Source organism: Pseudomonas sp. RP-B7, from assembly GCF_059803535.1.
On sequence record NZ_JAPFHC010000002.1, the window covers coordinates 230,441 to 320,082 of the forward strand.

At 61.5% G+C, this 89,642-nt stretch carries 75 protein-coding genes and 1 other RNA gene (1 of these 76 cut by a window edge); 41 read left to right on the forward strand and 35 right to left on the reverse strand.

From position 1 onward, the window contains the following. Positions 1-2,847 carry the 5' portion of an ATP-dependent RNA helicase HrpA gene (hrpA, locus tag OPU96_RS03850; RefSeq protein ID WP_305391330.1) on the reverse strand. The gene continues 1,065 nt to the left of window position 1, outside the view, so the window shows 2,847 of its 3,912 coding nt (coding positions 1-2,847); its start codon is at positions 2,845-2,847; the stop codon falls past the left edge of the window. A gap of 592 nt (positions 2,848-3,439) precedes the next feature. Here hrpA and OPU96_RS03855 point away from each other — a divergent pair. Next, positions 3,440-4,042, forward strand: coding sequence for a hypothetical protein (locus tag OPU96_RS03855; RefSeq protein ID WP_498558668.1), 603 nt, complete (start codon positions 3,440-3,442; stop codon positions 4,040-4,042). A 61-nt stretch (positions 4,043-4,103) separates the two neighbouring features. On the opposite strand, the gene aceK is transcribed toward OPU96_RS03855, so the two are convergent. Then, positions 4,104-5,825, reverse strand: coding sequence for a bifunctional isocitrate dehydrogenase kinase/phosphatase (gene aceK, locus OPU96_RS03860; RefSeq protein WP_305391331.1), 1,722 nt, complete (start codon positions 5,823-5,825; stop codon positions 4,104-4,106). A 389-nt stretch (positions 5,826-6,214) separates the two neighbouring features. Here aceK and OPU96_RS03865 point away from each other — a divergent pair, with 389 nt between their 5' ends. From OPU96_RS03865 to OPU96_RS03880, 4 genes are all read left to right on the forward strand, one after another. Further along, a complete protein-coding gene (locus tag OPU96_RS03865; protein ID WP_305391332.1) occupies positions 6,215-7,840 on the forward strand; it encodes a methyl-accepting chemotaxis protein in 1,626 nt (541 codons plus the stop codon). A 52-nt stretch (positions 7,841-7,892) separates the two neighbouring features. Next, a complete protein-coding gene (locus OPU96_RS03870; protein ID WP_226454935.1) occupies positions 7,893-8,777 on the forward strand; it encodes a DMT family transporter in 885 nt (294 codons plus the stop codon). Positions 8,778-9,001: 224 nt separating this feature from the next. Further along, positions 9,002-9,793, forward strand: a complete 792-nt coding sequence (locus tag OPU96_RS03875) for a CPBP family intramembrane glutamic endopeptidase (protein ID WP_305391333.1) — start codon at positions 9,002-9,004, stop codon at positions 9,791-9,793. A 73-nt stretch (positions 9,794-9,866) separates the two neighbouring features. Further along, a complete protein-coding gene (locus OPU96_RS03880) occupies positions 9,867-11,432 on the forward strand; it encodes a methyl-accepting chemotaxis protein (RefSeq protein ID WP_192297111.1) in 1,566 nt (521 codons plus the stop codon). A 94-nt stretch (positions 11,433-11,526) separates the two neighbouring features. On the opposite strand, the gene OPU96_RS03885 is transcribed toward OPU96_RS03880, so the two are convergent. After that, positions 11,527-12,219, reverse strand: coding sequence for an alpha/beta family hydrolase (locus tag OPU96_RS03885; protein WP_192297112.1), 693 nt, complete (start codon positions 12,217-12,219; stop codon positions 11,527-11,529). Positions 12,220-12,298: 79 nt separating this feature from the next. Here OPU96_RS03885 and ccoN (OPU96_RS03890) point away from each other — a divergent pair, with 79 nt between their 5' ends. From ccoN (OPU96_RS03890) to hemN, 16 genes are all read left to right on the forward strand, one after another. After that, positions 12,299-13,723: a cytochrome-c oxidase, cbb3-type subunit I gene (ccoN, locus tag OPU96_RS03890; RefSeq protein ID WP_192297113.1), complete on the forward strand. Its 1,425-nt coding sequence runs from the start codon at positions 12,299-12,301 to the stop codon at positions 13,721-13,723. A gap of 10 nt (positions 13,724-13,733) precedes the next feature. Next, complete coding sequence (gene ccoO / locus OPU96_RS03895) at positions 13,734-14,342, forward strand: cytochrome-c oxidase, cbb3-type subunit II (RefSeq protein ID WP_192297114.1); 609 nt, start codon at positions 13,734-13,736, stop codon at positions 14,340-14,342. Between the two features lie 3 nt (positions 14,343-14,345). After that, positions 14,346-14,546, forward strand: a complete 201-nt coding sequence (locus OPU96_RS03900) for a cbb3-type cytochrome oxidase subunit 3 (RefSeq protein ID WP_010208563.1) — start codon at positions 14,346-14,348, stop codon at positions 14,544-14,546. Further along, positions 14,543-15,475 carry a cytochrome-c oxidase, cbb3-type subunit III gene (gene ccoP / locus OPU96_RS03905; protein WP_498558669.1) on the forward strand — a complete coding sequence of 311 codons (933 nt, stop codon included), beginning with the start codon at positions 14,543-14,545 and terminating at the stop codon, positions 15,473-15,475. Before OPU96_RS03900 ends, ccoP (OPU96_RS03905) begins: the two co-directional genes overlap by 4 nt. Before the next feature lie 130 nt (positions 15,476-15,605). After that, positions 15,606-15,860 carry a type II toxin-antitoxin system Phd/YefM family antitoxin gene (locus OPU96_RS03910; protein ID WP_124526607.1) on the forward strand — a complete coding sequence of 85 codons (255 nt, stop codon included), beginning with the start codon at positions 15,606-15,608 and terminating at the stop codon, positions 15,858-15,860. Continuing rightward, a complete protein-coding gene (locus tag OPU96_RS03915) occupies positions 15,860-16,270 on the forward strand; it encodes a type II toxin-antitoxin system VapC family toxin (protein WP_498558670.1) in 411 nt (136 codons plus the stop codon). The genes OPU96_RS03910 and OPU96_RS03915 overlap by 1 nt, the downstream gene beginning before the upstream one ends. A gap of 328 nt (positions 16,271-16,598) precedes the next feature. Beyond that, entirely contained in the window at positions 16,599-18,041 is a 1,443-nt protein-coding gene (ccoN, locus tag OPU96_RS03920) for a cytochrome-c oxidase, cbb3-type subunit I (protein WP_305391336.1), read from the forward strand. Next, a complete protein-coding gene (ccoO, locus tag OPU96_RS03925; RefSeq protein ID WP_003193167.1) occupies positions 18,041-18,649 on the forward strand; it encodes a cytochrome-c oxidase, cbb3-type subunit II in 609 nt (202 codons plus the stop codon). Before ccoN (OPU96_RS03920) ends, ccoO (OPU96_RS03925) begins: the two co-directional genes overlap by 1 nt. Positions 18,650-18,654: 5 nt before the next feature. Then, entirely contained in the window at positions 18,655-18,840 is a 186-nt protein-coding gene (locus tag OPU96_RS03930; protein WP_003193169.1) for a CcoQ/FixQ family Cbb3-type cytochrome c oxidase assembly chaperone, read from the forward strand. Then, positions 18,837-19,814, forward strand: coding sequence for a cytochrome-c oxidase, cbb3-type subunit III (ccoP, locus tag OPU96_RS03935; protein WP_226454931.1), 978 nt, complete (start codon positions 18,837-18,839; stop codon positions 19,812-19,814). The genes OPU96_RS03930 and ccoP (OPU96_RS03935) overlap by 4 nt, the downstream gene beginning before the upstream one ends. Positions 19,815-20,179: 365 nt before the next feature. Further along, the gene (ccoG, locus tag OPU96_RS03940) at positions 20,180-21,583 is read left to right on the forward strand and encodes a cytochrome c oxidase accessory protein CcoG (RefSeq protein WP_192297118.1); all 1,404 of its coding nucleotides are present in this window, start codon (positions 20,180-20,182) and stop codon (positions 21,581-21,583) included. A gap of 20 nt (positions 21,584-21,603) precedes the next feature. Further along, complete coding sequence (locus OPU96_RS03945; RefSeq protein ID WP_498558671.1) at positions 21,604-22,143, forward strand: FixH family protein; 540 nt, start codon at positions 21,604-21,606, stop codon at positions 22,141-22,143. A gap of 114 nt (positions 22,144-22,257) precedes the next feature. Further along, positions 22,258-24,702 carry a heavy metal translocating P-type ATPase gene (locus OPU96_RS03950; RefSeq protein WP_192297120.1) on the forward strand — a complete coding sequence of 815 codons (2,445 nt, stop codon included), beginning with the start codon at positions 22,258-22,260 and terminating at the stop codon, positions 24,700-24,702. A gap of 22 nt (positions 24,703-24,724) precedes the next feature. Further along, positions 24,725-24,937, forward strand: coding sequence for a cbb3-type cytochrome oxidase assembly protein CcoS (ccoS, locus tag OPU96_RS03955; RefSeq protein WP_192297121.1), 213 nt, complete (start codon positions 24,725-24,727; stop codon positions 24,935-24,937). Continuing rightward, positions 24,930-25,613: a sulfite exporter TauE/SafE family protein gene (locus OPU96_RS03960; RefSeq protein ID WP_226454929.1), complete on the forward strand. Its 684-nt coding sequence runs from the start codon at positions 24,930-24,932 to the stop codon at positions 25,611-25,613. Before ccoS ends, OPU96_RS03960 begins: the two co-directional genes overlap by 8 nt. A 103-nt stretch (positions 25,614-25,716) precedes the next feature. Beyond that, on the forward strand, positions 25,717-27,099 hold the full coding sequence (hemN, locus tag OPU96_RS03965) for an oxygen-independent coproporphyrinogen III oxidase (RefSeq protein WP_498558672.1): 1,383 nt from the start codon (positions 25,717-25,719) through the stop codon (positions 27,097-27,099). On the opposite strand, the gene OPU96_RS03970 is transcribed toward hemN, so the two are convergent. Beyond that, positions 27,100-27,549, reverse strand: a complete 450-nt coding sequence (locus tag OPU96_RS03970; protein ID WP_226454927.1) for a hypothetical protein — start codon at positions 27,547-27,549, stop codon at positions 27,100-27,102. 153 nt (positions 27,550-27,702) lie between these two features. Between OPU96_RS03970 and fnr the strand changes: the two genes are divergently transcribed. Further along, positions 27,703-28,437: a fumarate/nitrate reduction transcriptional regulator Fnr gene (gene fnr / locus OPU96_RS03975; protein ID WP_192297125.1), complete on the forward strand. Its 735-nt coding sequence runs from the start codon at positions 27,703-27,705 to the stop codon at positions 28,435-28,437. 92 nt (positions 28,438-28,529) lie between these two features. Continuing rightward, positions 28,530-29,078: an adenine phosphoribosyltransferase gene (locus OPU96_RS03980; protein WP_498558673.1), complete on the forward strand. Its 549-nt coding sequence runs from the start codon at positions 28,530-28,532 to the stop codon at positions 29,076-29,078. A gap of 132 nt (positions 29,079-29,210) precedes the next feature. Here the strand turns inward: OPU96_RS03980 and OPU96_RS03985 are convergent, their stop codons facing one another. The 5 genes from OPU96_RS03985 to dnaX all read right to left on the reverse strand — a co-directional run bounded on the left by OPU96_RS03985 (position 29,211) and on the right by dnaX (position 34,872). Next, on the reverse strand, positions 29,211-30,359 hold the full coding sequence (locus OPU96_RS03985; protein ID WP_192297127.1) for an acyl-CoA dehydrogenase family protein: 1,149 nt from the start codon (positions 30,357-30,359) through the stop codon (positions 29,211-29,213). 216 nt (positions 30,360-30,575) lie between these two features. After that, the gene (gene recR, locus OPU96_RS03990) at positions 30,576-31,178 is read right to left on the reverse strand and encodes a recombination mediator RecR (RefSeq protein WP_192297128.1); all 603 of its coding nucleotides are present in this window, start codon (positions 31,176-31,178) and stop codon (positions 30,576-30,578) included. A gap of 66 nt (positions 31,179-31,244) precedes the next feature. Beyond that, the gene (gene curA / locus OPU96_RS03995; protein ID WP_498558674.1) at positions 31,245-32,279 is read right to left on the reverse strand and encodes an NADPH-dependent curcumin/dihydrocurcumin reductase; all 1,035 of its coding nucleotides are present in this window, start codon (positions 32,277-32,279) and stop codon (positions 31,245-31,247) included. Positions 32,280-32,411: 132 nt separating this feature from the next. Next, positions 32,412-32,750, reverse strand: a complete 339-nt coding sequence (locus OPU96_RS04000; RefSeq protein WP_003175481.1) for a YbaB/EbfC family nucleoid-associated protein — start codon at positions 32,748-32,750, stop codon at positions 32,412-32,414. A 43-nt stretch (positions 32,751-32,793) separates the two neighbouring features. Then, complete coding sequence (gene dnaX, locus OPU96_RS04005) at positions 32,794-34,872, reverse strand: DNA polymerase III subunit gamma/tau (protein WP_498558675.1); 2,079 nt, start codon at positions 34,870-34,872, stop codon at positions 32,794-32,796. A 133-nt stretch (positions 34,873-35,005) separates the two neighbouring features. Between dnaX and OPU96_RS04010 the strand changes: the two genes are divergently transcribed. After that, positions 35,006-35,764, forward strand: coding sequence for a substrate-binding periplasmic protein (locus OPU96_RS04010; protein ID WP_226454924.1), 759 nt, complete (start codon positions 35,006-35,008; stop codon positions 35,762-35,764). Here OPU96_RS04010 and OPU96_RS04015 read toward each other — a convergent pair. Next, a complete protein-coding gene (locus tag OPU96_RS04015) occupies positions 35,715-36,614 on the reverse strand; it encodes a DMT family transporter (protein WP_498558676.1) in 900 nt (299 codons plus the stop codon). The two genes, OPU96_RS04010 and OPU96_RS04015, sit on opposite strands and share 50 nt — an antisense overlap. A 102-nt stretch (positions 36,615-36,716) precedes the next feature. On the opposite strand from OPU96_RS04015, the gene OPU96_RS04020 reads away from it, so the two are divergent. Then, on the forward strand, positions 36,717-37,580 hold the full coding sequence (locus OPU96_RS04020; RefSeq protein WP_498558677.1) for a LysR family transcriptional regulator: 864 nt from the start codon (positions 36,717-36,719) through the stop codon (positions 37,578-37,580). 72 nt (positions 37,581-37,652) lie between these two features. Here OPU96_RS04020 and OPU96_RS04025 read toward each other — a convergent pair whose 3' ends face one another. From OPU96_RS04025 to OPU96_RS04060, 8 genes are all read right to left on the reverse strand, one after another. Beyond that, positions 37,653-38,243 carry a hypothetical protein gene (locus tag OPU96_RS04025; protein WP_226454922.1) on the reverse strand — a complete coding sequence of 197 codons (591 nt, stop codon included), beginning with the start codon at positions 38,241-38,243 and terminating at the stop codon, positions 37,653-37,655. Position 38,244: 1 nt separating this feature from the next. Further along, positions 38,245-39,291, reverse strand: coding sequence for an N-acetylmuramidase family protein (locus OPU96_RS04030; RefSeq protein ID WP_192297135.1), 1,047 nt, complete (start codon positions 39,289-39,291; stop codon positions 38,245-38,247). Positions 39,292-39,532: 241 nt separating this feature from the next. Further along, positions 39,533-39,629: signal recognition particle sRNA small type (ffs, locus tag OPU96_RS04035), an RNA gene on the reverse strand. 238 nt (positions 39,630-39,867) lie between these two features. After that, positions 39,868-41,034 (reverse strand): zinc-binding metallopeptidase family protein, encoded by a 1,167-nt coding sequence (locus OPU96_RS04040; RefSeq protein ID WP_498558678.1) that lies wholly within the window; start codon positions 41,032-41,034, stop codon positions 39,868-39,870. Positions 41,035-41,240: 206 nt separating this feature from the next. Continuing rightward, on the reverse strand, positions 41,241-43,598 hold the full coding sequence (ligA, locus tag OPU96_RS04045) for an NAD-dependent DNA ligase LigA (protein ID WP_498558679.1): 2,358 nt from the start codon (positions 43,596-43,598) through the stop codon (positions 41,241-41,243). 64 nt (positions 43,599-43,662) lie between these two features. Further along, a complete protein-coding gene (gene zipA / locus OPU96_RS04050) occupies positions 43,663-44,526 on the reverse strand; it encodes a cell division protein ZipA (RefSeq protein ID WP_305391345.1) in 864 nt (287 codons plus the stop codon). A gap of 259 nt (positions 44,527-44,785) precedes the next feature. Next, entirely contained in the window at positions 44,786-48,274 is a 3,489-nt protein-coding gene (gene smc, locus OPU96_RS04055; protein WP_498558680.1) for a chromosome segregation protein SMC, read from the reverse strand. Positions 48,275-48,276: 2 nt separating this feature from the next. After that, on the reverse strand, positions 48,277-48,936 hold the full coding sequence (locus OPU96_RS04060) for a GntR family transcriptional regulator (protein WP_192297140.1): 660 nt from the start codon (positions 48,934-48,936) through the stop codon (positions 48,277-48,279). 280 nt (positions 48,937-49,216) lie between these two features. Between OPU96_RS04060 and xdhA the strand changes: the two genes are divergently transcribed. From xdhA to guaD, 4 genes are all read left to right on the forward strand, one after another. Beyond that, the gene (gene xdhA / locus OPU96_RS04065; protein ID WP_226454907.1) at positions 49,217-50,665 is read left to right on the forward strand and encodes a xanthine dehydrogenase small subunit; all 1,449 of its coding nucleotides are present in this window, start codon (positions 49,217-49,219) and stop codon (positions 50,663-50,665) included. Continuing rightward, the gene (gene xdhB / locus OPU96_RS04070) at positions 50,658-53,057 is read left to right on the forward strand and encodes a xanthine dehydrogenase molybdopterin binding subunit (RefSeq protein ID WP_498558681.1); all 2,400 of its coding nucleotides are present in this window, start codon (positions 50,658-50,660) and stop codon (positions 53,055-53,057) included. Before xdhA ends, xdhB begins: the two co-directional genes overlap by 8 nt. A gap of 122 nt (positions 53,058-53,179) precedes the next feature. Beyond that, on the forward strand, positions 53,180-54,019 hold the full coding sequence (gene xdhC, locus OPU96_RS04075) for a xanthine dehydrogenase accessory protein XdhC (RefSeq protein WP_498558682.1): 840 nt from the start codon (positions 53,180-53,182) through the stop codon (positions 54,017-54,019). A gap of 12 nt (positions 54,020-54,031) precedes the next feature. Beyond that, the gene (gene guaD / locus OPU96_RS04080; protein WP_498558683.1) at positions 54,032-55,336 is read left to right on the forward strand and encodes a guanine deaminase; all 1,305 of its coding nucleotides are present in this window, start codon (positions 54,032-54,034) and stop codon (positions 55,334-55,336) included. Positions 55,337-55,476: 140 nt separating this feature from the next. Here the strand turns inward: guaD and OPU96_RS04085 are convergent, their stop codons facing one another. After that, complete coding sequence (locus OPU96_RS04085; RefSeq protein WP_192297145.1) at positions 55,477-56,241, reverse strand: GntR family transcriptional regulator; 765 nt, start codon at positions 56,239-56,241, stop codon at positions 55,477-55,479. 214 nt (positions 56,242-56,455) lie between these two features. Between OPU96_RS04085 and OPU96_RS04090 the strand changes: the two genes are divergently transcribed. Next, positions 56,456-57,646, forward strand: a complete 1,191-nt coding sequence (locus OPU96_RS04090; RefSeq protein WP_498558684.1) for a benzoate/H(+) symporter BenE family transporter — start codon at positions 56,456-56,458, stop codon at positions 57,644-57,646. A 37-nt stretch (positions 57,647-57,683) separates the two neighbouring features. On the opposite strand, the gene OPU96_RS04095 is transcribed toward OPU96_RS04090, so the two are convergent. Next, positions 57,684-58,028: a YggL family protein gene (locus OPU96_RS04095; RefSeq protein WP_016979277.1), complete on the reverse strand. Its 345-nt coding sequence runs from the start codon at positions 58,026-58,028 to the stop codon at positions 57,684-57,686. A 237-nt stretch (positions 58,029-58,265) separates the two neighbouring features. Here OPU96_RS04095 and dacB point away from each other — a divergent pair, with 237 nt between their 5' ends. Continuing rightward, on the forward strand, positions 58,266-59,726 hold the full coding sequence (gene dacB / locus OPU96_RS04100) for a D-alanyl-D-alanine carboxypeptidase/D-alanyl-D-alanine endopeptidase (protein ID WP_226454903.1): 1,461 nt from the start codon (positions 58,266-58,268) through the stop codon (positions 59,724-59,726). A 26-nt stretch (positions 59,727-59,752) separates the two neighbouring features. Here the strand turns inward: dacB and OPU96_RS04105 are convergent, their stop codons facing one another. After that, entirely contained in the window at positions 59,753-62,152 is a 2,400-nt protein-coding gene (locus OPU96_RS04105) for a sensor domain-containing diguanylate cyclase (protein ID WP_305391351.1), read from the reverse strand. 140 nt (positions 62,153-62,292) lie between these two features. Further along, positions 62,293-64,557, reverse strand: a complete 2,265-nt coding sequence (gene rlmKL / locus OPU96_RS04110) for a bifunctional 23S rRNA (guanine(2069)-N(7))-methyltransferase RlmK/23S rRNA (guanine(2445)-N(2))-methyltransferase RlmL (RefSeq protein WP_192297149.1) — start codon at positions 64,555-64,557, stop codon at positions 62,293-62,295. Between the two features lie 532 nt (positions 64,558-65,089). Here rlmKL and rmf point away from each other — a divergent pair. Then, positions 65,090-65,305 carry a ribosome modulation factor gene (gene rmf / locus OPU96_RS04115; protein WP_002553055.1) on the forward strand — a complete coding sequence of 72 codons (216 nt, stop codon included), beginning with the start codon at positions 65,090-65,092 and terminating at the stop codon, positions 65,303-65,305. Positions 65,306-65,428: 123 nt separating this feature from the next. On the opposite strand, the gene OPU96_RS04120 is transcribed toward rmf, so the two are convergent. From OPU96_RS04120 to OPU96_RS04140, 5 genes are all read right to left on the reverse strand, one after another. After that, on the reverse strand, positions 65,429-66,454 hold the full coding sequence (locus OPU96_RS04120; protein ID WP_192297150.1) for a quinone-dependent dihydroorotate dehydrogenase: 1,026 nt from the start codon (positions 66,452-66,454) through the stop codon (positions 65,429-65,431). A gap of 86 nt (positions 66,455-66,540) precedes the next feature. Further along, entirely contained in the window at positions 66,541-67,002 is a 462-nt protein-coding gene (locus OPU96_RS04125; RefSeq protein ID WP_305391353.1) for a transglycosylase SLT domain-containing protein, read from the reverse strand. After that, positions 66,995-67,381 carry a winged helix-turn-helix domain-containing protein gene (locus tag OPU96_RS04130; protein ID WP_226454900.1) on the reverse strand — a complete coding sequence of 129 codons (387 nt, stop codon included), beginning with the start codon at positions 67,379-67,381 and terminating at the stop codon, positions 66,995-66,997. Before OPU96_RS04130 ends, OPU96_RS04125 begins: the two co-directional genes overlap by 8 nt. Before the next feature lie 166 nt (positions 67,382-67,547). Further along, on the reverse strand, positions 67,548-67,763 hold the full coding sequence (locus OPU96_RS04135; RefSeq protein ID WP_226454899.1) for a FliM/FliN family flagellar motor switch protein: 216 nt from the start codon (positions 67,761-67,763) through the stop codon (positions 67,548-67,550). A gap of 14 nt (positions 67,764-67,777) precedes the next feature. Further along, positions 67,778-68,671 (reverse strand): secretin N-terminal domain-containing protein, encoded by an 894-nt coding sequence (locus tag OPU96_RS04140; protein WP_498558685.1) that lies wholly within the window; start codon positions 68,669-68,671, stop codon positions 67,778-67,780. A 250-nt stretch (positions 68,672-68,921) separates the two neighbouring features. On the opposite strand from OPU96_RS04140, the gene OPU96_RS04145 reads away from it, so the two are divergent. The 8 genes from OPU96_RS04145 (at position 68,922) to cobA (ending at position 80,294) form a co-directional block, all read left to right on the forward strand. After that, positions 68,922-70,148 carry a CmpA/NrtA family ABC transporter substrate-binding protein gene (locus OPU96_RS04145; RefSeq protein WP_498558686.1) on the forward strand — a complete coding sequence of 409 codons (1,227 nt, stop codon included), beginning with the start codon at positions 68,922-68,924 and terminating at the stop codon, positions 70,146-70,148. Between the two features lie 13 nt (positions 70,149-70,161). Then, entirely contained in the window at positions 70,162-70,737 is a 576-nt protein-coding gene (locus OPU96_RS04150; RefSeq protein ID WP_226454897.1) for an ANTAR domain-containing response regulator, read from the forward strand. Positions 70,738-70,948: 211 nt separating this feature from the next. Then, complete coding sequence (locus OPU96_RS04155; RefSeq protein WP_192297156.1) at positions 70,949-72,160, forward strand: nitrate/nitrite transporter; 1,212 nt, start codon at positions 70,949-70,951, stop codon at positions 72,158-72,160. Beyond that, positions 72,160-73,830 (forward strand): bifunctional protein-serine/threonine kinase/phosphatase, encoded by a 1,671-nt coding sequence (locus OPU96_RS04160; protein ID WP_498558687.1) that lies wholly within the window; start codon positions 72,160-72,162, stop codon positions 73,828-73,830. The genes OPU96_RS04155 and OPU96_RS04160 overlap by 1 nt, the downstream gene beginning before the upstream one ends. A 234-nt stretch (positions 73,831-74,064) precedes the next feature. Further along, the gene (nirB, locus tag OPU96_RS04165; protein WP_498558688.1) at positions 74,065-76,518 is read left to right on the forward strand and encodes a nitrite reductase large subunit NirB; all 2,454 of its coding nucleotides are present in this window, start codon (positions 74,065-74,067) and stop codon (positions 76,516-76,518) included. Continuing rightward, the gene (gene nirD, locus OPU96_RS04170) at positions 76,515-76,832 is read left to right on the forward strand and encodes a nitrite reductase small subunit NirD (RefSeq protein WP_192297159.1); all 318 of its coding nucleotides are present in this window, start codon (positions 76,515-76,517) and stop codon (positions 76,830-76,832) included. The genes nirB and nirD overlap by 4 nt, the downstream gene beginning before the upstream one ends. Beyond that, positions 76,832-79,540, forward strand: a complete 2,709-nt coding sequence (locus tag OPU96_RS04175) for a nitrate reductase (protein ID WP_498558689.1) — start codon at positions 76,832-76,834, stop codon at positions 79,538-79,540. The genes nirD and OPU96_RS04175 overlap by 1 nt, the downstream gene beginning before the upstream one ends. A gap of 10 nt (positions 79,541-79,550) precedes the next feature. Beyond that, entirely contained in the window at positions 79,551-80,294 is a 744-nt protein-coding gene (gene cobA, locus OPU96_RS04180) for a uroporphyrinogen-III C-methyltransferase (RefSeq protein WP_226454893.1), read from the forward strand. A gap of 60 nt (positions 80,295-80,354) precedes the next feature. Here cobA and OPU96_RS04185 read toward each other — a convergent pair whose 3' ends face one another. The 8 genes from OPU96_RS04185 to ppsA all read right to left on the reverse strand — a co-directional run bounded on the left by OPU96_RS04185 (position 80,355) and on the right by ppsA (position 88,452). Then, a complete protein-coding gene (locus OPU96_RS04185; RefSeq protein ID WP_226454892.1) occupies positions 80,355-81,335 on the reverse strand; it encodes an OmpA family protein in 981 nt (326 codons plus the stop codon). 107 nt (positions 81,336-81,442) lie between these two features. After that, the gene (gene sigX / locus OPU96_RS04190) at positions 81,443-82,033 is read right to left on the reverse strand and encodes an RNA polymerase sigma factor SigX (protein ID WP_122485727.1); all 591 of its coding nucleotides are present in this window, start codon (positions 82,031-82,033) and stop codon (positions 81,443-81,445) included. Positions 82,034-82,120: 87 nt separating this feature from the next. Next, complete coding sequence (locus OPU96_RS04195) at positions 82,121-82,945, reverse strand: mechanosensitive ion channel family protein (protein WP_003175519.1); 825 nt, start codon at positions 82,943-82,945, stop codon at positions 82,121-82,123. 2 nt (positions 82,946-82,947) lie between these two features. After that, positions 82,948-83,193, reverse strand: coding sequence for a CrfX protein (locus tag OPU96_RS04200; protein WP_192297163.1), 246 nt, complete (start codon positions 83,191-83,193; stop codon positions 82,948-82,950). Between the two features lie 86 nt (positions 83,194-83,279). Beyond that, positions 83,280-84,275 carry a divalent cation transporter CmaX gene (gene cmaX, locus OPU96_RS04205; RefSeq protein WP_192297164.1) on the reverse strand — a complete coding sequence of 332 codons (996 nt, stop codon included), beginning with the start codon at positions 84,273-84,275 and terminating at the stop codon, positions 83,280-83,282. A gap of 25 nt (positions 84,276-84,300) precedes the next feature. Then, positions 84,301-84,792 carry a ribonuclease E activity regulator RraA gene (gene rraA, locus OPU96_RS04210; protein ID WP_032887592.1) on the reverse strand — a complete coding sequence of 164 codons (492 nt, stop codon included), beginning with the start codon at positions 84,790-84,792 and terminating at the stop codon, positions 84,301-84,303. Positions 84,793-84,980: 188 nt separating this feature from the next. After that, positions 84,981-85,970: an alpha/beta fold hydrolase gene (locus tag OPU96_RS04215; protein WP_226454890.1), complete on the reverse strand. Its 990-nt coding sequence runs from the start codon at positions 85,968-85,970 to the stop codon at positions 84,981-84,983. 106 nt (positions 85,971-86,076) lie between these two features. After that, the gene (gene ppsA, locus OPU96_RS04220; protein WP_226454889.1) at positions 86,077-88,452 is read right to left on the reverse strand and encodes a phosphoenolpyruvate synthase; all 2,376 of its coding nucleotides are present in this window, start codon (positions 88,450-88,452) and stop codon (positions 86,077-86,079) included. A 178-nt stretch (positions 88,453-88,630) separates the two neighbouring features. Here ppsA and ppsR point away from each other — a divergent pair, with 178 nt between their 5' ends. Continuing rightward, positions 88,631-89,449 (forward strand): posphoenolpyruvate synthetase regulatory kinase/phosphorylase PpsR, encoded by an 819-nt coding sequence (gene ppsR / locus OPU96_RS04225; protein WP_192297167.1) that lies wholly within the window; start codon positions 88,631-88,633, stop codon positions 89,447-89,449. Positions 89,450-89,642 lie beyond the last annotated feature (193 nt).

An 89,642-nucleotide genomic window follows, 5' to 3' on the forward strand; every position in this document is an offset into this window, starting at 1 on the left:
CAGCAACTCACGGCCGAGCGCCTGGGGCAGCGAGCCCTGGCCGAATTCGATGCGTTGCAGCGCCGCCTTGACGAAGTCCGGCACCGGCACGAAGTTCTTGCGCAGCGCCTTTGGCAGGTTGCGCACCAGGGCGATGCATTTGGCCTCGATCAGCCCCGGCACCAGCCATTCCAGGCGTTCCGGCGGCAACGCCGGCAACAGCGGCGCGGGCACGCGCAGGGTCACGCCGTCGCGGGGGTGGTTGGGTTCGAAGTGGTAACTCAAGGCCAGGGCCAGGTCGCCCAGGTGCAGGGTGTCCGGGTAATGCGCGGCGGTGACCTCGCTGGCCTCGCGGGCCAGCACGTCTTCTTCGCGCATGATCAACAGTTGCGGGTCTTTCTGGCTGTGGATCTTGTACCAGCTGTCAAACGTCGCAGTCTGGTGGATCTCTGCCGGCAAGCGCGCATCGTAGAAGGCATACAGCGTTTCCTCGTCGGCGAGGATGTCACGGCGACGCGCCTTGGCTTCCAGCTCGTCGAGCTGTTCCAGCAGTTGCTGGTTGGCGGTCAGGCACTTGGCCCGCGACTGGATCTCGCCACGCACCAAGCCTTCGCGGATAAACAACTCACGGGACACCACCGGGTCAATCGGTCCGTAATGCACTGGCCGGCGCCCGACCACGATCAGCCCGAACAGGGTGATCTGCTCAAACGCCACTACCTGGCCGCGCTTTTTCTCCCAATGCGGTTCGAAGTGGTTCTTCTTGATCAGGTGCCCGGCCAGCGGCTCGATCCAGTCGGCATCGATCTTGGCAACCATGCGCGCATACAGCTTGGTGGTTTCCACCAATTCAGCGGTCATCAGCCATTGCGGGCGCTTCTTGCCGATGCCCGACGACGGGTGAATCCAGAACCGCCGCTGGCGCGCACCGAGGTAATCGCCGTCTTCGGTTTTCTGGCCGATCTGGCTGAGCAGGCCGGACAGCACCGCCTTGTGCAGTTTGGGGAAATCCGCCGGCTCTTTATTGATCGTCAGCTGCATGTCGCGACAGATCAGGCTGAGCTGGCGGTGGGAATCGCGCCATTCGCGCAGGCGCAGGTAGTTGAGGAAGTTCTTGCGGCACCAGTTACGCAAAGGGCTGGCGGTGAGTGCCTGGCGCTGCTCTTCAAAACCGCGCCACAGATTGACCAACCCGGCGAAGTCCGAGTCCGCATCTTTCCACTGGGCGTGGGCCTGGTCGGCGGCCTGTTGACGCTCCGGCGGGCGCTCGCGCGGGTCCTGGATCGACATGGCGCTGGCGACGATCAGCACTTCCTGCAAACTGCCGAGCTTGGCCGCTTCCAGCAGCATGCGGCCCATGCGCGGGTCCACCGGCAGGCGCGCCAGTTGGCGGCCCAACGGCGTGAGCTGGCTGTTGCGGTCCACCGCCGAGAGCTCTTGCAGCAGGTTGAAACCGTCGCTGATGGCCTTGCCGTCCGGCGGCTCGATAAACGGGAAGTCGGTGATTTCGCCGAGGCGCAGGTGCAGCATCTGCAGGATCACGGCGGCAAGGTTGGTACGCAGGATTTCCGGGTCGGTAAATTCCGGACGCCCGATAAAATCCTCTTCACTGTACAAGCGGATGCAGATGCCCGGCTCGACCCGGCCGCAACGACCTTTACGCTGGTTGGCACTGGCCTGGGAAATCGCCTCGATCGGCAGGCGTTGCACCTTGGCACGGTAGCTGTAGCGGCTGATGCGCGCGGTGCCGCTGTCGATCACATAACGGATGCCCGGTACGGTCAGCGAGGTTTCCGCGACGTTGGTTGCCAGCACCACACGACGGCCTGGATGGGACTGGAAAATCCGCTGCTGCTCGGCCGGTGACAGGCGCGCATACAGCGGCAGGATTTCGGTGTGCTTGAGCTGGGCCTTGCGCAGCATTTCGGCGGCATCGCGGATCTCACGCTCACCCGGCAGGAACACCAGCACATCGCCCGGGCTGCGCCGTTCGCTGCGCTCGTAGGCGGCGATTTCATCCAGGGTGGCCAGGATCGCCTGGTCGACGGTGAGGTCATCCTCGACGCGGTTGCCCTCCTCGTCCTGCTCCAGGGTCAGCGGGCGATACCAGGTGTCCACCGGGAAAGTGCGACCCGAGACTTCGACGATCGGGGCATCGTCGAAGTGCTTGGAGAAACGCTCCAGGTCAATGGTCGCCGAGGTGATGATGACCTTCAGGTCCGGGCGGCGCGGCAGCAGGGTTTTCAGGTAGCCCAGCAGGAAGTCGATGTTAAGGCTGCGTTCGTGGGCTTCGTCGACGATGATCGTGTCGTAGCGCTCGAGGTAGCGGTCGTTCTGGGTTTCTGCCAGCAGGATGCCGTCGGTCATCAGCTTGATCAGGGTGTTGGAATCGCTCTGGTCTTCAAAGCGCACCTGATAACCGACCAGCGCGCCCAATGGCGTGGCCAACTCTTCGGCGACCCGGCTGGCCACGCTGCGTGCGGCGATCCGGCGGGGCTGGGTGTGACCAATGAGACCGAACTGGCCACGACCGATTTCCAGGCAGATCTTCGGCAACTGGGTGGTCTTGCCCGAGCCGGTTTCGCCGGCAATGATCAGCACTTGATGCTGGTTCAGCGCTTCTTTGATTTCATCGCGCTTGGCCGCAATCGGCAGGCTGTCGTCATAACGAATCACCGGCAGGCTGGCGCGCCGCGCCGTGACCTGGGCACAGGACGCCTGCATGCGCACGACCCACTGCGCCAACTTGTCCTCGTCGGGCTTTTTGCGCAACTCAAGCAACTGCCGACGCAAACGGTGGCGGTCGGCAAGCATGGCGTGGTCGAGGGTTTTGAGCAGTTGGTCGATAGTGGGCGCTTGGTCAGTCATCTGGGTGGTAAAGGTCTTCGGGATGGGGCAGGCATGACCTGCACAGCGGTGGACGGATAAGACGAGGTGGCGATTGTCGCAGATTTCGACGGTTCTGAAGACGGCCCGTCAAAAGCAACGGGACTTTCGCTCATACCGTGGCGAAATTTACTACAGCGGATCAACACTCTCCCCCACACGTTTCTAGCGAAAGTCCGATTTGTGACGAGTGACGCAAGCGTTCCAATGAGCTAGCCAGTCCTGACTGGCTGTTCATTAACGCCGACTCAGAATGGAGCTCCTATGCCAATCGACTCATCCACTTCCACCCCCTATCTACCTTCTTATGCAGACGCGATGCGTGCGCAGCCTCGATCGGCTGACTCGCTGCCACCGCCAGCCTATGAATTCGCGCCCAGTTATACAAAAAACGCCAGTGAGCAGCCTGCGAACCGCCAGGCCTCATCTAGGCCAACCACCAACCTGGCAGCGAGCCGAATCAGCAGTCAACCCAGCGCGCAAGCCATGCGCGGGATGAACACACTGAGTGGACTCTCCCGCTGACTGGCCACGTACACGCGCCCTCTCACCACGTACAGGAAATGAAATCGTTATGCCCATTGACTCCAATAGCTATGCCTACAGCAATAGTGGTAACAACCACAGTTACGCCACCAAATATCAGTCCATCGCGCCTGAGACCTCTGCCCCGCACAGTTCCTGGCATAACCCGGAACCCCGCGAGCGCTCATCCAGTACCTATTCAAGCGCCAGCTCATCGCAACCACTGCTCAACCAAACACCCAGTTCATCATTGAGTGCCACCCGAAAATCCAATGTCCAGTCACTCACCCATCAGCACAGCGTCCTGTCGACGCTTCCTGAACAGTTTCCGACGCCTGCAATCCCTAAAGAAAGCTATAACAAGGCCCTGAGCCTGACGGAAAAACGCATCACCCAGGAACAGAGCGCTCCTGCCAGCAGGAACCCAGTGACCCAGTACAAACACCGCCAGGAGGTCAAGAAAACAGACAAAGAGCTGGGGAACGAGATGAAAAATCTCTACAAACAAGCTAGAGATGTTCAGACAAACGGCACCAACCAGACCGACAAAAACCGCGCGTCCAACCACTCGGACTCACTGTTGGCGCTAGGCAACGGCCAGCCCTGGCTGAAAGATGTGCGCAAGGAAAACAGAAAATCGGAAGGCGTCTAATGCCTTGTCGATCAGGCCCGGCCTGATCGACACCTTCGCATTGCCTGGCGTATGACAGGCTTTAGTCGGCCGTTCGACCGGTGCGTCGGTAAGGGAAAACATCAATAACCTTACCGGCGCGAATCGCCTCTTGCAGCCCCTTCCAATAATCGGCGTTGTACAACTCGCCGTGCAATTCATTGAACAACTTGCGCTGGCCCGCATCGGCAAACAGAAACGGCGGGAATTCTTCGGGAAACACATCCAGCGGGCCAATGGAGTACCAGGGCTCGGAGGCCATTTCATCCTCGGGGGTGCGCGGCGCGGGGATGTGGCGGAAGTTGGCCTCGGTCAGAAAGCAGATTTCGTCGTAGTCATAGAACACCACGCGGCCGTGGCGGGTGACGCCGAAATTCTTGAGCAACATGTCACCCGGAAAAATATTCGCCGCCGCCAATTGCTTGATGGCCAGTCCATAGTCTTCCAGGGCCTCGCGCACTTGGGCGGGGTTGGCGTGGTCGAGGTAGAGATTGAGCGGGGTCATGCGCCGTTCGGTCCAGCAGTGGCGGATCAGCACCGTGTCACCTTCGACTTCGACGGTGCCGGCGGCGACTTCGAGCAATTCGGCCAGGCACTCGGGCTCGAATTTGCTCAGGGGGAAGCGAAAGTCGGCGAATTCCTGGGTGTCGGCCATGCGCCCGACGCGGTCGACGCTTTTGACCAGCCGGTACTTCTCGATCACGGTGGCGCGGTTGACGTTTTTCGACGGCGAAAAGCGGTCCTTGATGATCTTGAACACGGTGTTGAAGCCCGGCAGCGTGAACACGCTCATGACCATGCCGCGCACGCCGGGGGCCATGATGAACTGGTCGTCGGTGGTCGCCAGGTGGTTGATCAGCGCGCGGTAGAACTCCGACTTGCCATGTTTGTAGAAGCCGATGGAAGTGTACAGCTCGGCGATGTGCTTGCCCGGCAGGATGCGCCGTAGAAAGCCGATGAATTCCGCCGGCACCGGCACATCGACCATGAAGTAGGAACGGGTAAACGAAAAGATGATCGACACGTCGGCTTCGTCGGTGATCAACGCGTCGATCTGGATGCCCTGCCCTTCACGGTGCAGCAGCGGGATCACCAACGGCCATTGTTCGTCGCGGGTATAGATGCGTCCTACGAGGTACGCGCCTTTATTACGGTAGAGCACCGAGGAAAACAGCTCGACCTTGAGGTCCGGGTCCTTGCACACCCAGTCCGGCAGGTTCTCGCGCAATTGCGCTTCGAGGCGGCGCAGGTCGGCGGGCAGGTCGGCGTAAGGCTCGCTGAAGCGGTAGTCGGCAAAGATCTGTCCAAGCATCCCGGCGATGTTGCCCGCCGGCAGGTAGTTGCGGGTTTGCGCCGCACGCGCCCGGCGCAGGCTGGGCCGGGTGGTGTGGATGAACATGCAGCCGTCACTGATCAAGTCGTGGCTGAACAGGCCGCAGAAAATCGAGTTGTACCAGGTCTCGGACAGCTCATCGTCGAAACGCAGGTCGATCAGGCCGATGTAAGCGTTTTTCACCAACGGCCACAGGCCTACGTCCAACAGCTCGTCTTCGCTGAAGCTGGCGCGCAGGTGCGTGGTCACTTCACTGACCTTTTCTTCATACAGGTTGATCCGCGCCGCCGACGCCGCCTGCCCCTGCTGCCACTGGGCCTTTTCGAAACGCTCGCGGGCGCCATCGGTGATCTGGCGGAAGTGCTCGCGGTAATCGTCAAAGCCATCGAGGATCATGCGGGCGATGGCAAGGGCGGGCGTCGGTTGCGACATGCGGGAAACCTCTACGGGAATCTGGAAGCCCTGAGCTTAGCCAGTGTAGGAAGGCAGGAGAAGGACGTTTTTTCGCGCACGGTTGTACAACTTGCTGCACTTCGTACATTTACTTTCAATTTTCATAAGTCGACCAGCCGGTCAATAAATGCACCAAAACGTCGCAGTGGATTTTTCCGCACGCCTGAAACGCCGGGGCTTGGCGGGTTGACCGTGAAAAACAGCGCATGTCACTCAAGCGCAGTGATGTGTAACCGCATCGATGCAACGTAAGGGAAACCCTGATTACCTCATTAGTGGCACTTTGATATATAGCGCGCCCCTCCCCACCCTAACAAGGTCAAAAGACCGACCCGGGGACAGGTTCTAATCGCCTAAGGAGCATTGAGATGTCATTGAGGAATATGCGGATCGGCGTGCGTGCCAGTCTGAGTTTTGGGGTTCTGGCCAGCCTGCTGGTGATTGTCGGCCTGTTTGGCCTGGGGCAGATGGCCAAGCTGCGCGAAAGCGCGCTGATCATCGAGCAATCGTGGATGCCGAGCATCGAGAATATCCACGACAGCGCCGCCTACGTCGCCAGCATCCGCCTGGAAACCTTGCGCCTGGCGACCACTGATGAGTCGCGGATTCGCGACAACAGCAAAAGCCTGATCACCCGCCAGCGCAGCGAACTGCAAACCTTGCTGGAACATCACGAGACCTTGCTCAGCAACGATCAAGAGCGCGAGTTGCTCAAGCAGCTCAAGGTCAATGTGAACAGCTACCTCAACCTGGTCGGGCAGATCATCACGCTGGTGGACGGCGACCAGCAACAAGACGCCATCGACCTGCTCAACACGCGCCTGGCGCCCCAGGGCGTGGTCCTCGGCAAAAGCCTGGAAAGCCTGATTACCTTTAACCAGAGCGGCGTCGAGTCGGCGGTGGATGCGGCCGCGCGCACGTACTCGAGCGCGCTGTGGGTGGTCGGCCTGATCATCGTGTTTGCGTTGATCGCGACCTTGGCGCTGGCCTGGCTGCTGACACGCAGCATCACCGCCCCCATCAGCCAGGCACTGACGGTGGCGCGCACCATCGCCGCCGGAGACTTGAGCCAGCCGATCACTGTGCAAGGCCATGACGAACCGGCGCAATTGCTCGGCGCCCTGGCCGGCATGCAGGCCGAGTTGCAGGCCACCATCCGGGGCATCAGCGAATCGGCGCAACAACTGGCCTCCGCCGCGGAAGAGATGAGCTCGGTGATGGAACAGAGCACCCGTGGCCTGCAAGCGCAGAACGATGAAATCGAACAGGCCGCCACCGCCGTCACCCAGATGAGCGCGGCGGTGGACGAAGTGGCGGGCAATGCGGTGTCCAGCGCCGAGGCGTCGAAGGCGTCCGACGAAGACAGCAAGCACGGCCACTACCAGATCAGCGAAACCATCAGTTCGATCCAGAACCTGGTGGACGAAGTGCTCGGCGCCTCGAACAAGGCCGAAGGCCTGGCGGTGCAGGCCCAGGACATCAGCAAGGTGCTGGAAGTGATCCGTGGCATCGCCGGGCAAACCAACCTGCTGGCCCTCAACGCAGCGATTGAAGCCGCCCGCGCGGGCGAGGCCGGCCGTGGTTTTGCGGTGGTCGCCGACGAAGTGCGCTCGCTGGCGCAACGCACCCAGGACTCCACCGAAGAAATCGAGCAGATGATCAACGGTATCCAGCAAGGCACCCAGGACACCGTCGGCGCGCTGAACAGCAGCGCGGAGCACGCCGGCCAGACCTTGCAGCGGGCCAACAGCGCCGGGAGCGCCCTGGAAAAGATCACTGCGGCCATTTCGCAGATCAGCCAGCGCAACCTGGTGATCGCCAGCGCCGCCGAACAGCAGGCACTGGTGGCCCGCGAAGTCGACCGCAGCCTGGTGAACATTCGCGACCTGTCCACCCAGACCGCTGCCGGAGCGACCCAGACTTCGGCCGCCAGCCAGGAACTGTCGCGCCTGGCGGTGGACCTCAATGGGTTGGTCACGCGGTTTGTCCTGTGATCCGCGCAGGGCTCGTGCAACACTCGCCGCCTGATTGATGTAGGAGTGTTCTGTGAGACCTGTCGACACCGTGTACCTGCTGGGGCTCGCTGCCATTTGGGGCGCGAGTTTCCTGTTTATGCGCATCATCGCACCGGAACTTGGGGCAGTGCCGACCGCGTTTTTCCGTGTGTCGATTGCCGCCGCCGGCCTGCTGGCGATGCTCGCGGTAATGCGCGTGAAGTGGGATTTCCAGGGCAAGTTCAAGACCGTCCTGCTGCTGGGGGTCATCAACTCGGGCATCCCGGCGACCATGTATTCGGTGGCGGCCCAGGTGCTGCCGGCGGGTTACTCGGCAATCTTCAACGCCACCACGCCGTTGATGGGCGTGTTGATCGGCGGGTTGTTTTTCAGTGAACGCCTGACGCCGTCGAAACTCGCCGGGGTCAGCCTGGGCCTGCTGGGCGTCGGCGTACTGACCCGCGCGGGGCCGGTGGCGTTTGACCTGGAATTGTTGATGGGCGCGCTGGCCTGCCTGGTGGCCACCACCTGTTATGGCTTTGCCGGGTTCCTCGCACGGCGCTGGCTGGATCAACGCGGCGGGCTGGACAGTCGCCTGTCGGCCCTGGGCAGTATGCTCGGCGCCACCCTGTTTCTGCTGCCGCTGTTTGCCTACAGTGCCATCAACCATCCGCCCGCGAGCTGGGGTGGCTGGCCGGTGTGGGGGTCGTTGCTGGGGTTGGGGCTGGTGTGTACGGCGCTGGCCTACGTCCTGTACTTCCGCTTGCTGACGGCCATCGGGCCGGTGAAGTCGATGACCACGACCTTTCTGATCCCGCCATTTGGGGTGTTGTGGGGCGCGCTGTTGTTGGGCGAGCCGTTGTCGATGGCCCATGTGTATGGCGCAGTGTTGATTGCCGGAGCGCTATGGCTCGTCCTACGCCGCCCAAACCTGTAGTGAGCGGGCTTGCCCCGCGCTGGGGGGCGCAGCCGCCCCAAATCCAACCGCCTGCGTCTTACTGATACACCGAGGTGCCTGGGTTTAGGGCGGCTGCGCCCCCCAGCGCGGGGCAAGCCCGCTCACTACAGGTTGTCGGGGAAGGCCGGGGCGTGGAGGAGTTTTCATCTGGCACCTGTAGGACGGCCGCTATAATGCCGCCCAGATTTTTCCAAGGATTCCCCATGCTCACATTGCCCTGGCTGTACCTGGCACTTCTTTCCATTGGCTATGGCCTGGCCCTGATCTACGGGCAATTGGGCGTGCTGGCCGGGGTGTCGGTGGCCCTGTTGTTGCTGGCCGGCTACGCGGTACGCCAGCAACGCACGCCATGGGCACGCTACCTGGGCCACGGCTTGTTTATCGTGCTGGCCTTGAGCCTGGCGCTGCACTGGTTGCCGGGCTTCTACAACGGCCGCGGCATTGACCCGCAGCGGTTGACCCCGGATGCAGTGCCCTTCTCGATGTACCTGAACCAGGACAAACCGCTGATCGGCTTCTGGCTGCTGCTGGCCTGCCCGTGGATCGTGGCGCGTCGTTCGTTGCGCCTGTCGATCTGCGTCGCAGCACTGGCCCTGACCCTCACGGCCGTTGCCGCGCTGGGTGGCGCGGCGTTGCTGGGCATGATCAGTTGGGCGCCAAAATGGCCGGAGCAGGCGTGGCTGTGGGTGTTGAACAACCTGCTGCTGGTCACGCTGGTCGAAGAAGCGCTGTTCCGTGGCTACATCCAGGGCGGCTTGAGCCAGCGCTTCAAACAGCTGCCCTACGGCGACAACCTCGCACTGCTGCTGGCCTCGCTGTTGTTCGGCCTGGTGCACCTGGGCGCGGGCTGGCAATGGGTGCTGCTGGCCAGCATTGCCGGGGCCGGTTATGGCCTGGCGTATCGCTTTGGCGGGTTGGGCGCAGCGGTAGCGACGCACTTTGGCTTGAACCTGCTTCACTTCGGTTTGTTTACGTACCCGATGCTGGCCGGTTGATTGTTGCAAAAATAAGTTAAATAAACCCCTGCCCGTGCCGATACCCATTGAAAGCCTTGCGGATTGAACAATCATGCGTAATAACCAACCCGTTACCCAGCGCGAACGTACCTTCCCCGCTCAGCAACGGTTGATCTCCACCACAGACGCCAAGGGTGTGATCACCTACTGCAACGACGCATTTGTCGAAATCAGTGGGTTCACCCGGGACGAACTGCTGCGCGCACCGCACAACCTGGTGCGTCACCCAGATGTACCGGCGGCTGTGTTCGCGCATATGTGGTCCACGCTCAAACAAGGCTTGCCATGGATGGGCATTGTCAAGAACCGCTGCAAGACCGGGGATCACTACTGGGTTAATGCCTACGTGACGCCAGTCTTCGACGGCAACCAGGTGGTCGGCTACGAATCGGTGCGCATCAAGCCCACCGCCGAGCAGATCCGCCGGGCCGAAGCGCTCTATCAACGCATCAACCAGGGCAAGTCGGCCGTTCCCCAGCGGGACAAGTGGCTGCCGGTGTTGCAGGACTGGGTGCCGTTTATCCTGGTCAGCCAACTGAGCTTCATGATCGGTGCGTCGCTCAACTCCCACTGGGGCTTTGCCCTGGCGGCGGGCTTGTCGGTGCCGCTCGGCCTGCTGGGCTTGAGCTGGCAGCAGCGCGGCCTCAAGCGTTTGCTGCGCCTGGCCGAACAGACCACCTCCGACCCGTTGATCGCTCAGATGTACACCGACAGCCGTGGCGCACAGGCGCGATTGGAGATGTCGATCCTCAGCCAGGAAGCCCGTCTGAAGACGTGCCTGACACGCTTGCAGGACACCGCCGAGCACCTCAACGACCAGGCAGCGCAGTCCAACACCCTGGCGCACAACAGCTCCAGCGGCCTGGAGCGCCAGCGCGTGGAGACCGAACAGGTGGCCACCGCGGTCAACCAGATGGCGGCAACCACCCAGGAAGTCGCCAGCCACGTGCAGCGCACCGCCGATGCGACCCAGGAGGCCAATCGCCTGACCGGTCGTGGCCGCGACATCGCCGGGGAAACCCGCGAGGCGATTCAGCGCCTGTCGGTGGCCGTTGGCGAGACCGGCGTGACCGTCACCCAACTGGCCAAGGACAGCGATGAAATCGGCGGCGTGGTCGACGTGATCAAAGGCATCGCCGACCAGACCAACCTGCTGGCGCTCAACGCCGCCATCGAAGCGGCACGTGCCGGTGAGATGGGCCGTGGTTTTGCGGTGGTCGCCGACGAGGTGCGCCAACTGGCCCAGCGTACGGCCGAGTCCACCGGGCAGATCCATACCTTGATCGCCAAGTTGCAGCAGACTGCCGCCGCCGCCGTCCAGACCATGGACGCCGGGCATCGCCAGGCCGAAGAAGGCGTGGCACGGGTAATGGAAGCGGATCAGGCGTTGGTGGGCATCAGTGAGGCGGTGGCGCATATCACCGATATGACCACCCAGATCGCGGCGGCGACCGAGGAGCAAAGCTCGGTGGCGGAAGAGATCAGCCGCAATATCAGCACGATCGCGCTGTTGGCGGATCAGACGTCGGAGCAGGCGTTGAATTCGGCGCAGTTGAGTGAAGAGCTGACGCATACGGCGAATACCCAGTATTCGCTGGTGGAGCGTTTCAACCGGTAAATCGCTTTCGCGAGCAAGCCCGCTCCCACATTTAACCGTGTACATCCCTTGGAATGCGGTCGAATGTGGGAGCGGGCTTGCTCGCGAAGAGGCCCTAACAGCCGCCGAGAAACCCAGCCACTTTCAGCGCCGCAGCGGCCAGATGCTGCTCATGACTGAACCCCGAAGCCTTCAACGGCTTCAAGTCATGATCCCCCGCCACCAGCCACATCACCTCGATGTTCGGCGACAGCACATAGCCTTCCACCGCCGCCCGATTCCCCAGGGCATCGCGCTCGCCCTGCACGATCAATGTCGGCGTCTTCAACCCCGCCAGATGCTCGACCCGAGGTTTCTCCGGCTTGCCCACCGCATAGAACGGATAACCCAGGCACACCAGCCCATCAGCGCCCAATTCATCCGCCAACAGACTGGCCATGCGCCCGCCCATGGACTTGCCGCCCACCGCCAGCTTCCCAGCGACATGACGTCGCACCTCGGCATACACCTCCCGCCAGGCGTCCAGCAGTTTCGGCGCCGGGTTCGGTGGGCGTTTACCGCCGTCCACACGGCGCTGGGCCATGTAGGGGAACTCGAAGCGCAACACGTTCACACCGTGCCCGGCAAGGCGTGCAGCCATGTCACCCATGAAGGATGAGTCCATCGGCGCACCGGCGCCGTGGGCCAGGATCAACGTCACAGGCGTATGCCCTGCAACGTTCGACGCGACATCCCACAGCCATCCGCGTTCCCGCACACACTGCGCCCATTGATCCCCGTCAATACTGGCCTTGTGCTCTTTGCCCATGCTTGCCTCGCTATTTAGTCTGCCTATAACTCCAGCCCAAGTGCTGCATTTGCTTGGGTTGAACCGTGGATGGGGAACCATGAACACTACTTTAAGTACCGCCTATAACTACAAGGTGGTCCGCCAATTCGCCATTATGACGGTGGTGTGGGGCATCGTCGGCATGGGGCTCGGGGTTTTTCTCGCCGCCCAATTGGTCTGGCCTGCTCTGAACTTCGATCTGCCGTGGACCAGCTTCGGCCGCCTGCGCCCGCTGCACACCAACGCGGTGATCTTCGCGTTCGGTGGCTGCGCGCTGTTCGCCAGCTCCTTCTACTCGGTGCAACGCACCTGCCAGACCCAGCTGTTCGCGCCGAAAATCGCCGCGTTCTGCTTCTGGGGCTGGCAGTTGGTCATCCTGCTGGCCGCAATCACCTTGCCGCTGGGCTACACCAGCTCCAAGGAATACGCCGAGCTGGAATGGCCGATCGACATTCTCATCACCATCGTCTGGGTGGCCTACGCCATCGTGTTCTTCGGCACGGTGATGAAGCGCAACACCAAGCATATCTATGTCGGTAACTGGTTCTTCGGTGCGTTCATCATCACCGTGGCGATCCTGCATATCGTCAACAACCTGGAAATCCCGGTCAGCCTGACCAAGTCCTACTCCCTCTACGGTGGTGCGACGGATGCCATGGTGCAGTGGTGGTACGGGCACAACGCGGTAGGCTTCTTCCTCACCGCCGGTTTCCTGGGGATGATGTACTACTTCGTGCCGAAACAGGCCGAGCGTCCGGTGTATTCCTATCGCTTGTCCATCGTGCACTTCTGGGCACTGATCACCCTGTACATCTGGGCCGGTCCTCACCACTTGCACTACACCGCGCTGCCGGACTGGGCACAGTCCCTGGGCATGGTGATGTCGCTGGTGCTGCTGGCTCCGAGCTGGGGCGGCATGATCAACGGCATGATGACCTTGTCGGGCGCCTGGCATAAGTTGCGCAGCGACCCGATCCTGCGCTTCCTGGTGGTATCGCTGGCGTTCTACGGCATGTCGACGTTTGAAGGCCCGATGATGGCGATCAAGACCGTGAACGCCCTCTCCCACTACACCGACTGGACCATCGGCCACGTACACGCGGGTGCCCTCGGCTGGGTAGCGATGATCTCCATCGGCGCGCTGTACCACATGATCCCGAAAATCTTCGGCCGCGAGCAGATGTACAGCCTCGGCCTGATCAACGCGCACTTCTGGCTGGCCACCATCGGCACCGTGCTCTACATCGCCTCGATGTGGGTCAACGGCATCGCCCAGGGCCTGATGTGGCGTGCGGTCAACGAAGACGGCACCTTGACCTACTCCTTCGTCGAAACCCTGGTGGCCAGCCACCCAGGCTTCATCGTGCGGTTGGTGGGCGGTGCAGTATTCCTCACCGGCATGTTGCTGATGGCTTACAACACGTGGCGCACCGTGCGTTCGCCACAGCCTGTCGAAGCCGCCACCACTGCGCAGCTGGCCTGAGGAGTCTGTGATGAAACACGAAACGATTGAAAAGAACGTCGGCATCCTGATGCTGCTGATGGTGCTGGCCGTGAGTATCGGCGGCCTGACCCAGATCGTCCCGCTGTTCTTCCAGGACGTCACCAACAAGCCGGTGGAGGGCATGAAGCCCTACACCGCGCTGCAACTGGAAGGCCGTGACATCTACATCCGTGAAGGCTGCGTACAGTGCCACTCGCAGATGATCCGTCCGTTCCGCGCCGAAACCGAACGCTACGGCCACTACTCGGTCGCTGGCGAAAGCGTGTGGGACCACCCGTTCCTGTGGGGCTCCAAGCGTACCGGGCCGGACCTGGCACGTGTCGGCGCGCGCTACTCGGACGACTGGCATCGCGCGCACTTGTACAACCCGCGCAACGTGGTGCCTGAGTCGAAAATGCCGGCCTACCCGTGGTTGGTCACAGCCCCGGTCGACAGCAGCCACACCGAGAAAAAGTTGAGCGTGATGCGCACCCTCGGCGTGCCGTACACCGACGACGACATCAGCGGCGCAGTCGCCAGCCTCAAGGGCAAGACCGAGATGGACGCGCTGGTTTCGTACCTGCAAGTGCTCGGCACTGCCATCAAGAGCAAGAGGTGAGCCATGGGATTTGAATTCGATGCGGGCACCATCCGCGGCCTTGGCACGCTGGTCGTCGCCATCGCCTTTATCGGCCTGTCGCTGTGGGTGTTCAACAACCGGCGCAATGCGGAATTCGAGCAGGCGCGCCTGCTGCCGTTCGCCGATGAACCCTCTCCATCCGACGCTCAAGAAGAGCCTGCAATAAGGAGCACCCGGCCATGACCCTATTTTGGAGTACATGGATCTGCGTACTGACCCTGGGTAGCCTGATCGGCCTGACCTGGCTGTTGATCGGCACCCGCAAGGGCGAGACCAAGGGCAGCGTCGACCAGACCATGGGCCACGCCTTCGACGGGATCGAGGAATACGACAACCCGCTGCCCCAGTGGTGGTTCATGTTGTTCGCCGGCACCCTGGTGTTTGCGGTCGGCTACCTGATCCTCTACCCGGGCCTGGGCAACTGGAAAGGCGTATTGCCAGGCTACGAGGACGGCTGGACCCAGAACAAGGAATGGGACAAGGAAATGGCCAAGGCCGACGCCAAGTTCGGGCCGATCTTCGCCAAATTCGCAGCCATGCCCGTGGAAGAAGTCGCTAAAGACCCGCAAGCGTTGAAAATGGGCGGCCGCCTGTTTGCCTCCAACTGTGCGGTGTGCCACGGCTCGGACGCCAAGGGCGCGTACGGTTTCCCGAACCTGGCGGACAACATCTGGCGCTGGGGCGGTTCGGCCGAGGCGATCAAGACCACCATCCTCAACGGTCGCCACGCGGCGATGCCGGCCTGGGGTGAAATCCTCGGCGAAGACGGTGTGAAAAACGTGGCCGCCTATGTCCGTCACGACCTGGCCAAACTGCCATTGCCGGCCGACAGCACCGCCGACCTGGCCGCCGGCCAAGCCGCGTTCAGCACCACCTGCGTGGCCTGCCACGGCCCGCAAGGCCACGGCATGGAAGCCATGGGTGCGCCGAACCTGACCGAGCCTGCCGGTTTCATCTACGGCACCAGCCTGGCACAGTTGCAGCAGACCATCCGTCACGGCCGACAAGGCCAGATGCCGGCGCAGGATGTGCTGCAAGGCAACGATAAGGTGCACTTGTTGGCGGCGTATGTTTACAGCTTGTCCCATGGGGAGCAGAAGGCTGCGCAGTAAGCAGACTTCGTAAACCCTTGAAGCCCCGTCCGGTGTAAACCGGACGGGGCTTTTTTGTGAGGCTGGCTTGCTGCTCGCACTGGCAAAGTAGTAACGTACCTACATTCACCCTAGCCAGGGAAGTCACCCCATGACCATCACCACTATTTCCAGCCGCGAATTCAATCAAGACACAAGCGGTGCCAAAAAAGCCACGCGCCAAGGCCCGGTTTTCATCACCGACCGCGGCAAACCCGCCCATGTGCTGCTAAGCATTGAGGACTACCAGAAATTGACTGGTCTGAATGCCGACATCGTTGACTTGCTGGTGATGCCGGACGCCGCCGATATCGACTTCGAAACCGAACGCGCCGTGATCACTCATCGCCCTGTGGACCTTTCTTGATGTATCTACTCGACACCAATGTCATTTCCGAACTGCGTAAACCCCAGGCTGACGGGAACGTCGTCGCATGGGCCAGGAGCGTCATCGCACCCCGCATGTTTATCTCTGCGATTACGCTAAAGGAGCTGGAAACCGGGGTGTTGCGCATGGAGCGGCGCGATCCGGCGCAGGGCAAGGTGTTGCGCACCTGGCTCAAGCGCCACGTGATGCCGGCGTTCGATGCGCGGATCCTGCCGGTGGACGCCGCCGTCGCGCTGCGTTGTGCCCACTTGCACGTACCCGACCAGGTCAACGAGAGTGATGCACTGATCGCGGCGACCGCGCTGGTACATGGGTTCACCGTTGTCACGCGCAATGTCAGTGACTTCAAATCCAGTGGCGTGACGGTGATCAACCCCTGGGACGAATAATCGGGCGTTCACTCGCCGCGTCCTCGCGACCTTTTGTCACACCCCCTCCAAAGCACAACTTTCCCCTCCTGCCATTCGGGTCTACGCTTCCCCACAGCGGACCGGTTCTGGCGTACGCGACGACTCCCGTCGCGAACCGAAAAAATTCCTGTCCACTTGATCAGCTTTTGAATTCCGATTTTGTCCTTACGCAAAACAGGGAAAGGGCGCAGAATCTGGCGTGGAACGCCTTGACCCAGGTCAGCGTTGCGTTGCATTGGCCTCTCGCTTTCTACATACTTGCGGCCGATTTTTACCTATAAAAAAACCTAAACCGTGGAACCTTAGAATGAGCACAGCAATCAGTCCGACTGCTTATAACTATAAGGTAGTCCGCCAGTTCGCCATCATGACGGTGGTCTGGGGGATCCTTGGCATGGGGCTCGGGGTCTTCATCGCCTCGCAACTGGTCTGGCCGGAATTGAACTTCGGCTTGCCCTGGACGACCTTCGGTCGCCTGCGCCCGCTGCACACCAACCTGGTGATCTTCGCCTTCGGTGGATGTGCATTGTTTGCCACCTCCTACTATGTCGTGCAGCGAACCTGCCAGACGCGACTGATCTCCGATGGCCTCGCCGCCTTCACCTTCTGGGGCTGGCAAGCCGTGATCCTCGGCGCCATCGTCACCCTGCCACTGGGCTACACCACCACCAAGGAATACGCCGAGCTGGAATGGCCGATCGCGATCTTGCTCGCCATCGTGTGGGTGACGTATGCCGTGGTGTTCTTCGGCACCATCGTCAAGCGCAAGACCAAGCACATCTATGTGGGCAACTGGTTCTACGGCGCCTTCATCCTGGTCACGGCGATGCTGCACATCGTCAACCACGCCTCCTTGCCGGTCAGCCTGTTCAAGTCCTACTCGGCCTACGCCGGGGCGACGGACGCGATGATCCAGTGGTGGTACGGGCACAACGCGGTCGGTTTTTTCCTGACCACCGGTTTCCTGGGGATGATGTACTACTTCGTGCCGAAACAGGCCGAACGTCCTATTTACTCGTACCGCCTGTCCATCGTGCACTTCTGGGCGCTGATCACCCTGTACATCTGGGCCGGTCCGCACCACTTGCACTACACCGCGCTGCCGGATTGGGCGCAGTCCCTGGGCATGGCGATGTCGATCATCCTGCTGGCACCCAGCTGGGGCGGCATGATCAACGGCATGATGACCCTGTCGGGCGCCTGGCATAAATTGCGCACCGACCCGATCCTGCGTTTCCTCGTGGTGTCGCTGGCGTTCTACGGCATGTCGACCTTCGAAGGCCCGATGATGGCGATCAAGACCGTCAACTCGCTGTCCCACTACACCGACTGGACCATCGGCCACGTGCACGCCGGTGCCCTCGGCTGGGTGGCGATGATTTCCATCGGCGCGCTGTACCACATGATCCCGAAACTGTTCGGCCGTGCGCAGATGCACAGCGTCGGGCTGATCAACGCGCACTTCTGGCTTGCCACCATCGGCACCGTGCTCTACATCGCCTCGATGTGGGTCAACGGCATCACCCAGGGCCTGATGTGGCGTGCGATCAACGATGACGGCACCCTCACCTACTCCTTCGTCGAAGCGCTGCAAGCCAGCCATCCGGGGTTCATCGTGCGCGCCCTGGGCGGTGCATTCTTTGCCTGCGGCATGTTGCTCATGGCCTACAACGTCTGGCGCACCGTGCGTGCCTCCGACCCGGCGCAAGCCGAAGCCGCCGCCAAGATCGCCGTTGTGGGAGCTCACTGATGAAGCACGAAGTAGTCGAGAAGAATATCGGCCTGCTGGCCTTCTTCATGGTCATCGCCGTGAGCATCGGCGGCCTGACCCAGATCGTTCCGCTGTTTTTCCAGGACGTCACCAACAAGCCGGTCGAAGGCATGAAGCCGCGTACCGCCCTTGAACTGGAAGGCCGCGACGTCTACATCGCCAACGGTTGCGTGGGCTGCCACTCGCAGATGATCCGCCCGTTCCGCGCCGAAACCGAACGCTACGGCCACTACTCGGTCGCCGGCGAAAGCGTGTGGGACCACCCGTTCCTGTGGGGCTCCAAGCGCACCGGGCCGGACCTGGCGCGTGTCGGCGGGCGTTACTCCGATGACTGGCAGCGTGCGCACTTGTACAACCCGCGCAACGTGGTGCCTGAATCGAAAATGCCGGCGTACCCGTTCCTCGTGGAAAACAAGCTCGACGGCAAGGACACCGCGAAGAAGATGGAAGTCTTGCGCACCCTGGGCGTGCCCTACACCGACGAAGACATCGCCGGTGCAGCCGCAGCCGTGAAGGGCAAGACCGAAATGGACGCATTGGTGGCCTACCTGCAAGGCCTTGGCACCATCATCAAAAGCAAACGGTGACCTTCATGGATATCGGGATGATTCGAGGCCTGGGCACCGTCGTGGTGATGGTGGCCTTTATCGGTCTGGCGCTGTGGGTGTTCAGCCCCCGCCGCAAGTCGGAGTTTGACGACGCGACCATGCTGCCCTTTGCGGATGATCCCGAAGCCATCAAGCACGTCGAGCAAGCTTCTAGGAGTAACAAAGAATGACTACGTTCTGGAGTCTGTACGTCACAGTCCTCAGCCTGGGAACCATCTTCGCCCTGACCTGGCTGTTGCTGTCGACCCGCAGGGGGCAGCGCGCCGAACAAACCGACGAGACCGTCGGCCACTCGTTCGACGGCATCGAGGAATACGACAACCCACTGCCGAAATGGTGGTTCATGCTGTTCGTCGGCACCATCATCTTCGCCCTCGGTTACCTGGCGCTGTACCCCGGCCTGGGCAACTGGAAAGGCCTGCTGCCGGGCTACGCCTACCTCGACAACGACAAGCAAACCCCCTTCGCCAACGGCCAGGCCGGCTGGACCGGCGTGCATGAATGGGAAAAGGAAATGGCCAAGTCGGACGCCAAGTTCGGGCCGATCTTCGCCAAATTCGCGTCGATGCCGATTGAAGAAGTGGCCAAGGACCCGCAAGCCCTGAAGATGGGTGGCCGCTTGTTCGCCTCCAACTGCTCGGTGTGTCACGGTTCCGATGCCAAGGGCGCCTATGGCTTCCCCAACCTGACCGACGCCGACTGGCGCTGGGGCGGCGAGCCGGCAACGATCAAGGAAACCATCATGAAAGGCCGCCACGCGATCATGCCGGCCTGGGCCGAAGTGATTGGCGAGCAAGGCGTGGCCGACGTGGCCGGTTTTGTACTGACCAACCTCGATGGCCGCAAACTGCCGGAAGGCGCCAAGGCCGACGTGGCCAACGGCGAGAAACTCTTCGCCACCAACTGCGTCGCCTGCCACGGCCCGGCCGGTAAAGGCACCCCAGCCATGGGCGCGCCGGACCTGACTCACCCTGGCGCGTTCATCTACGGTTCGAGCTTCGCCCAACTGCAACAGACCATCCGTTACGGCCGTCAGGGCCAGATGCCTGCGCAGGAACAACTGCAAGGCAACGACAAGGTGCACTTGCTGGCGGCGTATGTTTACAGCCTGTCCCATGGAGACAAGAAGGCTGAGGAGCAGTAACGCCGCTCACCACCTTTGAAAACCCTGAAAAACCGGTGTGGGAGCGGGCTTGCCCGCGAATGCGATAGTCCAGGCACAGAGGTGTCGACTGATACACCGCATTCGCGGGCAAGCCCGCTCCCACATCAGCTTCATCACATCAGATCGCTGGTTTTTGAAGGCCGAGCCCGCCAAAACCGACCATACTTGCCAAGTCAATTGATCCAGATCACGTACACCATCAATTGATTTCCCCCAACGCGACCAAAGGTCGCACCCTTTGCGCACCATCGGGGGCGTATCATTAGGCCACTGCAACACCCTTAATTTGACCCCGGCCGGCACGTACTGACCGAGGCAAATCTCCACCGCCGTGGGATGCAATGATGAGCGACCAGATACCGGTACATGACGTTACCCCCCCTGCCAAAACCGTCGATCTCTACGCCTCGCGAGAGAAAATCTACACCCGCGCCTTCACTGGCCTGTTCCGCAATCTGCGCATGCTCGGCGGCGCCGGATTGTTCCTGCTCTACTTCGGCACCGTGTGGCTGAACTGGGGTGGCCACCAGGCTGTGTGGTGGAACCTGCCGGAACGTAAATTCTTTATTTTTGGCGCCACCTTCTGGCCCCAGGACTTCATCCTGCTTTCGGGCATTCTGATCGTTGCGGCCTTTGGCCTGTTCTTTATCACCGTCTACGCCGGGCGCGTGTGGTGCGGGTATACCTGCCCGCAAAGCGTGTGGACGTGGATTTTCATGTGGTGCGAAAAGGTCACCGAAGGCGACCGCAACCAGCGCATCAAGCTCGACAAGGCACCGATGGGCGCCAACAAGTTCCTGCGCAAATTCAGCAAGCACACGCTGTGGCTGCTGATCGGCTTTGTCACCGGCATGACCTTTGTCGGCTACTTCTCGCCGATCCGCGAGCTGGTGATCGACTTCTTCACCGGCCAGGCCGATGGCTGGTCGTATTTCTGGGTTGGCTTTTTCACCCTCGCCACCTACGGCAACGCCGGCTGGCTGCGCGAGCAGGTGTGCATCTACATGTGTCCGTACGCGCGCTTCCAGAGCGTGATGTTCGATAAAGACACCCTGATCGTTTCCTACGACCCGCGCCGTGGCGAACTACGCGGCCCACGTAAAAAAGGCAGCGACTACAAAGCCCAGGGCCTGGGCGATTGCATCGATTGCACGATGTGCGTGCAGGTGTGCCCGACCGGGATCGACATCCGCGACGGCCTGCAGATCGAATGCATCGGTTGCGCGGCGTGCATCGACGCCTGCGACAACATCATGGACAAGATGGACTACCCGCGCGGCCTGATCAGCTACACCACCGAGCACAATCTGTCCGGGCAGAAGACCCACAAACTGCGCCCCCGCCTGATCGGCTACGCGCTGGTATTGCTGGCAATGATCGGCCTGCTGGTCGCCGCCTTCTTCATGCGTTCGCTGGTCGGTTTCGACGTGAGCAAGGACCGTGTGCTGTACCGCGAAAACGCCGAAGGCCGCATCGAAAACGTCTACAGCCTGAAGATCATGAACAAGGACCAGCGCGACCACACCTACGTGCTCGACGCCGCCGGCCTGCCGGACCTGAAGCTGCAAGGCCGCCGCGAGATCAAGGTGGCTGCGGGCGACATCATCAGCATGCCGGTAGAGCTGTCGAGTGCGCCGGAGCAATTGCCGTCCAGCACCAACGAGGTCAAATTCATCCTCACCGATGCCGACGACCCCGACGTGCGTATTGAAGCCAAGAGCCGATTCATTGGCCCACAAGTCCGTTAAGTTAAATAGAGAGCAGAACAATGCCCGTAGCGACTGCCACAAGCCCTTGGTACAAGCACCTCTGGCCCTGGATCATCATTGCCATCCTGGCCTGCTCGGTGACTTTGACCTTGTCCATGGTGACCATCGCGGTGAACAACCCGGATAACCTGGTCAACGACAACTACTACGAGGCAGGCAAAGGCATCAACCGTTCCCTCGACCGCGAACTGCTGGCCCAGACCCTGCAAATGCGCGCCAAGGTGCACCTGGATGAGCTGACCGGCGAAGTCGACGTGTACCTGACCGGCAACAGCAACCCGGCCAACCTGGAACTCAACCTGATTTCCCCGACCCAACCGGAGAAGGACCGCAAGATCAACCTGGCCCGCAGCGCCAGCGAACCCGGCCGCTATATCGGCCAGGTCACCGACAAGGTCGAAGGCCGCCGTTTCGTCGAACTGCTTGGGGTGGAAGGCGACCGCACCTGGCGCATGTTCGAAGAGGAGCAGGTCAGCCACGACAAGGATTTGCTGTTGGGGGATGAACCGCTGCAAGGTGCCGAAGACCTGAAAAAGTAACAACCGGCGCTTCGCGCATCGCGGGCAAGCCCGCTCCCACAGGGGACCGCGATCTACCTGTGGGAGCGGGCTTGCCCGCGATGCGGCCCTCCCAGCCACTACAGATTCCAAACCATGACCACCCCTTGCTACCACTGCGCCCTGCCCGTCCCCTCCGGCAGCCGGTTCACCGCCGAAATCCTCGGCGAACGCCGCGAACTCTGCTGCCCGGGTTGCCAGGCGGTGGCCGAAGCCATCGTCGCCGGCGGCCTGGAAAGCTACTACCAGCACCGCAGCGAAGCCTCGGCCAACCCCGAGGCGCTGCCGGTGCAACTGGTGGACGAACTGGCGCTGTATGACCGCGCCGACGTGCAAAAACCCTTCGTCCACCACAGTGGCGAGCTCGCCGAAACCACCCTGTTGATGGAAGGCATCAGCTGCGCCGCCTGCGGCTGGCTGATCGAAAAACACCTGCGCAACCTGCCTGCCGTGGCCGAGGCGCGCCTGAACCTGTCCAACCATCGCCTGCACGTGCGCTGGGCCGATGGGCAATTGCCGTTGAGCCAATTGCTCAGCGAGTTGCGCCATATCGGTTACGCCGCCCACCCCTATCAGGCCGACCGTGCCGCCGAGCAACTGGCCAACGAAAACCGCCTGGCCCTGCGCCAGCTCGGCGTCGCTGGATTGCTATGGTTCCAGGCGATGATGGCAACCATGGCCACCTGGCCGGAATTCAATATCGACCTGAGCGCGGAGCTGCACGTTATCCTGCGCTGGGTGGCGATGTTTCTGACAACCCCCATCGTGTTCTACAGCTGCGCTCCATTCTTCAAGGGCGCCCTGCGCGACTTGCGCACCCGCCACCTGACCATGGATGTGTCGGTGTCCCTGGCAATTGGCGGGGCCTATCTGGCGGGGATCTGGACCGCGATCACCGGCGTCGGCGAGCTCTACTTTGATGCCGTGGGCATGTTTGCCCTGTTCCTGCTGGCCGGCCGTTACCTGGAGCGGCGCGCGCGGGAACGCACGGCGGCGGCCACCGCGCAGTTGGTCAACCTGTTGCCCGCCTCGTGCCTGCGCCTCAAGGCCGATGGCCAGAGCGAACGCATCCTGCTGCGTGAATTGGCCGTGGGTGACCGCGTGCTGGTGCATCCCGGCGCGGTGTTGCCGGCGGATGGGGTGATCCTCGACGGTCAATCGAGCATCGACGAGTCCCTGCTCACCGGCGAATACCTGCCACAACCACGCCAGGTCGGCGATGCGGTCACCGCCGGTACGCTGAATGTCGAAGGCGCGCTGAGCGTCGAAGTGCGCGCCCTGGGCCACGACACCCGCCTGTCCGCCATCGTGCGCCTGCTGGAACGGGCCCAGGCCGAGAAGCCGCGCCTGGCCGAAATCGCCGACCGCGCCGCGCAGTGGTTCCTGCTGTGCTCGCTGATTGCCGCTGGCGTGATCGGCCTGGTGTGGTGGCAACTGGATTCGTCGCGGGCGTTCTGGATCGTGCTGGCGATGCTGGTCGCCACCTGCCCGTGCGCCTTGTCGCTGGCCACGCCGACCGCCCTTACCGCCGCCACCGGCACCCTGCACAAACTCGGGCTGCTGCTGACCCGCGGCCATGTGTTGGAAGGCCTGAACCAGATCGACACGGTGATTTTCGACAAGACCGGCACCCTCACCGAAGGGCGCCTGGCACTGCGCGCGATCCGCCCGTTGAGCGCACTGAACAGCGACGACTGCCTGAGCCTCGCCGCCGCCCTCGAAAACCGCTCCGAACACCCGATCGCCCGCGCCTTTGGCCGCGCACCGCTGGCCGCCGACGAAGTGCTCAGCTCCCCCGGCCTTGGCCTGGAAGGCCACGTGGGCGAGCGCCAGTTGCGCATCGGCCAGCCGGCCTTTGTGTGTGCACTGAGCGGCTGTGCGATCCCGACGCCCCCCGATGAAGCCGGCCAATGGCTGCTGTTGGGCGACACCCAGGGTGCCCTCGCCTGGTTCGTCCTCGATGACCGTTTGCGCAGCGACGCCCCGGCGCTTTTGGCGGCGTGCAAGGCCCGCGGCTGGCGTACGCTGCTGCTGTCGGGGGACAGCTCGCCGATGGTCGCCAGCGTCGCCGCCGAGCTGGGCATCGACGAAGCCCACGGCGGCCTGCGCCCCGACGACAAGCTGCACATGCTGCAACAGTTGCACCAGCAGGGCCGCAAGGTGCTGATGCTCGGCGACGGAGTCAACGATGTACCCGTGCTCGCCGCCGCCGACATCAGCGTGGCCATGGGTTCAGCCACCGACCTGGCGAAAACCAGCGCCGATGCAGTGTTGCTGTCCAACCGCCTGGACGCGCTGGTGCACGCCTTTAGCTTGGCGCGGCGCACCCGTCGGGTCATCATTGAAAACCTGTTGTGGGCGGGCTTGTACAATGGCCTTATGCTGCCGTTTGCCGCCCTGGGTTGGATCACACCGATTTGGGCAGCGGTCGGCATGTCCCTCAGTTCATTGACCGTGGTGCTCAACGCCCTGCGCCTGACTCGTCAACCGAGCGCGCCGGCCGCCAACGCCCCTTTAGTCACCCGTCCGCTGCCGGCGTGAGCCGCGCGAACATGGAGTACACATGCCAGCTCTCTACGTGATGATTCCGGCGGCGCTGCTGTTGGTAGGCGTGGCCATCTACATCTTCTTCTGGGCGGTGGACAGCGGCCAGTACGACGACCTCGACGGCCCGGCCCACAGCGTACTGTTCGACGATCAGGACCCCAACCACCTGGCCGCCGTCGACGAAGCCAACCACCCCGAACAACCACCGAAAGACCCGCCCCATGCTTGAACTGGCGCCATTGCTGGTCTCCGCGCTGATCCTCGGCCTGCTGGGCGGCGGCCATTGCCTGGGCATGTGCGGCGGGCTGATGGGCGCGTTGACCCTGGCGATCCCCAAGGAACAACGCAGCCGCCGGTTTCGCCTGCTGCTGGCGTACAACCTGGGGCGCATCCTCAGCTATGCCACCGCCGGTTTGTTGATCGGCCTGGCGGGCTGGGCCGTGGCCAACAGCCCGGCGGCAATGTTCATGCGCGTGCTCGCCGGGCTGCTGCTGATCTGCATGGGTCTGTACCTGGCCGGTTGGTGGAGCGGCCTGACCCGCATCGAGAGCCTCGGGCGCGGCCTGTGGCGGCATATCCAGCCGATTGCCAACCGTTTGCTGCCGGTGTCCAGCCTGCCACGTGCGTTGCTGTTGGGCGCGCTGTGGGGCTGGTTGCCGTGCGGGTTGGTCTACAGCACCTTGCTGTGGGCGGCGAGCCAGGGCAATGCGCTCGACAGCGCAGTGCTGATGCTCGCGTTTGGCCTGGGCACCTGGCCGGTGCTGCTGGCCACCGGGCTCGCGGCGGAGCGGGTGACCGCGTTATTGCGCAAGCGCAGCGTGCGCATGGCGGGTGGCGTGCTGGTCATGCTCTTCGGGATCTGGACGCTGCCCGGCCCGCATCAGCACCTGTTGATGGGCCACTGAATCGCTCTGTGGCATAGCGCCGCTGCCTGTTGATGCAAATCAAGGTGCCCTCCCCGCAACGCCCCTAGACTCGGCCCATTAGCCTATCCGGGGGAACGCCCGCATGCTCGACGCCATTCGTTGGGACACTGATCTGATTCATCGCTACGACTTGGCGGGGCCGCGCTACACGTCCTACCCCACCGCCGTACAATTCGACAGCCAGGTCGGCACCTTCGACCTGCTCCACGCCCTGCGCGACAGCCGCAAGGCCGCGCGACCGCTGTCGCTGTATGTGCACGTGCCATTCTGCGCGAACATTTGCTACTACTGCGCCTGCAACAAGGTCATCACCAAGGATCGCGGGCGCGCCCAAGGCTACTTGCAGCGTCTGGAGCAAGAGATCCAGTTGATGGCCTGCCATCTCGACCCGAAACAGCCAGTGGAGCAACTGCACTTCGGCGGCGGCACCCCGACGTTTCTCAGCCACGATGAACTGCGCCAGGTCATGGCCAGCCTGCGCCGCCACTTCAATTTGCTCGACGACGATTCCGGCGACTACGGCATCGAGATCGACCCACGCGAAGCCGACTGGGCCACCATGGGCCTGCTGCGTGAGCTGGGCTTCAACCGTGTGAGCATCGGCCTGCAAGACCTCGACCCCGAGGTGCAGCGCGCGGTCAATCGCCTGCAAAGCCTGGAAGAAACCCGCGCAGTCATCGATGCCGCGCGCACCCTGCAATTTCGCTCGATCAATATCGACCTGATCTACGGCCTGCCCAAGCAAACGCCGATCAACTTCGCGCGTACCGTGGAAGAAGTGATCAAGCTGCAACCCGATCGCCTGTCGGTGTTCAACTACGCCCACTTGCCGGAACGCTTCATGCCGCAGCGGCGGATCAACACCGACGACCTGCCCTCCCCGGCGGAAAAACTGCTGATGCTGCAAACCACCATCGAGCAACTGACCCAGGCCGGCTATCGCTACATCGGCATGGACCACTTCGCCCTGCCGGATGACGAATTGGCCATCGCCCAGGAAGAAGGCACCCTGCAACGCAACTTCCAGGGCTACACCACCCACGGCCATTGCGACCTGATCGGCCTGGGCGTGTCGGCCATCAGCCAGATCGGCGACCTGTATTGCCAGAACAGCAGCGACCTCAACGCCTACCAGAACACCCTGGCCGGCGCGCAACTGGCCACCAGCCGTGGCTTGGTGTGCACCACGGACGATCGTTTGCGGCGGGAAGTGATCCAGCAGTTGATCTGCAATTTCAGCCTGGCATTCGACAAGGTCGAACAGGCCTTCAATATCGATTTTCGCGGCTATTTCGACGAGATCTGGCCGCAACTCGAAGCCATGGCGGCAGACGGCCTGATCGAACTCGACGCCCAGTGCATCCGGGTGTTGCCAGCCGGGCGGTTGTTGGTGCGGTCGGTGTGCATGGTGTTCGATGCGTACCTGGAGCACCAGAACCGGCAGCGGTTCTCCCGGGTGATCTGATCAACTCGACAACGCGAGGACTTTTCCGACGTCTTCCGAGCTCATGCCTTTCATCGCCTTGGCCAGGGACACCTGGGCGGTGACGAGCCCGGCCTGCAAGGAGCTGATGGCGGTTTGCAGGTTGGCGGTCTTCATCTGCCGTTCCTCTGCCGTCAGGCTTTGGTCCATGGCGATGGCTTGCAGCTCGGCCATCTTTTCCTCGAGCTGCTGCTTGATCTGGCGGATCATCTTCAGGATCTGTTTGACGTTATCGTCCAGGCCGCTGTCGTCGATGTCCGAATCGGGGCTTTTTGCCGCAGCCGCCTTGAATGCATCCGAGGAAATCGTCACCTTGACGCCTTCGGCCGCTGGCAACGCGGCGGTGTCCTTATCCTCGACCGCAGCGGTCGGCTGCGCGTCCGGCACCGTCGGCACGCGGAGCTGGGGGTTATTGACCGCGAAAACAATCATGGGCTGAGCTCCTGCTCGTAAAAACACGTCCTTGTATCGGCCTCGATACAAAAAGCTTTATACCTTTGCCGGTTTTTTGTACAGGCTGGCCTCCTTGCGCCCCAGTGCGTTACCCTTACGTCTTATGTGTGTTTCCCCACAAGGATTTAATAAATGTCCGAGCCAGTAAAACTGCGCGCTCACAGCCAGGCTCATTGCAAGGATTGCAGCCTGGCCCCCCTCTGCTTGCCACTTTCGCTGAATTTGGAAGACATGGATGCGTTGGACGACATCGTAAAACGTGGCCGCCCGCTGAAAAAAGGCGAGTTCCTGTTTCGCCAGGGCGACGGGTTCGATTCCGTTTATGCAGTACGTTCGGGTGCCTTGAAGACGTTCAGCCTGAGCGACAGCGGCGAAGAGCAGATCACCGGTTTCCACCTGCCGAGCGAGTTGGTGGGGCTGTCGGGCATGGACACCGAGATTCACCCGGTGTCGGCCCAGGCGCTGGAGACGACGTCGGTGTGCGAAATTCCCTTCGAACGCCTGGACGAACTGGCCCTGCAACTGCCGCAACTGCGCCGTCAGTTGATGCGTGTAATGAGCCGTGAGATTCGTGACGACCAGCAAATGATGCTGCTGTTGTCGAAGAAAACCGCCGACGAGCGCATCGCCACCTTCCTGGTCAACTTGTCCGCGCGCTTCCGTGCCCGTGGTTTTTCGGCCAACCAGTTCCGCTTGAGCATGTCGCGCAACGAAATCGGCAACTACCTGGGCCTCGCGGTGGAAACCGTGTCCCGCGTGTTCACCCGCTTCCAGCAGAACGAACTGATCGCCGCCGAGGGCAAGGAAGTGCACATTCTCGACCCGATCCAACTGTGCGCACTGGCCGGCGGTTCGCTCGAAGGTTAAGCGAAAGGCTGATCCAGACACCTGTGGCCGCGCCAATCGGCGAGGCCGCAGGTATACTTCGAGTCCGTTTCCAGCCCCAGGACTCTTCGACGATGACCTTCGATTCGTTCGACATCAAATCCCTGATCCGCCCTGTCATCGACTTCCCCAAGCCTGGGGTGATCTTTCGTGACATCACGCCCCTGTTCCAATCGCCCCGCGCCCTGCGCCTGGTGGCCGACAGCTTTGCCCACCGCTACGTCGAAGCCGACTTCAGCCACATCGGCGCCATGGATGCCCGCGGCTTCCTGATTGGCTCGATCATCGCCTACCAACTGAACAAACCGCTGATCCTGTTCCGCAAGCAAGGCAAATTGCCTGCGGACGTGCTGGCCGAGGGTTACCAGACCGAATACGGCGAAGCGTTCCTGGAAGTGCATGCTGACAGCCTGTGCGAAGGCGACTCGGTGCTGATGTTCGATGACCTGATCGCCACTGGCGGTACGCTGATCGCAGCGGCCAACCTGGTGCGGCGCATGGGCGCGAAGATCTTTGAGGCAGCGGCGATTATCGATTTGCCGGAGTTGGGTGGCTCGCAGCGTTTGGAAGATATGGGGATTCCGACGTTTTGTTTGACGCAGTTTTCGCTGAGCGAACAGTAACTTTTTCAGTTGCCTGTGCTGGCCTCTTCGCGAGCAAGCCCGCTCCCACATTCGACCTCATTCCAAAGGATGTACTCGATCAACTGTGGGAGCGGGCTTGCTCGCGAAGAGGCCCTGAAAAACACTGCAAAACTAGAGCCCCATCTGCTTGCTGATGATCTCGTTCATCACCTCCCGCGTCCCCCCACCAATCGACAAGATGCGATTGTCCCGATACAGCCGCTCCACCAGGCTGCCGCGCATATAGCCCTGCCCGCCCAGAATCTGCACCGCGTCATAAGTGACCCGGTCCGCCGTGTCGGTCGCCAGGTTCTTGGCCATGGATATCTCCTTGATCACACTCTTGCCCGCGGCCATCTTCGCCGCCTGGCGATAGGTGAACTCCCGTGAGACTTCCACCGCCGTGGCCATTTCCGCCAGGCGATGCTTGAGCACCTGGAACTTGCCGATGGGCTTGCCAAACGCCTCGCGCTGGGTCGCCCAGTTGAGGCTTTCCTCCAGGGCCAGCTGCGCGGTCATGTTGGCCATCAAGGCCAGGGCCAGGCGTTCACTCTGGAAGTTGCCCATGATGCAGGCAAACCCCATGTTCTCGGCGCCGATCAGATTGCCTACGGGCACATGACAATCGTCGAAGAACAATTCGGCAGTGTCCGACGCCCACCAGCCCATTTTCTTCAGGGGCTGGCCGACGGTGAAACCCGGGGTGTGTTTTTCGATGAGCAGCAGGCTGATGCCGCCAAAGCCCGGCCCGCCGGTGCGCACGGCGACCGTGTAGAAATCGGCGCGCACGCCGCTGGTGATAAAGGTCTTGCTGCCGCTGACCCGGTAGCAATCGCCCTCGCGGATGGCGCGGGTTTGCAGGTTGGCCACGTCGGAGCCGCCGCCCGGTTCGGTGACGGCCAGGGCGATGATTTTGTCGCCCGACAGCACTTGCGGCGCCACACGCTCGCGCACTTCGGGCCGCGCCCATTTGACCACCGGCGGCAAGCCGATATCCAACGAACCGAGCCCGGCCACGACCCCGGCAGAGCCACAGCGCATCAATTCCTCACTGGCCGCGACCTTGGCAAACAGATCACCGGCATGACTGCCGCCGAGGTCTTCCGGGTAGCCAATCCCCAGGATCCCCGCCGCACCGGCCTTGAGGTACAGCTCACGGGGAAAGCTCTCGGCCTCCTCCCACTGCTCGATGCCCGGCAACATCTCGCGCTCGACGAAACGGCGAACGCTGTCGCGGATCAACTGGTGGCTGGGGTCGAAGTAGTCCTGATAGGCAGACATCGGCAAGCTCCACGGTGAGGTGGAGGGAAATTACCAAGCGCTTGCTTGGTTAGCAAGCCGGGCGCAAACCTCACCCTCAACACAAAACCAATGTGGGAGCAGCTCTGTGTGGGAGCGGGCTTGCTCGCGAACGCGGTGAATCAGTCAATAAATCTGGCGACTGACACACTGTATTCGCGAGCAAGCCCGCTCCCACATTTAGTTTTGCAATGTGGCCTAGAGCGCGATCGGCTTGCGACCTGCAAAGGAGTGCGCCAGCGTGCCGCCGTCCACCAACTCCAACTCCCCACCCAGCGGCACGCCATGGGCGATGCGCGAGGTGATCAGGCCTTTGTTGGTCAGCAGTTGCGCGATGTAATGCGCCGTCGCCTCACCTTCCACTGTCGGGTTGGTGGCCAGGATCACCTCGGTAAAGGTGCCCTGCTCTTCAATGCGCGCCACCAGTTGCGGAATGCCGATCGCTTCCGGCCCAAGGCCGTCCAGCGGCGACAGGTGGCCCTTGAGCACAAAGTAGCGCCCGCGATAGCCGGTCTGCTCCACCGCGTACACATCCATCGGCCCTTCCACCACGCACAGCAGCGTGTCGTCGCGGCGCGGGTCGGCGCATTGCGGGCAGAGGTCTTCTTCGGTGAGGGTGCGGCACAGGCGGCAGTGGCCTACGCCGGTCATGGCCTGGCTCAGGGCCTGGGCCAACCGGGTGCCGCCGCTGCGATCACGCTCCAGCAGTTGCAGCGCCATGCGCTGGGCGGTTTTCTGGCCGACGCCGGGCAAGGTGCGCAGGGCGTCGATCAGTTGGCGAATCAGGGGGCTGAAGCTCATGGGCGAAGGGTCCGACAAAACGACGAGACGCGGTTTATACCCGCGCCCCGGATTAGCGTCAAATGCTCAATCCTGTGCGACGCGCACCACCAACTTGCCGAAGTTGCGTCCTTCGAGCAAACCGATAAAAGCTTCAGGCGCATGCTCCAGGCCGTCGACTACGTCTTCGCGGAACTTGATTTTGCCATCACGCACCCACGGCGCCATCGCGCTGAGGAATTCGGGCTGGCGGTCGCCGTAGTCGTCAAACACGATAAAGCCCTGGATACGCACGCGTTTGGTCAGCAAGGTGCGTTGCAGCGCAGGCAAGCGGTCAGGGCCCGTATGCGGCTGATGGGCGTTGTAGCCGGCGATCAACCCGCACAGCGGGATGCGTGCCTTGGGGTTGAGCAGCGGCAGCACCGCATCGAAGACTTTGCCGCCGACGTTTTCGAAGTAAATGTCCACGCCTTTGAAGCAGGCTTGCGCCAGTTCATCGGCGAACGCCTCGCTTTTGTGGTCGATGCACGCATCAAAACCCAGCTCATCCACCACATAACGGCATTTGTCGGCGCCACCGGCAATCCCGACCACACGCAAGCCCTTGAGCTTGGCCACCTGCCCCACCACCGAACCCACCGCACCGGACGCGGCCGCCACCACCAGGGTTTCGCCGGCCTTGGGCTGGCCGATGTCCATCAGGCCCATGTACGCGGTCATGCCCGGCATGCCGAGGACCCCCAAGGCCATGGACGGGCTGGGAAGCCCATTGGGCACCGGGATCAGATTGCGCCCGTCGGAAATGCCATGGCTCTGCCAGCCCGTGGCACCGACCACCAGATCACCCACCTCGAATTTCGGGTTGCGCGACTGTTCGATACGGCTGACAGCACCACCGGTCATCACTTCGTCGATTTCCACCGGCGCGGCGTAGGACGGCGCGTCGCTCATACGTCCGCGCATGTAGGGGTCGAGGGACAGGTACAGCGTCTTCAGCAAGACTTGGCCGTCTGCCAGCTCCGGCAAGGCCACGCGCTCCATGCGGAAGTTTTCCGGGGTCGGCGCGCCCACGGGGCGTGAGACCAGCACAATGCGCTGGTTCAGAATGGGTTGTTGTGGCATCTGGGGCTCCTTTCGCGAATCCATCGGTATAGGGTGCAGACCGTATTGGGGGTGCCTGGGTTCGATCGGATCGACACAAACAAAAATGCCAGGCACAAGGCCTGGCATTGGAGTCTAGCCAACGATCGCCGATCAGAACGGCAGCTTCATGCCCGGTGGCAGTTGCATGCCAGCGGTCACACCGCCCATTTTTTCCTGGCTGTTGGCTTCGATCTTGCGCACGGCGTCGTTGACGGCCGCGGCGAACAGCGCTTCGAGCATTTCCAGGTCGTCTTCGCCGACACCTGGCAATACGCTCGGGTCGATGCTCACGCGCTTGATGTCGTGACGACCGGTCATCACCACGCTGACCATATCGCCACCGGCTTTACCGGTGACTTCGGCGTTGGCCAGTTCTTCCTGCATCTTGGCCATTTTTTCCTGCATCTGCTGCGCCTGCTTCATCAGGCCGGCCATGCCACCTTTCATCATGGGAATCACCTCAAAAGTACGTGGATCAATTAGTAGCCCGGTTTCATGACGCTTGGGGCACCGGGGCTTCGACAGGCTCAATAGTATCGTGACGGACGACCGCCCCGAACTGTTGCATCATTTGCTGGATGAGCGGATCGCCGTGGATCGAGTCCTCGGCCTCACGCTGGCGGTTGATTCGCCGACGGGTCGCGGCCTGGGCCGGGGTTTCCTGCTCGGGCTTGATCAGCTCGATGGCGATGGTCAGCGTGCGCTCATGGTACTGGTTCAGTGCGTCATTCAGGCGACGTTGCTGGGTGGCGTTGAACAGGGCGCTGTGGGCCGGGTCCAGGTGCAACAGCCAGTGGTCGCCTTCGATGGAGATCAATGTGCAGTTGGCGGCGATGCTGCCGGTCATGCCAGAGATCGGCAGTTTCGGGAACAATTCCAGCCATTGCAAGGCCAGGCCGGTGGCCGGCGCCGCAGCCGGTTCAGCCTCGGGCTCGGGGGCCGGCTCGGCGGTGTGTTCGCTGGCCAGATCGTCCAGGTAGCTGTAGGCCGAATCCATGTCCGGCTCGATGTAGTCTTCGTCCAGCGGCGGCTCGTCGTCGAGGTCGATGCCGGGAACGGACGCCTCCACCTGGGCGACGGTGGGCTCGGGCACCGGCGCGGACACCCACTCCGGAGCGTCCAACACAACGCTGTCCGGGGTCGGCGTAGGCATCGGCGTCAGCTCGGGCTGCTCGCCGGTGGTTTCCAGCACGGGCTCCACGACGGGTTGCTGCTCGACTTCGGCCTCGGCGTCTACCGGGTCGTTCCACGGCAGGTCGACGACAGCTTGCGGCTCGACAACGGGTGCAGGCTCGGGCTCGGGCTCGGGCTCGGGCTCGGGCTCGGGCTCGGGCTCTGCCACAGGCACCGGTTCAGGCGCTGGCGCGGGAACCGGCGCAGCAGCCACTGGCGCAACCACCGCCGCGCCAGCCACTGGTTTGGCGGAATCAACTGTGGCCTGGCTGATCCCCACTGGCTTTAGCGGCTGTCTCGGCGCATCGGTCGAATCAGCAGGCCGGAAGGCCAGCATGCGCAGCAGGACCATCTCGAAGCCGCCACGCGGGTCCGGTGCCAGGGGCAAATCCCGGCGGCCGATCAGGCCCATCTGGTAGTAGAACTGCACGTCTTCGGCCGGCAACGCCTGGGCCAGGGCCAGCACGCGGTCGCGGTCGCCATGGCCGTTGTCGACCCCCTCGGGCAGGGCCTGGGCGATGGCGACGCGATGCAGCACGTTGAGGATTTCCGAAAGCACGCCGTTCCAGTCCGGGCCTTGCTCCGACAGATGACGCACGGCTTCGAGCAGCGCCTTGGCATCGCCTTCGATCAATGCGTGCAGCACGTCGAAGACCTGGCCATGGTCGAGGGTGCCGAGCATGGCGCGCACATCGGCGGCCATGACCTTGCCTTCACCAAAGGCAATGGCCTGGTCGGTGAGGCTCATGGCATCCCGCATCGAGCCATCGGCGGCGCGGCCGAGCAACCACAGTGCGTCGTCTTCGAACGGCACGTTCTCGACACCCAGCACGTGGGTCAAATGCTCGACCACCCGCTCGGGGGTCATGTTTTTCAGGGAGAACTGCAGGCACCGCGACAGAATCGTTGCAGGAAGTTTCTGCGGATCGGTAGTGGCCAGGATGAATTTGACGTAGGGCGGCGGCTCTTCCAGGGTCTTCAACAAGGCGTTGAAGGAGTGGCTGGACAGCATGTGCACTTCGTCGATCAGGTAGACCTTGAAGCGGCCACGGCTCGGCGCGTACTGCACGTTGTCGAGCAGCTCGCGGGTGTCTTCGACCTTGGTGCGGCTCGCGGCGTCGATCTCGATCAGGTCGACGAAACGCCCTTCGTCGATTTCCCGGCACACCGAGCAGGTGCCGCAGGGCGTCGAAGTGATACCGGTTTCACAGTTCAGGCATTTGGCGATGATGCGCGCGATGGTGGTCTTGCCCACCCCACGGGTGCCGGTGAACAGGTAGGCGTGGTGCAGCCGCTGGCTGTCCAAGGCATTGATCAGAGCCTTGAGCACATGGGTCTGGCCGACCATTTCGCGGAACGAGCGCGGACGCCATTTACGTGCAAGAACCTGATAACTCATCGAAAACCGTCGCAACTGGGAAACAGAAGCCGGTAATGCTAGCGGAGCAAGGGGGAAATTGCATCCGGCACGCTTGCCTAATCTGACTAAGCTCTTGTGACTGGCCCCATAAAGGCCTGAACCCGGAGAGCATATGCGCGCAGTCCTGGGCATTTTATGGATGATTGCCACGGCCAGCCTTGCAGCGCCTGCACCGCTGCGCTTCTCGGTTTCCGACAGTTGGGCGATGCCCATGGTGCAACTGGAGGATGGCCGTCCCACGCAGGGTATTTTGTATGACCTGATGTCGAGCCTGGCCACCCAGGTCGGGCAGCCGGCGCAGTTCCACGTACTGGCGCGGGCGCGCATCGCCCCCGCCATGGAGCATGGCGAGATAGACGTGCGCTGTTATGTCGCCCAGGCTTGGGTCGACGATATGCCCGGCGACTACCTCTGGAGCGTTCCGCTGTTTGTGCAGCGCAACCTGCTGGTCAGCGCCCATGTACCCGCGCAGACGGTGCAACTGGACAAACTGGCCCCGCAGTTGATCGGCACAGTGCTGAGCTACCGCTACACCACCCTCGACCCGCTGTTTGCCAGCGGCCAACTCATGCGTGACGACGCCCGCAGCGAAGAACAGGTGCTGCACAAGCTGGTGGCCGGTCGCTTCAAATATGCGGTCATCAATGAGTGGATACTCGAACGCTTCAACCAGAAGCTGGCACCCGGCCAGCGCTTGCATAAAGTCGCGGTGATCGAGGAGCAGAGCCTGGGGTGCACGGTGCGCAATGACCCGAACGTGCCGGTGCAACAAATTTTGCGCACCTTGCTGCGGATGAAAATGTCCGGCGAAATCGATGACATCATCCAGCTGTACACCGGGGAGCGCGCACCCAACGCCCCTCAAGACTGATCGCCGCCACACTGGCCAACACGATCACCCCGCCCAGCACCACTGGCAGGGCAATCCGTTCGCCAAGCAGCGTCGCGGCCATCAGCATGGCCACGGGTGGAATCAAGTACATCGCCACCGACGCCCGGCTGACCTCGACGTGTTTCAACACATACGCCCAGGCCAGGTACGCCAGGGCGCTGGGGAAAATCCCCAACACCAGCACCGCGAGGTTTTCCGCCAATGGCGCCTGCACCACCGCAGCCGGCAGGCCGGGCAGGTTGCTACACAACATCAGAGTGCCCGCCCACACCATGTAGCACGCCATGGTCAGCGGGCTGTAGCGGTGGGCAAAGTGCTTCTGGATGGCGAAGTACACACTCCACGACAGCGCCGCCACCAGGATCAACAAGCCACGCGGGTCGATGTCACCCACCCCCTGATCCCCCCAGACCACCACCAGCACGCCCGCCAGCCCCAGCAGCACGCACCCCCAACGCCAAGCGCTGACGCCCTCCTTCAGGCAGAAAAACGCGATCAATACACTGAACAACGGCGCCGACTGCGCCAGCACGCTGGACGCCGCCGCCGTGACGAATTGCTGCCCATAGTTGAGGCTGGTGTGATGCAGGAACACGCCGAAAAAACCCAGCACCAGCAACCACGGCAAATCGCACAGGCGCGGCCGGCCGATGCCCATTACCAGTGCCACGCCGCCCATGAACACTGACGCAATCAGAAACCGCAGCAAGGCCAATTGCCCGGGGCTGTAGCTGTGCAGCCCCATGTGCACGCCAATTGGCGAATAGGCCCAACAGAGGATGACGCTGGCAACCACTAGCGTAAGCTTGACGGGTGACGGGGAATTCATCGAAGGCATCCAGAAACAGAGAAGGAATGCCGTCAGTCTTGGCCCCGGTAATCCGTAGGACAATTAAGCGTTTCTGACTTCTGAAATCACTGGAACTGAGCAATGGAACTGGCCCAACTGAAAATGGTGCGAGCCGTCGCGCAAACCGGCAGCGTGGCCCAGGCTGCCGTGCAGTTGCATTGCGTGCCGTCCAACATCACCACGCGCATCAAGCAACTGGAAAGCGAGTTGGGCACGCCGCTATTTATCCGTGCCGGGCGCGGGCTGGTCATCAGCGCCGCCGGGGAGATTTTCCTGGAGTACTGCGAGCGCATCCTGGCCTTGGTGGACGAATCCAAACGCGCCGTGGACGCCAACGCCATCCCCCGTGGCACCCTGCGCATCGGCGCGGTGGAGTCCAGTGCCAGCGGGCGTCTGCCACCATTGCTCGCGGAATATCACCGACGCTACCCGCAGGTCTGCCTGGAACTGGTAACCGGCGCCTGGGGCCAGTTGCTCGACGACCTGCAACACCACCGCCTGGATGTGGCGCTGGTGGCCAGTGGCGGCAAGCGCGCCAAGCTCGAACACTGCGTGGTCTACAGCGAGCGCCTGGTGTTGATCGCCAGCGCGGCAAGCGCACCGATCCACAGCGCCGCCGACCTGGCTGGGCGCACCTTGCTGGTGTGGCCGCCCGGCTGCCCCTACCGTGCAGCGCTGGAAAACTGGGTCAAGCCCCAGGATTTCAGACCGAACATTGCCAGCTATGCCAGTTGGGGCACGATCATTGGTTGCGTGAGCGCGGGGATTGGCGTGGCATTGGCGCCGGAAGGCATCCTGGCGCGGTATGAGCAGGCCGATCAGCTGGCGTCGTATCGATTTGACGAGTGGCAGACGGTGGACAATCTATTGTTCTGGAACAAGGACACCCAGCGGCATCTGGCCAGGGATGCGTTTGCCGGGTTACTTCGCGAGACCTTTGGCTGACACATGCCCCTGTCGGAGCGGGCTTGTGTGGGAGCGGGCGTGCTCCCACATTTTTGCGGCGTGTTGTTGAGATCAGCTTTTCGGAGGCGCCAGGCGCGCGTACTGATCCATGCTGATCCAGCCAATAAACGAACGATTCTGGGCATTGATGAACTCAACCTGGGCCCAGCCATCCTTGAAGGCCAGCACGCCAACCACATCATCCTTGACGATATACGGACGCTTGGCCACCTTGGCGCCCGGAGTTTTCAGCAGGTAGGCCTTGTCGGCGGACACCGTCACCAGGCCAATCCACTGCTTGTTGGCGGTCTGGGTCAGGTCCAGGCCAGTGGCAATCTCTGGCATCAACACGCTCATGCAGCCGGGGTGCTGGCGACCCTGCTCAACGGTCAGGGTCACGCCGTCGGAGGACGGACTCACGCTGCCTGGGTAGGCATCGTCGAGCCAGGTGGTCAGTGCATTCGCCTTGCCCTGCAAGTAAAAGGCGCAACTGCGGGTCACACCCTCGCCCAGTTCTTCGGCGTAGAAGCCCTCTACCTGATGCTCTGGCGTCACCGCCAGCATCAAGCCTTCGTACTTGCCCGAATGCAACGCGGGGGCGCCGGCAAACGCAGGCGCCACGACACACAACGACAACACACTCATCGCCAGAAAACGGGTCATCTTATTTCTTCCCTTCAAGTGCGTTGTAGGCTTTCTCAATAAGCTGGTCATAGATGCCGTAATCCTTGCCGTTATAGTTGCGCGCCATACCGGCGAAATCCTTGTCTTTCATGGCTTTCATCAACGCCGGGCTCTGGCTGCAAAAACCCAGGAACGCCTTTAGTTGGCTGCCGGCATTAATCTTTAATGCCGCAGCAAATTCAAACACAGTCTTGTAACCACACGCCGCAAAGTTGAACCCCATCACCTGAAACATGCCCCAGGATGCGGACATCAGTGCCGCTTCCTGATCCAGGGCAAAGGCGGTGGCCATGGTTTCCCAGGCCTTGACCTGATCCTTGTTATTGACCTGCCACTGCGGCCCGGCCTTTCTCACATAGGGGTATGACAGCAGCGGGTGCGCCTGGTCGTAGATGTGCTTGGTGTACTTGCGAAACAGGTGCCCTTCAAAGGCGATCACCGGCAACTTGGCCGGGCCAAAGCCCGAGCGCCCGCCGGATTCAACCGTGGCGAAAGCCTTGATGATATTCACCGAAATACCGTTACCCAACTGGGTGGCGGCGTTCTTGAAATCCGTTTCGCTGAGGGTCATGCCCCCGTCGCACGTGGCCTGGAGCATCAACTGACGGTTGCGCCGCTCAGCCTCGATCATCGCCCGCATGCGATCCAGGTACACATTGACCGTGGCCTGCACTGCATCGCCCTGGTTGTTGCCGAACACGTTGAGAAAGCTCGGGATGCGCAGGGTTGGATAGGCTTTGACCGGCACCTTCACTGCTTCCTCGATCAGGCTGTTGAACGTACGGCCGGTAGGGTCGATCACTCCATCGGGATGGGCATACTTGAGATGACGGAACTGATACTGGCTGATGCACTGCACCAACTGGCCGTCGCACTTGCCGTTCTCGGCCAGCGGAAAACCCAGTTTGGGGATGATCAGATTGAATAAATACTGGATGCACTGCACATCGGCGGGCAAGTTACGGGCTTTACCGGGAGCGCCTACCGAAGCACTGATAAGACGGGGCAACCCTTGCAGGCTTTTCATCACAGACATCCTTGTTAGTTAAAGAAGTGATAGCACTTCAATATCAAATTCGCGCCATTGTCATATTCTGAAACAAGTCGCCGGCGGAAACTAACAAGGTGGTTTTGGCTTGTAAAGTGGGGGTATTGAAAGTTGTGAAACAGCCGTCATGTGCTGCGCAATAAACCTGGCAGATGACTGAATAAAAGAATTTTGATTTGAAGCAGAAGAGGTACTGCGGGGAAGAGCGTTATGGAGGCAACCCCACCAGCCACACCCCGGCACACAATGTTCCCGCTGTGGCTGCTGCCTTCCGGCTCTGACCAGGTTCACGGGTAATCGTTGCGGGGGGACCGATGGGGTCACCATAACGACGCCTGCCTCTCGGCAAGCGGGGCCATTGTACCGATCTCATCGGAAGTTACAACCGTTGGTGCTGGAATAAAAACATCTGGCGGTTCAAGCACTTGCCCACGGCCTCAGCCAGTACATCGCCCCCTGTGGGAGCTGGCTTGCCTGCGATGCAGGCACCTCGGTGTATCAGTTGGACCTAGGTGATGCTATCGCAGGCAAGCCAGCTCCCACAGAAAAGCCATTTCACTGGGCCTGTAGGACCTCATCCGCCCGGCCGCCCTCCTCCTGGATCACCAAGTGAATGAAGTGCAGCTTGGCGATCACCGCCGGTGGCAGCACAAACGGATAGAAATCCGGCTGGCCCATGCTGCGCGACAGCTCGTTGAGCATGCCGGCCAGTTCGATCCACGCGTTGACGAACGACAGGAACGCCGGGCCGCCCGGGTGCTCGGGATCGTAGAGGGTGCTGAGGGGGAACGGCTGGTAATCCAGGTCCATCTCGCGCGCGCTCATGCCGAAGCCCAGGGCGGTGTCGACGGCGTCCATCATGTGCAGGTAATGCGCCCAGGTTTCGGCCCAGTCTTCCCAGGGGTGCATGGTCGCGTAGGCGCTGACGCAGGCCTGCTGCCAGTCGGGACGTGGGCCCTGCTGATAGTGCTGATCGAGGGCATCGGCATAACTGGCGCGTTCGTCGCCGAACAGTCGGCGAAACGGCTCGATCCAGTGGGTGTCGGCAATCAGCCGGTCCCAGTAGTAATGCCCCACCTCATGGCGAAAATGTCCGAGCAAGGTGCGGTAAGGCTCGCGCATCTGCACGCGAACTTTCTCACGATGGGCGTCGTCGGCTTCCTTGATGTCCAGGGTGATCAGGCCGCTGGCATGGCCGGTCATGGGCGCGTTGCCTTCCAGGTCGATGCCGATGAAATCGAAGGCCAGGCCGGTGTCTTCGTCGACGCTTTTGGGTACGACCTGCAAACCCAGGCTGATGAGTTGCGCCACCAGGCGACGCTTGGCGGTCTCCACTTTGCGCCAGCGTTCGGGGTTTTCCGGGATCGACAGGTCGGGAATGGTGCGATTGAGGCTGCACGCCACGCACAGCGCCGCAGTGCTGTGGGCCGGGATCAGCCAGTTGCAGGCGGCCGGGGTGTCGAGGTTGGCGCAACGACGAAAGGCGCCCGCTTCCAGGTTGCCGTCCTGCTGCCAGGTGCCTTCGACAGGACCGGGCTGCAGGGAGGCCAAGCGACCTTGCTGGGGCTGATAACCCAACAGCGCCTGGCAGGCCAGGCACTGGCTGTTGCGAAAGAACAAGGATTGGCCGCAGCGGCACTGCCATACCTTGGCGTTGCGCGTGGTATCGGCCACGAACGGTGCGGCAATGCGCGAACTGAGTTGTTCGAAGTAGCGGAACATGGCGTCTCTCCCTGGGTGACAGAGACTAGATCATTTCCCCCTAGAGTTCGTTCCACATCGTTGTAGTGAGCGGGCTTGCCCCGCGCTGGGTGGCGAAGCCGCCCCAAATCCAGGCACCGCGTTCTTCCTGAAACACCGCGGCGTACCGTTTGGGGCGGCTGCGCCCCCTAGCGCGGGGCAAGCCCGCTCACTACAAAAGACCTTTATCAGAGCGTGATGTGATGCTTGGCCAGGAAGGCAACAAAGGCCTCTTCATCCAGCACCTTCAGGCCCAGCTCGCTGGCCTTGGCCAGTTTTGAACCGGCGCCCGGGCCGGCGACCACGCAATGGGTTTTCGCCGAAACGGAACCCGCCACCTTGGCGCCGAGGCTTTCCAGCTTGTCCTTGGCGACGTCACGGCTCATCAGCTCCAGGGAACCGGTGAGTACCCAGGTGTGACCGGCTTCGGGCAAGCCTTCGACGACTTTCTTTTCGCTGTCCCAGTGCATGCCAAAGTCCTTGAGCTGCTGCTCAATGGCCAGGGCACGGCGGGCGTTGTCGGGGTTATCAAAAAACTCGCGCACCGCCTTGGCCTGCTTCTCGGGCAGCGCCTGGCGCATGTCCAGCCAATCGGCGTTGATCACGCCTTGCAGGCTGCCGAACTTGTCTGCCAGTTTCTGCGCAGCACCCGGGCCGACACTGGGCACGTGCAGCTTGTCGAGCAAACCGCCCAAGGTCGTGCTGGCGGCGAACTCGGCGCTCAGGTCGCCTTGATCCTGCAGTTGCAGGCCGCACTCGTCCGGCGACAGCAACGCGCCGATTACGTCCTGGTTATGGCTGTCTTCAAAGAAGCTGTGGATCTCGTGCGCCACTTCCAACCCCACATCGGGCAAGTACGTCAGCACTTCCGGCAAGGCCTTCTGCACCCGCTCCAGGGAAGCCAGGGAGCGCGCCAGCACCTTGGCGGTCTCCTCGCCCACGTCCGGAATCCCCAGGGCATAGATAAAGCGCGCCAGGGTCGGAGTCTTGCTGTTTTCGATGGCGGTGATCAGCTTCTTGCTGGAAATGTCGGCGAAGCCTTCCAGGTCGATGATCTGCTCGTACTTGAGCTTGTAGAGGTCAGCCGGCGAGCCGATAAGCTTTTCATCCACCAGTTGCTCGATGGTCTTGTCGCCCAGGCCGTCGATGTCCATGGCCCGGCGCGAGACAAAATGGATAATCGCTTGCTTGAGCTGCGCCCCACACGCCAAGCGGCCGACGCAGCGGTACACCGCGCCTTCACTGACAGTTTCCTTGCCCTTGCTGCGCTTGACCAACTGGGTACGCTCCACATGGGAACCGCACACCGGGCAGCTCTCGGGGATCGGCACCGCACGGGCGTGTTCCGGACGACGCTCGAGCACCACGGAGACGACCTGTGGGATCACATCACCGGCGCGGCGGATGATCACCGTGTCGCCGATCATGACGCCCAGGCGTGCCACTTCATCCATGTTGTGCAAGGTGGCGTTGGACACGGTGACACCCGCGACCTTGACCGGCTTCAAGCGCGCCACCGGGGTAACGGCGCCCGTGCGGCCGACCTGGAATTCCACGTCGAGCAGTTCAGTCAGCTCTTCCGTGGCCGGGAATTTATGCGCGATGGCCCAGCGCGGTTCGCGGGCGCGAAAGCCCAGTTCACGCTGGTAGGCAATGCTGTTGACCTTGAACACCACGCCGTCGATTTCATACGGCAGGCTGCTGCGCCGCTCGCCGATGTCGCGGTAATACTCCAGGCAGTCCTGGATGCCCTTGGCCAGTTTCAGCTCATGGCTGATGGGCATGCCCCACTTCTGCAACTGTTGCAGGTTGCCGATGTGGGTATCGCTGAGATCGGTGGTCACGCCGTAGCAGCAGAACTCCAACGGGCGGCTCGCGGTGATCTTCGAATCCAACTGGCGCAGGCTGCCGGCGGCGGCGTTGCGCGGGTTGGCGAAGGTCTTGCCGCCGATTTCCAGTTGCGCGGCGTTGAGCCTTTCGAAACCGGCCTTGGACATGAACACTTCGCCGCGCACTTCGAGGGTCGCCGGCCAACCGCTGCCGTGCAGCTTCAGCGGGATATTGCGCACGGTGCGCACGTTCACGCTGATGTCTTCGCCGGTAGTGCCGTCGCCACGGGTGGCGCCGCGCACCAGTTCGCCATCCTGATACAGCAGGCTGACCGCCAGGCCATCGAGCTTGGGCTCACAGCTGTATTCCACCGCGGCACCACCGCCAAACAGATCGCCGGTGGGCAAGTCGAGCCCTTCGGTCACGCGGCGATCGAACTCGAGCATGGTGGTTTCATCGAATGCGTTGCCGAGACTGAGCATCGGCACGTCATGCTTGACCTGGGTGAACGCCGACAACGCCGCACTGCCCACCCGCTGTGTCGGCGAATCCCGCGTGACCAACTCCGGGTGCTCGGCCTCCAGGGCCTTGAGCTCGTGGAACAAGCGATCGTACTCGGCGTCCGGAATGCTCGGCTCGTCGAGGACGTGGTAGCGGTAGTTGTGCTGATCCAGTTCAGCGCGCAGTTCGAGGATGCGGGTGTGGGCGGCGGTCATCGGTGTTCTCTCATAAAGCAAAAGAGCAGCCGTAGCTGCTCAAATGTTGGTGCGCTTATTCTACTCAGCGTTTTTGTGTCAGGGCGCGACGCTCGAACTCGACGATGCGCTGACGGTAGTGTTCGATCGTCTGGGCGGTCAGGACGCTGCGTTGATCATCCTTCAGTTCGCCGTTCAGTTCCTGGGACAGCTTGCGCGCCGCAGCCACCATGACGTCGAACGCTTGTTTCGGGTGACGCGGGCCTGGCAGGCCGAGGAAGAAACTCACCGCCGGGGTGCTGAACAGGTCGATGTCGTCCAGATCGAAGGTGCCGGGCTTGACCGCGTTGGCCATGGAGAACAGCACTTCGCCGTTACCGGCCATGCTTTCGTGACGGTGGAAAATATCCATCTCGCCAAACCGCAGGCCGCTTTCGAGGATGTTCTGCAACAGCGCCGGGCCTTTGAAACCTGCAGCGTCGCGGCAGATCACGCTGATCACCAAGACTTCTTCGGCAGCCGGCTGGTCGTTGACCGATTGGCGCGTGGCAGTCTTGCCGACATTCTCATCGGGGAAATCATCATCGCGGCTGCTGAAGCTCGGGCCTTCATCGACGTCGAGGTTCAGGTCGCCCTGATGCGGCTCGGCCACGGCGGCGCTGGCACGCTTGCCACGCTTGGGCGACGGCTCGCGGGCTTCACGCAGCGGCGCGCTCATCGACGGCAGGTCATGCTCGTCCAGTTGCGGTTCTTTATGGGTATCCAGCACACGGGGCGGCCCCAGCAGCTCGGCGCCGCCGTCGTCGTCAGGCAAGTTGGACAGGTTGCGGTCCAGACGGAACTTGAGCTTGCCCTTGCCACCGCGCATGCGGCGCCAGCCATCAAAAAGAATACCGGCAATGACAATAATGCCGATGACGATCAGCCACTCGCGCAGACCGATTTCCATGTAATCCCGTGCCTCTAATAAAAAATGCTGAAAAATAAGGGGTTTAGCACCGTGCAAACCGCTTTAAAACGTGGCGCCAACTCTATGTTCTGACTGACGTTTTGCCCACGCACACGAAAAATTGACATTAAACTAGCACGACCAAAGATAACTTTACACCGTCTGTCAAAATGCCTTGGACAATTATGTCGTTAGGCCATCTTTGCCGGACGGTTAAATCACCTCACATCCTGCTGTAAATTCTCTTTCGAAGCGTGGGTCAGGATTCCACCATCGCCATCGCTTCTTCCACATCCACCGCAACCAGTCGCGAACACCCAGGCTCGTGCATCGTCACACCCATCAATTGATCCGCCATTTCCATGGCGATCTTGTTGTGGGTGATATAGATGAACTGCACGGTCTGGGACATCTCTTTAACCAGTCGCGCGTAACGCCCAACGTTAGCGTCATCCAATGGCGCGTCAACTTCGTCGAGCATGCAGAACGGCGCCGGGTTCAACTTGAAGATGGCAAATACCAGGGCCAATGCGGTCAGGGCTTTTTCGCCGCCGGACAACAAATGGATGGTGCTGTTCTTCTTGCCCGGAGGCCGCGCCATGATCGTTACCCCTGTATCGAGTAGATCTTCGCCCGTCAGTTCCAAGTAAGCGCTGCCACCGCCGAAAACTTTCGGAAATAACGCCTGTAAACCGCTATTAATCTGATCAAAGGTATCTTTGAAGCGGTTGCGGGTTTCCTTGTCGATCTTGCGGATCACGTTTTCCAGGGTGTCCAGGGCCTCGACCAAGTCGGCGTCCTGCGCGTCCAGATAACGTTTACGCTCGGATTGTTGCTGGTATTCGTCGATGGCCGCGAGGTTGATCGCGCCAAGGCGCTGGATACGCGCGGCAATCCGCTCCAGTTCTTCCTCGGCGTCTTTCTCGTTGGCCTGGGTGGTCAACGTGTTGAGCACGCCGTGCAGGTCGTAGCCATCTTCAAGCAGCTGGTCTTGCAGGGTCTTGCGGCGCACGGTCAGGGCTTGCCATTCCATGCGCTGTTGTTCGAGTTGGCCACGGATCAACTGGGATTGCTGCTCGGCCTGGGTGCGGCGCTTTTCAGCGTCGCGCAGTTCGCGGTCGGCGTCTTCCAGGGCGATCTGCGCGGTCTTGAGTTCTTCGTCGACGGTCATGCGCTTGTCGAGCAGTTCTTCGAGCTTGAGGCGCAACTCTTCCAGCGGCGCCTCGCCCTCTTCCAGGTTGAGACTCAGTTGCTCGCGCTTTTCGGTGAGGCGTTCGGATTGCATCTCCAGACGCTCAAGGGCCTGGGCGGTGGACGCGTGCTGAGCTTTGAGCGAGCCCAACCGTACCGCCAGCTGGTGCGCATGATCCTTGTGCTGGCGGGCCTCCTGACGCACACGGTCGAGGCGTTCGCGCAGGCTGTCACGCTGGGCCAGCAGCAGTTCGCGCTGCTCGGTGTCGAGGGCCATGCTGTCGAGGGCTTCCTGCAACTGCAGGCGCGCTTCGCCGATCTGTTCATGTTCCAGGGCGCGCTGCTCGCCCATTTCCGCAACTTCTTCGTCGAGGCGGGTGCGGCGCAGGGTCAGTTGCTCGACCTTGGCTTTGCTCGCGGACAGCTGGGCTTTCAGCTCGCCTTGCTGGCGCGCTTCGTCCTGCAACAGACGGCGCAGGTGTTCGCGGCCGGTCTCTTGCTGGCGCTGGGTGGCGCGCAGGGTTTGCAGTTGGGTTTCCAGGCTTTCCAGGGTGGCTTCGCGCTCTTCACGCTCGGCGATCAGGTTGACGATTTCCTGGCCACGGGCCAATACGCCGCTTTCCGCTTCACTGGCGCGGCGCACCCGCAGGAAGTGCCGGCCGACCCAGTAGCCGTCACGGCTGATCAGGCTTTCGCCGGCCGCCAGTTGACCACGCTGGGCCAGGGCCTGCTCCAGGGAATCCACCGGCTTGACCTGGCCCAGCCAGGGTGAGAGATCAATCGCCGCTTCAACTTTGTCCAACAGACTGCCCGGCACCCGCGCGCCATCCGCCGCCGGGCTGAGCAAACGCAGATCGCCCTGGGCAAACCCGGCCAAGTCAAAGCCGCCAAAATCATCCACCAGCACCGCTTGCAGGTCGGCGCCGAGTACGGTTTCCACCGCCAGCTCCCAGCCCGCTTCCACTTTCAGGCCTTCCGCCAGGCGCGGGCGTTCGGCCAGATGCTGATCGCGCAGCCATTCGGCGGTGCCGGTGCCCGGGTCCAAGGCGGCTTGCTGCAAGGCTTCAAGGGACGCCAAGCGCCCATTGAGCCGCTGCAAATCGCCCTGGGCCTGCTGTTGCGCCTGGGTCGCCTGTTGCAACTGCTGGCGCAACTGCTCCAGGCGCTCCACTTGTTGTTCTTCGCTGGCCTCCAGCTCTTCCAGGGTCATTTCGCTTTCGGCCAGTTGCTCGCTCAGCTCCATGATCGCCGCGTCTTCCGGGTCGGCCGACAGCAACGCACGCTCTTCCTGCATCCGGCGCTGGCGTTCGGCCAGGCGTTCCATGCTGGTTTCCAGTTGCTGGATGCGCGACTGCTGCACCTCGGCCTGGCGGCGTGGTTCGGCGGATTGCAGGTTGAACGTGTCCCACTGCTCCTGCCAGCCATGCATGGTGCTTTCGGATTCTTCCAGGGCGGCAGCGGCCTCTTCGGCGGCGGCGTTGGTGACTTCCTGCTCGGGGGTGAGCATGTCCAGCTCTTCGCCGAGGGTCAGCAGCAAGGTGCGGTCGTGGCCCAGGTGGGACTCGGTCTCCAGGCGCGCGCGTTCGGCTTCCTTGAGATCATCCTGCAACTGGCGCAAACGCTGCTGGCCGTGCTGGATGCTCTGCTCGACGCGGGCAATATCGCCGCCCACCGAATAGAAGCGGCCCTGCACCAGATTGAAGCGCTCGGACAAATCATGGTGCCCGTCGCGCAGGCGCTCGATGCTGGCGTCGGCGTTGCGCTGCTCGGCCACCAGGGCTTCAAAGCTGATTTCCTGGGTGCCGATGATGGCTTCGCGCTGGCCGACCTGCTCGTTCAACGCCTGCCAGCGCAGGGCCGACAGTTGCGCCTTGAGCTGGCGCTCCTCGCCCTTGTATTCCTGATACTTCTCGGCGGCCTGGGCCTGGCGGTGCAGGCGCTCCAACTGGCGCTCCAGCTCTTCACGCAGGTCGGTGAGACGGGCGAGGTTCTCGTGGGTACGGCGGATACGGTTTTCGGTCTCGCGGCGGCGCTCCTTGTACTTGGAGATGCCGGCCGCTTCCTCGATAAAGTTGCGCAGGTCTTCGGGCTTGGCTTCGATCAGCTTGGAGATCATGCCCTGCTCGATGATCGAGTAGCTGCGCGGCCCCAGGCCGGTGCCAAGGAAAATATCGGTGATGTCCCGACGGCGACACTTGGTGCCGTTGAGGAAATAACTGTTCTGGCTGTCGCGGGTCACTTTGCGGCGGATCGAGATTTCGGCGTAGGCCGCGTACTCGCCAATCAACGTACCATCGGAGTTGTCGAACACCAGTTCGATACTGGCCTGGCTCACGGGCTTGCGGCTGGTGGAGCCGTTGAAGATGACGTCGGTCATCGACTCGCCGCGCAGGTTCTTGGCCGAGCTCTCGCCCATCACCCAGCGGACGGCGTCGATAATGTTCGACTTGCCGCAACCATTGGGCCCGACCACCGCCGCCATGTTACTGGGGAAGTTCACCGTGGTCGGGTCGACGAAGGATTTGAACCCCGCCAGCTTGATGCACTTGAGCCGCACGTTTAGGCGTCCGCCAACGCAGCGATGACCAGCGAGCAACTGCGCTCGCCGTAGGCCGACAACACCAGGCGGATCTGCGCCAGGTCACGGGCGAGTACGGCGGCGAGCAGTTGCTCGAACAGCACCAGGTATTCGCTCATGGACGCCTTGCGTTGATCCAGCGCCAGGTAATACGCGCGGTTCATCGCCGGTTGCAGGTTCTCGACGGTTTCCTGCAGGTACGGGTTGTTGGCGAAGGGGTACGCGGCGCGCATCACGTTGAAGCTTTCTTCGACGAAGGCGCGGATGTCCTGGCGCTCGAAATTGGTCACCAGGCGCTGCTGGATCTGCACAAACGGCGCCATGTCGGCCTGGGTCTGCCAGCCTTGGGCGACCGCATTGCCGAGCAGGATGTACAACTCGCCCATCAGCGTGCACAAGCTCTGCACCTTGTGCGCGGTGAGTTCGGTGACGTGGGCGCCACGGCGCGGCAGGATCGCGATGAGGTGGCGGCGTTCGAGGATCAACAAGGCTTCGCGCACGGAACCACGGCTGACATTGAGGGCCAGCGTGACCTTTTGCTCCTGGATGCGCTCCCCAGGCTTGAGTTCGCCGCGAATGATGCGTTCGGCGAGGTGGTGAGCGATTTGCTCGGCGAGACTGTCCGGCGCCTTGAACGTCATGTTTTCCCTTCAAAATCTTCTATCGATACAAGCGCGGCAGTGTAGCGCATTGGCCCGCTGATGGCGCTACGCCCACCGTGGCGAATTTGGCACGGAATAAGCAAAGCTGAAAACTCAAAAGCCCCTGAAAACGCCGGTTCCAGAAGACTGGACCATAATTGAAAGTGTTGCGATCGCATTTTCTTGACCTCCTGGTCAGAAATTCGTTGACCGAAAAGTCAGAGATGACTAGATTCGGCGCAAAGCGGTTAACAACAATAATGAGTCTGCGAGGCCTTCCGTGATCCAGTTTTTACTCAACCAGGAACTCCGTAGCGAGCACGCCCTGGACCCCAATCTCACCGTGCTCAACTATCTGCGCGAGCATCTGGGCAAGCCCGGCACCAAGGAAGGCTGCGCCAGCGGCGACTGCGGTGCATGCACCGTGGTGGTCGGCGAACTGCACACCGACGCCCAGGGCGCCGAGCAGATCCGTTATCGCAGCCTCAACTCGTGCCTGACCTTCGTGTCGTCGCTGCACGGCAAACAACTGATCAGCGTCGAAGACCTCAAGCACCAGGGCCAACTGCACAGCGTGCAGCAGGCGATGGTCGAGTGCCACGGCTCGCAGTGCGGCTTTTGCACCCCCGGTTTCGTGATGTCGCTGTTCGCCCTGCAAAAGAACAGCGACGCCCCCGACAGCCAAAAAGCCCATGAGGCCCTGGCCGGCAACCTGTGCCGCTGCACCGGCTATCGCCCGATCCTCGCCGCTGCCGAACAGGCCTGCTGCAACAAACCCCAGGATCAGTTCGACAGCCGAGAAGCCCAGACCATCGCGCGCCTCAAAGCCATCGCGCCGACCCAGACCGGCGAACTCAACAGCGGCGACAAACGCTGCCTGGTGCCACTGACCGTCGCCGACCTGGCCGACCTCTACGATTCCTACCCGCAAGCGCGTCTGTTGGCTGGCGGCACCGACCTGGCGCTGGAAGTCACGCAGTTTCACCGCACCCTGCCAGTGATGATCTACGTCGGCAACATCGAAGAGATGAAGCGCATCGAAGACTTTGACGACCGCCTGGAAATCGGCGCCGCCACTGCCCTCTCCGATTGCTACACCGCGCTGCACCAGGCCTACCCGGACTTCGGTGAACTGCTGCAGCGCTTTGCCTCCTTGCAGATCCGCAACCAGGGCACCCTCGGTGGCAACATTGGCAACGCCTCGCCGATTGGCGATTCGCCGCCGCTGCTGATCGCCCTCGGCGCGCAGATCGTGCTGTGCAAGGGCAACACCCGTCGCACCCTGGCGCTGGAAGACTATTTCATCGACTACCGCGTCACCGCCCGCCAGGACAGCGAATTCATCGAAAAAATCATCGTACCCAAGGGCCATGCACTGTTTCGCGCCTACAAGGTGTCCAAGCGCCTGGACGATGATATTTCCGCGGTCTGCGCCGCGTTCAACCTGAAGATCGACAATGGTGTGGTGCGCGAAGCCCGCGTGGCATTCGGTGGCATGGCCGCCACGCCCAAACGCGCCAAAAGCTGCGAGGCCGCGTTGCTCGGCGCCACCTGGAACAGCGCCACCGTCGAGAACGCCTGCGCCGCCCTGGCCGAGGATTTCACCCCGCTGTCGGACTTCCGCGCCAGTAAGGAATACCGCCTGCTCAGCGCACAGAACCTGCTGCGCAAATACTTCATCGAGCTGCAAACACCGCACATCGAGACTCGGGTGACCGCTTATGTCTAACCATCACGCCGTCGTTAAAACCCAGGCCGAACTGGCCGAGTTGTTCGCCCAGGACCTCACCACCGGAGTCGGCCGCAGCGTCAAGCATGACAGCGCCGCCAAGCATGTCAGCGGCGAAGCGCAGTACATCGATGACCGCCTGGAATTCCCCAACCAGTTGCACCTGTATGCGCGCATGTCCGACCGCGCCCACGCGAAAATCCTCAGCATCGACACCGCCCCCTGCTACGCCTTCGAAGGCGTGCGTATCGTCATCACCAACGAACACGTGCCAGGCCTGAAAGACATCGGCCCACTGCTGCCCGGCGACCCGTTGCTGGCCATCGACACGGTGCAGTTCGTCGGCCAGGTCGTACTCGCCGTCGCCGCGCGTGATCTGGAAACCGCGCGCAAAGCCGCGATGGCTGCGGTGATCGAATACGAAGACCTGGAGCCGGTGCTGGATGTGGTCGAGGCCTTCCGCAACAAGCACTTTGTGCTCGACAGCCACACCCACCAACGGGGTGATTCGGCAGGCGCGCTGGCGTCGGCCAAAAACCGTATCCAGGGCACCCTGCACATCGGCGGCCAGGAACACTTCTACCTGGAGACGCAAATCTCCTCGGTAATGCCCACCGAAGACGGCGGCATGATCGTCTACTGCTCCACGCAGAACCCCACCGAAGTGCAGAAACTGGTGGCCGAAGTGCTGGACGTGTCGATGAACAAAATCGTGGTCGACATGCGCCGCATGGGCGGTGGTTTCGGCGGCAAGGAAACCCAGGCCGCCAGCCCCGCGTGCCTGTGTGCGGTGGTCGCGCGCCTCACCGGCCAGCCGACCAAGATGCGCCTGCCGCGTGTCGAAGACATGCTGATGACCGGCAAGCGCCACCCCTTCTATATCGAATACGACGTGGGCTTTGACGACAGCGGCCGCTTGCACGGGATCAACCTGGACCTGGCCGGCAACTGCGGCTGCTCGCCGGACTTGTCCAACTCGATTGTCGACCGTGCGATGTTCCACGCCGACAACGCCTATTACCTGGGCGACGCCACCGTCAACGGCCATCGCTGCAAGACCAACACCGCGTCCAACACCGCGTATCGCGGCTTCGGCGGCCCGCAAGGCATGGTCGCCATCGAGGAAGTGATGGACGCCATCGCGCGCCATCTAGCCCTCGATCCGCTGGCGGTGCGCAAGGCCAACTACTACGGCAAGACCGAGCGCAACGTCACCCACTACTACCAGACCGTCGAACACAACCTGCTCGAAGAGATGACCGCCGAACTGGAGGCCAGCAGCCAATACGCCGAGCGCCGCGAAGCGATCCGCCTGTACAACGCCCATAGCCCGATCCTGAAAAAAGGCCTGGCGTTGACCCCGGTGAAGTTCGGCATTTCGTTTACCGCCAGTTTCCTCAACCAGGCCGGTGCGCTGATCCATATCTACACGGACGGCAGCATCCACCTGAACCACGGCGGCACCGAAATGGGCCAGGGCTTGAACACCAAGGTCGCGCAGGTGGTGGCCGAGGTGTTCCAGGTGGAAATCGACCGCGTGCAGATCACCGCCACCAACACCGACAAAGTGCCCAACACCTCGCCGACTGCCGCCTCCAGCGGTGCCGACCTGAACGGCAAGGCCGCGCAGAACGCCGCCGAAACCATCAAGCAACGCCTGGTGGAGTTTGCTGCGCGCAAGTACGACGTCAGTGAGGCCGACGTGGCGTTCCACAACGGCCATGTGCGCGTGCGCGAGCAGATCCTGACCTTCGAAGCGCTGATCCAGCAGGCGTATTTCGCCCAGGTGTCGCTGTCGAGTACGGGCTTCTACAAAACCCCGAAAATCTTCTACGACCGCAGCCAGTCACGCGGCCGGCCGTTCTACTACTTCGCCTTCGGCGCGGCGTGCTGCGAAGTGATCGTCGATACCCTGACCGGCGAATACAAGATGCTACGCACCGACATCCTCCACGACGTGGGCGCCTCGCTGAACCCGGCCATCGACATCGGCCAGGTGGAAGGCGGGTTCATCCAGGGCATGGGCTGGCTGACCATGGAAGAGTTGGTGTGGAACAACAAGGGCAAGCTGATGACCAACGGCCCGGCCAGTTACAAGATCCCGGCGGTGGCGGACATGCCGCTGGACCTGCGGGTCAAGCTGGTGGAAAACCGCAAGAACCCGGAGGACACGGTGTTCCATTCCAAGGCTGTGGGCGAACCGCCGTTCATGCTCGGGATTGCCTCGTGGTGCGCGATCAAGGATGCGGTGGCGAGCCTGGCGGATTACCGGCATCAGCCAAAGATCGATGCACCGGCGACGCCGGAACGGGTGCTGTGGGGCTGTGAGCAGATGCGCCAGTTGACGGCGGCGAAGGTGGTTGAGGCTGATACCGAGATGGCTTCGCTCTAGACCGAGGCGCTGCCTTCGCAGGCAAGCCAGCTCCCACATTTTGATCTGTGAACACCGTCAAATGTGGGAGCTGGCTTGCCTGCGATAGCGGCCTGACTGACAACAGAAATGTTGAGGTAGACATGAATAACTGGATCAGCGCCCTCGCCCACCTGCAAACCAGCGGCGAACCCTGCGTGCTTGTGACCATCATCGAAGAACTCGGCTCCACACCACGCAATGCCGGTTCCAAGATGGTGATCAGCGCCGCCCAGACCTTCGACACCATCGGCGGCGGGCACCTGGAATACAAGGCGATGCAGATCGCCCGGGACATGCTCGTGCGTGGCCAGCAGAACACCCATCTGGAGCGCTTCAGCCTCGGCGCCAGCCTGGGCCAGTGCTGCGGCGGCGTGACGGTGCTGCTGTTCGAACCTATGGGCCAGGTGCAGGCACAGATCGCGGTGTTTGGCGCCGGCCACGTCGGCCGCGCGCTGGTGCCGTTGCTGGCGAGCCTGCCGTGCCGGGTGCGCTGGATCGATTCGCGTGAACAGGAGTTTCCGGAACATATCCCCCAGGGCGTGCGTAAAATCGTCAGCGAAGAGCCGGTCGACGAAATTGCCGACCTACCAGCGGGCAGTTACTGCATCGTCATGACCCACAATCACGCGCTGGACCTGGAACTCACCGCCGCCCTGCTCAAACGCAACGACTTCGCCTACTTCGGCCTGATCGGCTCGAAGACCAAACGCGTCAAGTTCGAACACCGTCTGCGTGATCGCGGCTTCGACGCCGCGCAATTGCAACGCATGCGCTGCCCCATGGGCCTCAGCGAGGTAAAGGGCAAATTGCCGGTAGAGATCGCCATCTCCATCGCCGGCGAGATCATCGCCACCTATAACGCCAATTTCGGCCAGCACACCGCCAGCGCCGAACCGATTGCCAAACTGCTGCCGGCTTCACGCCGCAGCCAAGCCATTTGAATTGAGATAACCATGCCTTTGACTCGCAAAGCCTACCGTGCCGCCATTCTGCACAGCATCGCCGACCCCGCCGAAGTTGGCATCGAAGCCTCCTACGAGTATTTCGAAGATGGCCTACTGGTGATTGAGAACGGTCAGATCAGCGCTGTCGGCCATGCGCAGGACCTGCTGCCGACCCTGCCTACCGACATCGACATCACCCACTACCAGGACGCGCTGATCACACCCGGCCTGATCGACACCCACATCCACCTGCCGCAAACCGGCATGGTCGGCGCCTACGGCGAGCAGTTGCTGGACTGGCTCAACACCTACACCTTCCCGTGTGAAAGCCAATTCGCCGACAAGGCCCACGCCGAGGAAGTCGCCGACATCTTCATCAAGGAACTCCTACGCAACGGCACCACCACTGCGCTGGTGTTCGGCAGCGTGCATCCGCAGTCGGTGAATGCGTTCTTTGAAGCAGCGGAAAAACTCGACCTGCGCATGATCGCCGGCAAGGTGATGATGGACCGCAATGCCCCGGACTACCTGACCGACACCGCCGAAACCGGCTACCAGCAAAGCAAGGCGCTGATCGAGCGCTGGCACGGCAAGGGCCGCCTGCACTACGCCGTGACGCCACGCTTCGCACCGACCAGCACGCCGGAACAACTGGCGCTGGCCGGGCAACTGCTGGGGGAATACCCGGACCTGTACATGCAGACTCACATCAGTGAGAACAAGCAGGAAATCGAGTGGGTAAAAGAGCTGTTCCCCGAGCGAAACGGCTACCTGGATGTGTACGACCATTACCAACTGCTCGGCGAGCGCTCGGTGTTTGCCCACGGTGTGCACCTGTGTGATGACGAGTGCGCGCGGTTGGCGGAGACCGGTTCGGCGGTGGCGTTCTGCCCGACGTCGAACCTGTTCCTCGGCAGTGGTTTGTTCAACCTGCCGATGGCGGAAAAACACAAATTGAATGTAGGACTGGGCACGGACGTGGGCGGCGGCACCAGCTTCTCGTTGCTGCAAACCTTGAACGAAGCCTACAAGGTCATGCAGTTGCAGGGCGCGCGATTGAGCCCGTTCAAGTCGCTGTATCTCGCCACATTGGGCGGCGCACGGGCGCTGCGCCTGGAAGACAAGATCGGTACGTTGCAGCCGGGCACGGATGCGGATTTCCTGGTGCTGGACTACAACGCCACGCCGCTGCTGAGCTATCGCTTGAAACAGGCCAATGACATTGCCGAGACGTTGTTTGTGCTGATGACGCTTGGGGATGATCGGACGGTGTTGCAGACCTATGCGGCCGGGCAATTGGTACACCAACGCTAATTTCAGCAACACCACAAAACCAATGTGGGAGCGGGCTTGCTCGCGAAAGCGGTGGATCAGTCAACACATCTGTCGACTGATACACCGCATTCGCGAGCAAGCCCGCTCCCACATTTTTTGTCCCCGGTGATTCAGGGAAATTACAGTTTTACTGAAGAGCGCCCCGGCTTCTTGGTCTGCAACAAATGCGAAAACACCGCATGCAAATCATCCGACGCACTTTCCTCATCGAGGTTGAGCTTGCTGTCGATGTGATCCATGTGATGCATCATCAGGTCCACGGCCAACGCCGCGTCCCGCGCTTCGATCGCATCGATCAACTGGGTGTGTTCATCGTAGGAGCAGTGCGAGCGGTTGCCGCTTTCGTACTGGGCGATGATCAATGACGTCTGGGACACCAGGCTGCGCTGGAAGCTGATCAGCGGCGCGTTTTTCGCCGCCTCGGCCAGCTTGAGGTGGAATTCGCCGGAGAGACGGATACCCGCCCCACGGTCGCCACGGGAAAAGCTGTCGCGCTCGTCGTTGACCATCTGGCGCAGTTCGGCCAATTGTTCGGCAGTGGCGTGCTGGACCGCCAGCTCGGTAATCGCGCGTTCTACCAGGCGCCGCGCCATAAATACCTGGCGGGCCTCTTCCACACTCGGGCTGGCAACCACTGCACCGCGGTTGGGCCGCAGCAGCACCACGCCTTCATGGGCCAGGCGCGACAGGGCGCGACGAATGATAGTGCGGCTGACCCCGAAGATTTCGCCCAGTGCCTCTTCGCTCAATTTGGTGCCGGGTGCCAGGCGTTGTTCGAGGATCGCCTCGAAGATATGCGCGTAGACAATATCGTCCTGGGTTCCGCTGCGACCGGCCTTGCCAGCTCGCGGTTGTTTCTTGAGAGGTTGCAACTGTTCGTTCATGGGCACTCGGGTCGGGAGAACGGCGGCGAAATAACGGTAATACGGCAACAACGTGTTGCTGGCAAGTATCACCTAAAAACAGCGCACATTGTACACAACCGATTGCGCCAACACACTGTACGGCTGTTTGCGGTCTCGGCTGTATTGCAATGAGTGGTTACGTTTGAGTTTAGGCTTGAATCAGCAATTTCTCTGGTTAAAGGAACACCTTTCTATGTCCGAAGCCGCCCAAGCGCCGCTGCGCCCGCTGGCCGACACCTCTGCATCGGCGATCGTCGCCGGTTTCATCGCCATGATGACCGGCTATACCAGCTCCCTGGTGCTGATGTTCCAGGCCGGCCAGGCCGCCGGTTTGACCACGGCGCAGATTTCCTCGTGGATCTGGGCGATTTCCATCGGCATGGCGGTGTGCAGCATCGGCCTGTCCTTGCGCTATCGCACGCCGATCACCATTGCCTGGTCGACACCCGGCGCCGCGTTGCTGATCACCAGCCTGGGCGGCGTGAGTTACGGCGAGGCCATCGGCGCCTATATCACCTGCGCGGTGCTGGTGACGATCTGCGGGTTGACCGGCAGTTTTGAAAGGCTCGTCAAGCGCATCCCGGCGTCGCTGGCTGCGGCCTTGCTGGCGGGGATTCTGTTCAAGATCGGCAGCGAGATCTTCGTCGCCGCGCAACATCGCACCGGCCTGGTACTGGGGATGTTTTTCACCTACCTGATCATCAAGCGCCTGTCGCCGCGTTATGCGGTGCTGGCGGCGCTGGTGCTCGGCACGCTGCTGTCGGGGTGGTTGGGCCTGTTGGATTTCAGCGGCTTCCACCTGGAAGTGGCGACGCCGGTATGGACCACCCCGCACTTCTCCCTGGCGGCGACCATCAGCATCGGCATCCCGCTGTTCGTGGTGGCGATGACCTCGCAAAACATGCCCGGCGTGGCGGTCTTGCGCGCAGATGGCTACAACGTTCCAGCCTCGCCGCTGATCACCGCCACGGGCCTCGCATCCCTGGTACTGTCGCCCTTCGGCTCCCATGGCATCAACCTGGCGGCGATCAGCGCGGCGATCTGCACCGGGCCTCACGCCCATGAAGACCGTAACAAGCGCTACACGGCGGCGGTCTGGTGCGGGGTGTTCTACGGGATTGCCGGGGTGTTTGGCGCGACGCTGGCGGCACTGTTCGCCGCATTGCCCAAGGAACTGGTGCTGTCGATCGCGGCGTTGGCATTGTTTGGCTCGATCATCAATGGCCTGAGCATCGCCATGAATGAGCCGAAGGAGCGGGAAGCGGCGTTGATCACCTTTATGGTCACTGCGTCAGGCTTGACGCTGTTTTCCATCGGGTCGGCGTTCTGGGGGATTGTCGCGGGGGTGTTGACGCTGTTGATCCTGAACTGGCGCAAGGCATAAAAAAACGGCGACCCTCGGGTCGCCGTTTTTTTCAGTATCACTTAGCCGCGTTGATCGGCTTTTCCGGATACCACACGTCCAGCAACGGGCTGACTTCAGCCTTGGTCAGCTCGGAACGGGTTTTCAGCCAGGCTTCAACGGCAGCACGTTGCTCTTCGGAGACCGAGCCACGCTTCTGCAGGCAAACCAGACCGAAGTCATCGCCGCCGACATAGCCCAGACCGTTGGCTTCCATGGCTTCTTTGATGAATGCTTCGAGGAAAGCGTCGATAGCTTCTTCACTCAGGCCTTCGTTGAAGTCCAGGTTCAGTTCGAAACCCAGCTCTTGAAATTCATCAACGCACAGTTTTTTGCGCAGACGCTGGGAACGGTTAGTCGCCATTGGAACAATCCTCTTAAGTAATAACGGGCGGCACTTTAGCAGTTTAAGACGGCGATTGCCCGACTCTCTGGGACGGGCGGCAAATTGCCTGCAAAAAAACGCCGATTTCCAGCTATCGTTCAGCTACAACAGGCCCCACCTTGGGGCATAATGCCGACACTTTCGTGACCAATGAGGGATTTTTCTTATTTGCCCCTCGCCTTTTTCACCCTCCTCAGCAGTAGGGTTTTATTCTTTATGATCAAATCTTTGCGTCCATTGCTCCTTGCCGGTCTTCTTCTGCCACTGGCCTTCTCTGCTACCGCCGCCACCGTCACCAACACCCTGCCACCCAACGTCCAGCAGGCACTGGCAAAAGCCAAGCTGCAAAACAACGCGCTGTCCCTGGTGATGATCCCCCTGAATGGCCCGGGCACGCCGACCATCTTCAACGCCGACGTCTCGGTCAACCCAGCCTCCACCATGAAGCTGGTCACCACCTACGCCGCCCTGGAAATGCTGGGGCCCAACCACCAGTGGAAAACCGAGTTCTACACCGACGGCACCCTCAGCGGTGGCGTGTTGCACGGCAACCTGTACCTCAAGGGCGGTGGCGACCCCAAGCTGAACATGGAAAAACTCTGGCTGCTGATGCGCGACCTGCGCGCCAATGGTGTGCAGCAAGTCACCGGCGACCTGGTGCTGGACCGTGCCTTCTTCAAACAGCCGCTCTTGCCCGAGTTCAATGACGATGGCAACGACGAGAACAAGCCGTTCCTGGTCAAGCCCGACGCCCTGCTGGTCAACCTCAAGGCCCTGCGTTTTGTGACCCGCAATGATTCGGGGCGGGTGATCGTCTCGGTCGAGCCGCCAATTGCCAGCATCCGCATCGACAATCAGGTCAAGGTGTCCAACGCCAAGCAATGCACCGGCGACGTGCGCTACAACCCGGTAACGGCTGCCGATGGCAGCGTGACGGTGACCGTCAGCGGCCAGTTGGCCGACGGTTGCAGTTCGCAGACCTATCTGTCGCTGCTCGACCACGCCACCTACACCGCCGGCGCCGTGCGCGCGATCTGGCAGGAGCTGGGCGGTTCCATCCAGGGCCGCGACATCCAGGCACCAGTGCCCAAGGATGCCAAGGTACTGGCTCGCGCGTTCTCGCCGGACCTGGCGGAAATCATCCGCGACATCAACAAATACAGTAACAACACCATGGCCCAACAGTTGTTCCTGAGCCTGGGCGCGCAGTTTCGCAACGATGCCGACGGTGACGACGCCAAGGCCGGCCAGCGTGTCGTGCGCCAATGGTTGGCGAAGAAGGGCATCACCGCGCCGCACCTGGTGATGGAGAACGGCTCCGGCCTGTCCCGTGCCGAGCGCGTCAGCGCCCGCGAGATGGCCGCCATGCTGCAAGCGGCATGGAAAAGCCCCTACGCGGCGGAGTACATCAGCTCACTGCCGATTGCCGGCACCGACGGCACCATGCGTAAACGCCTGAAGACCACCGCGATGCGCGGCGAAGCCCACGTCAAGACCGGCACCTTGAACACCGTGCGCGCCATCGCCGGATTCAGCCGCGATAACAACGGCAATACCTGGGCGGTGGTGGCAATCCTCAACGATCCCAAGCCGTGGGGGGCATCGTCGGTGCTGGATCAGGTGTTGCTGGACCTGTACCGCCAGCCGAAGGCGGTGGCGGCCGCGCCAGTCCTTTAATCTGTGGGAGCGGGCTTGCGGCGGTCTCACGTACGCAAGCCTTCAACCTCCACCCGGTCCCTGCCCGCCTGCTTGGCGACATACACCGCCGAGTCCGCCCGCAACAGCAAGCCATCGATGCCTTCATCCACCCGCCAACTGGCCACACCAAAGCTGGCAGTGACAATGCCCACCGGCTCCATCGGCGCATTGCGCAACGACTGCCACAATTCCATCGCCAGGCTGTAGGCCTGCTTGCCGTCGGTGTTGGGGCACAGCACCATGAACTCTTCACCGCCCAGGCGGCAGAACACGTCGGTACGCCGCAGGCGCACGCTGATGCGCCTGCACAGCTCCTGCAACACCCCATCGCCCACGCCGTGGCCATGCTGGTCGTTGATCCGCTTGAAGTGGTCAATATCCAGCATGATCAACGACAGCGAACCCGAGACGCGGTTGAGTCGTAACATCTCGGCCTTGAGGCGGTCCTGGAAATAGCGGCGGTTGTGGATGCCAGTCAGAGAGTCGGTGATGGAGAGCGCGCGCAACTCTTCCTCGACCCGTTTCAGATCGGAAATATCCGACACGTAGCCATGCCACAAGGTGCCGCCTCCCGGTAATTCTTCCGGCGTGGCTTCGCCGCGAATCCAGCGCAGGCCGCGTTGCGGCAACTGCACACGGTACTCTTCACGCCAATGGCTCAACTGCAAAGCAGATAGACGAATCGATGCCCGCACCCGCTCCACATCCAGGGGATGAATGCGCTCAAGCACCCGGCTGGCGTCCTGTTGCAACGTGCCAGGCTCGATTTCATAAATATCGCGCATGCCATCGCTGGCGTAGATGAAACGCCACTTTTCGTGGGCTTCGAGGGTGAACTGGAAGATCCCGCCGGGCACGTGGGCACTGAGTTTCTTGAGCAGGCGGTCCCGCGCGGCCAGGGCCTCGTAGGCGCGCTTTTGCTCGGTGATGTCGAGGTAGATCGCCAAGTGCCCGACCCACAAGCCATGGTCATCGAGCAATACGGTGGCCAGCATATTCACGGTCAGTTGGCTGCCGTCCCGGCGCTTGAGGGTCCACTCCCGAGCCTCGTGCTGGTGGTCGGGACGCTCCACCAGCATCGCCTGGCTTGGCGGAATCCGCTTGCCCATGGCCATGCTCAGCGTGGCGGCGCGGGCATCGAGCTCCGATTCCAGGTGCAGGCTCTCCAGGGTCAAGCGCCCCAACACATCCTCGGACTTGAACCCCAGCATCTGCTCGGCCCCCGCATTGAAGGTGTTGATCACGCCGCGCAGGTCAGTAGCAATTATTGCGACTTGGGTCGCCGCATTCAGCACGCTGCGCAGTTGCCCATGGGCGCCGCGCAACTCCAGCTCTCGCACACGCAACTGCTCGGTGCGTTGCTCGACCAGTTTCAGCGCGCGCTGGCGCTGGCTGACCAACACATACAGCAACGCGCTGAGCAACAGACTAAGCAGCCCGCCCATGGTCAGGATCGTACTCATCGAGGAATGGTTGGCCTGGTCGAACACCTGGCTCGGACGCAGGTTCAAGGCATACACATGATCCCCCAAGCTCAGCCGGCGTGCGGCCACCAGGTCGCTGCCGCCCGGCGCATTGCTGGACTCATACAGTGCGCGCTTGTGGATGTCGGACGTGTCGATGATCTGCATGACCAGGTTGTCACGGTTCGGCTTGGGCAAACCGTCGGCCACCAATTGCCGCATGCTGATCACCGCCATCACATAGCCGTAGGGCTCAGCCTGGGATTGTTGGGTTTCGGGCAGCTTACTCACGGGGGCCACCAGCAAGACCCCGGCGGCGTAGGCCGGTTCGACGCCGACCAGTTGCATGGGTTGCGACACGGCCAGCTTGCCCGTCTTCAACGCACGCTCAAGAACTGAACGCCGCAGCGGCTGGGCCAGCAAGTCAAAGCCCAGGGGCGAGCCGAGCAGGCTCTGGGTCTGGCTGTAGAGCACCGGCACGTATTCATCGCGCTCGGGCGCCGACGCCAGCTCCCCTTGGGCATTCAACTCACGAATGCTGAACGGCTCACCGCGCTGGCGCGACACGTCCTCTTCAAACGCACTGCGCTGGTCGCGAAACACCCGTGGCGCCCAGGCATAAGCACGGGTCCGCAACAGCAGGGGCTGGGCAAAACCATCGAACTCTTCGCGGGAAACCTCGCCGGAGTTGACGAAAAAACGCCGCAGGCTGCCCAGGCGTTGCTCCTGGTCCTCGAAGCGCTCTTGCAGGCGGGTGTAGCGTTCATTGACCAGCAGTTGGAAGCGTTGGCGCACCTGCTGCTCGTACAGGTCGGAGGCGGCCCAGGCGATGATCAACGTCAGCGCGCCACCGGCCAGGAACACCATCAACGCCACCAGCCAAGCCGATGCCTGCTCACTGATAAAACCAAGGATTTTCGGGCGAACGGCTTGCAACGGCATAGGCAACACTCACAACGCCAGCGTGCGGGGGGTGTCACTTTGGCTAGGCATTTAGTTATAGCCATCGGCCCTGTATTTGACCAGCGCAAAAAAGCCGCAAGCCCGGAAAAATCCAGGCTTGCGGCTTTTTTTAAGAGCGATCAGCGTGCAGTGATTTTCCACGCCCGGTGAATCTTCGCGTTGCGCGCGAAATCCGGGTCGATGGTCTTGTCACTGATCTCTTCGACCGCATAGCGCTCGCTGAGGTTGTCCTCCAGCGCGAACTTGCGGAAGTTGTTCGAGAAATACAGCACGCCACCCGGTGCCAGGCGGGCCATGGCCAGGTCGAGCAACTGCACGTGGTCACGCTGCACGTCGAAGATGCCTTCCATGCGCTTGGAGTTGGAGAAGGTCGGCGGGTCGATGAAGATCAGGTCGAATTCATCACGGCTGGCTTCCAGCCACGCCATCACATCGCCCTGCTCCAGACGGTTCTTGTCGGAGAAACCGTTGAGGGAGAAGTTGCGACGCGCCCAGTCCAGGTAAGTCTTGGACAAATCGACACTGGTGGTGCTGCGTGCGCCGCCCTTGGCTGCGTGCACACTTGCGGTAGCGGTATAGCAATACAGGTTGAGGAAACGCTTGCCGGCCGCTTCTTTCTGGATACGCATGCGCATCGGACGGTGGTCGAGGAACAGGCCGGTGTCGAGGTAGTCGGTGAGGTTGACCAGCAACTTCACGCCGCCTTCGCTGACCTCAGTGAACTTGCCCTGGGCGCTCTGGCGCTCGTACTGCTTGGTGCCACTCTGGCGCTCGCGGCGCTTGACGACGACGCGGCTCTTGTCGATGTTCAGCGCCTGGGGAATCGCGGCCAGGGCATCAAACATGCGGGCGGAGGCTTTTTCCGGGTCGATGGACTTCGGTGCGGCGTATTCCTGCACATGCACCCAATCGTGGTACAGGTCGATGGCCATGGAATATTCCGGCATGTCGGCGTCGTACACGCGGTAGCAATCCACGCCTTCGCGCTTGGCCCACTTGCCCAGCAGCTTGAGGTTCTTTTGCAGGCGATTGGCGAACATCTGCCCGCCTTCACTCAGGCGTGCCTGTTCAACCACCGGAGCCGGGGCAGGCTTGATCGGGTTGCCGTTCTTGTTGTACTGGCGCTCTTGCGGCTCGACCGGGGCTTGATCGTAAGCGGCTTGCTCACGTTCCGCCTGGCGTTGCTCTGGCGTGCGACGCTCGCCGGTGACGAACTGGTCGGGGTTGACCTTGATCAGCAGCAATTTGCACGGCAACGCACCGTTCCAGAACGAATACTGCTTGTGGCTGCGGATGCCCATGCGCTTGCCCAGGTCCGGCGCGCCGGTGAACACTGCCGCTTCCCAGCCCATGCACGCCTGGCGCAGGCGCTCGCCGAGGTTCTGGTAGAGGTACAACAGGCTGGCTTCGTCACCCAGACGCTCGCCGTACGGCGGGTTGCAGATGACCAGGCCTTTCTGGTTCTGGTCCGGGCGCGGCTCGAACGTGCCGACTTCGCCCTGGTACACCTTGATCCAATGGCTCAGGCCCGCGCGTTCGATGTTGTTGCGCGCAGGTTGGATCAGGCGCGGGTCGGCTTCATAGCCACGAATCCACAACGGCGGTTTGTTCATGCCGATAGCGGCACGTTCCGACGCTTCGGCGTGAAGTTTCTTCCACAAGGCCGGGACGTGACCGAGCCAGGTGGTGAAGCCCCACAACTCACGGTTCAGGTTCGGTGCCATGTCGGCGGCGATCATCGCGCCTTCCACCAGGAAGGTACCCACGCCGCACATCGGGTCAGTCAGCGCGCCGCCTTCGGCAGCGATGCGCGGCCAGCCGGCACGGATCAGCACGGCTGCCGCGAGGTTTTCCTTCAACGGTGCTGCACCCTGCTGCAAACGGTAGCCGCGCTGGTGCAGGCTGTGGCCGGAGAGGTCGAGGGACAGAATGGCTTCGCCACGGTCCAGGCGCAGGTGGATGCGCAGGTCCGGGTTGATCTTATCGATGGACGGACGTTCGCCGGTCGGGGTGCGCAGCTTGTCGACAATCGCATCCTTGACCTTCAGCGCGCCGAAGTGGGTGTTGTCGATGCCCGAGCCATGGCCGCTGAATTCCACGGCCAAAGTGCCGTCCGGCACCATGTGGTCGGCCCATTCGATGTCCAGCACGCCGTGGTAGAGGTCTTCGGCGTCCTTCATCGGGAAGCGCTTGAGCACCAACAACACGCGGTTGGCCAGGCGCGACCAGAGGCACAGGCGGTAGGCGGTTTCCATGTCGGCCATGCCGCGCACGGCCGAGGTGTGCTCGCGGGCTTCCTCAAGGCCAAGCCCGATGGCTTCCTCGATCAGCAGGCCTTCGAGGCCCTTGGGGCAAGTGAGGAAGAGTTCAAAACGGTCCGACATGGGGCATTCCAGGCTTTTCAGCAATAAATGAACGGGCGACGCATCGCCGGCTCGGTTTTCAATCAAGCACTTTTCTTGAAGAGTGCTCGCGTGGCACGAATGTGCCGTCCCACCCCGCCTGCAGGCCCTTTGGGCGTTGAGTGACGGGGCAGATCGATAAAGTGCAGCAACAAAAGGAAATATTCCGACCCTTCGTCGAATAATAACCGACTGCAACGGGCGGGCATTCTCACTAAAGGATTAAACCCATCCTCTTTGCAGGGTGCATCATAGCTGGGTTTGCCAGACAAATGGGGCGAAAAGCCAGCCCAGCTTATGGCTATAGCATCGTTATCGTTACGTGCTTATGACAAAACGATCATTGAATCCATGTGACCTATTGGTTAGAACTCAACACAGGTTGGCGCCGTAACGACGCCGACACATAGGCTCGCCACGCCGGCAGCGAGCCCACCAACGGCAGAAAAACTCTGCCCGGCTCCCGACGGGGCCGAAGGATATCAAGACAGTCAACAAGTGAGGGAAACACCCTATGAGAAGACTTAAGCGTGATCCGTTGGAAAGAGCGTTTTTACGCGGATATCAATATGGCGTTCATGGCAAATCCCGTGAGCTTTGCCCATTTACTCTACCGTCGGTACGCCAAGCCTGGATCAACGGCTGGCGAGAAGGACGCGGCGACAACTGGGACGGTATGACTGGCACTGCGGGAATCCACAGACTCAACGAACTTCACGCCGTCGGCTAATAAGGGCATTCAATTCCGACACACACTGTTGAAGCGATAACGACTTAACCACGCACGTCCTATCCGGGCGGCGGGCTTCGGCCCAGGGGGCTCCTTTATGGAGCCCTTTTTAATGGGCGCTTGTCAGGCCTTTGGCAGTGCGGCGATGGCATCCACCGCCTGGCGGATCAGCGCCGGGCCCTTGTAGATGAACCCGGAGTACAACTGCACCAGGCTGGCGCCGGCAGCGATCTTCTCGGCCGCATGCTTGCCTTCGGTGATACCGCCTGCGGCGATGATCGGCAAGCGCCCGGCCAGTTCGGCGGCCAGCACCTTGACGATATGGGTGCTCTGCTCACGCACCGGCGCACCTGACAGGCCACCCGCTTCGTCGCCATGGGCAAGGCCTTCGACACCGACACGACTGAGGGTGGTGTTGGTGGCAATCACTGCATCCATACCCGAATCCACCAGGGCCTGGGCCACCAGTACGGTTTCTTCGTCGCTCATGTCCGGGGCAATCTTGATCGCCAACGGCACACGCTTGCCATGGCGTACGGCCAGGTCTTCCTGGCGCTGGCGCAGGGCTTCAAGCAATTGCTTGAGGGAGTCACCGAACTGCAGGCTGCGCAGGCCCGGGGTGTTGGGCGAACTGACGTTGACCGTGACGTAGCTGGCGTGGGCGTAGACCTTGTCCAGGCAGATCAGGTAGTCATCCACCGCACGTTCCACCGGCGTGTCGAAGTTCTTGCCGATATTGATGCCGAGGATGCCCTTGTACTTCGCCGCCTGAACCCGCGACAGCAGGTTATCGACCCCCAGGTTGTTGAACCCCATGCGGTTGATGATCGCCTCGGCTTCCGGCAAGCGGAAGATGCGCGGCTTGGGGTTGCCCGGCTGCGGACGCGGGGTCACGGTGCCGATTTCGACAAAACCGAAACCCAGCTGCGCGAAGCCGTCGATGGCCGCGCCGTTCTTGTCCAGGCCAGCCGCCAGCCCGACCGGGTTGGGGAAATCCAGCCCCATTACCGACACCGGCATCTTTGCCGGCGCCTTGCATACCAGGCCATTGAGCCCCAGGCGGCCACCGGCACCGATCAGGTCCAGGGACAGATCGTGGGAAGTTTCCGGAGAGAGTTTGAACAACAGCTGGCGGGCCAGGGTATACATGGGCGGGCTAGACTCGGATGGCGGCGAAAGGTGACGGCGATTATAGCCGCGGTGGCGCGCCGCATGCGAGGCGTGCCGCCCAATCATCAGCTGCGATTGGCGACCAGTTCCTCATAACGCGCCCAGATCTTCTGCGCATACTGCATCCGTAGCGCATCACGCTTGGGGCCGGAGCCTACACCGACGTTATAGGAACCCACGGCGGTCCAGTTGTAGCCAAAGCGCTGAATGAACTCGGAAAGAATCGAAGCCGCTACCTCTACCGACAGACACGGCTCGCTCAACAGCCTCTCTTCGGTAATGCCCTGGTTGAGCAATCGCGGCAAATGAATGCTGTTGATCTGCATCAGGCCGATGTCTCGCGTGCCATTGCGATTGGCGGTGTTGATCGCGCTGGCGCGGTAGCCTGACTCTACTGCCGCGATGGCCTGCAGCAACTCCGGCTCAATATCATAACGGCTGGCCACTTCGTCCCAGCAGTACGCCAGTGCCGGGGTGCTGCCCATCAATAGGCTCAGCAACAACCCTTTGCTCCACACCTTAACCATTGCTCACCTGCCCACACACCGAACACACATACGCGACCGGCGCGGGATCATCCGCCCCGGTCCGCACCTCGCAGGTAAAGCGATAGCCCCTGCCATAGATCGTCTTGATAAAGCCCTTGTCGCCCTTCAAGTGCTTGCGCAGCGAGTAGATGCAACGCGTCAGTGATTCCTCGGCCACCTCGCCACGAGGCCAGGCCAGCTCCAGCAAACGATCCTTGGTCATCAGCGTGCCGGCCGAGGCCAGCAGCAACCGCAGGACCTGCCCCTCTTTGGGCGGCAACTGAATATCCACCTCCCCGCTGGTCAAACGGCCATCGCCATGCAAGGTCCAGCGGGCAAAGACGAGGGGCGCCGTCGATTCATCAATCACGACAGCCATACGTACCTCTGCATCCAACTACTGACATTGAGTTCCCTATTTTCCTGTACCGACTCACCCGCCAACCGCATGACTATAAAAAAACGTCCTACACCTCGCGCCAGGACAAAACCCATTCATCCCGCGATTTTCGGAAGCGTGCCTTAGGACAATTCCTTGCGCGGCCCTACCGACCTAGCCACTCCTGGTAGATCTCATGCAGCTCAACCCCTAACCGATCCTCCAACTGCACCAGCTCGCCCAACGCCATTAAATGGCCGTTAACCCGAACTTCGACGCAGCGGGTGACGCCCGGTGCCAAGGGCAACACCTTCCCCACGTCGAACGCAGCCAGGCGCTTGCGACTGATCAGTTGCTCCTGCAGAAGTATTTCCAGGTGCATGGGAAAACGCCTATTCATTGAGAGATTTCGCGACCCGGCCGCATAAATGCACGTTGCACACGCTTGGACTGCTCGGCACTCAGCAGCGGTGGCACAGCATTGTCGGCCTGCCACAACGCGGCATCATCCGGCGGTTTGAAGACATCCAACTCCGCCACCCACTTCTTGATCAGTGTCACCTGGGCGGGCTTGCCCTTGATCAGCAAGCTGTTGGTATCGGGGTAGGCAATCAGCGCAAGACGGGCGTCAGCCGGCGCGCCCTTGCGCTCCTTGGCGAGGCGGGCCTCGATCAGCGAAACCATCCCCGGCACCGTAATCGTGTTTGCGCCCGCCCCGTAACGGCGATCCGCCACGTCACGGTTGAACACCTGCACCACACCAAACGCCGCTGCGGGCTCGGCTGGTTTGCGGTCCATCAGTTGTGCCAGGCGCAGTACCCGGTCCACATAGCTTGGCGGGCCCGACACGTAGAACGTACGCGCTCCGCTTGCACGCAGCGGATAACGCGATTCATCAAGGCCGGTACGCCCCATCAGGCTGCGCAGCCGGGCGACGGAAATGTAGCGGAGCGCCACCGCCGAGCTGCGCGCTTCACCAGCGTCATAGAGGTACACCACGCGCCCGTGGCTGTACCAGATCAACCCTTCGCGCTCGGCCAGCAATTCCAGGACCTGTTGCGGGGTCTCGAAATCGAATACGCCACTGACCTGCCGACGAGCGGCTTGAGGACTGACCACCACCGGCAAGCCCAGGGGCACGGAAAGCGCAGTAAAAAACCTGCGCAGGCTTTGATCCTGCGCCAGATAGGGCTCACCCCGGGCAAACGAGGAGCCCAGTAACAACGCAACGCACAACAACCAGTTGCACAGCCGGTGGCGGGTCATGCTTGCACGGGAATCAGTCTGCACCTTGGGGTTTCCTGGGCGGCCGGGCGTAAAGAAACGGCCATACTGAAAGGCACTCAGCTTTCAATCTTGACGGAAAGCTGACGGCAAGTGACCTCCATCGCCCCGTGGCATGTGCATTGCTTTGCACTGTGCATCAGAGCGCGCGCCAACGAAGGCGCAGGCTTACGGACAAAGGCGTCGTTACCTTGCAAGGGCCTCTATCGCCACCCGAGGGAACGACGCTTTTTTTTGAGAGAAAAGGCAGGTGTTGATGAACGAACCGTCAGACTACAGCCCGACCCGCAATGCGCTGGCCTGGGTCAATGGCAGTGACGCCCCGGAAAGAAGCAGCCTGGACCTCGGCTTCATGGCCTTGAGCGATTGCGCCTCGCTGGTCGTCGCCGCCACCCAGGGCTTCGCCCAACCTTATGGCCTGACACTCAACCTCAAGCGCCAGGCGTCCTGGGCCAACCTGCGCGACAAACTGGTCAGCGGTGAACTGGACGCCGCCCACAGCTTGTACGGGCTGATCTACGCGGTGCACCTGGGCATCGGCGGTGTAGCGCCGACCGACATGGCGGTGCTGATGGGCCTGAACCAGAATGGCCAGAGCATCAACCTGTCCCACGGCCTGCAACAGCAAGGAGTGGTCACTCCTGAGGCGCTGGATCGCCACGTGCACCAAAGCCGCACAAAACTGACCTTTGCCCAGACGTTTCCCACAGGCACCCACGCCATGTGGCTGTATTACTGGCTGGCGAGCCAGGGCATTCATCCGCTACGGGATGTCGATAGCGTGGTGGTCCCACCGCCGCAAATGGTCGCGCATCTGCAAGCCGGGCGTATCGACGGTTTCTGTGTCGGCGAACCCTGGTCCGCCAGCGCGGTGAAGCAGAACCAGGGCTTTACGATGGCGACCACCCAGGCGATCTGGCCGGATCATCCGGAAAAAGTCCTTGGCTGCACCCAGGCGTTCGTCGACCAATACCCCAACACCGCCCGCGTACTGGTGATGGCGATCCTTGAAGCCAGCCGCTTTATTGAACAAAGCCAGGAAAACCGTCGCTCCACCGCGCAATTGCTCAGTGCCCGCGACTACCTCGACGCGCCGCTCGACTGCATCGAACCGCGCCTGCTCGGCACCTACGACGACGGCCTCGGCAACCACTGGCAAGACCCCCATGCCCTGCGTTTTTTTGCCGAAGGCGCGGTGAACCTGCCGTATCTCTCCGACGGCATGTGGTTCATGACTCAATTCCGTCGCTGGGGCCTGTTGCGCGACGACCCGGACTATCTGGATGTTGCCCGCCAGGTCCAGCAACTAGCGCTCTATCGCGACGCCGCCAGCGCCGTTGGCCTCAGCACGACAGCCGCAGACATGCGCAGCAGCCAACTGATCGACGGCAAGATCTGGGACGGCCATGACCCCGCCGCCTACGCGCGCAGTTTCCGCCTGCACGCAATGACCGATCCCACAAGCCGCCAGGCCTTGCGCTGACAGGAAGAACGATATGCTGCGAATCCTGTTGATCAACGACACCCCGCGTAAGGTCGGCCGACTCAAGGCCGCGCTGATCGAGGCCGGTTTCGAGGTGATCGATGAGTCAGGCCTGACCATCGACCTACCCGCGCGCGTCGAAACGGTGCGTCCGGACGTGATCCTGATCGATACCGAGTCACCCGGGCGCGATGTGATGGAACAAGTGGTGCTGGTCAGCCGCGACCAGCCCCGGCCCATTGTGATGTTTACCGACGAACATGACCCAGATGTGATGCGCCAGGCGATCAAATCCGGCGTCAGCGCCTACATCGTCGAAGGCATCCAGGCCCAACGCCTGCAACCGATCCTCGACGTGGCCATGGCGCGCTTCGAGAGTGACCAGGCCCTGCGCGCCCAGCTGCAGGCCCGCGACCAGCAGTTGGCCGAGCGCAAGCGCATCGAACTGGCCAAGGGCATGCTGATGAAAATGAAGGCCTGCAATGAGGAAGAGGCCTACACCCTGATGCGCCGCCAGGCCATGAGTCGCCAGCAGAAACTGATCCAGGTGGCGGAGCAGATTATCGCCATGAGCGAGTTGCTCGGCTGATCTGGCGCAGCTCTTGCTAAAGGATCTTCACAGGTAGCCAACGGCGGTTGCCCCTCCACGACAAAGACGTCGCACATCCGGTTTGCCCCTCGCGAACCCGGTGGCGGCGTTTTTGCGTTTTGGCCCCAGTGCATGGGGCCGGTGGGGCGGCCTTAGCCGGCTGTTCCATCACCAGGCCTTCTTACAAGACTTCCAACCGTTGAGGTGCGTGATGAAATCAAGCTTCTGGAAATCCGGGCACACCCCGACCCTGTTTGCCGCATTCCTGTATTTCGATTTGAGCTTCATGGTCTGGTATCTGTTGGGCCCGCTGGCGATTCAGATTGCCGCCGACCTGCACCTGACCACTCAACAACGTGGCCTGATGGTCGCAACGCCGATCCTCGCCGGCGCGGTGCTGCGCTTTTTGATGGGCATGCTGGCCGACAAACTATCACCCAAAACCGCCGGGCTGATCGGCCAGGTGATCGTGATCGCGGCGTTATTAGGCGCCTGGAAACTCGGTATCCACAGCTACGAGCAAGCCCTGTTGCTGGGTGTGTTCCTCGGCATGGCCGGCGCATCCTTTGCGGTCGCACTGCCATTGGCATCCCAGTGGTATCCCGCCGAACATCAAGGCAAAGCCATGGGCATTGCGGGCGCAGGCAACTCCGGCACCGTGTTTGCGGCGTTGCTGGCGCCAGTGCTGGCAGCCGCGTTTGGCTGGAGCAATGTGTTCGGTTTTGCGCTGATCCCATTGACCCTGACCCTGATCGTGTTCGCCTGGCTTGCCCGCAATGCTCCCGAACGGCCGAAAGCCAAATCCATGGCCGACTACTTCAAGGCCCTGGGCGACCGTGACAGTTGGTGGTTCATGTTTTTCTACAGCGTGACCTTCGGCGGCTTTATCGGCCTGGCCAGTGCCCTGCCCGGCTATTTCAACGACCAGTACGGCCTGAGCCCGGTGACCGCTGGCTACTACACCGCCGCCTGCGTGTTCGGCGGCAGCCTGATGCGCCCGCTGGGCGGCGCCCTGGCCGACCGTTTCGGCGGGATTCGTACCCTGCTCGGCATGTACGGCGTGGCGGCGGTGTGCATCGCGGCGGTGGGTTTCAACCTGCCGAGTTCCTACGCGGCACTGGCACTTTTCGTCTGCACTATGCTCGGTCTTGGTGCCGGTAATGGCGCGGTATTCCAGTTGGTGCCGCAACGTTTTCGCCGTGAAATCGGCGTGATGACCGGCCTGATCGGCATGGCCGGCGGCATCGGCGGCTTTGCCCTGGCGGCAGGAATGGGCGCGATCAAACAGAGCACCGGCAGCTATCAATTGGCCTTGTGGCTGTTCGCTAGCCTGGGCGTGCTGGCCTGGTTCGGCCTGCACGGCGTGAAACGTCGCTGGCGCACCACCTGGGGCTCGGCCGCCGTGACGGCCGCGCGCGTCTGATGAGCCTGCAACTGAGCATCGCCCACGCCAGCGCCATCGGCCCACGCCCGGAAAACCAGGACGCGCTGCGGGTGGTCACGCCCGTGGCCGAACTGGCCGCAAGCAAAGGTTACCTGTGCGCCCTGGCCGACGGCGTCAGCCAATGCGCCGACGGCGGCCTGGCGGCGCGCTCGACCTTGCAGGCACTGGCCCTGGACTATTACGCCACGCCGCAAACCTGGGGCGTGGCCCAGGCGCTCGAACGCTTGCTGCTCGCGCAGAACCGCTGGCTGCAAGCCAATGGCGGCGGCCAGCCACTGCTGACCACCCTCAGCGCCCTGGTGTTTCGCGGCCAGCGTTTCACCCTGGCGCATGTCGGCGATTGCCGGGTGTATCGCTGGCTGGATGGCGAGTTGCAACGCATCAGCGACGACCATGTGTGGGAGCAACCGGGCATGCAGCATGTGCTCAAGCGCGCCCTCGGCCTGGATCAACACCTGGTGTTGGACTTTCTCGACGGCGAATTGCGCCAAGGCGAGTGCTTCCTGCTGCTCAGCGACGGCGTGTGGGCCACCCTTGCCGAGCACAGCATCAGCGCGATCCTGCGTAAGCAAACCGACCTCGAACTGGCGGTCAACACCCTGGTCAATGCCGCACACCTGGCCGGCAGCCAGGACAACGCCAGTGCCCTGCTGGTGCGTATCGACACGCTCGGCGCCGCGACCCTCGGCGACGCGCTGGTGCAGTTGCAGCAATGGCCGCTGCCGCCGCCACTGAAAACCGGGCAATCCTTCGAGGGCTGGCAGGTAGAAGGTGTGCTGGCACACAGTCGACAGTCATTGCTGTACCGGGTACGCGATGCCCAGCAGCAGCCATGGCTGCTGAAAACCCTGCCCCTCAACCGCGACGACGACAGCGACGCCGGGCAGGCCTTGCTGTCGGAGGAATGGTTCCTGCGCCGGGTAGCCGGGCGCGCGTTTCCTGAAGTCCACGCCGCCAGCGCGCGTCAGCATTTGTACTATGTGATGCGCGAATATCCGGGGAGAACCCTGGCACACCTGTTCCAGCAACAAGGCCCATTGCCCCTGGCGCAATGGCTGTCCATCGCCGAGCGGTTGGTACGCGCGGTGGGCATGCTGCATCGGCGGCAGATCCTGCACCGCGACATAAAACCGGAGAACCTGTTGCAGGGGGACGACGGCGAGTTGCGCGTGCTGGATTTCGGCCTGGCCTACTGCCCGGGGCTCTCCGAAGACCGCGCGCACCTGCTGCCCGGCACCCCGAGTTTTATCGCGCCCGAGGCTTTCAGTGGAGAACGTCCTACGGCCCAACAGGATTTGTACAGTGTCGGCGTGACGCTGTATTACCTGCTGACCGGGCACTATCCCTACGGAGAAATCGAAGCGTTCCAACGGCCGCGCTTCACCCAACCCGTCAGCGCCAGCCGGTATCGCCCCGACCTGCCGGAGTGGCTGCCCCTGAGCCTGGGACGGGCGGTGGCCTCGCAACCCACACAACGTTATGAAACCGCTGAAGAGTGGCTGCGCGACCTGGAACAGGCCGACCGCCGCGAATTGAGCGTGCAGCCAAGGCCGCTGCTGGAGCGCGAACCGCTCAAGGTCTGGCAAACCCTGGCCGCCATGTCTTTGCTGCTCAATCTGGTGCTGCTGTACTGGCTGCTGCACCACTAGAGGGCAAATAGCTCTGCGACATCGAGCCCAAGCCCAATAAATCCGGGCATCTGCCAACTTGGCACAACCGCTGCATTAGCTCTTTCAACAACAGACATATAGCCGCCCCTTCAACGACGAAGGGTCGCGCTTCCCGAGAGAACGGGACCAGGACAAAGGCGTCCTCGCTAGGTAACTAGCGGGGACGCCTTTTTTTGTTTGCGCGTGATTTGTCGAGCCATTGCGGAGAACGACATGAAAAAACTCAAATTAGTGATGATCGGCAACGGCATGGCCGGGGTTCGCACCCTTGAAGAATTGCTCAAGCTGAGCAGCGACCTGTACGACATCACCGTGTTCGGCGCCGAGCCGCACACCAACTACAACCGCATCCTGCTGTCGCCGGTGCTGGCCGGTGAACAGACCTTTGAAGAGATCGTGCTCAACGACCTCAGCTGGTATCTGGACAACAACATCAAGTTGCTGCTGAACCGCAAAGTGGTGCAGATCGACCGCGTCAAACGCATCGTCATCGCCGAAGACGGCAGCGAAGCCGAATACGATCGCCTGCTGATCGCCACCGGCTCTACCCCGTTTATCCTGCCGATCCCCGGCAATACCTTGCAGGGCGTGATCGGCTACCGCGACATCGCCGACACCCAGGCCATGATCGACACCGCCAAGACTCATAAGCACGCGGTGGTCATCGGCGGCGGCCTGCTCGGCCTGGAAGCCGCCAACGGCCTGATGCTGCGCGGTATGCACGTGACCGTTGTGCATATCGGCGAGTGGCTGCTGGAGCGACAACTGGACAAGACCAGTGGCCAACTGCTGCAAACCGAACTGGAAAGCCGAGGCCTGGTGTTTCGCCTGTGTGAACAGACCCAGGCGCTGCATGATGCCGGCAATGGTCGCGTCGGCTCGGTGCAGTTCAAGAACGGCGACATAATCCCCGCGGATTTGGTGGTGATGGCTGCCGGCATTCGCCCCAACACCGAACTCGCGGAAAAATCCGGTATCCCGTGCAACCGTGGGATTCTGGTCAACGACACCCTGCAAACCTACGACCCACGCATCTACGCGATCGGCGAATGCGCCAGCCATCGCGGGATCGCCTACGGCCTGGTGGCGCCCTTGTTCGAACAGGCCAAAGTCTGTGCCAACCATTTGGCCCAACTGGGTTTTGCCACCTACAAAGGCTCGGTGACTTCGACCAAGTTGAAAGTGACCGGTATCGACCTGTTTTCGGCCGGGGACTTCATGGGCGGCGAAGGCACCGAGACCATCACCCTCTCCGACCCGATTGGCGGCGTGTACAAGAAGCTGGTGATCAAGGACGACATCCTGGTCGGCGCCTGCCTGTACGGCGACACCGCCGACGGTGGTTGGTATTTCCGCCAGATCCGTGAGAACCACGCCATCGGCGAGATCCGCGACCACCTGATGTTCGGCGAAAACGCCTTGGGTGACGTAGGCCATCAAGGCCAGGACAAGGCCATGAGCATGGCCGACAACGCCGAGGTCTGCGGCTGCAACGGCGTGTGCAAGGGCACCATCATCAAGGCGATCCAGGAACAGGGCTTGTTCAGTGTCGATGAAGTGAAAAAACACACCAAGGCCGCCAGTTCTTGCGGTTCCTGCGTCGGCTTGGTCGAGCAGATCCTGATCAACACCGTGGGCGGTGCGGCCGATGTCAAACCGAAAAGCGAAAAAGCCATCTGCGGTTGCAGCGACCTCAACCACGGACAAATCCGCCAGGCCATCCGCGACCAGCACTTGCTGACCATCGCCGGCACCATGAACTACCTCAACTGGCGCACGCCCAACGGCTGCGCCACCTGCCGCCCGGCGCTGAACTACTACCTGATTTCCACCTGGCCCGGCGAGGCCAAGGACGATCCGCAATCGCGCCTGATCAACGAACGCGCCCACGCCAACATTCAGAAAGACGGCACCTACTCCGTAGTCCCCCGGATGTGGGGCGGTGTGACCAATCCTGGGGAACTGCGCCGCATCGCCGATGTGGCCGACAAATACAACGTGCCAATGGTCAAGGTCACCGGCGGTCAGCGCATCGACCTGCTCGGTATCAAGAAGCAGGACCTGCCGGGGGTGTGGAAAGACCTCGACATGCCATCCGGCCATGCCTACGGCAAGTCCATCCGCACTGTAAAAACCTGCGTGGGCAGCGAGTTCTGCCGCTTCGGCACGCAAAACTCCACGCAACTGGGCATCGAGCTTGAGCACGACCTGTTCAATATGTGGTCGCCGCACAAGGTCAAGCTGGCGGTGTCCGGCTGCCCACGCAATTGCTCGGAAGCCGGCATCAAGGACGTGGGAATCATCGGCGTCGATTCCGGCTGGGAGATGTACATCGGCGGCAATGGTGGGATCAAGACCGAGGTGGCGGAGTTCTTCGTCAAGCTGAAAACCGCTGAAGAAGTGCGTGAGTACAACGGCGCCTTCCTACAGCTGTACCGCGAAGAAGCCTTCTACCTTGAGCGCACCGTGCACTACCTGCAACGGGTCGGCATGGAGCACATCAAGAAAGCCGTACTCGAAGACCCCGCCCGCCGCCAAGCCCTCAACGAGCGCCTGCAGTTCTCGCTGTCGTTCGAACAAGATCCGTGGAAAGAGCGCCTGGAACAGCCGCTGCTGAAAAAAGAATTTGATGTGATCCCCGTCCAACAACTGGAGGTGCCGGCATGAACTGGCTGAATATCTGCGCCCTCGACGAGATCAACGTGCTGGGCTCGCGCATCATCCAAGGCCCAAAGGGCGATATCGCGATTTTTCGTACCAGTGATGACGAAGTCTTCGCCCTTGACGACCGCTGCCCACACAAGGGCGGCCCGTTGTCCCAAGGCTTGATCTACGGCAAGCGCGTGGCCTGCCCGCTGCACAACTGGCAGATCGACCTGGCGTCCGGCGAAGCCCAGGCACCAGACGTCGGTTGCGCCCACCATCACCCGGCCCGTGTGGAAAACGGCCGGGTGCTGCTGGCCCTGCGGGACGCCGTGTGATGAACCGTCAGACCACCGCGTCCACCTGCTGCTATTGCGGGGTGGGGTGCGGCGTGTTGATCGAACATGACGGCGCGCAAATCCTGGGGGTGACGGGCGACCCGAGCCACCCGGCCAACTTCGGCAAATTGTGCAGCAAGGGCTCCAGCCTGCACCTGACCGGCGACATATCCGCCCGCGCCTTGTACCCGGAGCTGCGCCTGGGCAAAGGCCTGGCGCGCTCGCGCACCGACTGGGATACCGCGCTGGAACACGCCGCCAACGTGTTCGCCGACACCCTCGCCGAACACGGGCCGGACAGCGTGGCCTTCTACATCTCCGGGCAACTGCTGACCGAGGACTACTACAGTTTCAACAAACTCGCCCGCGCCCTGGTGGGTACCAACAACATCGATAGCAACTCGCGGCTGTGCATGTCCTCGGCGGTGGTCGGCTACAAGCGCAGCCTGGGTGCCGATGCGCCGCCTTGCAGTTATGAGGACCTGGAAAACAGCGACTGCGTGATGATCGTTGGCAGCAATATGGCCTACGCCCACCCGGTATTGTTCCGACGTCTTGAAGAGGCCAAGGCACGCCGCCCCCAAATGAAAGTGCTGGTGATCGATCCACGCCGTACGGACACCTGCGACTTGGCTGACCTGCACCTGGCCATTCTGCCGGGCACCGATGTGGCGTTGCTCCATGGGATCTTGCATTTGCTGCTGTGGGAAGACTGGATCGACCGCGCGTTTATCCAGGCGCATACCGAGGGCTTGGCCGAGCTCAAGCGCTTGGTGCACGACTACACGCCGCAGATGGTCACGCAGCTGTGCGGGATCAGCGTCGAGCAACTGCGCTTGTGTGCCGAGTGGGTGGGCACCTCCAGCAGTTTCCTGTCGCTGTGGTGCATGGGGCTTAACCAGTCCACCGCCGGCAGCGCAAAAAACAGCGCGCTGATCAATCTGCACCTGGCCACCGGCACCATCGGCCGACCAGGCTGTGGGCCATTTTCCCTGACCGGTCAGCCGAATGCCATGGGCGGGCGCGAAACCGGCAGTTTGTCGAATTTGCTGCCGGGGCACCGTGAGGCAGCGAACCCAGAGCATCGCGCACAGGTTGCGGCGTATTGGGGGGTTGAGTCGTTGCCGGCGGCTACCGGGCTGACCGCTGTCGAACTGTTCGAGCAGATGCAGGCCGGCAAGATCAAGGCGGTGTGGATCGCCTGCACCAACCCGGCGCAATCGCTGCCGGACCAGAACAGCGTGCGCGCGGCGTTGGCGGCTTGTCCCTTTGTGGTGTTGCAAGAGGCGTTTCGGACGACGGAAACCGCAGCCTTTGCCGACCTGTTGTTGCCCGCCGCCAGTTGGGGGGAGAAGGAAGGCACGGTGACCAACTCCGAACGACGCATTTCCCACGTCCGCCGAGCTATCGCCCCACCGGGAGAAGCGCGGCCGGATTGGGCAATTACCGTAGATTTCGCACAGCGCCTGGAACGTCGTTTGCGTCCAGGGCGCGACAGTTTGTTTGCGTTCGAGCAGCCTGCGCAGGTTTTTGACGAATACAAACTGCTGACCCAGGAGCGTGACCTCGACCTGTCAGGCATCAGCCACGCCCTGCTCGACAAGATCGGACCACAACAATGGCCGTTTCCCAAAGGGGCACAGGCCGGCACGCCACGCCTGTATAGCGATGGCCGCTTCCCCACCGCCAGCGGGCGCGCGCAGTTTGTCGCCGACCCGTATCGCGCAGCCAAGGAACAGCGCGATGCACGCTTCCCTCTGACCCTGATCACCGGCCGCCTGCGCGACCAGTGGCACGGCATGAGCCGCACCGGCACTGCCGCGCAGTTGTTCGGGCACGTCAGCGAGGCATTGCTGAGCCTGCATCCGGACGAAATGCGCCGTCATCGCGTGAAAGACGGTGATCTGGTCAACCTGAAAAGCCGTCGCGGGCAAGTGATCGTGGCCGTCAGTGCGGACGACAGTGTGCGCCCGGGCCAGGCGTTCCTGCCGATGCATTGGGGGGATCGTTTTCTCAAGGGCGGCGTGAACGCACTCACCCAGCCGGCATTCGATCCGTTGTCGAAACAGCCGGAACTCAAGCACAGCGGGGTGCGCCTGGAGACCGTGCACCTGCCTTGGCAGCTGTTCGCCCTGATCGAGGGCGATGTGCAGCAACACTTTGAAGCCTTGCGCCCGCTGTGCGAGGGCTTTGCCTACGTGAGCCTGAGCCTGGCCGGGCGCGAGCGCCCTGCCCTGCTGGTGCGTGCAGCACACAGCGAGGCGCCCGACCTGCAACTGCTGACGCGTATCGACCAATTGCTGGGCCTGAATGACGGGCCGGTGATGGCCTATGACGACCCGCGCCGCTCGATTGGCAAGCGGGTGAAAATCGAAAAAGGCCGTATCACGGCGCTGCGCCTCGCCGGGGAAACCTTGGCGCGGCACTGGCTGCAAAGCCTGTGGCTGGAGGGGCGTACAGACGATCAACTGCGCCGCTGGTTGTTGGCGCCCCTCAGCGCCCCGCCGGGGGGCGCGGCGGCCAGCAGCAAGATCCTGTGCAACTGCAAAAACGTCAGCGAGAACGCTGTGTACAGCGCCATTGGCCGGGGCCTGGATCTGGATGGGTTGAAGCGGGAGTTGGGTTGCGGCACGCAATGCGGCTCCTGTGTCCCGGAAATCAAACGTTTATTGGCGAGCAACCCGCAGCCAATCGCAATCAGTGTGTGAGGGCAACGACATGAGCGCAAAAGTCTGGCTGGTGGGCGCAGGCCCCGGTGATCCGGAACTGCTGACCCTCAAGGCGGTAAGGGCCCTGCATGAGGCCGATGTGGTACTGATTGATGACTTGGTCAATCCGGCGGTGCTGGAACACTGCGCGAGTGCGCGGGTGATCACGGTAGGAAAACGCGGTGGATGTCGCTCGACGCCGCAGGATTTCATCCACCGCCTGATGTTGCGTTATGCGCGCCAGGGTAAGTGCGTGGTACGGCTCAAGGGCGGCGATCCGTGCATTTTCGGGCGGGGCGGCGAAGAAGCCCTGTGGCTGCATGAGCGCGGGATCGAGGTGGAGTTGGTCAACGGAATTACCGCGGGTCTGGCGGGGGCGACGAATTGCGCGATCCCCCTGACGTTGCGCGGTGTCAGCCGTGGTGTAACCCTGGTCACGGCGCATACCCAGGACGACAGCAGCCTGAATTGGCGTGCATTGGCCGAAAGCGGGACGACGTTGGTGGTGTACATGGGGGTGGCCAAGCTGGAGGAGATTCGCCAGCAACTGCTGGAGGGCGGCATGGCGGCGGATATGCCGGTGGCGATGATCGAAAACGCTTCGTTGCCTCACCAGCGCGAATGCCGCAGTGCGCTGTCGCGGATGCATGAGGACGCCCAGGCGTTTGCCTTGAAGAGCCCGGCCATCCTGGTGATTGGCAAGGTCGCGGCCAGTGGGCAAGCCGCTTATGTAGCGGCAGCGGCCAGCGCCTGAGGCAAATTGCAGGCGAAAAAAAGCCCGGCCTGAGCCGGGCTTTTTTCTACCACTCAGTAATTACTGAGCTTGGGCTTCAACCGACGCTTCTACGCGACGGTTAACAGCACGACCAGCTTCAGTTGCGTTGTCAGCAACTGGGCGGGATTCGCCGTAACCTACGGAAGTTACGCGGTTGGCAGCAACGCCGTCTTTAACCAGGACTTGCTTAACAGCGTCAGCACGACGCTGGGACAGCTTCTGGTTGTAAGCGTCTGGACCTACGGAGTCAGTGTGACCAGCCACTTCTACGTGGGTAGCTGGGTACTGCTTCATGAAGTCAGCCAGGTTTTTCACGTCGCCGTAGCTGTTAGGCTTAACAACGGCCTTGTCGAAGTCGAACTTAACGTCCAGCTCAACACGAACAACCTGAGCAACTGGAGCTTCTGGCTCTGGAGTTGGCTCTGGAGCTGGTGCTGGGGTAGGAGCTGGAGCTACTGCGCCAGCGTTGCCGCCGAAGTTCACACCCAGGCCAACCAATGCGGAGTAATCCCACTTGCCGTTGTCCAGAGCGTAGTCAGCTTCAACACCAGCACGAGCGTACAGGTTGTCGGTGAAGTAGTACTTCACGCCAGTACCAACGATAGCCAGGGTCGACTGATCGCGACCGCTGTGGCCGTCAGCTTTGACGTTGCCACGGCTCTGGTGACCGAAACCACCTTCTACGTATGGACGCAGGCTGTCTACGCCAGCTTGACCGAAGTGATACTGGGCAACCAGGCTGCCGGTATCGCCTTTGATTTTCTGGTTACCAGTACCGTCGTTCGAACGGGTGTGGTTGGTTTTGTCGTAGGACAGGTTCAACGACAGGTCGTCGGTCAGGAAGTAACCAATGCGAGCGCCTGGGTTGAAGCCGTCTTCGATGTGCTTAACGCTATCGTTGAATTGCTTCTTGTAGAACAGCTCGCCTTCAACTGCGCCTTGGCCTTGTGCCAGTGCGCCGAAAGAAGAAGCGGCAATAAGAGTACCAATGGCCAAGCCCAAGGTGTTTTTCAGTTTCATCCGTTAAATCCCCATCTGGTGATTGTAAAGCAGTCCCACAAACCGGGGGACAACTCGGCGACAAGTCTAACAGAACTTGCCTACACGTAAGAGATATTTGCCACGCACTAAGTTTCAGTCTCGCCCGCAAATTTCTCACGTAATTTATCTAGAGCACGTTTGTAACGCATTTTTGTAGCACTCAAACCCATGTGCATGATGTCAGCGATTTCCTGAAACTCGAGCTCTGCGACAAATCGTAGCACCAGAATTTCCCGGTCAATCGGGTTCACATACACCAACCAACGATCGAGTCCGCCCTTCTCCTCGGGTGCCGGCGTCTTCTCTTCAGACGCTTCCTCAAGGGGGTCCAGACTCAACGCGTCCATCAAGCGACGCTTTCGTCGTTCCTTGCGATACTGCGTGATGCACTCGTTGTACGTGATGCTATAGAGCCATGTCTTGAACTTCGATTTCCCCTCGAAGTTCTTCAAGCCGTACAGCACCTTGAGCATCACTTCCTGACAGACATCATCCGCATCTCTATCGTTCCCTAAATACCTTGAACAAACGTTGAACAGAGTGCGTTGATATCTGCGCATCAATTCTTCGTACGCGCGAGTTACGTGAAACAGCTCCGTGTGCGAGCGCGCGACCAACTCCTCATCAGAGAGCTCACGGGGGTCATAGCGCGTGGACAGCGTTTGGGCTTTATTCAAAACAAGTCGTGCCGACAGTCAGGTCAATGTCCGCTACAGCCCGGTCACCCGGGTTTGCGGCGGCGTACATTAGCAGGGTTTGCCGGATTAGCGGCTACTGACCTGCTGCTCCAGGAGAATCCGATTGGACAACGACACGAGGTCGCCGTCGTCGGTCAGCACTGTCGTCTTGACTGTACCGATCTCCTCGATTTGCCCTTCGACCTCGCCCACACGCACCTGTTGCCCCACCTGATACAGCTCACGCACATAGATTCCCGCAAGAATCTGGCCGGCAATTTCCCGGCTTCCGAGGCCCATGGCCAGTGCAACGGCCAGACCAACGGTAATCAAAACGATCACAATCACGTGGTTGAGCAGGTCAGTCTTGACCTCCAACTGGCTGATCGCGACCGAAATACTGATGATGATCACCAGCCCCTGGGCAATTCGCCCGAGGCCTGCGGCATAGTCCAGCCCCACGCCTTCCGCGGCGCCGCGCACCAGGCCATTGGCCAATTGCGCCAGCAGAACGCCTACCAGCAGCACCAACGCGCCGCCGAAAACCTTCGGCAAATACAGCGCCAGCATGTCGAGCGTAGCTGAAACTCGCTCAAGTCCAAGGGATTGAGCCGCAGAAACCAGAAAAATCAGCAATACGAACCAGTAGACGATCTTGCCGATCAGCGTGGAGATCGGCACTTGCAGCCCGGCACGCCCCAGCAACTTGGTCAGGCCGGTGCCAGCCATCAGGCGATCAAGGCCCAGTTTGGCGAGCAATTTGGACAGCAGGGTGTCGAGCAGCTTGGCCACGACAAAGCCCAGCAACACCAGTACCAGAGCACCAAACAGGTTGGGAATGAAGTTCGCCACCTTGGTCCACAACGCGGTCATCGCGGTGACCAGGCTCTGGGTCCAGAGATCAAGTTCCATATTCAATCAGCCTTATCAGCAGTGCGAGCAAGAGATCTACGACGGGAAACCGGCGATACGTGGGCCGAACCATTGTTCAGGGCCATCATCAACGCCGGCAGCCAACGACCGAGCAGACCGAACAAATCACCCGCCCCTACCTGACGGTTGGCGGTTTTCAGCACGCGACCCAGGCAGGCATCGTCATCCCGGTTGGATGGCGAAGCATTGAGCATGTCACGCAAAGACTGTTCGAACGGATCGTGCATAAAGACCTCTCGCAAGTGTTTTAAAAGACGAGGGTAAAATTCTTGGGGTCACATAGGACCCTTCCTACGTTCAGCTCATATTCAGCTCAAACCCAGCGCAATCGTCGAAATAGCCACCATTGTCCCAGCGCAACCGCCACCATCATTAGGCAGGCAATCACGAATCCGTAGGGGCTGGCGGAGAACGGAATCCCGCCCACATTGATACCCAGCAAACCGGTGAGAAAGCTCATCGGCAGGAAGATCCCGGTGATGATACCGAAGCGGTACATGGTGCGGTTCATGCGCACGCTCAAACGCCGGTCTTCGGCCTCCAGCACAAGCCCCACGCGCTCCCGAGCCAATTCGAGCTCTTCCAGGTAACGCGTCAGACTGTTGTTCAATTCGTTCCAGTAATCGGCATCGTCGTCACAGAACCACGGCAATTTGATCCGCGTCAGCTGGGCAAAAATGTCGCGCTGCGGGGCGAGGAATCGCTTGAGCCCGGCCGCTCGCCGACGGATCTGCAAAACGCTGCCATGTTCCGGGGTATACCGTTCGTCGGTATCGAGTTTTTCTTCCTCGGTATCGACGATTTCAGACAGGTCGGTGACCAGATCCTGCACTTTATTGGTCAGATACTGCGCCATATAAAGGATAAGTTCTGACGCCGTTTTAGGACCTTTGCCATCCGCCAACTGCACCAACAGCTCATCGGTGGCACGCAACGGTCGCAGGCGCAGGGAAATCACCCGGTTGGCCGCAGCAAAGATACGTACCGAGACCATGTCCTCCGGCTCGGCGCCGGGGTTCAGGTTGACCCCGCGCAGGAACAGCAACAGCTGCGCATCCGGCAGTGGCAACAGGCGCGGGCGGGTGTTTTCCTCCAGCAGCAGGTCGCAGGCGAATTCACTCAGGCCACTGGATTTGCGCAGCCAGGTCTGCGTTTGGGGATGACTGCGATCCCAGTGCAGCCATAGGCTTTCCTGGGGCTGCAGTTGCAAATCGTCAAGCTCAGTCCGGGCAATCGAACGCGCACCGCCTTTACCGTCCAGCACCAGGGCATGCACCAGCCCCCATTGCGCGTTTTCTTCCTCGAACATCCTCACCCCTGTCGGCTATTGCAGTTTATTCAGGCATTTTCAGCGGGCTTGGCGAGACAATCACGCCATTGTTGTCGGCGTAGATGTACTCACCCGGACGGAACGTCACCCCGGCAAACGTCACCACCACGTTCAGGTCGCCGATCCCGCGCTTGTCGGTCTTCATCGGATGGCTGGCCAGGGCCTGCACCCCCAGGTCGGTCTGCGCGATGACATCGACATCACGGATGCAACCGTAGATCACCAGGCCTTCCCAACCGTTTTTCGCGGCTTTCTCGGCGATCATGTCGCCCAGCAAGGCGCGGCGCAGGGAACCACCACCGTCAACCACCAACACCTTGCCAGCGCCCGGCTGGTCGGCTTGTTCCTTGACCAGCGAGTTGTCCTCGAAGCACTTGATGGTGACGATCTCACCGCCAAAGGAATCTCGGCCACCGAAGTTGCTGAACATCGGCTCGACGACCTGCACCAGGTCCGGGTAGGCATCGCACAGGTCGGGGGTCACGTAATGGTTCATCGAAAAAATTCCTTTCTGCCAAAGAAGTGTCTTTCAAGGAAGTACCGGTCGAAACAGGCGCAGAACATCCCACTCGCTTCGCCGCAACGCAATAGCCACTGCGCGACTGAATATGACCAGAAGCGTTCAGCGCGTCATATCTTAGCCGCAACCGCAAAGGAGCGAAACGCCCGTGGCTGAGCGCTCCATCAAACCTTAGTCGCAGGCTCGACCGAGGCACCGGGCAAAGGTGTGAGCGGATCCTTCAGCCATTGCGTCATCAACGGCCACACTTCAGCCTGCGCCGCCTTGCTGACCAGCATCTCTACGTGCCCGAAATCCCCGCTGAAACCCTGCTGGCGTCCCAGGCACAGGTACTGGCGATGCTCAGAACCCACCTGTTCGAACAGCTTGCGGCAGGCCCAGTCCGGGTCTTGATGATCGCCGGCGGCGCTCACCGCCAACAGCGGCACATCGACCTCGGCCAAACCTTTCCACCAATCATTCTTACCCTCGCCAAAACGGCCAAACAGGCCATTCCAGCGCATGGCTTCGATCAGCACGCCCGCCGGCTCATCCTCTGGGCCGCGCTTGTAGCGTGAGCCGGAAATCCCGCCGATGCGTTTCAACAGCAAGCGCCCAGTCCACTCCACCGGCGGCAGCTTCAACGGCCAATGCGTGCGACTGACCTGACAGCCAAACAATGCCGCAGAAGCCACCGCCGGTGCCCCCAGATACTCGCCTCCCAGGGCCGCAGCCAAGGTCGTGGCGCCCAGGGAATGGCCGATCCAGTGCGGAACCTGCGCACTTTGCTCACGTACAAACGCGCCAATGGCCGGCAAATCGTAACGCGCATAGTCGGCGACGCGGTTGCGCGTGTAGTCATGGTTGCGCTTGGACAAACCATGACCGCGCATTTCCGGGATCCATACATCAAACCCTTGGCGCGCCAGGTAGGCCCCCAGGCCGAGCCCCTTGGGCGAATACCAGAAGCGTCGGTTGGAAAAACTGCCATGCAATAAAATAACGGGAATGCCCCGGTTTTCCGGGACATCCGCCAGGCCCAAACGGGTAACCGCGAGCTCGACGGTGCCGTCGGGACTGTTACCGGGTTTGAGTCGGTAGACATCTTCACTCAGGTCGCCACGACGTTCAGCGCTGATCAGGGCGACAGGAAACAGGTTGCTACTGCTTTGCATAATGCTCTTGCACAAAAAAGGGCGGCGTCCGCGGGGATTGCCGCCCTGTACAGATAAGAATGCCGGTCACCCGCGACAGGTGACCGGCACTTTTGACGTATCGACCTTAGGCGGACGCTTGGCCTTCCGCCAGGAAGAACCAGGTTTCCAGCACGGAATCGGGGTTCAGCGAGACGCTTTCGATGCCCTGCTCCATCAGCCAGCGGGCCAGATCCGGATGGTCGGAAGGGCCTTGGCCGCAGATGCCAATGTACTTGCCAGCCTTGTTACAGGCCTGGATGGCGTTGGACAGCAGCTTCTTGACCGCAGGATTTCGCTCGTCGAACAGGTGCGCGATGATCCCGGAGTCGCGGTCCAGGCCCAGGGTCAGCTGGGTCAGGTCGTTGGAACCGATGGAGAAGCCGTCGAAGTACTCCAGGAACTCTTCGGCCAGGATGGCGTTGGACGGCAGTTCGCACATCATGATCACGCGCAGGCCGTTTTCGCCACGGGACAGGCCGTTTTCAGCCAGCAGGTCAACAACCTGGCTCGCTTCGCCCAGGGTACGCACGAACGGCACCATGATCTCGACGTTGGTCAGGCCCATCTCGTTGCGCACACGCTTGAGGGCGCGGCATTCGAGCTCGAAGCAGTCACGGAACGCTTCGCTGATGTAACGCGAGGCGCCACGGAAACCCAGCATCGGGTTTTCTTCTTCCGGCTCGTAGAGCTTGCCACCGATAAGGTTGGCGTATTCGTTGGACTTGAAGTCCGACAGGCGCACGATGACCTTTTTCGGGTAGAACGCCGCCGCCAGGGTGCTGATGCCTTCCACCAGTTTCTCGACGTAGAAGCCCACCGGGTCGTTGTAGCCGGCGATGCGCTTGTCGACGCTTTCCTTGATGTCCAGCGGCAGGCCGTCGTAGTTCAACAGGGCCTTGGGGTGCACGCCGATCATGCGGTTGATGATGAACTCCAGGCGGGCCAGGCCCACACCGGCGTTCGGCAGTTGCGCGAAATCGAAGGCACGGTCCGGGTTGCCGACGTTCATCATGATCTTGAACGGCAGGTCTGGCATGGCATCGATGGAGTTTTGCTTGATGTCGAAGCCCAGCTCACCTTCAAAGATGAAACCGGTATCGCCTTCGGCGCAGGAAACCGTCACGCCCTGGCCGTCTTTCAACAGCTGGGTAGCGTTACCGCAACCCACCACCGCAGGAATCCCCAGCTCACGGGCGATGATCGCCGCGTGGCAAGTCCGCCCGCCACGGTTGGTGACGATCGCGCTGGCGCGCTTCATCACCGGTTCCCAATCCGGGTCGGTCATGTCGGAGACCAGTACGTCACCTGGCTGGACTTTATCCATTTCGGACACGTCCTTGATGATCCGCACCTTGCCGGCGCCGATGCGCTGGCCGATGGCACGGCCTTCCACCAGCACGGTGCCGGTTTCTTTCAGCAGGTAGCGTTCCATGACGTTGGCCGAAGTGCGGCTCTTCACGGTTTCCGGACGGGCCTGCACGATGTACAGCTTGCCGTCGTCGCCGTCTTTGGCCCACTCGATGTCCATCGGGCACTTGTAGTGCTTTTCGATGATCATCGCTTGTTTGGCCAATTCGCTGACTTCAGCGTCGGTCAGGCAGAAACGCGCGCGCTCGGCCTTGTCGACATCAACGGTCTTGACCGAGCGACCGGCCTTGGCCTCGTCGCCGTAGATCATCTTGATGGCCTTGCTGCCCAGGTTACGGCGCAGGATGGCCGGGCGACCCGCTTCGAGGGTGCCCTTGTGTACGTAGAATTCGTCCGGGTTTACCGCGCCTTGTACGACGGTTTCGCCCAGGCCGTAGGCGCCGGTGATAAACACCACGTCACGGAAGCCGGATTCGGTGTCCAAGGTGAACATTACGCCGGCGGTGCCGGTTTCCGAACGCACCATGCGCTGCACACCGGCAGACAGGGCCACCAGCTTGTGGTCGAAACCTTGGTGTACGCGGTAGGAAATGGCGCGGTCGTTGAACAGCGAGGCGAAGACTTCCTTGGCCGCGCGGATCACGTTTTCCACGCCGCGGATGTTCAGAAAGGTTTCCTGCTGACCGGCGAAGGAGGCGTCCGGCAAGTCTTCGGCAGTGGCCGAGGAGCGCACGGCGACGGCCATGTCCGGGTTGCCCGCCGACAGGGCGGCGAAGGCGGTGCGGATTTCCGCGTTGAGCTTCTCGGGGAACTCGGCTTCCATGATCCACTGGCGGATCTGGCTGCCGGTCTTGGCCAGGGCGTTGACGTCGTCGACGTCCAGTGCGTCCAGCGCGGCGTGGATCTGAGCATTGAGGCCGCTCAGTTCGAGGAAATCGCGGTAAGCCTGGGCCGTGGTGGCAAAACCACCGGGCACCGATACACCAGCGCCTGCAAGATTACTGATCATCTCGCCGAGGGATGCGTTCTTGCCCCCTACGTGCTCTACATCATGGACGCCGAGCTTATCGAGGGAAACTACGTACTCTACCAAGGTGATCTCTCCACTAACTGTGTTGGAAAAGCTCAGGACGCGGGCTGCTCAGTAGGAGCTTTCGCCGGCGTTTGTGGCCTGGACCTGGAAAATAAGTGAGAATGCGGCCCACTGTGGGACGGCAAAATCGCGCCTATCATATCCAAGATTCGTCATCAGCTTAAGGCCCAGGGCTCAAATGAAACGATCTGCTTTCTTTATCTCCGACGGCACCGGCATCACAGCCGAAACATTGGGTCAAAGCCTGCTCGCGCAGTTCGAAAACATTACCTTCGCCAAATTCACGCGGCCTTACATCGACAGCGTGGAAAAAGCGCGGGCCATGGTACAACAAATCAATCTGGCGGCTGAAAAAGACGGCTTTCGGCCGATCATTTTCGACACGATCGTCAATCAAGACATCCGTGAGATTCTCGCAACGTCGAATGGTTTCATGATCGACATCTTCTCGACCTTCCTGGCGCCCCTGGAACAAGAGCTGAGTGAACACTCCTCGTATTCCGTAGGAAAGTCCCATTCCATTGGCCATAACTCCAACTATATGGAGCGTATCGAGGCGGTGAACTTCGCCCTCGACAATGACGACGGTGCCCGCACGCACTACTACGACAAGGCCGACCTGATCCTGGTGGGCGTATCGCGCTGCGGCAAGACCCCGACCTGCCTGTACATGGCCATGCAATTCGGTATCCGCGCGGCCAACTATCCGCTGACCGAGGACGACATGGAACACCTGACGCTGCCTGCGGCCTTGCGTTCGCACCGGCACAAGCTGTTCGGCCTGACCATCGACCCGGACCGCCTTACCTCGATCCGCAACGAGCGCAAGCCCAATAGCCGTTATTCCAGCTATGCGCAGTGCGAATTCGAGGTGCGTGAAGTGGAAAATCTGTTCCGCCGCGAGAATATTGCGCACATCAATTCCACGCATTTCTCGGTGGAAGAGATTTCCGCGAAGATTCTGGTCGAAAAAGGCGTAGAGCGCCGCTTCAAGTAACCCCGAAGCCTGTAGTGAGCGGGCTTGCCCCGCGCTGGGCGGCGCAGCCGCCCCAAATCCAGGCGGCCGCGGTCTTTCTGAAACACCGCGGCGGCCTTATTGGGGCGGCTTCGCCGCCCAGCGCGGGTGTAGAACCGTAGACATCCTTTACATCTGAAACCGGGGACATCGTTTACACATTTTAGGCTTGGAC

Coding starts and splice junctions, on each gene's coding strand:
- OPU96_RS03855 (WP_498558668.1), top strand. CDS start 3,440: ATGCCCATTGACTCCAATAGCTATGCCTACAGCAATAGTGGTAACAAC.
- aceK (WP_305391331.1), bottom strand. CDS start 5,825: ATGTCGCAACCGACGCCCGCCCTTGCCATCGCCCGCATGATCCTCGAT.
- OPU96_RS03865 (WP_305391332.1), top strand. CDS start 6,215: ATGTCATTGAGGAATATGCGGATCGGCGTGCGTGCCAGTCTGAGTTTT.
- OPU96_RS03875 (WP_305391333.1), top strand. CDS start 9,002: ATGCTCACATTGCCCTGGCTGTACCTGGCACTTCTTTCCATTGGCTAT.
- OPU96_RS03880 (WP_192297111.1), top strand. CDS start 9,867: ATGCGTAATAACCAACCCGTTACCCAGCGCGAACGTACCTTCCCCGCT.
- OPU96_RS03885 (WP_192297112.1), bottom strand. CDS start 12,219: ATGGGCAAAGAGCACAAGGCCAGTATTGACGGGGATCAATGGGCGCAG.
- ccoN (WP_192297113.1), top strand. CDS start 12,299: ATGAACACTACTTTAAGTACCGCCTATAACTACAAGGTGGTCCGCCAA.
- ccoO (WP_192297114.1), top strand. CDS start 13,734: ATGAAACACGAAACGATTGAAAAGAACGTCGGCATCCTGATGCTGCTG.
- OPU96_RS03900 (WP_010208563.1), top strand. CDS start 14,346: ATGGGATTTGAATTCGATGCGGGCACCATCCGCGGCCTTGGCACGCTG.
- ccoP (WP_498558669.1), top strand. CDS start 14,543: ATGACCCTATTTTGGAGTACATGGATCTGCGTACTGACCCTGGGTAGC.
- OPU96_RS03910 (WP_124526607.1), top strand. CDS start 15,606: ATGACCATCACCACTATTTCCAGCCGCGAATTCAATCAAGACACAAGC.
- OPU96_RS03915 (WP_498558670.1), top strand. CDS start 15,860: ATGTATCTACTCGACACCAATGTCATTTCCGAACTGCGTAAACCCCAG.
- ccoN (WP_305391336.1), top strand. CDS start 16,599: ATGAGCACAGCAATCAGTCCGACTGCTTATAACTATAAGGTAGTCCGC.
- ccoO (WP_003193167.1), top strand. CDS start 18,041: ATGAAGCACGAAGTAGTCGAGAAGAATATCGGCCTGCTGGCCTTCTTC.
- OPU96_RS03930 (WP_003193169.1), top strand. CDS start 18,655: ATGGATATCGGGATGATTCGAGGCCTGGGCACCGTCGTGGTGATGGTG.
- ccoP (WP_226454931.1), top strand. CDS start 18,837: ATGACTACGTTCTGGAGTCTGTACGTCACAGTCCTCAGCCTGGGAACC.
- ccoG (WP_192297118.1), top strand. CDS start 20,180: ATGAGCGACCAGATACCGGTACATGACGTTACCCCCCCTGCCAAAACC.
- OPU96_RS03945 (WP_498558671.1), top strand. CDS start 21,604: ATGCCCGTAGCGACTGCCACAAGCCCTTGGTACAAGCACCTCTGGCCC.
- OPU96_RS03950 (WP_192297120.1), top strand. CDS start 22,258: ATGACCACCCCTTGCTACCACTGCGCCCTGCCCGTCCCCTCCGGCAGC.
- ccoS (WP_192297121.1), top strand. CDS start 24,725: ATGCCAGCTCTCTACGTGATGATTCCGGCGGCGCTGCTGTTGGTAGGC.
- OPU96_RS03960 (WP_226454929.1), top strand. CDS start 24,930: ATGCTTGAACTGGCGCCATTGCTGGTCTCCGCGCTGATCCTCGGCCTG.
- hemN (WP_498558672.1), top strand. CDS start 25,717: ATGCTCGACGCCATTCGTTGGGACACTGATCTGATTCATCGCTACGAC.
- OPU96_RS03970 (WP_226454927.1), bottom strand. CDS start 27,549: ATGATTGTTTTCGCGGTCAATAACCCCCAGCTCCGCGTGCCGACGGTG.
- fnr (WP_192297125.1), top strand. CDS start 27,703: ATGTCCGAGCCAGTAAAACTGCGCGCTCACAGCCAGGCTCATTGCAAG.
- OPU96_RS03980 (WP_498558673.1), top strand. CDS start 28,530: ATGACCTTCGATTCGTTCGACATCAAATCCCTGATCCGCCCTGTCATC.
- OPU96_RS03985 (WP_192297127.1), bottom strand. CDS start 30,359: ATGTCTGCCTATCAGGACTACTTCGACCCCAGCCACCAGTTGATCCGC.
- recR (WP_192297128.1), bottom strand. CDS start 31,178: ATGAGCTTCAGCCCCCTGATTCGCCAACTGATCGACGCCCTGCGCACC.
- curA (WP_498558674.1), bottom strand. CDS start 32,279: ATGCCACAACAACCCATTCTGAACCAGCGCATTGTGCTGGTCTCACGC.
- OPU96_RS04000 (WP_003175481.1), bottom strand. CDS start 32,750: ATGATGAAAGGTGGCATGGCCGGCCTGATGAAGCAGGCGCAGCAGATG.
- dnaX (WP_498558675.1), bottom strand. CDS start 34,872: ATGAGTTATCAGGTTCTTGCACGTAAATGGCGTCCGCGCTCGTTCCGC.
- OPU96_RS04010 (WP_226454924.1), top strand. CDS start 35,006: ATGCGCGCAGTCCTGGGCATTTTATGGATGATTGCCACGGCCAGCCTT.
- OPU96_RS04015 (WP_498558676.1), bottom strand. CDS start 36,614: ATGAATTCCCCGTCACCCGTCAAGCTTACGCTAGTGGTTGCCAGCGTC.
- OPU96_RS04020 (WP_498558677.1), top strand. CDS start 36,717: ATGGAACTGGCCCAACTGAAAATGGTGCGAGCCGTCGCGCAAACCGGC.
- OPU96_RS04025 (WP_226454922.1), bottom strand. CDS start 38,243: ATGACCCGTTTTCTGGCGATGAGTGTGTTGTCGTTGTGTGTCGTGGCG.
- OPU96_RS04030 (WP_192297135.1), bottom strand. CDS start 39,291: ATGAAAAGCCTGCAAGGGTTGCCCCGTCTTATCAGTGCTTCGGTAGGC.
- OPU96_RS04040 (WP_498558678.1), bottom strand. CDS start 41,034: ATGTTCCGCTACTTCGAACAACTCAGTTCGCGCATTGCCGCACCGTTC.
- ligA (WP_498558679.1), bottom strand. CDS start 43,598: ATGACCGCCGCCCACACCCGCATCCTCGAACTGCGCGCTGAACTGGAT.
- zipA (WP_305391345.1), bottom strand. CDS start 44,526: ATGGAAATCGGTCTGCGCGAGTGGCTGATCGTCATCGGCATTATTGTC.
- OPU96_RS04060 (WP_192297140.1), bottom strand. CDS start 48,936: ATGACGTTCAAGGCGCCGGACAGTCTCGCCGAGCAAATCGCTCACCAC.
- xdhB (WP_498558681.1), top strand. CDS start 50,658: ATGTCTAACCATCACGCCGTCGTTAAAACCCAGGCCGAACTGGCCGAG.
- xdhC (WP_498558682.1), top strand. CDS start 53,180: ATGAATAACTGGATCAGCGCCCTCGCCCACCTGCAAACCAGCGGCGAA.
- guaD (WP_498558683.1), top strand. CDS start 54,032: ATGCCTTTGACTCGCAAAGCCTACCGTGCCGCCATTCTGCACAGCATC.
- OPU96_RS04085 (WP_192297145.1), bottom strand. CDS start 56,241: ATGAACGAACAGTTGCAACCTCTCAAGAAACAACCGCGAGCTGGCAAG.
- OPU96_RS04090 (WP_498558684.1), top strand. CDS start 56,456: ATGTCCGAAGCCGCCCAAGCGCCGCTGCGCCCGCTGGCCGACACCTCT.
- OPU96_RS04095 (WP_016979277.1), bottom strand. CDS start 58,028: ATGGCGACTAACCGTTCCCAGCGTCTGCGCAAAAAACTGTGCGTTGAT.
- dacB (WP_226454903.1), top strand. CDS start 58,266: ATGATCAAATCTTTGCGTCCATTGCTCCTTGCCGGTCTTCTTCTGCCA.
- OPU96_RS04105 (WP_305391351.1), bottom strand. CDS start 62,152: ATGCCGTTGCAAGCCGTTCGCCCGAAAATCCTTGGTTTTATCAGTGAG.
- rlmKL (WP_192297149.1), bottom strand. CDS start 64,557: ATGTCGGACCGTTTTGAACTCTTCCTCACTTGCCCCAAGGGCCTCGAA.
- rmf (WP_002553055.1), top strand. CDS start 65,090: ATGAGAAGACTTAAGCGTGATCCGTTGGAAAGAGCGTTTTTACGCGGA.
- OPU96_RS04120 (WP_192297150.1), bottom strand. CDS start 66,454: ATGTATACCCTGGCCCGCCAGCTGTTGTTCAAACTCTCTCCGGAAACT.
- OPU96_RS04125 (WP_305391353.1), bottom strand. CDS start 67,002: ATGGTTAAGGTGTGGAGCAAAGGGTTGTTGCTGAGCCTATTGATGGGC.
- OPU96_RS04130 (WP_226454900.1), bottom strand. CDS start 67,381: ATGGCTGTCGTGATTGATGAATCGACGGCGCCCCTCGTCTTTGCCCGC.
- OPU96_RS04135 (WP_226454899.1), bottom strand. CDS start 67,763: ATGCACCTGGAAATACTTCTGCAGGAGCAACTGATCAGTCGCAAGCGC.
- OPU96_RS04145 (WP_498558686.1), top strand. CDS start 68,922: ATGAACGAACCGTCAGACTACAGCCCGACCCGCAATGCGCTGGCCTGG.
- OPU96_RS04150 (WP_226454897.1), top strand. CDS start 70,162: ATGCTGCGAATCCTGTTGATCAACGACACCCCGCGTAAGGTCGGCCGA.
- OPU96_RS04155 (WP_192297156.1), top strand. CDS start 70,949: ATGAAATCAAGCTTCTGGAAATCCGGGCACACCCCGACCCTGTTTGCC.
- OPU96_RS04160 (WP_498558687.1), top strand. CDS start 72,160: ATGAGCCTGCAACTGAGCATCGCCCACGCCAGCGCCATCGGCCCACGC.
- nirB (WP_498558688.1), top strand. CDS start 74,065: ATGAAAAAACTCAAATTAGTGATGATCGGCAACGGCATGGCCGGGGTT.
- nirD (WP_192297159.1), top strand. CDS start 76,515: ATGAACTGGCTGAATATCTGCGCCCTCGACGAGATCAACGTGCTGGGC.
- OPU96_RS04175 (WP_498558689.1), top strand. CDS start 76,832: ATGAACCGTCAGACCACCGCGTCCACCTGCTGCTATTGCGGGGTGGGG.
- cobA (WP_226454893.1), top strand. CDS start 79,551: ATGAGCGCAAAAGTCTGGCTGGTGGGCGCAGGCCCCGGTGATCCGGAA.
- OPU96_RS04185 (WP_226454892.1), bottom strand. CDS start 81,335: ATGAAACTGAAAAACACCTTGGGCTTGGCCATTGGTACTCTTATTGCC.
- OPU96_RS04195 (WP_003175519.1), bottom strand. CDS start 82,945: ATGGAACTTGATCTCTGGACCCAGAGCCTGGTCACCGCGATGACCGCG.
- OPU96_RS04200 (WP_192297163.1), bottom strand. CDS start 83,193: ATGCACGATCCGTTCGAACAGTCTTTGCGTGACATGCTCAATGCTTCG.
- cmaX (WP_192297164.1), bottom strand. CDS start 84,275: ATGTTCGAGGAAGAAAACGCGCAATGGGGGCTGGTGCATGCCCTGGTG.
- rraA (WP_032887592.1), bottom strand. CDS start 84,792: ATGAACCATTACGTGACCCCCGACCTGTGCGATGCCTACCCGGACCTG.
- OPU96_RS04215 (WP_226454890.1), bottom strand. CDS start 85,970: ATGCAAAGCAGTAGCAACCTGTTTCCTGTCGCCCTGATCAGCGCTGAA.
- ppsR (WP_192297167.1), top strand. CDS start 88,631: ATGAAACGATCTGCTTTCTTTATCTCCGACGGCACCGGCATCACAGCC.